We start from the raw sequence: 115,343 nt of genomic DNA on the forward strand, positions 1-115,343 counted from the left end.
TTACAAATATATTTTTATTTCATTAAAATCAAAAGAATTTTCTTAAAAATTTTGAAAAAAATATGATAATTAGCAACAAACCCAGCAAAACCAAGGAATCAGATTCTTCTGATAAATTAAAAAAAATATCGAAGAATATTCGCAACAGAAGAAGTATATACGCCAATGAGTTTGTAAAAAAAGAACTGCCCAAAAACCTTCTCAACGAAATCCTGACGAACGCCACTTGGGCTCCAAATCACAAAATGACAGAGCCCTGGAGATTTATTGTTTTTAAAGGAAAGTACCTGAAAGAATACGGAGAATTTATGGCGCATTATTACAAGGATTTTTATAGTGATTTATCGCCTGAAGCCCAAAAAGAGAAATTAAATTATCTTAGAGATTACCCCTTAAACGCTGCTTGCCTTATTGGGATTGTGATGGTACGAAACACTAAAATCGATCTTCCGGAATGGGAAGAAATTGCTGCTGTATCATCGGCAGTTCAAAACATTGCACTAACCTGCACGGCACATAAAGTGGGCAGTTACTGGAGTACCAAAGGCGTTGCAATAGATTATGTTGCTGAATTTGGTCTGGCAGAAAACGAAAAATCATTGGGTCTCCTCTACCTCGGTTATTATCCTGAGAGTTTAAAATCATCTAAAAAGAAAAGGACGCCTTTGTCTAAAAAAGTCATTTACCTCGAGTAAATAAAACTAAAACCCCTAAATGAATACCACTATGAATACCACACTAATCAATGAAAAAGTAGCAGAAAAAGCGCTTTTGCCAGAACAGGATTTGTATAAAGACATTTTCCACCAGAATTCAGGTACCGAATATGCTCAGGCCGTAAAACTTGCACAGGAACGTGTTTCGAATTTTCTTGAAAACAACAAAAAACCTTTTAGCGGCATTAGACCTGACGAAATTAAGTCAAAAGTCGAAGCGGTAGACTTTGCCAAACCTCTGCCCGATTATGAAAGTCTGCTTGATGAAGTCGACGAACTTTATGTAAAACATGCCACGGCGTATCACCTTCCGGAATATATTGCACACTTAAATTGCCCTGTTGTAATCCCTGCTTTGGCAGCCGAAGTTTTGATAAGTGCCATAAATTCTTCTCAGGATACATATGATCAAAGTGCCGGCGGAACTTTTATGGAACGCAAACTTATAGACTGGACAAGTGAGCAAATTGGCTATACAAAAGGCGACGGAATTTTTACTGCCGGAGGTTCTCAAAGTAATTTAATGGGATTGCTTTTAGCAAGGGATTATTATTCTCTTGAATATCAAAAATGGAATATTAAACTGGACGGTCTTCCTCCGGATGCTTCAAAATTCAGAGTTTTCGTTTCAGACAAAGCCCATTTTAGCAATCATAAAAATGCCTGGATTTTAGGACTTGGCGAACAAGCAATTGTGCATGTTGGCGTGGATCAAAGATACCGCATGGATCCTGAAAAACTCGAAAAAGCAATTGCGCAGGAAATAGAAAAAGGCAATATCCCGATTGCGATTACAGCAACTGCCGGAACTACAGATTTTGGAAACGTAGATCCGCTAAAAGCAATTGCAGATGTTGCAAACCGCAATAATTTATGGCTTCACGTTGATGCGGCTTACGGCTGCGGATTATTACTGACCGAGAAACACAGACATCTTTTAAACGGAATCGAACTCGCAGATTCTGTAACAATCGATTATCATAAATCATTTTTTCAGCCCATAAGCAGCAGCGCTTTTATTGTAAAAGACAAACTGCATCTTAATATTATCAAGCATCACGCTGATTATCTCAATCCGAAAGAGCAAAATTACGATGCACTTCCGGCGCAAATCAACAAATCTATTATACAAAGTACACGTCGTTTTGATGCGTTGAAACTTTGGTTTACGCTCCGTTATTTGGGCAAAGAAAAACTAGGGCAATTTACGGACACAATAATCGAAACAACCCAAAAAACTGCCGAAATCATAGAATCTGATGAAAACTTCGAGCTTTTGTGCCATTCAGATTTAGGCGTTTTAGTATTCAGATATCTGGATGGTCCGGCAGAATCTACTTCTTGCGAAGTCAACCAATACATAAAAGAAAAACTCTTTTTTAGCGGAGAAGTTTTAGTTGCCAGTACAAAAGTAAACGGAGAATTCTATCTCAAGTTCACCATTTTTAATCCGCTTACAACCCTAAATGACATCAAAAAAATACTTAACCTCATTAAACAAAACGGAAATGAATACCACAGACTTAACTAATTTTCGCCAACTGGCAGAACAGGTAAATTTTAAATCCCTGATTAATTGTTACTGCAGGGAATTTAGTAATTGGAGCCGCTACGAAGGTATTCCCAAATACGACCAAACGCTGGCAGATTTTATGCAAACCATCGATCACAGCTTATTTCTGAGATTTGATTTTACCACGATTGGTCAGGAAGTTTTTGCTCCGCTTACTTATTTTTCTGAAAGTGGCGTTCATTCGTTTGGTTTTCCAATTGTATCGCGCACTATTGCATCTGATGATTTCAGGGAAATAAACCCAATGGAATTTCTTGAAATTATCAGCGAATATGCTAAAACAGATTATCCTGATATCGATGCGCTTCCTACTCAAAAACGTATGGAAAACAGTATCGATAATCTCGCACTTTATCTGGAACATTATAAAAACAGCGATCATTCTGCCAACAATGCCGAACAATCTTTTATAGAATCTGAGCAATCTTTGATTTTAGGACACACGGTACATCCTTTGCCTAAAAGCAGAGAAGGTTTTACCAAAGATGAATTACTAAAATATTCTCCTGAAACCGGAGGGAAATTTGGTTTACATTTCTTCCTGATTCATCCTGAAAATGTAATCGAAAAAAGTGCTGCAGACTATTTGATTACAGATCACTTGAGAGAAGAAATCGTAAAATACGCAGATGAACATTCTAAGGAATTACTTGTTTTTTATTCTAATTATAAAGTAGTTCCCGTTCATCCTTGGGAAGCCAATTATTTATTGGATCAAAAAGAAGTAAAAGAAATGCAATCGAAGCAACTTCTTTTCAGTCTTGGCGAATTTGGACCTTCTTATACAGCAACTTCATCTGTTCGAACCGTTTATAATGAAGAAAGCGAATGGATGTACAAATTCTCTTTGCATGTAAAAATTACCAACTCTTTCCGTGTTAATTATCTCCATGAATTAAATCGTGGTTATGATGCAGCGCAACTTATGAAAACCAGTTGGGGAAAAGACATCCAAAAAGAATATCCTCAAATACAACTTATAACTGATCCCACGTTTATTGCCGTTACTTATAACGATAATATTATTGATGGTTTTAGTACAAGCGTTCGTCAAAACCCTTTTCACGGTTCCAATGCTAAAAAAAATGTAACAATGGTCGCTTCTCTTTGTCAGGACGGCGTTCTGGGCGAATCACCAAGAATACTAAATCTTATCAATGAAGCTGCCAAAAGACAAGATGCATTTGCAACAGATACTGCGCTTGCATGGTTTAAGCAATATCTAAATATTACTATAACGCCGCTTATTGGTATTTTTAATAAATACGGATTTGGATCTGAGTTTCATCAACAAAACATGCTGATTGAATTTGACGAAGATCTTTTTCCGGCAAAACTTTATTTTAGGGACAATCAGGGCTATTTTTTCCGTCAGGGAAAAGTGGAAGAACTCGAAAGCCTGATTCCTGATTTTGGTAAAGAAAGCAGATCATTTATTGCCGAAAGCAGAATCATTGATTTCTGGGGATATTATCTTCTTGTAAACCACTTGTTTGGCGTAGTGAATATTCTGGGCAAAAATAAACTGGCAGACGAAACTATACTTCTTAACCTGATCTATGAAGCTTTAAAAAACGAAGAAGAATCAGATACTACAGGTCTTGTAAATCATTTTACCAATAGTGTAAAACTGGTTGTAAAAGGAAATCTCCTAACCAGTTTAAACAATATGGATGAAGCCAGCGCGCCAAGAACAAATCCTGCGGTTTACAAAAAATATCCTAACCCGTTAAACAAGCATTTTTTCTCTAAAAAATTAATTAATCCAAAAGAGAATACGACCGTTTTCAGCCGCTTTTTCGAGAAAGAAAATGTAACTATAACCTTGCGTCCGGTAGATATTGACAAAGATATTGAGATGCTTCACGAATGGTTTCACCGTGAACACGCCCTGAAAATTTGGCAAATGAACTGGCCAATTCGCGAAATCGAAGCCTTTTACAGAATGTTGCTTCCCGGAGATCACGGTCACAGTTTTATTGGTGAAGCAAATGGCGTTCCTACTTTTAATATCGAAGTATATTGGGCAAGCCGTGATATTGTGGGAGATTATTATGATGTTCTGCCATCTGATTATGGAACACATCAATTTATCGCGCCAACAGATCCTAAACTAAAATACGGATCGCCGGCAACACAAACGATGATGGATTTTGTCTTTGGAGAACCAAAAGTAGGTAAAATGGTTGGTGAAGGATCTGTAGATTCCATTGCATCGATGATGAATAAAGCCCACGTAGGTTTTAAAATCGAAAAAGTGATCGAAATGCCTCATAAAAAAGCCAATCTTAACTTTTGCTACAGAGAATGGTATTGGGCAAAATTTCCTGCAGCCAAAGATTTTCAGAATAATACCGTTTCAGCACCCCAAGTTTAATTCATAAAAATACCACAATGAGTACAGAAAAAATATACTCCGTAATCGGGATCGGGATTGGTCCTTTCAATCTTGGACTTGCCGCACTTATAGAACCTGTTGAAGAACTATCGGCATTGTTTTTTGATCAGTCAGAAAGCTTCGACTGGCATCCGGGACTTATGTTGAATAACGCCACACTTCAGGTTCCGTTTTTAGGCGATTTGGTCACAATGGCAGATCCTACAAATAAGTACAGCTTTCTTAATTATATCAAGCAAAGCAATCGTTTGTACAAATTTTATATTCGTGAAAACTTCTTTATTTACAGACGAGAATATAACGAATATTGCAAATGGGTTGCGGCGCAATTGCAAAATTGCAAGTTCTCACACAAAGTAGTTTCGATCGATCATATTGATGGAGTTTACAAAATCATGGTCATTAATACCCAGACCTGTATTACGACAACTTATCATGCAAACAAAATCGTTTTGGGTACCGGAACTTCTCCGCATATTCCGGAGTTTATCGATCCTGAATTTCCAAATGTGATTCACGCTTCAAAATACCTGAATTTTAAATCCCGTATTCATAAAAATGCATCTGTAACTATAATTGGTTCCGGACAAAGTGCTGCCGAAGTTTTCCGCGATCTTTTACCAGAAACCGAAAATGGTTTGCAATTAAAATGGTTTACGCGTTCGTCTCACTTTTTTCCTTTGGATAATAAATCAAAACTAACGCTGGAACTAACTTCTCCGGAATATGTAGATCATTTTCATAGTTTGTCTCCTGAAAAAAGACAACAGCTTTTAGCCCGTCAACACGGTCTTTATAAAGGAATTGATCAGGAATTAATCAACGAAATCTTTGATAGTCTGTACGAAATGAGTTTAGAAGACAAACCGTTAAATGTCGAATTACGTTCGAATTTGCGCTTGACTTCAGTAAACGAAACCTCAGATGGTTCTTATTCTATGGATTTTGTTCACACAGAATTAGACCAGCCTTTTGAAGATCAAAGCGATTATCTTATTCTGGCAACAGGTTATAAATACAAAGAACCCGCTATTTTATCCGGAATCGAAAACAAGATAAACCGTTTAGAAAATGGATTATTTAATGTACATCGAAATTATACTATCGATAAAAATGGTACGGATATTTTTGTCCAAAACGCCGAATTACACACGCATGGTCTTTCTACTCCTGATCTGGGAATGGGCGCTTACAGAAACTCGATCATCATTAATCAACTTGCAAATCGTGAAGTTTATAAGGTCGAAAAACGAATTGCTTTTCAACAATTTGGTGTACAAAAAGCAACACAGGAATTGTCTGAAGCTAATATTTTGGAATTAATAAACGAGTAAGCTGTGTATAATTTAACACATAGAAACATAGGTTTTTAATGCAAAAAAGAATGCTAAAAAACAAACACATTTAGCAGCTTCTTTGCATGTCACCCTGAGCGAAGTCGAAGGGCGTTCCAATTGGCACGTGGGCTTCGACTCCGCTCAGCCTGACAATTGGTTATTAAAAATTAAGAAATCAAAATCCTACTTATCTATGTGTTAAAAGTTAATTACACACAACAATTAAATAATTAGACCCTAATAAAATACCACTAGAATGATAACCCCGGAAAACACATTCAAAGACGCACAGCATCTTAACGCAGTGATTTGGGATCAGGTAAATCGAAACCTGCTCGCCAAAAGTATTGCCGAATTAATGCGTGAAGATGTTGCAAAGCCACAAATAATTGGCACCGAAGATAATGGTCTTACCCATTTTATATTAGAAACCGATAAAGAGACTATTTATTACCGTTTTTCTGCCTATCCAAGATTCCTGAATTATTGGCATATTGTCAAAGAAAGCATTCATAAAATTGAAGATGAAGTGAAACTGGATCGCATCGACGTACCCAATTTCTTTATCGAACTTCAGGAAACTTTTGGAATCAACTCTTTTACATTGGCACATTATATCGAGGAATTGCTGCATACTTTATATGCTGATGCTTTTATTCATTCAAAACGTCGTTTGTCGGCTTCAAAATTAGCAAATGCCGATTTTCAAACCATAGAACACAGTCTTGACGGACATCCTTGGGTAATTGTAAACAAAGGCCGAATTGGTTTTGACTCTGAAGATTATGAGAATTACACCCCGGAATCCGGTCAAAAAACACAATTAGTCTGGGTTGCTGCTCATAAAAACAGAGCAACTTTACGCTTACAAACTAATATGAGTGAGCAGACTTTCTATGAAGATGAAATAGGAACCGAAAAAATAGAAGCTTTTAAAAATAAGCTGATTCAGTCAAAAGTAAATCCGGATGATTATATTTTTATTCCTGTGCATTTATGGCAATGGCAGAATAAACTGGTTATGCAGTTTTCTCATGAGATTGCGTCTAAAAATCTTATTCCGTTAGAATTAACAGAAGATATTTATAGTCCGCAACAAAGTATTCGTACGTTTTTTAATCAGAGCAAACCCAATAAACATTACGTAAAAACGTCGATGTCTATCCTGAATACAAGTCATATTAGAGGATTGTGTCCCAGACAATTATCTATTGCACCACGACTTACAGAATATCTTAAAGACATTCTTAAAAAAGACGAACATTTGCAAAAGATGGAAGTTGTGCTTTTAGGCGAAATGGTTTCTGTTACCTATACACATCCCAGTTATAGTAAAATTGTAAATCCTCCGTACCAATACAATGAATATTTAGGTGCGATGTGGCGCGAGAGTCCGGTAAATTCCCTCAAACACGGAGAGAATCTAATGACAATGGCAGCACTATTATATGTAGACGATCATGGCAAAAGCCTTGTAGAAGAACTGATTATAAAATCAGGACTTTCTACAGAGCAATGGTTAAAAGCCTATATGAGAGCCTATCTTAAACCTGTGCTTCAAATTTATTACCAGCATTCGTTATGTATCGATCCACATGGGCAAAATGTGATTCTTATTCTAAAGGATTATGTACCAACCCGAATCGCTTTGCAGGATTTTGTGGGAGATATTTTGATTAATGAAGAAGGAAAGAAAAAGCTTCCGCAGGAATTTATCGATAATATGTTTGTCGCTTCTCCAAATCCTGAAAATGCGCCGTTAACGATTCTTATTGCCGTTTTTGATGCATTTTTCAGATATCTGAGTGATGTATTAATAACAACAGTAAACTATTCTGAAGTTTCTTTCTGGACTTGCGTTCACGATATTATTTTAGAATATCAGGACGAACATCCGGAACTGCAGGATATGTTTGACAAATACAATTTATTCATTCCGGAGTTCAAACGCCTTATTTTCAATAGCCGCCGTTTGTATAATGGTTACGAAGAAACAGTTGGTTTTCCGCATATGAAAAAAAGTGGTTTTATTCCGAATCCGCTGCATCAACTAATCCATGAAGAAGCGTTAACAGAAAAAGAAAACTCATGAAAGAAGCCATTTTAAAAACACGCTCTTTCTTTGGTCTTTTAAGGCGTTCTCTTGCCGGAACCGAAAGTAATTTTACCTCCGGCAGTATCAATAAAACCATCATTTTGTTATCTGTACCAATGGTTGCAGAACTTTTAATGGAATCCTTATTTGTGTGTTCAAACCTTTTCTTTGTGAGTAGATTAGGTACAAACGCCATTTCGATTGCAGGAGCAACGACAACTTTTATCACCTTTTGTTATTCGGTTTCAATAGGTTTGGGGATTGCGGCATCGGCAATGATTTCCAGACGAATTGGCGAGAAAAAGTTCAAAGCGGCAGGACAAACAGCAATGCAGGTAATTTATGCAACAACCCCAATTGCGATACTTATAAGTGTAGTTTGTGCGATATGGACAACAGATATTATGAGTGCCATGGGACTTTCTGACGCTATGGTTCAGGAAGGAACCACATACGGAATTGTCATGTTTGCGTCAAGCGGATTTCTGATCCTGCGCATTGTCATAAACGGAATATTCCGCGGTGCCGGAGATGCTTCAACCGCAATGAGAATCCTTTGGCTTTCGAACGCGCTAAACATCGTATTGTGCCCGATCTTTATTTTTGGCTGGGGACCAATTCCCGCTTACGGATTACTGGGTGTGGGATTAGCTACTTTAATTGCCAGGGTTATTGGTGTACTTTATCAGGCATGGTTTCTTTTAAGACGCAAAACCGTCTTGAAAATAGGATTGGCACAATTGGTCTTTAATCTGGCAATTTTCAAAAGAGTCCTAAAACTCGCTTTTGGCGGAACAGTTCAGTTTATTATTCCGGCTTCGAGTTGGGTTTTTATGATTAAGATTATGTCTCATTTTGGTCCCAACGCGTTGGCAGGATATATTTTAGCGCAACGAGTAACATCTATTGCGACAATGCCTGCTTGGGGATTAGGAAATGCAGCGGGAATATTAACCGGACAAAACCTTGGTGCAAAACAACCGGAAAGAGCCGAAAAATCAGTTTGGAGAGCAGGAATGCTAAACATGGGATTCTTGGTTTTAATTGGTATTTGCTGGATTTTCCTTGCCGTTCCAGTTGTAAAAATCTTTACAGATATTCCGGAAGTAATCTCATTTAGTACCAGATACATTCATTTTATTTCGATGGCCTATATTCTTTTAGGATATACAATGGTAATTTCAAGAGCGCTCAATGCCGCGGGAGAAGTAAAAGTCGTTACCTGGCTTTATATATTAATGTTTTATATCGTGCAGATTCCGCTCGCCTACGCCTTGGGAATATCGCTTGAACTGGGATCAAATGGTGTTTTTACAGCCATCCTTGTATCTGAAATTGTATTGGCAGTCGCCTGTATAATTGTTTTTAGGAAAGGAAAATGGAAACATACCAAAGTTTAAAAAAATGTTTCACGCGGATTTTAAAAAGATTTAAGCGGATGTGTGCAGATTATTATTTAAAATTAAACCTGCTACAATCTTAATCTGCGCGAATATATATGTCACCCCGCTGGGGTTCATTAAATACGAATTCTGAATTTCTATAGATATTACGTCCCTCTGGGACTAGTATTGGTCAAATAGCATGCTCCAGAGGAGCGATATATCGATAGAAAATCCAGAACAAGTTTTTGCAAGAGCTCCAGAGGAGCGAAATATTTATAGCCTCCAGCGGAGCAAAATATTTATAGAAAAATCAGTTTTTGCAAGAGCTCCAGAGGAGCGACATATTTGTAGCCTCCAGTGGAGCGACATATCTATAGCCTCCAGAGGAGCGAAATATTTATAGCCAGGGGAGCGACATATTTGTAGCCTCCAGCGGAGCGACATTCATAGCTATGTTTCTAACATCATCACATACAAATTTTAACACAATATCAATTTAATTTAAATAATAGAAAAATGAGTACAATAGAACAATTACACGGAGTATTTGCAAGAGCCTTTGAAATTCCTGTTGAAGCAGTAAACGATGATTTAGAATATCAGGCTATTGCCGAATGGGATTCCATGAGTCATTTAGTTTTGGTTGAAGAACTGGAAAGTACCTATAATATCTCGATAGAAATGGAGGATATCCTGGAAATGGGAAGTGTAACAAAAATTAAAAATATCCTTAAAAAGTACGGATTCGAGATTAATTAGAACAAGTCGTAAGACTTTTAACACATAGTTTCGAAGCTTAATGTCAATAAAATTTCTCGCAAAGTCACCACAATATTGTCATTTCGACGGAGGAGACCCGAGCGACAGCGAACAGAAGAAGTAAATCACACGCGCTGATCGACAAAGATTAGCGATTATGGGAACGGAGTTTCTTGTGTGATTTCTCTCTTCGGTCGAAATGACAAAATCTTTGCGGCTTTGCGACTTTGCGAGAGATTTATTAGACTTCTGAACTATGTGTTAAATCATTTTTCAATAATTAAACTTAACCGATTAAAATAGACCTAAACTTATGGAACTATATGATTTAATCCGAAAAAACGAAAAACTGATCTTTACAGATTCCAGTACGGGACTTTCGAAATCTATTGCAGAAATGCACCAATCCTTAGAAATAGAAAACCTGCGTTCTGTAGTCTTTATCTATAATGATAATCAGTTGCCGGCGATAGAAACGTTACTGAACTTTTATCAAAGCAGGTATACAATTGCCTTATTAGGAATGGGTTTACTGGAAGATTTTAAGGAGAATTTAGAACAAAAATATACTCCTTATTATATCTATGATCCAACCAGAACTGCTATAGAAGGTTATAGCGCCGTAAAAGCATCAGATGCGATAATATTATTTAAGCGAAATGTGAATTTAATTTATCCAATACATGCCAAAACCAAACTTTTATTAAGTACATCCGGAACAACCGGTTCACCAAAATTCGTGAGACTTTCTGATGAAAACCTGGTTCAGAATGCGAAGTCTATTATGGAATATATGCCGATACGAACAGATGATGTGGTGCCCTTAAATGTGCCCATTAATTTTGTGTATGGCTTATCTATTTTTACGACCAATTGTATCAAAGCAAATCAGATTGTGTGTACGGATAAAGATGCTTTCCAGAAAGAATTCTGGGCAGATTTTAAAAAATACGGATATTCTACCTTAGGCGGAGTACCTTATTTTTATGAGATGTTGTATAGTATTGGGTTCTTCAGGAAAGATCATCCTTCGCTGCGATATCTTACACATACAGGCGGCATGTTAAACCAAAAACTCATCGAAGCAATTGCAGAATTTAGTGAGAAATTCGACAAACAATTCTTTGCTCAATATGGACAGACTGAAGCTTGCGGAAGAATGGCGTATTTGCCTCCCAAAGATCTTTTAAGAAAAGGAACATCGATTGGTTTACCCGTTAAAAACGGAAGATTTGAGATCGATAACGAAACAGATGAGCTCATTTATATTGGTCCAAATGTATTTGGCGGTTACGCAAATATCCGATTTGATCTTCAGTTTTTCGAACAACAGGAAAAATTAAACACAGGAGACAAAGCCAGAAAAGATGAAGAAGGTTACTATTATATTGTAGGCAGAATAAAACGAATTGTAAAATTATTTGGTGTGAGGCTAAATCTGGATGAAACAGAATTGCTTCTGAAAGATGCTTTGGGCGGTCAAACTTTTATTTGCCTCGGAATTAATGACAAACATTTAGCCGTTATGTACACAGATCAAAATTTAAATAAAGAGTTAATCCTAAAAGTCTTAAAAGCAAAACTGAATCTGCATGCCAATTCTTTAAAAGTTATGTTTATAGAGGATGTGCCACTTACACCAAACGGAAAAGTGAATTATCCATTACTTAAAGAATCGCTGGAATTGAGTTATGCTTAGTTTTTAGTCGCAGTTTTCAGTCTCAGTCTCAGTTTGCAGTCTCAGTCTCAGCTTTCAATTTAAGTATTTTTTTCAATACTGTGACATAAACTGGGATTGAATACTGAGACTGAGTACTGCGACTGAAAACTGAATACCTATATTTTTATCAGAGCACCAAAGGCTAGCGCGAGCGTCCCGCTCGTGTTAGTTCCAAATTAAAAGCTTCAGTTCACGAGCGGGACGCTCGCGCTGGCATGAGGACTGAGACTGCAAACTGCAAACTGAGACTGAGACTGAACACTGCGACTGCAAACAGAGATATTTAAAAAAAAATCACCTCTTAACAGAGGTGATTTTCTAATTTTAACCAAATACGTTTTTTAGAATTTCAAGGTCAGATTTACTAAGAAATTTGCCGGAGCCTGAGGTGCTCCCCATGAACTCCAGTATTTTTTATTGCTAAAATTATTTACCTTAACTCCTACTCTCCAGTTTGATTGCTCATAGAATAAAGTTTGGTTATAAATAGTATACGACGGAATATAGAAAGTATTTGCAGTCGACATATAACTTTTGTCTACATAATTAGCTCCAACACCCATACCCAGACCTTTTAACGTATTTTGAAATTTATACGAAGCCCAAAAGTTTGCCACATCTTCAGGAGCATCTTGTGCTTTGTTTCCTTCGATAGCTTTGTTGGCAGCATTTGTTCTTACAATGCGGTTATCGTTATAAGCATATCCCGCAGTAATATCCAAACCTGGTAACGGATTAGCCAAAAATTCAAATTCAACACCTTTACTTACCTGTTTTCCATCTTGTTGGTAAACTAAATCAGCTTGTCTAATTACAGCATTATCATTCGTAATATTATAATAACTTACTGTAGCGCTTAATTTTTTATTAAACAATTCTGTTTTAATACCCGCCTCATATTGATTTGCATAAAGAGGATCTAATACCAATTGTTCACCATTTGGTTGTGTAACCGGAGCTAAATTTTGGAATCCGTTCATGTAATTACCAAAAATAGAAACCTGATCCTTAACGATCTGGTATACAATTCCTAGTTTTGGCGACAAGGAGTTTTGACTATAACCTGGCACAGTTCCGCTTTCTTTTCTTTCAAAATTATCTAAACGTAAACTCGCCATTGCATATAATCTGTCTGCAACGCCCAATACATAAGAACCATAACCGCTAAAAGTATATTCGTCCCTTCCGGCTCTGATAACCGGCGCTAACAATACTTTATCAATTTCGTTTCTTCTTATCGGATTAAAATTAGTGCTAACATCAATTGTTCTAATTGGAGCTGTAGGAGTTGGTGTCGACGAAAAAGTATCAGTATAATATCTGTAATTAGCGCCAAACAATATTTTATGTTTTAAAATTCCAGTCGTAAATTCAGCATTGATATTCTCCTGAATGTTGGTATAATTACTTGAAATTGGTCCAAAAAGCGTTGCACGAATAGTAGCCGTTGTAGGCGAAGTCCATGTTGGTAAAACCTGATAACTATAATCTAAATCTTCGTTTACATAAGAAAATAAAGTAGTCGATTTCCAGTGATCCGCTATTTGGTATTCAGCCTGAACAAATGCTTTTGATGAAGAAGATTTTGCATCGGCATCATCATAAACCAACGACTTTTTATAACCTAATTTTATGTCTCTGGGATTTGTAATTCCTGATGCAGCCGTAACCGTTGGGAATAAAGGTCTTGTACTATTTACCGTAAACAACTCAGCATCGATATTAAAAGTAAGTTTTTCATTCGCTTTAAAAGTAATACTTGGTGTAAAAGAAATTGTCTTATTAAACCCGTAATCTAAAAAGCTTTTTTCATTATTAACAGCTGCGTTAACCCTGAAAAGTACTTTTTTATCCTTAGTCAAAGGTGTATTTATATCAACTGTAAGCCTGTTTAAACCAAAACTTCCTGCCGTGTATGAAATTTCAGTTGCTGATGTTTCAAAAGGTTTTTTAGTCACCAGATTCACAACACCTCCAAAAGAGGAAGCAGACGATCCGAACAAAGTTCCTGAAGGTCCTTTTAATATTTCTATTCTTTCGACATTTGCAATACCAACACTTGATCTGCCAGACAGCGTTTCCATTCCGTTTCTGGAATTAATCCCTACCGTAAAACCTCTAAAAATAACGGCAAATCCGCCTGAAGGGTAATTAAGAGGTACAACTCCGGGTGCATTTTTTACTGCACCTGCAATATCAATTGCAATTTGTTCCTGAATAAGTTCTTTGTGTATAACATTATAAACTTGTGGGTTTTCTATGTTTTTAAGAGGCATTCTTGCAACATATTGAGTTTTTTTAGAAAGAAGACTTTTTCTGTTATTAATTACAACTTCCTGTAATTCCTTATTAGAAACCTTAAGCTGTACATTTATTATCGAAGTTTTATTATCTTCAACCGTAACCTCTTTTTCTGAAGTTTCGTAACCCGCCAGAGAAATTTGTAAGATGTAAATATTCTCTCTGATTCTGTTAATTTCAAAATTCCCGTCTTCATTGGTAGTAGTACCATACTTTGAATTTTTAAGTACAATGTTCACATCTGATGCAGGCTGCCCGTCAGAAGTTGTAATTTGACCTTTTATTTTTCCATGATTTTGTTGTGCAAAAGAAAACACCGAAAATAAAAAGACTATAATAAATAAAAAATGTGATGTTCTTAAACTAAGATATTTCATTGATTTTTAAATTTGGTTAGTATTTTGTTTTTATTTAGAATCAATAAAAACAGCGCAAAAATAAAAATTAATAATCGTTTAACAAGTAATATTTCTATTTATTGTGCAGAAATACGAACAACTTCAAATATTACAGCCGTTTTATCAGCCTATTTTAAATGATAGCGTTGGATTTTATGTAATCCTAAAAATAATTCTTACATACTATATATCGTACAACATCAAAAATTAATCAGAAATATAATATATTAACATCTGCCCGATTTTCGATTAAAAACAATTTTCAATTATTCTAAAGTTTTAAAAAGATATTTTATTAAACACATTGTATACTTAGTCTAAATAAGCATAAATTTGCTGCAGAATTTTAGTAACTCTATTATAAGATTGACAAAATCTTTGCTGAATCTATATATTAGCTGTAATAATCGACATTTTACAACTTATAAAAGATTTAAAAAATGGCACATTTATGAAGAAAGGATTTAAAAAAAATATTGGATTTTTACACTTATGGCTTGGTCTGGGCTCAGGTTTAATCGTTTTTATAGCGGCATTAACCGGAAGTATATTAGTATTCGAAAAAGAAATCGATAAAGCCATAAATCCTGAATATTATAATGTAACCACGATTGGCACGACAAAAAAAACAATCGACTATTGCACAGATATACTTCAAAAACAATACTCGATAAAAAAGATTACCAGAATCTATACTTATAATGATCCTGCACGAACTATGCAGATTCTGGGAAAAGATGCTGATAAAAAAGCACAATTTTTTTCTATCGACCCCTACACAGGAAAAGTTCTGGCAACAACGCCTCAGGAAAGCAGATTTTTTGTGGTAGTATTATCCATACACAGACAATTGTTAATGGGCGATTTTGGTGAAATTATCACAGGAAGTTCTTGTCTCATCTTTGCCTTTATGCTCATTTCCGGTATTGTTTTGTGGTGGCCAAAAAAGATGAAAAACCTAAAACAAAGATTAACCGTTAAATGGAGTGCATCTTTTAAAAGAGTTAACTGGGATTTCCATTCCACTTTTGGTTTTTACAGCTTCTTTATTTTGTTGCTCATTTCCCTAACCGGATTATCATTTGCCTTTAGCTGGTTTCAGGATGGTGTTTACTTTCTTGCTGACGGAACCACTAAAAAACCATCTGCAAAAGTAGAAAACCCAACCAAAACAGATCCTAAATTAAATCATACTGCGTTTTATCAAAGCATTTATAATACAGCAGACAGCATTTTTCCGTACAAAGGAAATATCCAGATCAGAATGCCGATTGATACCATCAATAGTATTTTAGTATTAAAGGAATACTCTGAAAAAACAATTCCAAATCAATCCAGCGCAGCTTATTTTGATAAATATACAGCTAAGGAAATTGAGGCAAGACCTTATGAATCTTTTTCTAACGGAGACAAAATAAGACGTCTGAATTATCCGGTTCATACCGGAAGTATTTACGGTTTACCAACCAAGATTATCGCGTTTTTAGTCTCTCTTTTTGCCCTAACCTTACCTATTACAGGTTTGTTAATCTGGTTAGGAAAAAAGAAAAAGCAAAAAAGCAAGAGCTGATTTTTCTCTTTCAATTATTGAATAGCAAATAAAAAAGGATTTAAAATATGTTGATATTTTAAATCCTTTTTTATTATTTTATTCGTGTCTTTAAATTTAAACCGGCATTAAGTTCGTAGAAATACCAATTCTGTTCCAGGCATTAATCGTAATAATGGCTAAAATTACCTGTGCCAGATATTTTTCATCCAGAACCTTTGCAGCTGCTTCATAAGTTTCATCTTTTACATGATTGCTAATCAAAGTAACTTCTTCCGTCAAAGCCAGTATTGCTCTTTCTTCTTCAGTAAAAAACGGAGTATCACGCCATGCACTCAAAGCATAAATACGTTGTTCTGTTTCTCCGGCATTACGCGCTTCTTTGGTATGCATATCAATACAAAAAGCACAGCCGTTTATTTGCGAAGCTCTAATTTTTATTAACTCTTTATGTGTTCTCGTAAGCGATGAGTTTTCAATAAATTTCTCCAGTCCAAGAATAGCATTATATCCTTCCGGCTCTGTTTTATTAATATGAATCCTTGTTTTCATGTTTGTAAAGTTTATGTAATTATTATTTCATTTTTCTTTACAACAAAATTAGAACAACAAACTGGATGCAAAATATACCAATTTTAAAATAAAGACCAGCCCAGATTCTACATTCTAAATTGCTTGCTGATTTAATTTTAAAATCTATTTTAACCTTTTAGTAAATCGTTATTATTTAAAAATTACAAACTCTTTTTTAGAATCTCGAAAGCCTTCATTATTTCTTTTTCATCAATGGATGCAAAACCCAGTCTCATGCCATTTTTATCAAAAGATTCATTTTTATAAAAAAGTCCGTTATCGATAAAAAGTCCGTTTTTCAGTGCCTTTTCAGACATTTTTACTAAATCGATACTTTTATCAAAAGCAGCCCAAACTGCCAGTCCGCCTTCGGGTATTTCAAACTCGATTTTATCATTAAAGTCAGATTGAAGAATATCGCAAAAAAGATTTCTTCTGTGTTTGTAGATTTTTAATGATTTCCGAAAATGCCTTTCCATCTCGCCATTATTAAACAATATAGAAAAAGCATCTTCAAGAAGCGTATCGCCCTGTTTGTCGATTAATTCTCTTAAAGAAGCCGCCGCAGTAATAAATGCAGGCGGTCCGGACATAAACCCAATCCGTAAAGCCGGCGCAAAAGTCTTGGAAATTGAACCAATATAAATCACATTGTGATTGTGATCAATACTCGCCAAAGGCAAATATGGTTTGTTTTCATAATGAAAATCAAAATCATAATCGTCTTCAATAATAGCAAAACGATGTTTTTTTGCCAGACCAAACAACTTTAGCCTGCGGTCCATACTAAGTGTTACGGTTGTGGGGAAATGATGATGCGGAATTATATACAATGCTTTAATGACTTGCTTTTGCAGGATATTTTCCAGATGATCGATATCCATTCCGTTTTCATCAACCGGAATACGAACCAGTTTTGCACCACAATGTTTGAAAGTATCATCGGCATAACCATAATTTGAAACTCCCACAGCAACAACGTCTCCCCTGTTAAGAAGCAATTGAGCAGCAAGATAAATCCCCATTTGGCTGCCTTTAGAAATCAGGATATTTTCAGAAGAAGCGATCAGTCCTCTTGTATTTGCCAGATAGTTTGATATAGAAATCCGAAGATGCTCTGATCCTTTTGAATTGCCATATTTCAGGAAGTTTTTCCCGTAGAATTTTCTCGATAAACTTCTGTATTCTCTCATTAACTGATCTACAGGCGCCAGACGAACATCCGGAAAACCATCATCTATCCTGAGACCTGTTTTTTGTAAGTTTGTGCTTAAGGTTTTATCCTTAAAATTATTAGTCCAAATAAAAGATTCCTGCCCATTTACCACTTTTTGGGTTTCTGGAATTATGGTTTTAGAAATAACAGGTAATCTTGAAAGTACAAAAACACTTTTGCGTTCTACAGACTCAGCCCAACCCTGACTAATCAATTCTTCATAAGCCAGTTTTACAGTATTTCTGTTTATACCAATAAGTTCTGCCAGAATCCGGGAACTTGGCAACACGTCCGAAGGCTGAAGCATACCACTGGTAATCAGGGTAACAAAATTATTACAAACCTGAATATAAATATTCACGGACGAACTTCGATCAATCTGAATTAAGGATTTATATGGCAACATCTGGGCTGTAGTTTTTATAAAAATTGACAAACAAAGATAACCCAAAAAACAAAGGTGCTTTTGAAAAAAAAGTAGTAATTCAAAAAGTTTTTTCGAAACAAACTGGTATTGTTTTTATTTGAATCGTAATGAAAATTCAGAATTTAAACTTTAAGATTTAATTGTATTTACAGCAAGATTTTGTGTTCTGTATCTGTTAAAAATCATGAAAACTACAACTACAATTAAGATTAGTGAAATGTTTGCAAATCCTAATAACAACTGGCTTTTTACGGCATATAAATTTACAAAACCGTAGCTAAATAATGAACTCAGCATGTAAGTTCCTCCGCCTGTAAGTCCGCTTGCTACACCGGCATTTTTAGAAAAACGACTTAGACAATAACCATAAATATTATTGAAGATAAAACCACCACAAAGATTGATTCCCATAGTAAAACCTATTAAAGTATAAATATTACTGGTTATCGAAGCCGTAGAAATCATGAATAATACCAAGATAACTTGTACCGTAACAGCAATTGTAACTTTGTTTGCAAGTGGCTTGTGAATAAGTGACTTGGCAATAATTCCACCCATCATAACCGCTAAACCGGACAATAAAGAACTGTAACCTGTTGTAATTGCTGAATATCCCAATACGCGTTCTACAATAAACGGACTCGATAAACTATAAACGACAACAAGGCCAAAACAAATTGCAAGAATCAAAACTCCCAAAGTAAAATCACCAGATCGTAACATTCCGGAATACGTTTGTGCAATGGCTTTTAATTTAAAAGGATGAAAATATTTTAACGATTCTCCGCTATATAAAAGTTCCAAAACCAGAAAAAGCAATGATAATCCGCCAAGGAAATAAAAGTTGGATCTCCACCCAAAACTATGTTCTAAATATCCGCCAAGAAATGGCGCCATAATAGGCGCGCAAGCCCAAATAATCGAAAATAAACTGATATAACTTTTCAGTTTTTCGCCAGAATAAAGGTCGACAAAATAAGCTCGTTTGGCAATGACAATAAAGGCAATGGCGATTCCCTGAATGATTCGCATGGTATAAATAACATAAAGATCAGGCACTAAAGCAATCACAAAACTGGTTGCAGAAAACACGGCAAGCGAAGCAATACTGATTTTAAAACGTCCGAAACTGTCTAATATACTGCCAATAAAAATCTGGCTTACACCCAGACTAAACATAAAAAAGACAAGCGAAAGCTGAATTGCTCCGGCTGAAACATGCAGATCTTTTGCCATGGCAGGAAGCGAAGGCAAATAAATATCTGTCGCAAATCCGGATAACGGAATAAGGGAAAAGGCTAATAAGGTGCTGAAGCCCTTATGATTTTCTTGTAAATTTCTCATTTTTTTAAATTAATTAATATTAAATTAGACCGATCGGTCTAAAAAAGTTCAAAAAAAAACTATTGCAAATAGCTTTCGAATTCATTCCTGATACTGTCCAGAATAATTTTCATCTGGTCGTCATTGCCTAAAATTTTTCTGCATAAAATAGCGCCTTCAATCATAGCAAATACTTTAATGCTAAAATGTTCCGGATTGATTTCTGACGATAATTCTTTACTTTCTATTCCTTCCTGAACAATAGTAAAAAATCTATTTTGGGCAGAGCGAATGGCTTTTTTTACCTGCTCTTTCATAACCGGATTTGTATCGTCAGCTTCGGCTCCAAAATTCAAGATAGGACAACCATCTTCTGTATTGATATGGTTGGCATAAACATTCAATAAATTAGAAAGTTTTTCTTTGGCTGATTTTCCTTCTGCCACAGCTGTATTTAATTTTGCCGATAATTGAGATCTTAAATAAAGAAATGATTCTTTGCAAATCTCTTCCTTGTTTTCAAAGTTCCCATAAATACCGCCTTTTGCCAGTTTTGTAGCTTCCATAATATCGCTCAATGAAGTTCCCGCCATTCCCTTTTTGTTGATTATAGGAGCAGATGCTTCAATAATAAATTGTCTGGTTCTTTCTGCTTTACTCATCGCTTTTTATTTGAGGGAACAAATTTAGACCGTTCGGTCTTTATTTGCAAATATTTTAACTTTTATTTTAATTATAAGGGAGTTATGCGTTTTTTGTTTTGAAGAAAATTGCCCGCGGATTGTACGGATTAAGTGGGTTGACGCGGGTTTATTTTTTTTGTTAGTTTTTGAAATTATTCTCTTTTGATTCTCATTTACGACAAACCTGCCAGGTTTTTAAAACCTGTCAGGTTTAGTACGTGAAATTAGAAATCCTTTTACTTCGGGAAATAATTCCCTTTCCATAACAATTTTACAGATCCTATTGCAACTCCTAAAACAACAATATTCATGATACAGAATATAATTATTGCTACTATTGAAACGGTAAAATTTGGAGTTTTTAAAGCAAAAATAGAAAGTCCCTGAGATAATGTAGCGATCCCAAACGTATATGCCCAATATCCCGGTGCAAAAGCTTGTTCTTTAAGCCATTTTAAGGCAAAAGTTATCGCCACAAAAACAAATAATGCATATCCCATTAAACCGTAAACAATTGGAATACTTATATTATTACCACACAAAACCTGATACGCAACAAATAAAATAACTGCCGGCGCCATATAAATCCCCATGAAGTTTCTGGTTTTTGCGCCAAGTCCGCCAACCGTTAATTGTTGGGTAATTACGGAATCCATAATGAGCCAGGAAATTGTTCCAATACCAAGAAGTACATATCCGTAATTGGTATATCCCAATAATCCTGCTGCAAGGGCATTTACTAAAATACTCGCCGTAAAAGTCAAAAATAATGATGGTGTAGTTTGTTCTGCCTGACGTTCCTGTGTCCATAAACCGGAAAGTTTATAAGCGCCATAAACAAGATTTAAAACAGAACCTATCCAAAACAAAGAAATAGCAATTGACTCACTGTAAACATGAATTGCAAGTGCCATTAATATTACAGATTCAGGAAGTAAAGCCAGAAACGACGATTGTACTGGATCTTTGAACTCGGCTATAGCTAAATTTCTATGCTGAATCCATTTGTTGCAATACAGCAATAACCACCAGAAAAAAGATAGTACTGCCAATCCTTCAAGAACTTCGCCAACATAAGATGGTAAATTCCATAAAGAAGTGGCGTTTCTCCAGGCGTTTCCAGTTTCGGCTAATCCCAATGTCATTGCAAAAAATGATGCCGGAGCAATTGGCAATGTAATCTTTTTTTTTTGAATCTCTTGCTGTACGATTTTGTGTTCTATTTTGTCCATTATTAAAATATTTGATTTAACTTTGAGCAAAATTATACTGATTTATCCAAAATTAAATTGTAATATCATTCGTTAATTTAGTAATATCATGTTATGACAAAAAACAATATATACCTGCCTTACGAAGTTGTTTTTAAGGAAATAAACGAATCTCTTCATACCGAAGTGGGCAATAATTTCTTCGAATTGCTTTATATTGTTTCGGGAACTGGAGTTCAGACGATCAATGAAAACCGATTGTCATATCAACCGGGACATCTTTTTTTGATTACGCCTCAGGATTCGCATTCCTTAGAAATCAAGAGTCCAACTATTATTTTTCAGTTGCGATTTACAGACATTTATATTAAAAATGGTCCTTTTACTTCTAACAATCTTTATAAACTAGAATATATACTACAACATGCTCATCATCAGCCTGGTTGTATCTTAAAAAGAATTACGGACAAAAATCTGGTGCATCCGGTTATAGAAGCGATCAGGCATGAATATTATAATCCTACTTTATACAATACAGAACTTATTCAGCTATTAATCAACACCTTGATTGTGATTATTGCACGAAATATTTCTGAATATCTTCCGGAAAACATCAACAAACAATCTGATGCAAAAGCAAATACGCTTCTTGAGTATATTCAGACTCATATTTATGAACCCGAAAAATTGAGCGTTACGGTTATGAGCGAGAAATTTGGAATTTCTGAAACATATCTGGGAAGGTATTTTAAAAAACAAGCGAACGAAACTTTACAGGATTATATTTCGAAATACCGAATAAAGCTGGCAGAAAACCGACTTCTTTATAGTGATTTGCGCGTAGGCGAAATTGCAAATGAATTGGGTTTTAATGATGAAAGTCACCTCAATAAAATATTCAAAAAACACAGAGGCACAACTCCATCTGCTTTTAGAAAAAATAAGGTCAATTAATATACTTTAAATCGCACATCTTAATCTGATTAAGAATCCCTATTTCTAAATTACCTTTAATACAAACCTTCAAAATTAAATCAACTTACAGATTGTCTGTTTCAACTTTTAAATCGTCCGTTTCAGCATAATTTCAATTTTAAATTGAGGACTTATGGCGCAAATTTGCCTTATAAATCAACTTAAAAAATAGAAATCATGAGTACAAAAACGACAAAAATTATTTACTGGACAGGAATCGTATTAACTTCTTTATGGTTTGGTGCCAGCGGCTTTTTTGAGCTAACCACAAACCCAATTGTTTGGGGAATTACACAACAATTAGGTTATCCGGAACATTTTATTTATTTGCTTGGCATAATGAAAGTTGCGGGAGTAATCACTTTATTAATTCCGAACAAATTGCTACGATTGAAAGAATGGGTATTTGCAGGAGTATTTTTTGATATCATTTTCGCTTTCTTTTCGAAACTTGCTGTTCTGGGTTTTCCAGCAACTATAGATGCCATTATTGCTTTTATAATGGTAAGTGTAACTTATATCATGTTTAGAAAATTATATACCGCGACTTACAGCACAATAGATTACAATACGTTACTCTAAAACAAACAATTATTGAACAAAAAAAATGCTTAAGGTTTTTTCTTAGGCATTTTTTCTACTGCAATAATCAATACAATTTAAAATATAACACAATGAAAAATACACTTTTAATAGCCGCAATACTATCTCTTTCCGGACTATTTTCTCTTAACTGTTTCATGTTTCCGGACAGTTACGAAGAACTAACCGGAAAATTAAAATCAGAAAAAATTAAAGTCGAAACTACTAATACTAACGGATTTGCAGTTGTAGAACTTTTTACGTCTGAAGGATGTTCGAGCTGTCCTCCTGCCGATGAAATAATGGCGAAAATACAGCGCGAAACCAAAGATCAAAACATTTATTTCCTGGCATATCACGTAGATTATTGGGATCGTTTGGGCTGGAAAGATCAATTTAGTTCAAACCAGTTTACGGTTCGCCAGCAACAATATCAAAACTGGCTGAATCTTTATGTAATTTATACACCGCAATTTATCATAAACGGAACTACCGAATTTGCAGGTTATAATGAAACAGGTCTTTCTAAAAAAATTGCTGATGCCCTGACCATAAAACCAAATTCGAATCTGGAACTTACAGCAAAAACTGATGATACAGATTCCATAAACATTCATTTTAAAGCAAATGAGATTCAGAAAAACACGAATTTGTTTATTGCGGCGGTTCAAAAAGAAGCGACTTCGAAAGTTGTACGTGGCGAAAATAAAGGAAATACTTTGCATCACGTTCAGATTGTGAGACAGCTTAAAAGTTTTGCTTTAAATGAAAAGGAGGGAAATATTGCAATTAAAAAACCTGCAGATTTCAATACAAAAGACTGGGAATTAATTGGTTTTCTACAAAATACTTCGACTGGAAAAATTTCTGCTACAGCAAAAGTTCCTTTGATATAAAATTACCCACAGATTATACTGATTTAAACCCATATTCACTGGTTATTGTTTGTAATAATCAGTGTTTTTTTATGCCACAGATTTCACAGATTAAACGGATTCTTTTTTTGAATTATTTTGATTTTAAATTTAAAAAAATCTTTTTAATCTGTAAAATCTGTGGCATTATAAATTTTAATTTATCTATTCTCTAACCAACTCAAGAACGCAGTAGCTTTATCTTTACCAACCAATAATTTCTCTTCGGTTGGAATGGTTAATTTGATGATTAGTTTTCGGGAGAAATAATGTTCAGCTTCCCTGATTGCTGAAAAGTTAACCAGATATTGTCGGTTCATTCTAAAGAATTGAGTTGGCGATAAAAGCTTATGTACTTCATCAAGGGATTGCGTGATTTGATATTCGACCTTATCGAAAGTCATAATCGTTGGCGTTTCATTTTTGATGTAAAAAAAGGCAATATTCTCTGTTAGAATTGTTTGGTATTTGTTATTCTTAAAAACAAGAAAGCTGCTTTTCCCTTTATTTTCACCAGTTCTGGTTAACAAATACTCGAAATCTGGCATTGCTTTTTTATTCCTTTGAAAGAAATTCTTTAATTCACCTGCTTTTTTAATGGCCTGCGCGATACTTTCTCTCGAAAATGGTTTTAGTACATAATCGATTCCGTTAGATTTAAATGCTTCAATTGCATAATCATCAAAAGCGGTACAGAAAATTACTGGCGATAAAACTTCAACATTTTTAAAAATCTCAAAGCACAAACCATCAGCAAGTTGAATGTCCATAAAAATAAGATCAGGCTGATCATTCTCTGACAAATAACTCACAGCGCCGTCTATACTCTGGATATACGACAAAATTTGAGCATCTGGTCTGATACTCAAAATAAGCTGACCAAGTGCTTTGGCGGTTTTTACTTCATCTTCAATTATTACGATAGTCATAAATCATGGGTATTTTTACTTTAAAAATAGTTTCGTTTTTCTCGATTTCAATTTCTTTGTGAATCAAATGCGAAAAGCGCTGATTGATATTATCCAGTCCAGCTCCGGTAGACAATACACCTCTTTTTAGTTGGATTTGATTTTCGATTACTAAAAAATCTCCTTCGGTATATAATTTAATGTGCAAAGGTTTATCAAGCGAAACTACATTGTGTTTGATGCAGTTTTCGATTAGTAATTGCAATGTAAATGGCGGAACAGCAGAATCATACTGTCTTTGATCGACTTGATTTTCTAAAACAAATCCGTCTTCAAAACGGGCTTTTAAGAGATAAACATAAGAATTCAGGATTTGAAGTTCTTCTCGAAGCTGAATCAAATCCATTTTTCTGCTTTCGAGCGTAAAACGATAAAAATCAGATAATTTCAAAATAAAATCAGAACTCTGAGGATCCTGAATATCAACCATCGATTTTAAGGTATTCAAACTATTAAACAAAAAATGCGGATTAACCTGCTGTTTTAAAAGTTCATATTGTGCACCCAGATTTACGGCTTTTGTACGTTCAAGTTCTACGCCCATTTGTTGGGTTTGGTAGTTTTGAAAAAGCAAATGTAGGAACATATACACAATCAGATTGATTAAAACTCCGCGTAATTCGAACATTATTGGAGCATCCATTTTTGATATTTGAAAAAGTTCCTGATGTCCAATTACCAAAATTACCATAACCAAAATCCCCATTATTACACTCAGTAAAAGTTTCCAGTTGAATAAACTTGTATTGGTGCGCTGTGAAGAGAATTTAGGCAAACTGTACATATTGTAATACCATATAAAAATGGAAAACAACAAAGTGATCGAAGCGTTTATTATAATGTCTCCAAAAGTAGAATCGCCATCAAATAATTTGGGTATCGAAGCAAGAATTGCCAGTGCTATAGAACTTCCCCATATTACTTTTGAGGAAACCTGAAAGCGTTTTACTTTATCCATATTGTATGTTTTTTTTAATCTTGCTTTGGTAAAGATAGAATATTTTAGAAGTATTTTATATCGAAAAAAATAAAGTCTACTTTAAAAAAAAGCAATTATTTCTGTCTTATTTTTATTAATTAATCACTTTATATAAGACATTCAAAATCATTGATTTTATGATATTAATGTTATATTTTTCTATATCATGTCAGTTTTTAATAATACCTTAATTTTTAAATTTGATTTGGGCATTTTTCTGGTTGCAAATAGCGCAACAATGTCAAATAATTCAGAATGAACATTTTTTGAAGGATTATTTAGAACTAAATAAGCATTTTATTCATTATAAATTTATAAAATATAAAGCATTTAAAATTTTGATTATTTTAATATTATATATACTTATCTAAATAATTACTAGAACAGTATAAAATATTTAATTTTGAAGAAAAAATACTTTTGAATGGTAATTATACTGTGAAAAGCATTAACATAAAAAAACCTCTTCGACTGAAGAGGCTTTCTGTTTTTTGTGTTTACGCGATGTTTATAATCACATTAATATTTCCTCTTGTAGCTTTAGAATAAGGACAAGTTTGATGTGCTATATCTGTAATTTGTTTTGCAACTTCAGGGTCGATTCCTGGTAAACTAACGTTAAGGCGCGCTTGTAGTGAATACTCTCCATCGGTTGCACATAAATCTACTTCGGCATCTACAGCGGTTTCTGCGGGAAGTTTAATTGCTAATTTAGAAGCTGCGATTCCCATTGCGCCAATAAAACAAGCTGACCATCCGGCTGCAAAAAGTTGTTCCGGATTTGTTCCCGGACGTGATGTTCCCGGCGAACTTAGTTTAATATTTAATTGATCGTCTGAACTTTGAGATGCTCCTTCTCTACCACCTGTTGTGTGTGTTTTTCCTGTGTATAATACTTTTGTTTCCATGATTTTTAATTTTAGATTTTAGACTTAAGATTTTAGATTATTTGAAAATTTGAATGATTTTATGATTTAACCGCAAAACTTTGTGTCGCTTTGTGTATCCCGATAGCTATCGGGATTGTGTTCTCTGTGGTAAATTTTACCGCAAAGCGCGCAAAGGTTTTTTAATTTTAAGGGGTTTATAAAAACGCTAAGAGCGCAAAGCTTTGTGCGACTTTGTGTAATCTTTGTGTTCTCTGTGGTGAATTTTACCGCAAAGCGCGCAAAGGTTTTTTAATTTTAAGGGTTTTATAAAAACGCTAAGAGCGCAAAGCTTTGTGCGACTTTGTGTGCTTTAAAAATAAACCTTAGCGAACTTTGCGTAAATCCTTGCGTTCTTTGCGGTTAAACTTTTTTTTTACTTAAATTTTAGTAACATCAATTATCGCCTGAGCAAATGCTTTTGGATCTTCTTGCGGAACGTTGTGTCCAATTCCTTTTAAGATTCTGTGTTCGTATTTGCCGGTAAATTTATTGGCGTATGCTTTTCCGTCTATGTTGGCGCCATCAAAATCGCTTCCTATTGTGATTGTTGGAACTTTGATTGCTGGACGTTCTGCTAGTTTCTTTTCTAAATTATCGTATTTAGATTCTCCCGGTTCCAGAGATTGACGCCATCTGTAATTGTGAATTACGATTGCTACGTGATCCGGATTATTAAATGATTGTGCCGTTTGATCGTAGGTTGCTTTATCGAAATTCCATAGCGGAGAAGCTATTTTCCAGATCAGTTTATTAAACTCATAGGTATTTTGGCTGTAGCCTAATTTTCCTCTTTCGGTAGCAAAATAATACTGATACCACCATCCTAATTCGGCTTGAGGAGGCAACGGTTTTAAATTCGCTTCAAGATTTACTACCAGATAACCACTTACAGAAACCAATCCGTTTAGGCGTTCTGGCCAAAGTGCCGCCATAACAACCGCTGTTCTTGCTCCCCAATCGAATCCGCCAATAGTGGCTTTATCGATTTTAAGTGCATCCATAAAAGCAATAATATCACTTGCCAAAGCTGCTTGTTGTCCGTTTCTAAAAGTCTCTTTAGAAAGAAAAGTCGTAGTTCCTGATCCTCTTAAATAAGGCGTAAGAACTCTGTATCCTTTTGCCACTAAAATAGGCACTACTTCATTATATGCGTGAATGTCGTAAGGCCATCCGTGAAGCAAAATTACCGGAGTTCCTGTTGAAGATCCTGCTTCTGTGTAACCCACATTCAATAATCCGGCGTTTATTTGTTTTAATGTTCCCAGCGAACTTGCCGTTGTAAGTTGTTTTTCTGATTGCGCATTTACCAATGTCATCGCAAAAAACAAAGCAGCTATTAAAACCTTTTTAGAAGTAATTCTATTTACAAAACTACTTTTATCTTTTTGTATTGTTTTCATAATTATATTTTTAATATTTGATTATTAGTTAATTTCTTCGTCAAAAATATCCTGATAACAATCCTTATACAATCAGAAAATAGTTGAAACGGACGAAGTAAAACCTGAAACGGACAAACCTAAACCTGAGATTTTTTATTTTTTCATTACTAAAATTGGTTTTCCTTTTTCGACGATATAAGTTGCCAATTCAGAAGCTTTTGCATTTGTATGATTATTTGCCGAATGAAATTTTCCTGCCGGAATAAACAGTACTTCTCCCGCTTTTAACGTCACAGGAGTTTCGTTTTCAATTTGATATTCCAGTGAACCTTCTATTACATAAATAATTTCTTCTCCCGGATGTGCGTGTTTGCCAAATGAAGTATGAGCATCAAAATCAATTCGGGCCTGAACCATTTCTTTTCCCGGAATACTTAAATCATGTTTTTGTAAATCGGTACGTTTTACTCCGCTTTTTTGCGCCTGAGCATTCGATGGCGCGAATAATGCAATAAGTCCTAAGATCATCATTGCGTATATTTTATTTGTTTTCATTTTGTTTGTTTTTTAGATTGTGTGTTCTCGCAGATTGAGCAGATTTTATTTTTAAATCTTTATAATTCTTTGCTTTGATTTAAACACATAGAAACATAGTTTTACTGAATCAAAAAAGGGACTTTCACTTTAAATAGTATCGCATAGTTGGACTATGTTTAAAAATCTTGATTTTTTTAGAAAGAACTTTATGTAAATTATAAAGTCTTTGTTTCTATGTGTTTAAATAAATCTACACACCGATTTATAGTTATTTTCTCAAAGACTTAAACGCTGCGCGAAGTTCTTCTGTAAAAAGTTGTGGTTCCTCCCAAGAAGCAAAATGTCCACCTTTTGAAACTTCATTAAAATAGATCAGGTTTTTATAACTTTTCTCTGTCCAGCTTTTTGGTGCCTGATAAATTTCTCCAGGGAAAACAGTTACTGCCACCGGAATTTTTATATCGTTTGTTTTTTGTTCCACCACATTAAAGTTGTTCGTATTATTCTCCCAATACAATTGTGCCGATGAGTTGGCAGTATTTGTTAACCAATACAAAGTGATATCGTCTAACATTTCGTCTTTTGTAAGTGATTTTTCTGCATTTCCGCCGCTATACGTCCACTCGTTGAATTTATCTAAGAAAAAAGAAGCCAATCCCACCGGAGAATCTGTAAGTCCGTATCCTAAAGTCTGAGGGCGCGTTACCATCATTCCCGCATAACCACCACCTCTGGTATATAATTTATTAAGAGATACAAAAGCCGCTTTTTCTTTAACCGACAATCCTGCAGGAGCCGGATCTCCATCTTTTAAAGCTTTGGCAATATCAGCAGGAACTGTTGCAGGCATGTTTACGTGAATTCCCAATAATCCTTGCGGAGCCTGACGCGCCATCGCATCTGCAATTACAGAACCCCAATCGCCTCCTTGAGATACATAATTTTTATATCCTAAACGTTTCATTAAAACATCCCACGCATTTCCAATTTTTTCTGGTCCCCAACCTGTTCCTGTTGGCTTTTCCGAAAAACCATAACCTGGCATCGACGGAATTACAAGATCAAAAGCGTCTTCGGCTTTTCCGCCATAAGCTGTAGGATCTGTTAACGGACCAATTACTTTTATAAGTTCAAAGAATGATCCCGGCCAACCATGCGTAATTATTAATGGTAGTGCGTTTTTATGTTTTGATTTAATTTGAATAAACTGAATGTCTAATCCGTCGATATTGGTTACAAATTGAGGTAACGCATTTAGTTTTGCCTCGGTTTTACGCCAGTCATAAATAGTTCCCCAATATTGTACAAGGTTTTGAATTTGCTGTAATTTAACTCCTTGCGACTGATCTGTAACGGTTTCTTTATCCGGCCATCTTGTAGCGTTTACACGAGTTCGAAGATCCGTTAACGCTTCTTGCGAAATGCTAATATGATACGGACGAATTGCTTCGGCTTCATTAGTTGCTTTTGCCTGATTTTTTTGTGCGAATCCTGTTGCTGCGATCAGCATAAATATTCCTGTTGCAATGGCAGTCAGAAAGCTGTTTTTGTTTTTTAGAATTGTTTCCATTTTGATTATAAATTTTGTTATTGTGATTAATTTCTTTGTCAAAAGTATCTCGATAACAAGCGATTTAAAATCAGTAAATAGTCTAAACGGACGAAGTTGAACCCGAAACGGACATTGTGAAAGTTGAAAGTTTTAAAAACGATTTTAAAGTACTATTGTCATTTCGACGAAGGAGAAATCACACGAGAAGCTCTTGTTGCTACATCGCTAATCTTTGTCGAATTGCTTGTGTGATCTCTCCTTCGTCGAGATAACAAACTGTGACTAGATCACGTTTCTCAAAGTTTTATACCAAATAACCACAATCATTGTCATTTCGACGGAGGAGAAATCTTCATTAGAAGCTCGACAAAGATCGAATCATCGTTACGGAGTTACTTGCGAAGATTTCTCCTCCGTCGAAATGACAAACTTTGAGTTAAACTTTGGAAAAACTATGCGGTAATATTTCAAAGTGAAACGCCTTTTCAACGTTTCAAAATTCTATGTTTCTATGTGTTTAAAAAACTAACGCATAAAAAAAGCCCAATCTATAAAAATCAGGCTTTCGTCAATATTTATTAAATTAGATTATCCCTTCAAATCATCAAAATAAGCATTCGTTTCTTCTATAAGAGAATGCATCAATTCTTTGGCTTTGGTATGTTTTAAGATGGGAGCAATTTGTCCGCTCCAAAATAAAATCATGTCCCATTTTTGCTGGTCAAGAGCAGCTTTTCGCAACGGTGAAATAAGAGTAGTCTGTAACGGAAACGGAAGAACATTTTCTTCTTTCCCTGCAATTTCTTTGGCTACCCGGCTTGTTAAACCACGACCTAAACGTCCTGTATAAGCACGCGATAAAGTCGTGTATTTTGCTGCATCTGAGAATAACATTTCTCTATGAATGGGTAATGCATTCGATTCGTCGCAGGCTAAAAATGCTGTTCCTATTTGAGCGGCACTTGCTCCTAGAGCCAATGCTGCTGCAACGCCTTTTCCGTTGGCAATTCCACCCGCAGCGATAATTGGCGTTTTTACTTTTTCGCGAATGAGTTGTAGTAATACAAAAGTTCCGGTTAGCGATGATTCGGCGGAAGCCAAAAACGAAGGTCGATGTCCGCCTGCTTCAAAACCTGAGGCAATAATCATATCTACTCCCGCTGCTTCCAGAAAAAGAGCTTCGTCTAAAGTTGTGGCAGCACCAACGGTTGCGATTCCGGATCTTCGGCATTGCTCTAAAACATCGGCCGAAGGAACGCCAAACATAAAGCTGAATACTTTTGGTTTTACATCTAAAATTACCTCCAATTGATTTTCAAATCTGGATTGAAATGACGCTGCTTTTTCCGGTAACGGAATCCCCACTTCATCAAAATAAGGTTTAAATATTGCTGTTGTTTTGTGATACTCTTCATCTGATAAACCAGATGGCGAAATATCATGATCTGAAACCCAAAGATTGATGTTATACGGTTTATTGGTTGCCGCTTTTAATTGTTTGTCTGCCTCAAAAATTTCTTGGGGAGACATGGTATATGCGCCGTATCCGCCAAGTCCGCCAGCGTTTGATACCGCAGCAGTTAATTCTACCGTTGATAAATTACCGCCAAATGGTCCTTGCATAATCGGATACTCAATCCCTAATAATGCTGTAGCTTTTGTATTGTACCACATCTTTTTTTCAATTTAAAGTTTATTGGCTTACATCCGTCAACATTTTATTGACGATAAACCATTTTCCGTTAATCTTATGGAAAGATAAAAAATCCCGATAATTAAAGTCGTACATTTTAACATTAATTTCGGCTGTAGCTATTGAATTTACTACATTAATCTTCAGAATTTCTCCTTTAAAGGGTTTTCCTGAATCTTTAGGACTCTGTCTGTTTTTTACGCCATCAAGATAAAGATCTACGGTTTTAAAATATGGCTGTCCTTTTATATCTCCAAAAAGTAAAGCGCTTTCATGAAAAATACTTCCCAATAGTATTTCGTCTCCTTCGTAAATTCCTTTAAAATAATAATTTTCTAATGCATCAGTAATTGCTGATACGTCGGCCTGATTTTCCATTTTAGTATTATTTTGAGCTTTTATGCCCTGAAAAGTACAGAGCATAAAAGCAATTAATAAAATAGTTTTCATTTAATTATAAGTTGTGTCCTGCACCTTTACCGCCATCAACATTAATGATTGCACCGGTAATAAAACTGCTTCTTGCAACGGTATACACCATTTCGGCAACATCATCGACTTCTCCTACTCTGTTTACCAAATGCAATCCCGCACTTTGATCTGATTTGTCTCCATGCATTGGCGTACGAATAACACCCGGCGCAACGGTATTGATACGAATATTTTGTTTACCAAATTCGGCTGCTAACTGAATTGTTAAGGCATGAATAGCACCTTTGCTTGACACAGGAGCCGAAGCCGGCCAACCGCCTAAACCGTGATTTACCAAAGGTGTTCCGATATTAATCACCACTCCGTCTTGCTGTTTCAACATTTGCGGAATAACCGATTGTGTTGTAAAATAAGTTCCTTTTAAGTTTGTGGTCAGGAATTTATCCAAATATGCTTCATCTACTTCCAAAAATGGTTTACTGTCGAAGATTCCCGCATTATTGACCAATACATCTACCGAACCAAATTTTTCTAAAGCAATTTTTACCAATTCTTCTCCCGTTTGTTTCTTGCTCACATCTCCGGCAAACATTGCCAGATTATCACCTGCCCCAAACTCGTTATAAGCACTTTCTAATGCTGATGGTGTTAATGAATTAATCACCACATTATCGCCTCTGTCTAAGAAGTATTTGGCGATTCCTTTTCCGATTCCGGAAGCTGCTCCGGTAACGATTATTGTTTGTTTTTTCATGATATTTATTTTTTATCGGCTGTGATGCCTTTTTCTCTTAATACAGATACTTGTTCTCCTGCGTAACCCCAATCGTCTAATTCGATTTCCTGAATGACAACGTGGGTCAAATGCGGATCTTTGTTTAATACATCGGTAATTAAATTGGTGATTCCGCTTATTAATTCTTGTTTTTGCTCGCGGGTAACGCCTTCGCGAGTCAATTCGATTTTTACGTAAGGCATGGCTTAGTTTTTAGATTGTGCTGTAAATGCTGCTTCGGCTGTGATAGTAAAATCTAAGTCGAAGTCGTTGTAGATTAAGGTATCACCCAAATCTTTGAAGAAGTTTCCTGAACGAAATCTGATATCGTATTTGGTACGATCTATAACCAATTTACCTGAAAGCGAAAGTGTGTTTCTAGTACTTTCTACCTCTGTTTCAAAACCTGTAACGTGTGTGATATCTTTTATAGTAAGATTTCCTTCAAGATAATATCTTCCGTTCGAAATTTCTTTTACAGAAAGAATCTCAAAGTTTGCCGTTGGAAATTTCTCGATAGAGAAAAAATCATCCGAAGCCAAATGTCCTGCAAATTGTGCATTTGTATCCGAATCTGTAACGTCCAGGATTTTTATCGAGGCTGTATTGATCACAATATTACCGCCATTTATTATTCCGTCATTCAAAATAAAATGACCTTCTTTGATACCAATTGTACCATTATGTGCTCCGGTAACTTTTCTACCAGTCCAATCGATGTTGCTGTTTGCGCTTACGATATTAAAATTTGTTGTTTCCATTTTTATTGTATTTAAAAGTACAGTACAAAGGAACGGCGAGTATGAAAATTGGTTACGTGATGTAGATCACAATCTTTTTTTGAGGTGCAAAGGTTATGAGGTTCAGAGGTGCAAAGGTTTTTTCTCATTTTTGTCATCTCGACGAAGGAGAGATCACACAAGTGATTCTACAAAGATTGGCGATTATAGATTGCGGAGTTTCTGGTGTGATCTCTCCTTCGTCGAGATGACAAGATTGTGGGAAACTAAAAAAAATAAAATTCATATAACTCGACAAAGATTGGACTTTTTCTCATTTTTGTCATCCTGAGCGAAGTCGAAGGACACGTAAGTAGCTCGACAAAGATTGGCAATTATAGATTGCGGAGTTTCTGGTGTGATCTCTCCTTCGTCGAGATGACAAACTACTTGGTAAACTTGAAGTAAAATAAAAATACCTCGACAGAGATTAGCGATTATAGATTGCGGAGTTACTTGCGCGTCCTTCGACTTCGCTCAGGATGACAAACTACGTGGGAAATCACAAATTAAAAAATCATTTTAATCCTTGTAATCTGTGGCAAAAAAAACTTTTATGAGTTAAGACGACTCAGAGTTTCTCTTGAAACTCCCAGATATGCGGCGATTAAATGTTTGGGAACTAAATTATAAAGCTGTGGATATAATGCCAATAATTCTTCGTACCGAATTTTGACATTGTTATTCATAAACGATAAAAGGCGCTTTTGAGAAGCAATATATCCTTTATTGGTTCTCCAACGGAAGAAATGTTCTACCTGATGAAACTCGTTGCACAATTTTTCGCGATCGCTGCTAGAAAGGCAAAGTAATTCGACATCTGTAATGCAATCAATGTTTATTGTTGCCTTGGTTTGGTTGTATAATGCATCGTAATCTGATGTCCACCAGGTTGGCATTGCAAACTGAAGGATGTACATTTTGATCTCGTCATTGATAAAAAAAGCCTTTAAACAGCCTGAAATTACAAAATACTCACAATCGACTTTGTCTCCTGAACTAATAATCGTTTGTCCTTTCTTGAAAGTCAGAGGTTTGAAATGCGAAAAGAAATAATCGAATTGCTCGTCTGTTAACGAAGCAGTTTTGGCGATGTGCTGTTGCAGGATTTCTTTTGAGGACATTTTTTTCTTTTGAGGTTCAAAGGTTCAGAGTGACAAAGGTACAAAGGATTTTCTTTTTTAAGGTTTAAAGGTGCAGAGGTTCAAAGGATTTCTTTAAAGCTACTAAGGTTCTGAAGTCTTCCCTTTTTAATTTCAACAGGAATCGTAGAGACGCACAGCAGTGCGTCTTCTGGTAAGGTCTAAATAATCTCGAAAAACTTCTAAGGCGTCTGCCATTTCTTATGAAAGCGGGTTTCTAGCCCTGATTGCAGTGGAAATCCTTTTTATTTTTTTCTTTAAAAAATAAAAAGATTGAAGCGGAAAGCAGGAAATAGCTCCTAAAAATTTAAATTCTTGTTTTTATACTGATAGTTCTGGACTAAGTTTCTTTTATAAAACTGTTGCATTTTATATATAAAAAAGACGCACTGTTTGTGCGTCTTTAGGATAGAATCTTCAACTTTAAAAGCGTTTTTTTATGCCAGAACCATTCCGCCATCCATAATAAAATCAGCTCCGGTAATGAATTTTGAGTTGTCACTACTTAGGTAAGCGACCATTTTAGCGACATCTTCTGAAGTTCCCATTTGTTTTAACGGAATTTTATCGACCACAACATCCATAATGGTTTTAATGGTGTCTTTATCTAATCCAACTTTGTTCATAACCTCCGTTTCTGTTGGACCAGGACTAACGGAATTTACTCTGATTTTTCTTGGTGCCAATTCCAGAGCCGCCGATTTCATAACTGAATTAAGGGCTGTTTTGCTGGAAGAATAAATGGATGATCCCGGACCTGGCATACTGGCGGTGTTAGAGGAAAGAAATACGACAGATGCGTTATCTTTTAGAATTGGAATGAATCGGCTTAAAGTGAAATAAGCGCCTTTGAAGTTTACATTTATAATACTGTCGAATAATGTTTCTGTGGCTTGTTCGATGTTCCCTAATCCGGCAATTCCGGCGTTGATAAAAAGGATATCGACTGAACCAAAATCTTGTTTTACTTTTGATGCCAGATTTTCGATAGCCGTAATACTCGACTGATCGGCAACAATTGCATGAACGCCCAATTCTACAGCCGCTTTATCGATTGCTTCTTTACGTCTTCCGGTGATAATAACTGTTGCGCCTTGTGCTTTTAATTGTTTGGCTGTTGCGTATCCTATACCGCTATTTCCGCCTGTGATAACCGCAACTTTATTTTTTAAATTGTCCATTTTTTATATTTTAAAATTAATGGGACAAAGTTAAATGCGAAAATATATTGCTTTTTTAATGGTATCACGGAGTATACCTAAATGATTTTTTCACCATATAAGTTATATAAGTTCATTTAAACAGGAACGCTTTTAAAGCAACTTCTTATAATAATTATATGGTTTAAAAAACAGTCAAATTCATGCTATCTTATACTATCTTATATCATTTATATGGTGAAAAAATTTTATCTTGGTCTAAATTTTTTGTTATGGAAAGAAATCAAAAAGAAGAAGTTCAGGCGCTTCAGGACACTTTATATGTTTTGGGAGGAAAATGGAAGTTGCCTATTATAAATTCTATCTGTAACGGAAATCATCGCTTTAAGGAAATTCAGCAAAGTATTCCAGGAATTACTTCAAGAATGCTTTCGAAGGAATTGAAAGATATGGAACTTAATAATTTGGTAAAAAGAACGGAAGATCGCGATGCAGAAATACCTATACTTTATGAATCTACTCCTTATTGTCAATCCTTTGGACCAATTATTTCTGAAATGATCAATTGGGGAATCGCACACAGAAAACATATTAAAAACAGGATTGAGAAATAAAATTCTAATTTTTTATCCCGAAGTTTCAGGACCAAATTCCAATCGAGAAGCCCTTCGACTTCGCTCAGGGTGACAAAAGTAAAAAATCAGAAGTTACTCGTTTTGCTCCTCACTTTTCAACTGTAAAGCTCTTTGTAAAAAGCTTTGATGTATTAATTTGTTTTCGGCTTCGTTAATGGCTTGAAGCAGATTGTTTTGATTGTCGGCTATATCTTTAAGAACGCTGGACATTACATCCCAAACGGGTTTCATTTTCAGGATTAATTCCTGACCTTTTGGTGTAAGCGAAATCAATCTTTTGCGTTCGTCTACTTTGTCTTTTTTAGAACGAATTAATTTTTGTTTTTCGAGTTCTTTGAGTAAACTAATAGTTGACGGATGGGTATAACCTATTTCGTTTGCAATTTCTACAACACTCAAAACCTCTTTATGATGCAGGGTATAAACTACAGGAAACCATTTGGGCTCAAAGTCGATTCCGTATGATTTATAAAATAATGCGCCATCTTTTCGCAATTGTTCGCTAAGGCGCTGCAATCGTGTTGAAATGGCTAAAATCCCTGATTCATCAATTATATTCATCGTTACTTTTTTAGTTTTAAATGACAAAAAACATTGTCGGCACTCATAATGGGAAATGTATTTGGAAGCGATTCTTTCTCGATTCTGATGAAATGATTTCTTTCATAAAAACGCAAAGCAGCTTCTAATACTGTTATGGTTCCCAAATATAAATCATCGATTTGATTTTCGTTGCAATATTCCAGTAAAGTGTCTAATAATTTCTGTGCAATCGAAAATTCTTTTCCGCGAAATTCTTTCTTTACGAACATTTTTCTGATGGCTGCTTCAGTATCGCTAAATTTTATCAAAGCAATTGTGCCAACTAATTCATCATTTATAAATGCGCCCCAAAAGTGACCTCCTCCAGTATAATAGAAGTTTTTTATATCTAATAAATCCGGTTGGTCTTCGATCGTGATCGCAACATTAAACTCATTTTGCTGGATGTTTAAAATAAGATCTACGATTTCGTTAGAGTATTTATTTTCGATTGGAATAATTTGTGGTTTCATGTTTTTATAGTTTTACATACAAAACTACGTAGTTAAATACATAAATAAAAATATTTCATTAAAAAATGTTTATTTTTTTAAGGAGGTAATCCCGCTCTCGAAGCCCCGATAGAAGTGGAAGTCATTTTTATAATAATATTTTTCATCCAATTTGTCATCCTGAGCGAAGTCGAAGGACATATAAGTACCTCGACAGAGATTATAACTACGTTGCAGAGTTACTTGTGAAGATTTCACCTTCGTCTTGACAGAAAGAACGGTGTAACTTTCAGTGAATTTACATTTTCTAAAGCATTTTAAATAAAAAAATTATGTCTCAGGACTTGTAACTCCCAACAAACGAAGTCAAATGTGAAAATTATCATAAAAAAAATCAATTTATTTTGTTTTTATGACCAATCGGTCATATATTTGTACTCGTTAAATGAAACTATCATGACAAAGGGAGAAGAAACCAGACAATTCATTATAGAAAAAGCAGCACCAATTTTTAATACAAAAGGGATTGCCGCAACTGCTATGAGTGATATTATGGAGGCTACAAAATTGTCTAAAGGAAGTATGTATGTTCACTTTGAAAACAAAGATGTTCTTGCCTGCGCCGCGGTAGATCATAATATGAAAATATTGGGCGATAAACTTTTGTTTGCAATCAGTAAAAGCAAAACAGCAAAAGAAGAGCTTTTTACTTATATAGATTTCTTTAGTAATGCTGTAAATCCGCCACTTATCGGAGGATGTCCTTTATTAAATTTTGGTACAGAGGCTGATGATACCAATCCTGTCGTAAAAGAGAAAATAAATAAAGGCTGTAATGCCAATCAGCAATTACTGGCTAATAGTGTGAATAAAGGAATTGCCAACGGAGAATTTAATCCGGAATGGAATGCCGAAGAATTTGCCATCGTTATGTTTGCCATGATGGAAGGCGGTCATCTAATTTCCAGAATGTCAGGTAATAATGATAAGATGAAAGTGATAACAAAAACATTAAAAAAAATTATAGAGGAAAACACACTCTAATTTTTTTTATCATAAAAATGACCGATCAGTCATATTTAAAAATAAATAATCAACAATTTATAATCAACATTTAAAAATTAAAACACCATGTCAAAAACAATTTTAATTTCAGGAGCATCAAAAGGATTTGGAAAAGCCTGGACAGAAGCATTTTTAGCAAAAGGATACAAGGTAGCTGCAACAGCCAGAAATATCGATACGCTAGCCGACTTAAAAACACAATACGGAGACGCTATTTTGCCTTTAACTTTAGATGTAAACAAGCGTGAAGATTCGTTTGCACTTGTAGAAAAAGTAAAACAACATTTTGGTACAATTGATATCCTGATAAATAATGCAGGTTATGCATTAAATGGAGCTGTTGAAGAAGCCAGCGAAACAGAAGCAAGAGCACAATTTGAAACGAATTTTTTTGGTACTCTTTGGTTAACTCAAGCGGTTTTACCAATTATGAGAAATCAAAAAAGTGGTCATATTATTCAGGTTTCTTCTATTTTAGGAATCACAACTTTGCCAAATTTGGGTCTTTATAATGCTTCTAAATTTGCTGTGGAAGGTTTGACTGAAACACTTGCTCAGGAAGTAAAACAATTTGGAATCAATGTTACCTTGGTTGAACCAAACGGTTATGTTACTGATATTTGGGGTAACGGATTTAATAGTGAAAGTATTGACGCTTATAACGGACTTAGAAAAGCAATTGAAGAAGGACATGATCCTGACACCTTTGGAAAAACAAGCGCAACTGTACCTGCGATTGTTAAACTGGTTGAAGCAGAAAATCCTCCTTTACGCCTGTTTTTAGGTAAAGTAGCATTGCCATTTGCAAAACAAGTATATGAGCAAAAACTGGCAACCTGGGAAGAATGGGCAGATGTTTCTGTAGCGGCTCACGGTTAATTATTTTAGATTTAAATAAAAAAGAGGGTAAAAGTTTAAAGTCTTTTATCCTCTTTTTTTTTTGTTTTCCCAACTCTTAAAATATTAAAATTTAAAAATTATATGAAAGTGAAATTATATAAATCCTGAACAAAATTATATAACTTCATGTGCGGATTTTAAAATAATTTCATGGAATGAAAAATACTGTAATTTTACTAGTAGATGATGACGAAGATGACTGCGAACTTTTTATCGCAGCAATAGCTTCTTTGAATAAAAATATCCTAACTACTATTTCCAATAATTCATTAGAAGCATTAAATAATTTAAAAGCAGCAACTGTATTGCCTGACTTTATATTTCTGGATATGCAAATGCCTTATCTAAGCGGAGCAGAATTCATCCAGCAATTGAGACAGATTCCTGAACTTAATAAAATTCAGGTGGTTGTTTATTCATCGCATTCACAGGATACACTAAAAAAACTGACCAACGAATTTGACTCTGTACAGATATTTACCAAGCCCAATAACTTTCAGGAGCTTGTAAGAACATTGGATAATATACTTGCTTGATTAGAAATCATGTAACATTTAAGGAAAAAAGTATAAATTCTAAACTTGTCATAGCCAGTAACTTTGTGTAACGTTTATGTAACTAACACCTTAATTGCTATGCTGCTACAATTTATCTCCAACTTATTTGAAAGCAACGAATCTGATCAAAATCAATATGATATTGTTGTTCAGATTAATGATAAAGTTTCACCTGCAGATAAACGAAACCTTTATCTGTTACCACTAAATGATTTTTTAACTACTAAAAATTATGGTGAGATTTCTGGTGGCGGAATTCTTAAGGAAGAGCCCGGAGAAATTATTTTTTGTGATATTCACATCAAATTTTATCAGGAAAAAATAGCAGAAAATATCCTTAAAGAGATCATGACTTATCTTGAAGATTGTGGTGCTCCAAAAGGATCAAAAATAATTATTAAAAAAACACATCAGGAAATTCCGTTTGGTAAAAACGAAGGAATTGCCATTTATCTGGATGAAGCTATTCCCGAAGAAAAAAATCAGGAATTGTATAATTTAGATTTTATTCAGTCTGAAATTTCAAAACGCACCAATACCACACAAACTGCCGAAAGATTCTGGAAAGGAAATTCGACTACCGGATTGTACTTTTACGGGCAATCATACGAAAAAATGAAAGACGAAGTTTCTCATTTTATCAGTTCATATCCTTTGTATAAAAGTGCGAGAATTGCTCAAATAGCTTAAGTAAAGTTATGAAAGTCCCATTATTAGCATTCAACGACAAAGGCATATATTGTCAGCAGGCAGATGTATATCTTGATCCGTGGCGTCCGGTTACGAACGCAATTATTACACATGGCCATGCAGATCACTCTCGCTGGGGACATCAAAATTATATTACTCATCATACCAATGTACCTATTATAAGACACCGTCTTGGCGATATTAATGTTACGGGGAAAGACTGGAACGAAACTTTTACTGTAAACGGAGTAAAATTTTCGCTTCATCCTGCGGGACACATTATAGGTTCAGCCCAAATACGGGTAGAATACAAAGGCGAAGTCTGGGTTTTTACCGGAGATTATAAAACCGAAGATGACGGAATTTCTACACCCTACGAAGTTGTAAAATGTAACTCTTTTATAACAGAATGTACTTTTGGATTACCCGCTTTTAAGTGGACGCCACAAGCCGAAGTCATGACCGATATTAATAATTGGTGGGCAGAAAATCGTGCCGAAGGAAAAACGTCTGTTTTGTTTGGATATTCTCTTGGAAAAGCACAACGTTTATTAAAATATCTCGATACCAGTATTGGTCAAATATACACGCATGGAGCAATCGAAAATATGACGGAAGTCTTACGGCCAATGGTCGATTTTCCGCCTACAACCAGAGTAACTGCTGCTACCAAAAAAGAAGATTTACTGGGCAGTATAGTTCTCGCTCCGCCAAGTGCACACGGAAGTACGTGGATTAGAAAAATGACTCCTTTTGTTACAGGTTCTGCCAGTGGATGGATGACGTTTAGAGGAGCCAGACGCCGTAGAGCCGTAGATCGTGGTTTTGTATTAAGCGATCACTGCGACTGGACAGGTTTACTTGAAAGCATTAAAGCAACCGGAGCCGAAAAAATAATCTGTACACACGGATATTCAGATATATTCTCGAAATACCTTCAGGAACTGGGTTATGATGCACGAACCGCTCACACACAATATGAAGGAGAATTAGGTGAAATGGATAGTAAGAAAGATGTTGAGGAAGATGTTGAGAAAATAGAAGATGTGGAATAGAATAAAGAGTATAGAATAAAGATGAAAGAAGCAAGAGACAAGATTTAAGCAATAAGAGAAAATATCTTAATACGTTTAATCTTTTTTCAGCATTCTTTTTAATCTTTTCATCTTGTCTCTTGTCTCTTGTCTCTTTAATCTTGCTTCTTGTCTCTTGCTTCTTCTACTCACCTTCTCCACTCTCTTAAAAAAATAAAAAAACATGAAAAACTTTGCCGAACTTATAAAAGCGCTTGACAGTTCTAATAAAACGTCGGTAAAAGTAGATGCTTTGACCAATTATTTTATCAATGCCAGTAATGAAGATAAAGTCTGGACAATTGCAATTCTTTCGCATCGTCGTCCGCCAAGACCTGTCAATACTACTTTATTGCGTTTGTGGGCAAATGAACTGGCCAATATTCCGCTATGGTTGTTTGAAGAAAGTTATCATATTGTTGGAGATTTGGCAGAAACAATAGCATTGGTAATTCCAACCACACATGAACATTCTGATAAAAGTTTAACAGAATATCTACAGGAAATTATTGCACTGAAAAAGAAAACAGATATCGAGAAAAAAGAATATCTGCAGGAAAACTGGCTGGCTCTTAATTATTATGAACGTTTTGTTTTTACCAAATTAATTACCGGAAGTTTTAGAATCGGCGTAAGCCAAAAGTTAATGACGCGCGCACTTTCTAAAGCCGAAAATATTGATGAAGATTCTCTTGCACACAAATTAATGGGCGATTGGAATCCAAATACAATCTCGTTTCAGGAATTAATTTTAGACGAAAAAAATAGCGATTATTTATCGAAACCATTTCCGTTTTATCTGGCTTATCCTATTGAAGGCGAACCATCAAATCTGGGAAATGCCGAAGATTGGAGCGCGGAGCACAAATGGGACGGAATTCGATCGCAAACCATAATTCGTGATAATGAAATTTTTATCTGGAGTCGTGGCGAAGAATTAGTAACGGATAAATATCCTGAGTTTGCTGCTTTCATTGGAATTATTCCTGATGGAACTGTAATCGACGGAGAAATTCTTCCGTTTATCGAAAATGAAATTGGAACTTTTAATGATCTCCAAACCAGAATTGGACGTAAAACAGTTTCGGCAGCAGTCCTGAAAAAATCTCCTGTAATTATAAAAGCATACGATTTACTGGAATGGAAAGGTCAGGATATTCGAAATCTTCCTTTTGAAGAAAGACGTATATTATTAGAGCAATTGTTTGAAGATATTAAACACAATGATATTCCGCTGCAACTTTCTGAAAGGGTAAAATTTTCAACCTGGGAAGAATTAACGGAGGAAAGATTGCGATCCCGCGAAATGAGAAGTGAAGGTTTGATGATAAAAAGAAAAGATTCGCCTTATCTCGTAGGAAGAAAAAAGGGCGATTGGTGGAAATGGAAAATTGAACCTCTGGTGATCGATGCCGTTCTCACTTACGCGATGCGCGGACACGGAAGACGCTCGAATTTATTTACCGATTATACTTTTGCCTTATGGCATAATAATGAAAATAACGAACGTGAATTGGTCACTTTTGCAAAAGCTTATTCCGGTTTAACCGATGCCGAATTTAGAATGGTCGATGACTGGATTAAGAAGAATACTTTAGAACGATTTGGCCCGGTTCGAAGCGTAACGCCTCAATTGGTTTTTGAAATTGGTTTTGAAGGTATTGCACTTTCGAAAAGACATAAAAGCGGAATTGCAACACGATTTCCAAGGATTTTAAGATGGCGACATGATAAAAAAATAAAGGAAGCAAATTCTATTGAGGATTTGAAAAGTATGATTTTATAGATGGTATTGCGGGTAAAATGGCACACGGATGACACGGATTCGCAAGCGAAAACACGGATGGGCACGGATTTTTTTTCGCATTTTTTGTCATTGCGAGGAACGAAGCAATCGCATTAAGAATGTCGCTAATCTTTGTCGAATTACTTGTGTGATTTCTCCTCCGTCGAAATGACAAGATTGTGGTAAAAATGCATTTTTTAATTTTCTTAAACAAAGCATACCTTAATGCATCTTAATATCTTAATGGTAAAAAAATCTTAACAGTGAAAAAACAATAAAATGAACAGAGAGCAACTTTTTGCGGTAGCAAATGACTGGTTTGAAAATCAGGGATGGAAACCGTTTCCGTTTCAGACCCAGACCTGGACTGCTTTTTTGCAGGGTAAAAATGGTTTACTGAACGCTCCAACCGGAAGCGGAAAAACCTATGCGCTCTGGTTGCCTATTGTTTTAAACTACATTAAAAATAATCCCAATTATAAAACGAAACATACGCCCGGACTTAAAGCTATTTGGATTACACCCTTGCGTTCGCTTTCGGTTGAAATAAAACAAGCTGCAGAAAGAGTCGTTAATGATCTTGGAACTAAAATGACTGTCGGAATTCGTTCCGGAGATACATCGGCAAGTGAAAGAGCCAAGCAAAAAGGAAAAATGCCAGATTTGTTAGTGACAACTCCGGAGAGTTTACAATTGCTTTTGGCTACAAAAGGATATGATAAAATTTTTGGTAATTGTACGGCAATTGTTATCGATGAATGGCATGAGCTATTAGGTACAAAACGTGGTGTGCAAACTGAACTGGCTTTATCCCGACTTAAAACGATTGCTCCCAATATGCGAATTTGGGGAATCTCAGCAACAATTGGAAACTTACAGCAAGCTCAGGAAGTTTTATTGGGCGTTGATTCAGAAGCCTATCATAATTCGGTTTTGATAAAGGCTCAGATTCATAAAAAAATAAAAGTTATATCGATTATTCCGGATAAAATGGAAACGTATCCGTGGCGCGGACATATGGGTTTGCATCTTATTGACGAAGTGGCAAAAATTGTAAAAGCGAGTAAAACGACTTTGATTTTTACCAATGTGCGATCTGCGTGTGAAATCTGGTTTCAGCGATTACTGGAAAAATATCCTGAGTTTGCCGGAGAAATGGCCATGCATCACGGCAGTATAAATCGTGAAACGAGACTTTGGGTAGAACAAGCAATTAGAGACGAAGAATTAAAAGTTGTGGTTTGTACCTCAAGTCTGGATTTGGGAGTCGATTTTGCTCCCGTAGAAACTATTATTCAGGTTGGTGGTCCTAAAGGCGTTGCGCGTTTTTTGCAAAGAGCCGGAAGAAGCGGGCATCAACCGGGAAAGGAAAGTGTGATTTATTTTTTGGCAACGCATGCAATCGAATTAATCGAAGCTTCGGCATTGAAAAAAGCGGTTGAAAATAATGTTATCGAAGATCGTGTTCCGTACTTGAACAGTTGGGACGTTTTAGTTCAATATCTTAATACGCTGGCTGTTTCTGATGGTTTTTTTCCTGATGAAATTTTTAAAGAAGTAAAAGCAACGTTTTGTTATCAGGCAATGACGGAGGAAAACTGGAATTGGATTTTGAATTTTATTTCTAACGGAAGTCAAAGTTTACAGGCGTATGATGAATATAAAAAGGTAGAAGTTGAAGAAGACGGACGTTTTAAAATAAACAGCAGATTAATTGCCATGCATCATCGAATGCAAATAGGAACTATTGTGGGCGATGCAGTTGTAAATGTAAAATTTATGAGCGGCGGTTATATTGGTACTATCGAAGAATGGTTTGTTTCGAAATTAAAACCGGGAGATACTTTTATCTTTGCCGGAAAACAACTGGAACTATTCAAAGTCAGGAATATGCAGGTTTTGGTTCGAAAGGCTGACCCTAAAAAGAAATCGAAAGTGGTAAGCTGGATGGGCGGACGAATGGCACTTTCGGCACAAATGAGCGAATTGCTGCGTCAGGAATTATATCGCGCCAATACAGATAATTTATCACCGGAATTAAAAGCGTTAAAACCTTTGTTTATTAGACAAAGAAAGGAATCTATCGTTCCGGGCGATCACGAATTTTTGATCGAAACCTTTAAAACAAGAGAAGGATATCACGCTATTTTTTATCCTTTTGAAGGGCGTTTTGTTCATGAAGCCCTTGCCAGTTTATTGGCTTACAGAATTAGTTTACTTTTGCCCATAAGTTTTTCGCTTGCTTATAACGATTACGGATTCGAACTACTTTCTGATCAGGAAATTGATATGCAGAATGTTTTAGATAATAATTTATTTTCGACGGAATATGTGCATCATGATCTGCAAAAAAGTCTGAATGCTACTGAAATGGCAAGACGAAAATTCAGGGATATTGCCGTAATTGCAGGTTTGGTTTTTACAGGTTTTCCGGGTAAAATGGTCAAAACAAAACATTTGCAAAGTGGTTCTCAGTTGTTATTTGAAGTTTTTAGGGATTATGAACCTGATAATTTATTATTTCAGCAGGCGTATCGCGAAACCTTTGAACATCAGCTTGAGGAAGGTCGTTTGATTATGGCATTAGAACGCATAAACAATCAGGAAATTATTTGGAAAAAATGTTTAAAACCTACGCCTTTTAGTTTCCCTTTAATTACGGATCGATTAAGAGAAAAATTATCAAGCGAAACTTTAGCAGAACGAATTAAAAAAATGACAGCTTCGTATATGAAGTAATATTTATGACTATTAGCATACAAAACCAAACATTTATTTTACATCCAAGCGGCGCATTATTTTGGGAAACCAGAAATTTGCTTCTCATTTCTGATGTGCATTTAGGAAAAGTTTCCCATTTTAGAAAACACGGCGTGGCGATTCCGAATAATGTGGTTTCGGAAAATTTTAAACGTTTGACTGAAGTTGTGGAAAATTTTAAACCTGAAAAAATTATTTTCCTGGGAGATTTATTTCATAGTTCTAAAAACACCGAATGGGATTTATTCGAAAAATGGGTCGACTGCTGTACCAATAAAATTATTCTTATTGCAGGAAATCATGATATTATCGACAAGAAACATTATATAAATCTTGACATTGATGTAATTGAATCTCTGGAAATAGATGATTTTTTATTAACGCATCATCCCACAATAAAAGATGGTTTTTTCAATTTTTCCGGACATATTCATCCGGGAATCATCCTTCGTGGTTTTGGTGCTCAATCTTTAAAATTACCTTGTTTTTTTCAGAAAGAAAACCAAATGATTTTAGCTGCTTTTGGCGAATTTACCGGAAAACATGTTTTAAAGCCTCAACAGAATGATATTGTTTACGCAATTGCTAATGATGAGGTTATCAAGATTCGATTAGATTGATTTTTTAAAATAAAGCTGTTTTTGATGTGTGTCGCGTGTACTGTCATTTTCATATTCAAATTCTTCGTAACCCAAAGATTTCAAAGTTTCTATTAAAACAGTATCAATTTCAAAAGCTTTTGCCCAGATCAAATCGTGTTTTCTTTGCAATGCGACTTCTTCGGCACGTTTAAAAAGTGCTGATAAATCATCTGGATTAAAGTATACAATATGATCTACGCCAATGGGTTTATTAGCTCCAAGATTTTGATTTGAAAGTCGGGACGAATTGAGTTTCATAAAAGACAACGGATTTTCGCCTTCATAAGCCATTAACATTTCAACCGAAAAATCGTTCTGAATCTTGAATAATTTCTGACTGGAAAGATTTTCCTGAGCGTACTTCTCTCCTATTTCTTTCGCATCACCAAACAAATCAGAATAGAATTTCAAGGCTTTTTCTTCCATCCAAACTACATTATCATTTATGATTACTACGAATTTTGCAACTTTAGACATATCTTTTATTATTTTATTAAATGCAAAGTTGAGAGGATTTGATGGATCAGGAAAGAGCTAAATGTCTTGTAGTTTGTTCGAAAAGTCGGAAACTTCATGTGTGTTTTTAAACACATAGAAACATAGTTTTTTTTACTGCTTAAAAAAGGCGTTTTACTTTGAATAAAACGGACGCATTAGCTTTGTCAAGTTTAAAACTTTGACAAAGCTTTTTATAAATACAACGTCTTTTTGTCATTTCGAGGAACGAGAAATCTTCGTTAGAAACTCTACAAAGATTGGTAATTTTTGGAACGGAGTCACTTGCGAAGATTTCTCGTTCCTCGAAATGACAAACTTTATGAAAAAATACCTTTATCTAAATGCATCTCAAAAGCTGAAACCTTGAATTTTATTTAAAATACAAAATTATATTTCAGATATTCTTTCTCCGATATTCCAAAGGCGAAATCTCTTCACATTTTTTAAAGAATCTTCCAAATGCGGATTGATTGGGGAAGTTTAAAATATCGCTGATTTGGTTGATTGTTAGCTCTTTATTCTGGAGTAAAACTTTGGCTTCGAGAGCAACAATATCTTCAATCCAGTTGCTGGCTGTCTTGCCGCTATTATTCTTTATTACTTCTGATAAATATTTACGGGTTACATTCAAAGCATCGGCATAATATTGAACGGATCTATGTTTTATAAAATCTTTAAAAAGAATTTCTCTAAATTTTTCGAACAACGGATTTTGTATGGATTCGTTAGGCGAAATTTGTTTAAAAGAATCCAGTTCATATATCAAAATATAAAGATAACTTCTTAGAATAGAAGGCTGATGATGTGAATTACTCTCAAGCGACTGGCGTAATAAAGAAAAGATTTGCTCAAACTTAAGTTTGTTTTTCTTCTCAAGATTAAAAACATGCATGTCACTATTTTCGAAAAATTCATATTGTGCCAAAAAGAAAACATTAGCCTGATTGTGCAGAAAAAATTGGGGCTTAAAAAAAATAATGTCAATTAAAATTTCGTCACTGTCTTTTGTAAAACTTCTAATTACAGATGGTCCCAAAGTAATTATTGCCGGAGCATGAATTATAATTTTCTTTAGTTTGGTTTGCATTACAATACTGCCTTTTCGAAGAAATTCTATCGCATAACTTTCTGCTCTGTAAGGCTCGCTGATATAAGGATGATCTTGCGCCTGAATATAAAAGTAGTCTTTATTAGTATCAGCATTCGCAAACAAACTTTTATGATGCGCGAGCGAATAGGTTGTAATTTTATTCTTCAATGGTATTTATTTTAATCCTTACCAAATATAGTCAACCCAATATCCAAAACAAAAAAATGGCGCCATACAGCGCCATTATATTATCAAGAGTCAAGTTCTATTTCTCTTTCTTCTATTCTCTTTCTTCTATTCTCTTTATTTCTTGTCAATTTTATAAAGTCTTCCATTATCAGTAACAGCGTATAAAGCTCCGTCGTTTCCTTGTGTAATATCTCTAAAACGTTGACCTTCTGAAGCAAGAAGTCTTTCTTCACCAATTACTTTATTATCTTTTATGGCAAGACGCACAATATGCATTCCGCTTAAAGCACCAATGAAAAGGTTATTTTGCCATTCCGGAACACGATTTCCTGTATAAAAAGTCATTCCGCTTGGCGAAACTACAGGATCCCAGTAGTAAACAGGCTGTTCTAAACCATCTTGTTGCTGAATTCCCGCACCAATTTTTTCACCACTATATTCGATTCCGTAAGTAATTGTAGGCCATCCGTAATTTGCACCAGGTTTTATGCGGTTGATTTCGTCACCACCTCTTGGTCCATGTTCAGAAAGCCAGATTTCGTTAGTAACAGGATTAAGCGCCAGACCTTGCGGATTTCTATGTCCTATAGAATATAATTCAGGTAAAGCTCCGGTTTGCGTAAAAGTTGGATTTCCAGATGCAGGCTGTCCGTCTTTTGTTATTCTGATTACTTTTCCAAGTCCGGCAGTAACTGATTGCGCTAATGGTCTTGTTTCCAGCACAGATCTTTCTCCTGTGCTTATGATAAGTGAACCTGTTTTATCAAAAAGAATACGTCCGCCATAATGAAGCGTACTTGCATTGGCAGGTTTCGCTCTGTATATTATGGTTGCACCTTCGATTGTTTTTTCATCAGCAGACAATTTTCCTTTGGCTACAGCCGTATTATTTCCACCTGTAGTTGCTTCTGCAAAAACCCAATATATCATACGGTTTGCAGTAAAATCAGGATCAATCGCTAAACCTAGTAAACCTCCCTGATTAGCAGCATTAACAGCAGGAATACCAGTAATAGGTGCACTTAAAACTCCGGCAGTTGTGGCGATACGCATTGTACCTGTTTTTTCTGTAATTAATAATCTTCCATCAGGAAGAGTTTTAATTCCCCAAGGGCTTGTTAAGGTTGTAGCAATAGCAACTCCTTCATAAGGTGTATTGGTTTGAATACCGCTAATACGAGTTTGTCCCTCGAAAGCGGGTTTATAAGTTGTGTTGGCAGCATTACCTTCTACTGGATTGGTAGTTGTGCCCGGATTTGCATCGACATCTTTATCATTAGAGCAGCTAAATAAAGTAATTAACACGCTCGAAACAATAGCAATCTGGCTAATATTTTTCATAGTTTTGGGGTTTAAATATTAAAAATAGTTATCAATTGTAGTGGTTCTGATTTAGAACAAAACAAAAATCTTAATTTTAATTTAAAAAACAGTTACATAATTTATAGGAAAATTTACATAATTAATTGGAAGCTTGTAATAAGTACAGGTTATTTAAAAACAGAATGCAAAAAGATTCTCAGCTATCAAAAAAAAAGGATAAACTACAAATTCACAAAGCTTTACACGAAAGTTGTACCAAATCAATAATCTTTGATTTGAGCAATAGCGAACAAACCATGCAAAATTTTGACCGAAAATCTTTAATGCATTATTAATTCATTACTATATTTTTTTTATATTTACAATCATCAGATGATATGATAACTTAATATGGCACTAATCAATAAAAAATCTCTTGCAGAAGAAGTTGCTTCAAAATTACAGGAGCAGATTTCTTTGGGACATTATAAAATCAATGAGAAATTACCTATTGAGGCTGAGCTTATGAAAAGTTTTGGTGTTGGGAGATCATCTATTAGAGAAGCGATGAAATTGCTGTCCAATTTAGGATTGCTCCGCATTCAACAAGGAGTTGGTACATTTGTTCAGGAAGTAAGAACTACCCGTGAACCTATGGATCAGCGTTTAATGCGTGCCAGTGTTCAGGATCTGGATGAAGTTCGACAATTATTAGAATTAAAAATTGCCGAAAAAGCAGCTACAAACAGAACCGAAGATGATATTGTTGCAATGAAAAAACATTTGCAAAACAGAATGGTCGCTGCAGAAAGGGGTTTACTCGAAGAATGTGTCGAAGCTGATATACAATTTCATATCGCGATTGCAGAAGCTTCAAAAAATGAAATTCTTGCTGATTTATATAAATCTGCTTCGATACATCTTAAAAAAGGATTTCTGCATCTTTATCCTGATACTAAAATATTTCAGGATACATATGCGATACATGAACAACTTTTAAAAAGTATTATTGCACAGGATTCTAAAAAGGCCTGGAATACTGTTGCAAAAATTATAGGACATATTAATTACTAATTTTTATCTAAATTCATCAGATGATCTGATATTTAAATCATGAAAACAAGCACAATTACCCCTTCTAAGCAGTTAGCCCAACAAACTATTTTTTCTATTTTATTTACGATTAGCTTTACGCATTTCCTGAACGATATGTTGCAGGCAGTTGTTCCTGCGGTTTATCCTATTATTAAGGAGAAATTTCATTTAACGTTTACTGATATCGGATTAATTACTTTGACGTATCAGCTTACAGCATCAATTTTACAGCCTTTTGTTGGTTTTTATACAGATCGAAAACCGCGTCCGTATTCGTTGGCAATCGCAATGGTTTTTACATTGGTTGGTTTGGCTGCCGTTGCTGTGGCTTCCAGTTTCGTTAATATTTTACTAGCCGTAAGTTTAATAGGTATCGGGTCTTCTATATTTCATCCTGAATCTTCAAGGGTTGCGCATTTGGCTTCGGGAGGAAAAAAGGGTTTGGCACAATCTATTTTTCAATTGGGCGGAAATGCAGGAAGCGCAATCGGACCTTTGCTTGCCGCGATAATTGTTGTTCCTTATGGACAGTTTAATATTATCTGGTTTTGTCTTGCTGCAGTTTTAGGAATTGTGATTCTTTCCGGAATTGCAAAATGGTATCAGGAACATTTAAATCTTAAAGCATTAAATAAAAACGCAGTTGCAGAAGAGGTTCATCATTCGCTTTCTAAACAAAAAGTAATCTTTTCATTGGGTATTTTATTGGTTTTGATATTTTCTAAATACTTTTATATGGCGAGTATGACAAGTTATTATACGTTTTATCTTATCGATAAATTTCATTTGTCTGTACAGGAATCTCAAATCTATCTTTTTGCTTTTCTTGGTGCTGTGGCTGCCGGAACTTTATTTGGCGGACCATTAGGAGACCGTTTTGGACGAAAGTATATTATCTGGATTTCTATATTAGGTGTTGCTCCTTTTACGTTATTATTGCCTTATGCTTCTCTTTTCTGGACAGGAATTTTATCTGTAATTATTGGATTAATTATCTCATCTGCTTTTTCTGCAATTTTAGTTTATGCAACTGAACTTGTTCCCGGAAAAGTGGGTTTAATTGCGGGGCTTTTCTTTGGTCTTGCCTTTGGAATGGGCGGATTAGGATCTGCTATTTTAGGAAAATTAGCTGATACAACAAGTATAGAATATGTTTTTAAAGTATGCGCATTCCTGCCTTTGATAGGTATTTTGACAAGTTTGCTTCCTAATATTGAGGGAAAGAAAAAAATGCAAAATTAATTTATCTAACAAAATTAAATTATTTCTTACTAATTCATTATTTATAAAAAAAGCGCTAAATCTATTGACTTAGCGCTTTTTTGTTTGCATTACAATGCGGGATATTTTATTACCAGCCTTTTACAGCTCCGCCTTTAAATTCGCGAACTGCTGCTTGTTCAACTTCTGCAGATTGAAAAGCTTGTAAAAACTGTTTTACTTTTTCTTCGTTTTTATTGTCTTCACGACTTACTACTAAGTTTACATAAGGAGAATCTTTATCCTCTACAAACAAAGCATCGCGAGAAGGAACTAATCCTGCCTGAGAAGCAAAAGTATTATTGATGATTGCAATTGTTACGTTATCATCATCAAGCGCTCTTGGCAATTGAGGTGCTTCTAATTCTAATATTTTTAAGTTTTTAGGATTGCTTACAATATCAGTTACTTTAGGCAATAAACCAATTCCAGGCTTAAGTTTCAATAAACCGTTTTTTTCCAGAAGTAATAAAGAACGTCCTCCGTTTGTTGGATCATTTGGGATAATAATCGTGCTTTCATTTTTTAAATCAGCAAGGTTTTTTATTTTTTTAGAATAGGCAGCGATTGGGTAAATAAACGTTTTTCCAATGATTGCCAATTTATATCCGCGTTGTTTTGATTGTTCGTCAAGATATGGTTTGTGCTGAAAAGCATTTGCATCAATATCTCCCTGACTCAAAGCTTCGTTAGGAATCACGTAATCATTAAAAGAAATCAACTCTACTTCAAGTCCGTATTTTTCTTTTGCTACTTTTTTAGCTGCTTCTGCTACTTTATATTCCGGTCCGGTTGCAACTCCAACTTTTATGTGATGCGGATCATTATTTTTGGCTTTGCCACAATTAACCAACGAAAGTGTCAAGGTTAAAATTCCGACTGCTTTTAAAAAATTATTTTTAGTAATCATATTTTAGTTTTTAATTATTATTTAATTCGTTGTGTGTGTTTTTTACCGCAAAGGTCGCGAAGGTTTTTCGCAAAGTTCACTAAGATTTAATGTGTAAACACATTTTTTAAGTTCGCAAAGCTATTTCAACACAAAGCTTTGCGAACTTTGTGTTTTTAACAAACTTAGCAGAGTAAAAAAACTTTGCGCACTTTGCGGTAAAATCTCAAAACATTAACAAAGCTTAAAAAAAACTTTGCGCACTTTGCGGTAAAATGCCAAAGTATTTCAAAGCATTATCTATGATCAAATCGTTTTGATAAAAAATCCCCTGCAAACTGAATAATGAATACCAAAATCACCAATAATGCTAATACTGAATTCATGATTACGGCATCGTACCCAATATAACCGTATTGATACCCAACTTGTCCTAAACCACCGGCTCCAACTGCTCCACCCATTGCAGAATATCCTACAAGCGTAATTAATGTGATCGATGCGGCATTTATTAACGATGGCAAAGCTTCCGGAAGTAATACTTTATATACGATTTGAAACGGTGTTGCACCCAAAGCCCTTGCAGCTTCGATTAATCCTGAAGGCAAACCTAAAAGACTATTCTCTACCAATCTGGCAATAAATGGCGCTGCGCCAATACTTAACGGAACCAAAGCTGCACTTACACCAATAGAAGTTCCGACTAATGCACGTGTAAACGGAATCATCCAGACGATTAATATAATGAACGGAATTGAACGAAAAACATTCACCAAAACCGATAAAGTTCTATTTAAAACGGGTTGATCCAGGATTTGATTTTTACGGGTAAGGAAAAGTAAAATACCGGTTGGAAGTCCCAATGCAAAACCAAAAAATCCCGACACGAATGTCATCACGATGGTTTCCCAGGTACCGTTTAATAATAAGGTAATAGTAGAATCAGACATAACCTATGATTTCTGTTTTAATATGTTTAGAAATAAAATATTGAATTGCTGCTTCGTAATTCTCGCGTTTACCTGATAATTCGATCAGCATAACACCAAAATTGACATCACCAGCCTGATCCATTTGTGCACTAACAATTTTAAAATTAGTATCAAACAATCGCGAAACTTCAGATATAACAGGTTCATTTACAGATTTTCCGGTCATTTCTAACCTCAACAACGGACTCAAACCTTCGCCATCTTCTTTTTGTAAACGTTCCTGATATACTCTCGGGATATCAAGGTGCAATGACGATGCAATAAATTCTTTTGTTAATTCATGTTTTGGGTCGGCAAAAATTTCTCCTACACTTCCCTGCTCGATCAATTTTCCGTGACTGATTACGGCAACCTCATCACAAATCGATTTCACGACTTCCATTTGGTGCGTAATCAAAAGAACTGTAATGTTTAAACGGCGATTAATATCTTTCAATAAATTCAAAATCGATCTTGTAGTCGCAGGATCAAGCGCGCTTGTGGCTTCATCGCATAAAAGCACTTTTGGATTATTAGCCAAAGTTCTTGCAATTGCAACTCTCTGTTTTTGACCTCCGGAAAGGCTTGCAGGATAATCATTTGCTTTTTCTGCCAAACCTACCAATTGCAGTAATTCTAAAACACGAGTCTGAATATCCGTTTTTGAAGCGCCAGCCAATTTAAGCGGGAAAGCCACATTTTCGAAAACAGTTCTGGAAGAAAGCAAATTGAAATGCTGAAAAATCATTCCTATTTGTCTTCTCTCGATCGCCAATTGTGCATTTGATAGTTGCATTAACGATTTTCCGTCTACGATAATTTCTCCCGAAGTTGGTCTTTCCAGTAAGTTCACACAACGAATCAAAGTACTTTTTCCGGCTCCCGAAGTTCCAATTACACCAAAGATTTTCCCTGGAGGAACTTTAAGCGAAACATCTGATAAAGCCGAAACGATTCGGTTTTTCTGATGAAAATTCTTGGTGACATTTTTTAATTCAATCATTTTATTTATTCAAATTAAATCTGCTATATCCACAGACATACATACTTAACGCATCTGAAATTCTTAAATTTAAAAATCAAAAAGCCTTTCAATAAATTATGAAAGGCTTCAGAAATAAATTATTTTATTTTTATATATAAGCCAGTTCATACCATCGCATAGTCGCACAACATATGTTGCAGCTATAATAATTGGTATTCTGGTTATCGTTTTTCATTGCTGCGGCAAATTTAAAGAGATATTTTGAATTTCAACACAAAATCCTAAACTTTTTTTATCCTATCGATCTAATAGACTTTTTTAAGGATTTGGAGCTATTTCCTGCTGTACGCTATATCTTTTTATTTTTAAAGAAAAAACAAAAAGGATATCGCTTCCATCAGGGCTAGGGCAATTGGTTTTATAAGAAATATTGGTTTTTATGGCACACGGATGATACGGATTCGCTATCGCGAAAACGCGGATTTTTTATTTTTATGAAACGGATCGTACAGTATGTCATTTCGACCAAAGGGAGAAATCACACTCGAAACTCCGCAAAAAATGTCGCCAATCTTTGTCGAATCCCGAGTGTGATCCTTCGTTCCTCAGGATGACAAGATTGAGGGTAGCTATGATGAGTAAAATAAAAAAATCCGTTTTTATCCGCGTTTTCGCGAAGCGAATCCGTGTCATCCGTGTGCCATAATATCAGCATCTAATAATATCGCCAATTGAATACAAGGCAAATCAGATCGATTGCTCCAAGCGTGATTGGTTCCTCTTTGAACTACGATATCTCCGGCTTGCAAAAGCGTTTCGTCTTCATCGACAATAAGCCAAATTTCTCCGGAAAGAATTACGATATAATCCAAAGTATCGGTTTGATGCATTAACGGATGCGGCTGACCTTCTTCTGCAATGATTCCTAAGTCTTTGTCTGGCGGAATCTGAACGTATCGAAAATAACTTCCGTTTTTGGGTGTATTGGGGAAAGCGGTATTTTCGATTACTTTTTCTTCTTCTAATTTTACGGGCATACTATCTGTTGACCAAATATCTGATATAATTAACCCGGGGAAATGTTCTGATACATTCGATACAATTGCATCTGTTTCGATTATTGATTTTCCGTTTTTTAAGCCTGTAACGATCCTTCTCGGAATTGTTTTCATAGTTGTTTCATTTGCATTATTAATTTCTTTCCGTTGGTTTTATTATCACGAAGTATTTGGTGAGCTTTGAGGATTGTATCAACTTCTAAAGCTCCTATTATTTCAATATTTGGCGGCGTAATGGTCTTTTTTTCGAGTAAAATCTTTAATTCTTCAAGTCCGTTTTTATAATAATCATATCTCTTTTCCAGTCCATAAGCATAATTAGAAATGTTTAAAATCGTTGCACCTTTACTAAAAAGAACTTCGCGCGAATCCGGAGTAGAAAAATTGGTTACATCAACATAAGTTCCGTTGGTTTTTAAAAGTTTTGCTGCTGTAACGGCAATTTCATTTCCAACCAAATCAACTACAAAATCAAAGCTTTCATTCTTATTTAACGCTAAAGCAGTTTCATAGACATCTTCTTTTCTATAATTAATAATCTGATTTGATTTTATGCCAAGATCCAGCAATGCAGTAATACTACTTTCGTTTCCTGCTGTGACAATTAAGTTGCGATTTCCTCTTTCGATTAATAATTTAAGGAGCATATTCCCTACTCCGCCAGCAGCTCCGGTTATAAAAATAGAATCCGTAAGATTGGCTTTCATCCTTGTAATAGATTGCAAAGCAGTTAATCCTACCGAAGGAATTGCTGCACCTTCTTCAATAGAAATAGTGTTGGGTAAATGCATTACGATTTCGGCGGGAACGCAAATATACTCGGCATACGTACCATTTGATCCCATACTTCCGGAACCACAAAAAACCCGATCGCCAATTTTAAAACCGGTTACTTTTTCTCCAATAGCTGAGACTATTCCGGAGAATTCCCTACCCAAAATAGGTGAATGCAATAACTTGCGTTCCGTGCCATTTTCGGTCATTTGATAATCGATTGGGTTAAAACCAGCAGCTATAATTTTTACCTGAATCTGATTGTCTTTTGGTAATGGAGTTGCTACTTCTTCCAGATAAAATTGTCCATTTTGATGTAAAACGATTGCTTTCATTTTTCTTCTTTTATCCTACGAAATTAAAGTACAAATACTTTATTTTTGCTATGGGTTAACTCAAGGTTACCGGTTACCGAATAGAAACTACTATGGCAAAAATTAACGATAACGGAACGCTTCGCGAAGCCAATTGTTCAGAAGAACTTATGGCAATGCGCGATAGTCTGGATGTTTTGGGAGGAAAATGGAAATTAATGATTTTGCGTTTTCTGACTAACAGAACACATCAGGTTATTAATTTCAAGAAAATGCAACGAGAGATCGAAGGCATTTCGGCAAAGATGCTGAGTAAAGAATTAAAAGAATTAGAAACTAATCTTCTGGTTTCAAGAACGGCACAGCAAACAAAACCTGTAACGGTTATTTATGCCATTACCGAATACGGAAAATCTGTTCTTCCGGTAACGGAAACTTTGGTCAACTGGGGTTTAAGCCATCGAGAAAAAATAATTGAAAAGATTAATAAATAACCAACATTTATTATTCTAAAAACTTATAACGTAATCCCAGTTCGAATCCATCATTTGCGTAAGCTCCTGTATTGCCAATAAAACTGGAATAAGATAAAAAGATTCCGAGTTTGTCTAATGTAATCCCAAAAGAGCCCGAGATAACCTCGTTTGTATGATACATAGCTGATATATTTGTATGATATTCCGGCATAGTAAAATTAGCCCCAACATCCATAATGTCTTTATATCCTCTAATTGTTCGATATGCTACGAGAGGTTCGATGTTAAAATCATTTATTCTGCTCGACACAAATATTTTATAACTTATAGCAGAGTAAAAAATCTGACTATCTACATATCGTCTTTCTCCGTTATCATTTTCGAAAAAAGTATTATTCAGATTTGGTACTGCCGCCTGAACGGTTAACAATTTTGAAGTATAGGAAATACCAAAATCACCATCTAAAGCTCCTCCTTCATTAAAATTCTGAAGCGAAGGATCTTCTATATCTCCACTAATTTTACTCTTATCAAGTGACAGAAACCTGGCGCCTAATGAAAGTCCAAAATTCAACTTTTGATCTTCGTCATTAAGAGGCAAATGGTAAGCAAATGTTCCTAAAATTCTGGAATTGGTAATTAAACCTGCTCTGTCGCTGCTAAAATTAAGTCCATATGCTGCTCTGCTATCGGGGTTGTATTCACCTGTTGCATACAACATAACGGGATTTCCGGGAACATCATCCCATTGTCTCTGAAATCCAAGATTTACATTTAGACCTTTATTTAATCCTGCCATTGCCGGATTACCCAAATATTGGTTTTGGTAATACATGGCTTCGAATTTGTTTAATTGGGCATTTGCTGTATTAGCTATTAATAATGCTATACTCAAAAACAGGATTGGCTTGATGATGAATAATCTCATAATTATTTTTTTACTTGTACTCATATCGATAGGGTTATGATAAGACAATTATTTATTTAATTTTTTTGAACTACAGTTTTTAATCTCTAATCATGGTAATAAAACCCTTGACTCTGGGGATGCCATCGCCCAGATCAATTAAATAATAATAGGTGTCATTATTTAATGGAGATCCACTATATGTTCCGTCCCATTCATTACTATAGCTGTTTTTAGTATACACTATTCTGCCTGCTCTGTCGTATACGGTAACTTTATTATTTGGGAACTGGTCAATATCCTTAATTACCCAGAAATCATTTTTACCGTCTCCATTTGGTGATAATATATTGTTGATTACTAATGCATCCGGAGAAAGTCCTTTATATACAATAATTGTATAGGTTTCTTTTGTGACGCCATCTTCTGCTGTAACAACTGTTTCAATTGTATTATCTCCAAAATTTAAAATTATTGGAGTACTGGCAGTATTGCTTGTCACAGGCAATCCGTTTACTGTTATTTTCGCTCCCGGATCTGTTACTGTAGGAGTTACCGTAATCGAAGCTACATCATATTTTACTACTGTATTATAGTTAGTTATATCAGTATTAAATTTAGGATCCAGTATGCCGTTACTAATTTTTAGATTAGATAAGGATGCATTATCATCGCCTTCTTTTGTAATATTCAGAATGTAGCTTTTTGTAGTTAAACCGTCTTCGGATGTTACTTTTATAACAAATGCATTTACACCAGGTTGTAGTGAATTTATAGTATAAGACCCGCCACTTACAATTGCTACTCCGTTGATTGTTATTTTAGCCAAAGGATCATCAGCAGCTATAGTTATAATTTCTGAATTGACATTACTACTAACATTCGTGTTATACAAAAGCACATTTGGTGAAAAGGCAGGAGTTAGAACTCCGTTGCTAATTGTTAAGCTTGCTAAATTTACATCCGTTGGTGACAGCACCGTTAACGTTCCTGTAATATAGGTTATACTATAATTAGGATCTACCGCACCATTTACGGTAATGGCATAAACCCCAACCGGACTTGTTGCATTTGCAATGGTTGCAAGGACTGGTGGCGTAGTTAAACTGGCAGAAGTATCACCGTTTACAAATCCAGAATAACTTGCTGTTAGTGTTGGATTCGCTGCTCCATAAACTCTGCTTTTATCATCGGCAGTTATAGTTAGAGGAGCTGTAGTCACTGCTAAGTTTCCATTTACATAAGTAATTGCATAGTTTGAAGATGCTGCTCCATTAGCTGTTATCGGATATGTTCCAACTGCACTTGCTAATACTGCGGTTGTCGAAATAGTTGGCGCAGTAGTTAAACTTGCTACTGTATCGCCATTTACAAATCCGGTATAACTTGCTGTTAAGGCTGGATTTGCAGAACCATATGTTTTGGTTTGATTATTTGCTGTTATTGTTAAAGTTGCAGCGTTTATCGCCAAGTTACCGCTGACATACGTAATGATATAATTAGAAGAAGTTAATACTGCCCCACTTGGTATAAGTTCATAATTACCTATAGCGCTTACAATTGTTGCTGTACTGGTAATTGTCGACGGAGTAACAATAATAGCATTGGTATCTCCATTTACAAATCCTGTAGCGCTGCTACTAAAGACAGGATCTGCTGCTCCATAAAGACGAGTTGCATCATTAGCTGTGATTGTTAAAGCTGCCGGATTTACGGTGCTGTTTGCAATTGGTAAAGTCACAGTTGTTGCACTTGTACTGGTTAACAAAACATCTCCTGAATAATTTCCTGCTGCGATTGTTCCGTTTAATCTAATATAAACTGGTGTAGAAACAATTGTTCCGGTTCCTCCTACGGTCAATGAATTAGAGAATATGATGCCATCGCTACTTACTTCAAATCCGGAAGGCGCTGTTACTAAAATTCCTGCAAGCATATCGGTTCCTGATACATTAAATATATCTGATGTTGATACGGTGCCATAAGTTGTAGTTAATGCAGCTAAAGTTCCTGTGACTACAATAGTTGGCGGAGCTGTTCTATTAACTACAATAGTATAAGTTTCTGTCGTTATCCCATCCTGAGCTGTTACAACTGTAGTAATAACATTTGAACCAACTGCTAAGGCAATAACTCCTGAAGCATTTCCGCTAATAACTGTAATTCCATTTATTGTCACGGCAGCATCAGCATCATTAGTAAATGGAGTTACGGTTATACTTGTAATATCATTTGCGACATTGGCAGTATAATTGGTTGTTCCTGTTGCAAAAGCCGGAGTCAAAGTTCCTTCACTTATCGTAAGATCAGATAAAGTGGCATCTGTTAATGGTGTCACCGTTAAAATTCCATCAACATAATTAAAAGTATAATTTAATGCTAGTGCTCCGCTTGCTGTAATAGGATATGTTCCTACCAAACTCGCAGCATTAGCTGTTGTTGTAACTGTTGCCAAAGTGGTTAAATTGGCTACTGTATCGCCATTTACAAATCCGGTATAACTTGCCGTTAAAGTTGGAATTGCTTCACCAAAATCTTTAGACTGATCGTCTGCGGTAACAGTTAATATTGCAGCGGTCACCGTTAAAATTCCATCAACATAAGCAATTGTATAATTTGTATTTACTGCTCCGCTGGCTGTTATTGTATATGTTCCAACTGGACTTGTCGCATCAGCAATTGTTGTGATTGTTGGCGGAGTCGTTAAACTAGTTGCAGTATCTCCGTTTACAAACCCGGAATAACTTGCCGTTAAAGTTGGATTTGCCGATCCGTACGTTTTGGTTTGTGAATCTGCAGTAATTGTTAATGTCGCAGCAGTTACAGTCAAAATTCCATCAACATAAGCAATTGTATAATTTGGATTTACTGCTCCGCTTGCCGTTATTGTATATGTTCCAACTGGACTTGTCGCATCAGCAATTGTTGCAATTGTTGGCGGAGTCGTTAAACTCGTTGCAGTGTCGCCATTTACAAATCCGCTATAACTTGCTGTTAAAGTTGGATTTGAATCTCCATATATTTTGCTTTGCGCATCCGCTGTAATGGTTAAAGTCGCGGCGGTAACGGTTAAAGTTCCATCAACATAAGCAATTGTATAATTTGGATTTAGTGCTCCGCTTGCCGTAATTGGATATGTACCGACTGGACTTGTCGCATCGGCTGTTGTTGTAATTGTTGCAGCCGTAGTTAAAGTTGCTGCAGTATCTCCGTTTACAAATCCGGTGTAACTTGCTGTTAAAGTTGGGTTTACTGAACCGTATGCTTTAGTTTGAGCATCTGCTGTAATCGTTAATGTTGCAACTGTTACGGTCAAAGTTCCATCAACATAAGCAATTGTATAATTAGCATTTACTGCTCCACTTGCCGTGATTGGATATGTACCGACTGGGCTTGTCGCATCGGCAATTGTTGTAATTGTTGCCGGTGTGGTTAAACTTGCAACGGTATCTCCATTTACAAATCCGCTATAACTTGCTGTTAAAGTTGGATTTGAATCTCCATATATTTTGGTTTGTGCATCTGCCGTTACTGTTAGAGTTGCAGGATTAACCGTAAGAATACCATCTGTATAAGCGATTGTATAATTTGCACTAACTGCACCACTTGCCCTTATTGGATATGTTCCAACTGGACTTGTGGCATCGGCAATAGTTGAAATGGTTGCGGGCGTGGTTAAACTTGCTACCGTATCTCCGTTTACAAATCCGGTATAAGTTGCTGTTAAAGTTGGGTTTGCTGAACCGTATGTTTTGGTTTGTGCATCTGCTGATACTGTTAGAGTTGCCGGATTAACAGTAAGAGTTCCATCTGTATAAGCGATTGTATAATTTGCACTAACTGCACCACTTGCCGTTATTGGATATGTTCCTACGGGACTGCTCTGAATTGCTGTTGTGCTAATAGTTGGCAAAGTAGTTAAACTTGCTTCGGTATCTCCATTAACAAAACCTATATAACTAATTGTCAATGTAGGATTTGCTTCGCCATAAATTTTACTTTGATTATTGGCTACAATTGTTAATAATGTTGTAGCAGATATCGTTAGTGTTCCATCAATATAATTAATCGTATAATTTGGGTCCGATGCTCCACTCGCTACAATTGGATATGTTCCAACCGAACTTACTGTTGTGGCAGTAGTATTAATCGTTGGTGGAGTTAGCAAACTTGCCTCTGTATCACCATTGGCAAAACCAGTATAACTAACTGTTAAAGTTGGATTTGGATCTCCATAAACTTTATTTTTATCGTCTGCGGTAATCGTTAAACTTGCAGCGGTCACCGTTAAAGTTCCGTCAACATAAGCAATTGTATAATTTGGATTTACTGCTCCGCTTGCCTTAATTGGATATGTACCTACTGGACTTCCTAAAACAGCGGTTGTTGCAATTGTTGCAGGCGTAGTTAAACTTGCTGCAGTATCTCCGTTTACAAATCCAGTATAAGTTGCTGTTAAGGTTGGATTTGCATCTCCGTAAGTTTTTGTTTGTGCATCTGCGGTAATGGTTAAGATTGCGGAAGTAACGGTCAAAGTTCCATCAACATAAGCAATTGTATAATTTGAATTTACTGCTCCGCTTGCCGTAATTGGATATGTTCCGACTGGGCTTGTCGCATCGGCAATAGTAGCAATTGTTGGCGGGGTCGTTAAACTCGTTGCCGTATCTCCGTTTACGAATCCTGTGTAACTTGCTGTTAAAGTTGGGTTTGCTGAACCATAGGTTTTGGTTTGCGCATCTGCGGTAATTGTTAAAGTTGCAGCGGTCACCGTTAAAGTTCCGTCAACATAAGCAATAGTATAATTTGGATTCACTGCTCCTAAAGTTGCAGCGGTCACCGTTAAAGTTCCGTCAACATAAGCAATAGTATAATTTGGATTCACTGCTCCGCTTGCAGTTATTGGATATGTTCCAACTGGACTTGTCGCATCGGCAATAGTAATAATAGTTGGCGGAGTCGTTAAACTCGCTACCGTATCTCCGTTTACAAATCCGGTATAACTTGCCGTTAAAGTTGGGTTTGCTGAACCATAGGTTTTGGTTTGTGCGTCTGCGGTAATCGTTAAGGTTGCGGCAGTAACCGTTAAAGTTCCATCAACATAAGCAATTGTATAATTTGAATTTACTGCTCCGCTTGCCGTAATTGGATATGTTCCGACTGGGCTTGTCGCATCGGCAATWGTTAAAGTTGCAGCGGTCACCGTTAAAGTTCCGTCAACATAAGCAATAGTATAATTTGGATTCACTGCTCCGCTTGCAGTTATTGGATATGTTCCAACTGGGCTTGTCGCATCGGCAATAGTAATAATAGTTGGCGGGGTCGTTAAACTCGCTACCGTATCTCCGTTTACGAATCCTGTGTAACTTGCTGTTAAAGTCGGATTTGCCGATCCGTATGTTTTGGTTTGCGCATCTGCGGTAATTGTTAAAGTTGCCGTATCTCCGTTTACGAATCCTGTGTAACTTGCTGTTAAAGTCGGATTTGCCGATCCGTATGTTTTGGTTTGCGCATCTGCGGTAATTGTTAAAGTTGCAGCGGTCACCGTTAAAGTTCCATCAACATAAGCAATAGTATAATTTGGATTCACTGCTCCGCTTGCTGTTATTGGATATGTGCCAACTGGACTTGTCGCATCGGCAATAGTAACAATAGTTGGTGGAGTAGTTAAACTCGCTGCCGTATCTCCGTTTACAAATCCGGTATAACTTGCCGTTAAAATCGGATTTGCGGAGCCGTATGTTTTGGTTTGTGCGTCTGCGGTAATCGTTAAGGTTGCGGCAGTAACCGTTAAAGTTCCATCAACATAAGCAATAGTATAATTTGGATTCACTGCTCCCCTTGCTGTTATTGGATATGTGCCAACTGGACTTGTCGCATCGGCAATAGTAACAATAGTTGGTGGAGTAGTTAAAGTTGCTGCCGTATCTCCGTTTACAAATCCGGTATAACTTGCTGTTAAAGTTGGGTTTGCGGAGCCGTATGTTTTGGTTTGTGCGTCTGCGGTAATCGTTAAGGTTGCAGTGGTCACCGTTAAAATTCCATCAACATAACTGATTGTATAATTTGTATTTACTGCTCCGCTTGCCGTTATTGGATATGTGCCAACTGGACTTGTCGCATCGGCAATTGTTATAATTGTTGGCGGAGTCATTAAACTCGCTACCGTATCTCCGTTTACAAATCCGGTATAACTTGCTGTTAAAGTTGGGTTTGCGGAGCCGTATGTTTTGGTTTGTGCGTCTGCGGTAATCGTTAAGGTTGCAGTGGTCACCGTTAAAATTCCATCAACATAACTGATTGTATAATTTGTATTTACTGCTCCGCTTGCCGTTATTGGATATGTTCCAACTGGACTTGTCACATCGGCAATAGTCGCAATTGTTGGCAGCGTAGTTAAACTCGCTGCAGTATCTCCGTTTACAAATCCGGTGTAACTTGCTGTTAAAGTTGGATTTGCGGAGCCGTATGTTTTTGTTTGTGCATCTGCGGTAATGGTTAAGGTTGCGGCAGTAACGGTCAAAATTCCGTCAACATAAGCAATTGTATAATTTGAATTTACTGCTCCGCTTGCCGTTATTGGATATGTTCCAACTGGACTTCCTAAAACTGCAGTTGTAGCAATTGTTGGCGGCGTAGTTAAACTCGCTGCCGTATCTCCGTTTACAAATCCGCTATAACTTGCTGTTAAAGTTGGATTTGTAGAACCGTATGTTTTGCTTTGTGCGTCTAATGGTATAATTTGAATTTACCGCTCCGCTTGCCGTAATTGGATAAGTACCGACTGGACTTCCTAAAACTGCAGTTGTAGCAATTGTTGGCGGAGTCGTTAAAGTTGCTACAGTATCTCCGTTTACAAATCCGGTATAACTTGCTGTTAAAGTTGGATTTGTAGAACCGTATGTTTTGCTTTGCGCATCCGCTGTGATCGTTAAGGTTGCAGCGGTAACGGTTAAAGTTCCGTCAACATAAGAAATGGTATAATTTGAAGATGTTGCTCCGCTTGCCGTTATTGGATATGTGCCAACTGGACTTGTCACATCGGCAATTGTCGCAATTGTTGGCAGCGTAGTTAAACTCGCTGCCGTATCTCCGTTTACAAATCCGCTATAACTTGCTGTTAAAGTTGGATTTGTAGAACCGTATGTTTTGCTTTGTGCGTCTGTTAAACTCGCTGCCGTATCTCCGTTTACAAATCCGCTATAACTTGCTGTTAAAGTTGGATTTGTAGAACCGTATGTTTTGCTTTGTGCGTCTGCGGTAATCGTTAAGGTTGCAGCGGTCACGGTTAAAGTTCCATCAACATAAGCGATTGTATAATTTGGATTTACCGCTCCGCTTGCCGTTATTGGATATGTTCCAACTGGACTTGTCGCATCGGCAATAGTAGCAATTGTTGGCGGAGTCGTTAAACTTGCAGCGGTGTCACCATTTACAAATCCGGTATAAGTTGCTGTTAAGGTTGGATTTGCCGATCCGTACGTTTTGCTTTGTGCATCTGCCGTTACTGTTAGAGTTGCAGGATTAACCGTAAGAATACCATCTGTGTAAGCAATTGTATAATTTGTATTTACTGCTCCGCTTGCCGTAATTGGATATGTTCCAACTGGACTTGTCGCATCGGCAATAGTAGCAATTGTTGGCGGAGTCGTTAAACTCGCTACCGTATCTCCGTTTACAAATCCGGTATAACTTGCCGTTAAAGTTGGGTTTGCTGAACCATAGGTTTTGCTTTGCACATCCGCGGTAATGGTTAAAGTTGCAGCGGTAACGGTTAAAGTTCCGTCAACATAAGCGATTGTATAATTTGGATTTATTGCTCCGCTTGTCGTTATTGGATATGTTCCTACTGGACTTGTGGCATCGGCAATAGTTGAAATAGTTGCGGGCGTAGTTAAACTTGCTTCGTTATCACCGTTTACAAATCCGGTATAACTTGCTGTTAAAGTTGGATTTGTAGAACCGTATGTTTTGGTTTGTGCATCTACCGTTAATGTTAAATTCGCCGGAATAATTGTTAATGTTGCTCCTGTTGTATAACCAATTGAATAATTTGTAGCTGTCGCACCACTTACAGTTAATGGATAAACACCAACTGGACTTGAAGCATCTGCTGTCGTAGTAACTATTGCCGGAGTTAATAAAACTGCTGCAGTTTCGCCATTTACAAAACCTACATAATTAAACGTAAAAGTTGGATTTGCTGAGCCGTATGTTTTAGTTTGATTAGTTGCCGTGATAGCAAGGTTAGCCGGAGTTATAGTAAGATTAGCATCGACATAATTAAAAGTATAATTATCTGATGTGGCACCACTCGCTGTTATTGCATAAAGTCCAACAGAACTTGTTGTGTCTGCAATTGTAGAAATAGTGGCTGGCGTAGTTAAATTTGCTACGGTATCGCCGTTTACAAATCCTGTATAACTTGCTGTTAAAGTTGGGTTTACTGAGCCGTAAATTTTAGTTTTTACATCTGTGGCTACTGTTAAAATAGCTTTGTTAACCGTACTCGAAACGGTAGCAAAATTAACCGTTGCAGCAGCTGCACTGCTTAGCACTATATCACCTAAATAGCTTCCTGCCGGAATTGTCGCTTTTAACCTAATATACACAGGTGTAGAAACAATAATCCCTACTGCTCCTACAGTAATAGTAGCATCAGTAAATGTTATATTGTCACTACTAACTTCAAATCCTGAAGGTGCAGTAACTAAAATTCCTTCAAGCATATCAGTTCCTGATACATTAAATGTGCCTGAAGCAGATGGTGTGCCATAAATAGTCGTTAATGCAGACAAAGTTCCTGTTGTTACAATTACAGGTTCTGTACGCGTTATTGTTATTGTATATGTTTCTAATGTTGTACCATCCTGAGCTGTAACTATTGTAGTAATAACATTTAGTCCAACTGCTAAAGCAATCGCTCCCGAAGGACTTCCGCTAAGAACTGCTGTTCCATTTACTGTAACTGTGGCATTAGCATCTGTTGTAGTTGGTGTTACCGTTAAACTTGTGATAGTGTTATTTACTGTTGCGGTATAATTTGTTGTTCCAGATGCAAAAACAGGAATTAAACTACCTTCATTAATCGTTAAATTACTTAAAGTTGCTACATTATTAAGAGTAGTTACTCCAGCTGGATTAGCTGTACTTACAGCAGTTTGATATAGTTCTTTAACTGCAGAACCATTATATTCAACTACCATTATCTGATAAGTTGTTGCAGGAAGTAATCCCGTTACATTTACAGTTGTACCTGTACCGTTATAAACACAATACCAACCGGTAGAACCAATTTGGGTGCCTGTACCAAAAACAGTATTTGGAGTATAACTTGTATCATCCAGCGGAACTGGGTTACCACTAGCTCCGGCATACATAAATACAGCTCTTGATGCTCCGTTTCCATTTGTCCAGCTCACTGTAGTAGTTGTCCCCGTTGTTGCAGCATAAACAACATTAGTAGCCTGAACAGTAGGATTTGCCAATGTTTGAAAAGTAAATACTGATCCTGTTGGCAATAGCACAGTATTAAAAGTAAGTTTATTACCAGTAAGAGATACAGCAGGATATTTCACTACAGATCCTCCGTCAAAATTTCCTGTTCCCGTTGGATCAACTAGCAAAATATAATCACTAAAACTTTGTCCCGAATAATCCAGTCCGGTTATATCATAACTTAATGTTACACTTCCTGGTGTACCTGTAGCCTGAACTTTCCAATTTCTTTGTATTCTCTTTACTGTTAAAGTACTTGAGACTGTTACAATTGTCTCGGTAAGTGCACTTGTATTATGTCCAATAATTAAAAAATCATTGTTTACTAAAGAAGATGGTGTACTAATTACAATATTTCCTTTTCCGGTTTGACCTGTTCCATCACCACCTCCGGTATTCATACTATTGGATATAACCTGATTTAAACCTGATACATCATCAATCCCAATTCCAAACACATCATTATGGAAAGCTGCATTAGCGGTCGCATCCCACACCATAGTATTTGCACCATCCACATAATTATCGATTTTATGAATCCCATATTTTAAGGCTAAATAAGATTCTATATTTATTCGCTGCGCAGCCGTAGATTGATTGTACATGATCAACTCTGCTATTTGACCGTTTAAATGTCGCCAACCATTGCTTGCACCATTATTATTGGTAGTTCCAATGGCAGGTATCATACTAATTGAAGAAAAACCTCCTGATTGATTTGTTATTGCCTGATTAGTAGCATCTAATCTTGCCGTAGTAGTTGTACTAGTATTTCTATCCATTTGAAAAACATGAAAATTGGTATAATCAGTATACCCAAAGGATGAAAAGTAACTTTGAGTTCCATTCCCAATATACATTCTTGAACCACTTTCCGTAAAAACTGCTTTTCCATAATAAGCCCCATTTACAGTACCACCAATTACAGTACCACCGTTTCCACCACTTACTTTAAAAACCCCATAGGCATCTACATAAGTAACAGAAGTAGTACCAATCAAATTTTGTGTTGCCGGGTATGTTGTTACAGCATTTGTATTATTAAACGCGACAGTAGGATGAAAATTAAGAGCATTGTCATTTACCGTTGGTGGTGTGGCACTAACTGTAAAATTATTTATGCCAGCCTGATCTGTCCACGCTGTTAAATTTCCTCCCGAGGCTGTCATACCGTTAGTGGCATCCAGCCACAGTTGAAGTCCCGCAATTGCACCTCCTGGCCCTACTGTACTGCCACTTGTAGTATTTGTAGCAATTTGTGAAGGATTACCCGTACTGACTGAAAAATGATATATTTCGTCTCCCGGTGCGGCACCATTATATTCCAGAGTCATGACCTGATAAGTAGTTGCCTCAGTCAATCCTGTTAAGTCTACAGATGTACCTGTGCCATTATAAATACAATACCAACCAGTAGAACCAATTTCAGTTCCCAGACCAAAGACAGCATTTGCACCATAAGTGGTATTGTTTACCGGAACCGGAATACCACTTAATCCTGATCGTATAAACACAACCCTTGATGCCCCGTCTCCATTTGTCCAGCTTACTGTGGTTGAGGTTGTCGTTGTATTGTTAAAATCAATTTCACTAGCCTGAACTGTTGGAGCTTGTGCAGCACTATATTGAATGGATAAAAATGCAATCCAAAAAAACAATAAAGACATTCTGGTAAAACGTAGAGTAGAAGTATAAATCATACCTGATATTTTTTAATTTTTAATATAAAAATTCGGAAACCTATATTACGGTTAGCACAAAGTGCATATAGTCAATAATTAAGTAATCTTGTAATCGAAACTTAATTTGCATTAGGGTAATAGGAATAAATAAAAGGCAGTTAAAAAAAGATAGAAATAATGAAATACAAAAATTACAGAAAAGTAAATGTGAACTTGATTTCTTTAAAAGCAAATCAATATTGATATGTCATAATTTCTAATAGTGTTATGCAGAAAATTGCAATTAAAATAGTTAAATTGTTTAGAGCAACTTCTCTCAAACAAAATGTTGATCCGTATTTTTCTCTTAATCAAGAGTTAAACTTTAGGAAGAACCAAATTACAAAAGCTATTTAAAGATTTAATTTTCAAATGGTTGCAATTTATAAAATGAAACCATTTGACCACAAATGAACAATTAGTCAAAACCAGACAGGATAAGGTTTTGAGCTTAAAAAACGAACCTTTTTTAGTTATGCAAAATTGAGATAATTCCCTAAAAAAGGATTTAATTCTTTACTGATATTTTAGAATATGCTACACCACAAAAAATAATAGTAACGGAGAAAACACAAAAATCAGAAAACTTAAGATTAAATTAAAATTGGAGTTTATTCTCTAAATAAATTGGTTTACTAATATTAATTTTTACATTTGCGTTATTTTTAATTATTCTAAATAGATCGTCGATTGCAACTGAATTTTTAGAAAATAAAAAAATCACAAACAATATTTAAAACGATAAATACCTTAATATGAAAAAGAATATTTTTATCTCTTTTGCATTAATCGCTACCCTATTTGCTAGTGCTCAACAAAAAAACATATTATTAGAACAGTCATTTTGGAAAAATGCACCAGATGTCAATGCTGTTAAATCAGAAATTGCCAAAGGAAATAATCCTGCAGAAGCCAACATAAATGCTTTTGACGTTACTGTTATAGCCATCAACAACGATGCTCCGTTAGAAAGCATCAAATTTTTATTAGACCAACCCGGAAATCCCTTAAATAAACCTACTCACGATAACCGTATTTATTTGCATTGGGCAGCCTACAGAGGAAATACAGCATTAGTTGAATATCTTATTGCCAAAGGTTCAGATGTTAATTTTGAAGACAGCCACGGTACTACTCCACTTGCTTTTTCAGCCGGAAACGGACAATTAAATCCCGCTGTAGCAGAAGCTTTTTTTAAAGCAGGAATTGATCCAAAGAAAAAATACTCAGATGGCGCAAACCTGTTGCTTTTGGCAATTCCGTTTGATAAAGACCTAACACTTACTGATTATCTTATTACGAAAGGTTTATCATTAAAAGATACAGATACAAAAGGAAGCACCGCATTTGACTATGCTGCAAGAACAGGAAACGTAACACTTTTAAAGAAGATAGCAGCAAAAGGAATCAAACCTACAGACAACGCACTTTTTACAGCAACACAAGGAAGCCGCAGAGAAACTACTCCGCTCGAAACCTATAAATATTTAGTAGAAGAAGTAAAACTAAAAGCAACGGCTACCAATAAATCCGGAGAAAACGTATTGCACCTTTTGGCAGGTAAACAAAATCAGGCTGAAATAATTACCTATTTCTTATCAAAAGGAGTTGATGCAAACAAAATCAATAATGAAGGAAATACACCTTTAATGATTGCAGCAGGAAGAGAAATTACGACTTTAGAAAAATTAATCCCTGTAACCAAAAATATAAATTTACAGAATACAAAAGGAGAATCGGCTTTGACATTTGCTGTTAGATCCGGAAGTCCCGAAGCAGTTTCAGCACTTTTAAATAAAAATGCAGATATAAATGTAAAAGATAAAGACGGAAATAATCTAGGCGTTTATTTAGTACAATCCTATCGTCCCGCAGGACGCGAAGTAACTGCAACAGATCCTTTTGAAGCTAAAATAAAATTACTTCAGGACAAAGGATTAAACCTTGCTGCTGCCCAAAAAGACGGAAGTACCTTATATCATTTTGCTATTCCAAAAAATGATTTGGCTTTGCTAAAAAAACTAACTCCTTTAAATATCGATGTTAATGCCAAAAATAAAGATGGAATGACAGCTTTGCATAAAGCAGCAATGATTGCCAAAGACGATTCTATTTTAAAATACCTAATTTCTATTGGCGCTAAAAAAGACATCAATACAGAGTTTGACGAAAGTGCGTATGCTTTGGCAAAAGAAAACGAATCATTAACCAAAAAGAACGTTTCAATCGAATTTTTGAAATAAAACTTCTTGAAATTCCACCCGATAATTATCCGGAAATCAATCTGAAATTTAAAATATAACATCTAAAATCCTCATGAAATCAATATTCAAAATAGCCCTTACAGTTGCATTAATTTCTTTAATTTCCTTTCAGGCATCGGCGCAAAGCAAATACAAATGCATGCTGCAAATGGCAAACTATATGGGAGAAGGCGCATATATCGTCGTTTCGCTAATTAATCAACATGGAGAATACGAAAAAACACTTTATGTAATGGGCGACGATAAAAAATGGTACAAATCATTGAAAGAATGGAATAAATTTCAAACTTCAAAACCGGCAGATATCAGTGCAAAAACAGGAGCCTCAGTAACTGGCGGAGATCGCAGCATTACAACCATAGAAATCGAAGATTCTAAAATTAATAAAGGATACAAACTTAGATTTGAATCAGCTGTCGAAGATCAAAAATATTATGTAAGCGATCTTGAAATTCCATTAACAACCGAAGGTTTAGCAGATAAAACAGAAGGAAAAGGATATATCAGATACGTAAGATTAAACAAGATTTAATACTTTCTATCTAAGCAATTTTTTAAAATTTGCCACAGATTAAAAGATTAAAAAGATTTTCTTGCACTACGAAATAAAATCTATAAAAATCCTTTTAATCTGTGGAAAAAAAATAGCAATTACATTTCAATAGATTACTCAATGACTCTTTCTTTTTGGCGTTACACACACTTGGCTTTGGCCTTGTTCTCTTCTTTGTTTTTAATTTTAGCTTCAACAACAGGTATTATTCTGGCAGTTGATGCCATGCAGGAAAAAACACTTCCGTACAAAGTAGAAAATTTCGATAAAATAACGCTCGGAGAAACTTTATCCCAATTAAAAAAAGAATATTCAGAGATCACAGAGTTAACAATCGATCACAATCAATTTGTAACACTTCAGGCAATTGATGAGAACGGCAATGATATCAATGCGTATATAAATCCTAAAACAGGTAAACAATTAGGGATTCCCGTAAAAAAAAGTGAATTTATTCAATGGGTAACCGGCTTTCACCGTTCGTTGTTTCTACATGAAACCGGACGTTTTTTTGTAGGTGTTATTTCGTTTTTGTTACTATTAATTGCTATTTCAGGTTTTGCTCTCGTTTTAAACAGACAAAGAGGAATCCGTAATTTTTTCTCGAAAGTAATCAAAGAATATTTTGCACAATATTATCATGTTGTATTAGGAAGATTAGCCCTGATTCCTATTTTGATTATTGCCCTAACCGGAACCTATTTATCCCTGGAAAGATTTAATTTTTTCATGGCAAAAGAAAAGAACCAAAAAGAAAAAACAGAGATTATAAAACCTTCAAAAGGCAAAACTACTTCTATATTCGCAACCACATTTTTATCTGACGTAAAAAAAATTGAGTTCCCCTTTACAGATGATCCTGAAGAATATTATATCATTCAGTTAAACGATCGCGAAATCGAAGTCAATCAGGTTACAGGAGCCGTTGTCACAGAAAAACGTTCTGCAATAACTGCTCAATTATCAGATTTGAGCCTGAATCTTCATACCGGAAAAACCAACATGTTTTGGGCTTTTATTCTCGCACTTGCCAGTATTAATATCCTCTTTTTTATCTATTCAGGTTTTGCAATTACCTTAAAACGAAGGTCAAGTCGAATAAAAAATAAATTTAAAGCCAGCGAGAGCAAATTCATTTTATTAACAGGTTCTGAAAACGGAAGTACTTTAAGATTTGCCAATGCGATACTGAAACAATTAATTGCGCACGGCGAAAAAGCTTTTATTGCTGAATTGAATAGTTATACCGTTTTCCCTAAAGCCCAACATATTATTGTTTTCTCCTCTACTCACGGATTAGGAGACGCACCTTCTAACGGAAATAAATTTTTATCGCTCTTAAAAAAATATCCGCAACAGCAAAAAATCAATTATTCAGTAGTTGGTTTTGGCTCGAAAGCCTATCCGGATTTTTGCGAATTTGCTTTTGAAATAGATAAACAATTAGCAAACCAAAACTGGGCAGAACGCACATTAGACATACAAACGGTAAACGATAAATCAGCCATTGAATTTGTGGAATGGATAAAATTATGGAGTACCAAAACCGGAATTCCGTTATCCACAACTCCGTCCTTATACAATCATGTTCCAAAAGGTTTGCAAAAACTAATGGTTTTAGATAAAACGCTGATTTCTGAGAACGAACAAACTTTTATTCTGACATTAAGAGCCAATGCAAGGGCAAAATTTAGTTCAGGAGATTTACTGGCCATTTATCCCGCAAATGACACCAGAGAACGCTTATATTCTATTGGAAAACATACGGGAAATATAAAACTCGTTATAAAATTACATCCTCACGGATTGGGTTCTGAATTTCTAAACAACCTCATTCCCGGAAATACGATTAAAGCCAGAATCATTAATAATAAAGCTTTTCATTTTCCTGAAAAAGCACGAAAAGTAGCCCTAATCTCAAACGGAACCGGTATTGCGCCTTTCCTTGGAATGATTGAACAGAATAAAACGAAAACCGAAACGCATTTATATGCCGGTTTTAGAATGGAAACCGAAACAGTTACAGGCTATAAAAAGTTTACATCAGAAATGATCGAAAAGCAAAAACTCCAAACTTTTCATTTAGCTTTATCACGCGAAGCAGAACATTTTTATGTAATGGATTTAATCAAACGTGACACTGATTTCTTCATTGATTTATTGCAACATGGCGGTGTAATCATGATTTGTGGTTCCCTTGCCATGCAAAAAGATGTGGAAACAATTCTCGATAAATTATGTGCCGAAAGAAAAATAAAAAGCATTGCCGATTATAAAGATAACGGTCAGTTATTGACAGATTGTTATTAGAATATAGATTGTAGATTTTAGATTGTAGATTGTAGATTGTAGATTTTGCAAGTCCCATCGGGACGACATATTTATAGAAAAAACATATCGAAACAACAAAGTGCCATCGGGACGACATATTTATAGAAAAAACAGATATAGAAGCAGCAAAGTCCCAGCGGGACGACATATTTATAGAAAAACACATATCGAAACAACAAAGTCCCATCGGGACGGCATATTTATAGAAAAAAAATATCGAAGCATCAAAGTCCCAGCGGGACGACATATTTATAGAAAAACACATCGAAACAACAAAGTCCCATCGGGACGACATATTTATAGAAAAAAATATATGTGCAAACGACAAAGCCCCAGCGGGACGACATATTTATAGAAAAACACATATCGAAGCATCAAAGTCCCATCGGGACGACATATTTATAGAAAAACAGATATAGAAGCAACAAAGTCCCATCGGGACGACATATTTATAGAAAAAACATATCGAAGCATCAAATCCCAGCGGGATGACATATTAATAGAAAAAACAGATATAGAAGCAGCAAAGTCCCAGCGGGACGATATATTTATAGAAAAAAACATATCTAAGCAACAAAGTCCCAGCGGGACGACATATCTATAGAAAAAAACATATCAAAGCAACAAAGTCCCAGCGGGACGACATATTAATAGAAAAAACAGATATAGAAGCAGCAAAGTCCCAGCGGGACGACATATTTATAGAAAAACACATATCGAAGCATCAAAGTCCCAGCGGGACGACATATTTATAGAAAAAACATATATAGAAGAAGCAAAGTCCCAGCGGGACGACATATTTATAGAAAAACACATATCGCAGCAGCAAAGTCCCAGCGGGACGACATATTTATAGAAAAAAACATATCGAAGCAACAAAGTCCCAGCGGGACGACATATTTATAGAAAAAATATCAAACAAGGCATGTCATTTCGAGAAACGAGAAATCACACACGGGATTCCTTAAAAGAGGATCGCCAATCTTTGTCGAGTTTCGAGTGTGATTTCTCGTTCCTCGAAATGACAAAATAAACGCAAATATTATTACGAAAATAAATGTTTTTAAAAATATAATGAATAAATCAATCCTATATAAAATTCTATTTTTCTCTGTAATAATTTCGAGCTTATCTGTTAACGCACAAATTTTACGCAAAAGAACAACCTTACTAATGGGAGGACGTTTTGACATTACAATCGTTGCAAAAGATTCCCTTACCGCAGAACAAAACATCGACGAAGTAATCGCAGAAATTACCCGAATTGAAAATTTAATCTCCGACTGGAAACCGGATTCTCAAGTATCTCAGGTCAATCAAAATGCCGGAATAAAACCCATAAAAGTAGATCGTGAAGTCTTTGAATTAACAAAAAGAGCCATTCAGTTTTCTGAAGCTACAAAAGGCGGTTTCGATGTAAGTTTTGCCGCAATGGACAGAATCTGGAAATTTGACGGATCAATGACTGAAATGCCATCGGCGGAAGCCATAAAAAAGTCAGTAGAAAAAGTAGGCTACAAAAACATCATTTTAGATTCGGTTCAATCAACGATTTTCCTAAAACTAAAAGGAATGAAAATCGGTTTTGGCGCTCTGGGCGAAGGATATGCAACAGATAAATGCCGAAACATGATGCTCGCCAAAGGAATAAAAGCCGGAATTGTAAACGGTTCCGGAGATATGACCGCGTGGGGAAAACAACCCAACGGTAAAGATTGGAATATTGGTATGACAAATCCGTTTCATCCCGATACATTATTTGCAGTAATTCCTTTAAATAATGGCGCCGTAACGACATCCGGAAGTTATGAAAAGTTTGTTGTTTTCAACGGAAAGCGATATTCACATATCATAAATCCCGCAACAGGTTACCCCGCAACAGGATTATGCAGTGTGTCGGTTTTTGGTCCAAACGCAGAAACGGCAAACGGATTAAGCACTTCGTTAATGGTTTTAGGACAAAAAGAAGGTCTTATACTCTTAAAAAAATATCCGGAATACAGTTGCCTTATAATTACAGATAACGGTAAAATCGTGAAATCAAAAAACTTTAAAATCAGGAAATTTAAGGCAAACCTCTAGAGCATTCATATCCTAGGTATCACAAGTAATATAATCCCAATCCTGCTCCATATAATTTATTAGCCAGTTTAAGGCATATTGTCTTTCGTAAACAATTCCGGGATTAATCCCTTCAATTTCTCTTCCGTTAATTCGTTCATCAACACAAGCCCAATTAAATCTGTAATACAAATCATTAACATCTAAAATTTCACTTTTAGAGCGTATTGAAACTATCGAATCAATAAAAACATTAGGGTCTTTATCCTGTCCAACCGGATAATCATCAGGATCTATATTTTCAAGATCACAAAATTCATCAGGAAAACCAAGCGTTTCAATTTTCTTTAAAGCCCAAATTAAAACCCATATTCCTTCGCATTTCCAGCTTTCATTTGCCTTTTTATCATCAGTAGGATTTGCCAGAAATTCTTTTTCCTTTTCAGTCGTAAAATCCCAAAGCTTATAATTTTGCAAATATTCTGTAGCTTCCTCCGGCGAAATACTATTAAAAGCAACCAGATTTACAACAGCCAAAGCACAAACCCTTTGCGCAATTTCTTTTGGAGTTCTTAAAGTCGTTTCCTCTTCAGATTCTATACAAGGTAAGTTTCTGTTGATTTTGATATTATTTTCTTCCAGAATTCTTTCACTTTTCTCTTTTCTAAGCTCTTGATCTTCTGTTAATTCATTTTGATCAGCATCATAATAAACAGAGTCAATTTTCACATCTAAAGTATCGATTTCACAATTTCCTTCAGTGTCAATAATCAAATCTAAATTTTTATCCAGAAAATGTTGTCTGTCAGATTTACTGATAACACTATCAGGCTGAACGAACAATACAGCATCAAGTTCTTTTGCTATATTTTTTATGATAGTTTGCACCTCTTTTAATTCTCCTTTTTCCTGAATAATCGTAAACTCAGAATTTAAAGTCAGTATTTTATGAAGAAATAAATCTTTAACTTTTTCATTTACAGTTGGCAGCGAATCTACAAAACCATAAAGTCCTTTTAAATTGGCTGTCAAATCAGAATCGTCAATTTCAGGAATCTGGTAAGAAGGCACCGCTCTTTCACGATACGAAATCACCAATTTTTGCGAAGAACTTAAGATTCCTCCTTTAATTTCTAATTCAAGAATATCAGATCCATCATCGTCTTTACTACCTGAAAATTTTACATTGGGAATATTAGACTGAATTATTTCTTTTATTCTTTCAAGACCCAATTGGTGTGAATAAATAGTACAAATCATTTTACGGCTTTTAAATATTATCTATGCTAATATAAGTTTAATTCTATAAAAGCAGCAAACATAATAGTTACATTCTACAATGTATTTGTACCTTTTTAAATTAATTCTCTACTTTTACTTTAGTCCAAAAAAAACAGTGCTTAACAGATTACAAGTTATAATTCTTGCTTTTTGCAATTGTAAAAATGGGAAATCTTGATGATTTAAAACAATAAACAAATTCTAAAAAAACTTAAATCAACTTATATAACTTATATGGTAAAAAAACTTTTACTGCACTTTTACTTCAATTACAGAAGCCTGTAAGACTCCCGTCTTTGCCTTTAGTTGAATATTCTCTTTCCTCCCATTCGACTGAATAATCACAATACATTTACCATTAAATAATTTACAGGAATTTGCTTTAAAAGAGTCCAGATTTGCCTGATAGCCATTATCAACGCCAACTAATTTTCCGCCGCCGGTAACTTCAAAATTGATTAAATCATTTGCGTTTGGCAATAAATTTCCATCTTTGTCAACGATCGAAACCGTGACGTAAACCAAATCATACGTATCATTTTTTATCGTCGTTTTATCAGCTTTCAAATCTATTTTAGAAGCTTCTCCAGCCGTATGAATTTCTTTTTCCAAAACCACTTTTCCTTCTTTTCTGGAAATTGCTTTAAGCGTTCCCGGTTCAAATTTTACACGCCATGAAATGTGCAAATCATCATTTTGTTTGGCTTTTTTACCAAGAGATTTTCCGTTTAAGAATAATTCAACTTCATCGGCATTATTATAATACGCCCAAACATCAACTTCTTGACCTGATTTCCAGTTCCAATGCGGAAAAATATGCAAGACCGGATTTGTCGTCCATTCACTTTGGTACATATAATACACATCTTTTGGCAAACCCGCTAAATCGATAATTCCAAAATAAGAACTCCTCGCCGGATACGGATACGGATCCGGTTCTCCGATATAATCGAATCCCGTCCAGATAAAAGTTCCCGCCATGAAATCCAGTTTTTTAATCGTTTTCCAATTCTCCTCGTGCGTTGCGCCCCAATATGATTTTACCTGATCGTAAGCCGAAACCGTCCAATCTGCATTTCCGTCAAACGGAGCACCGTCTTTTGAAGGCCACGCTTTGATTCCATCCGGAGAATCATAATGTCCGCGTGTTTCTAAAGCCGAAACACTTTCTGAAGCCAATATTTTTTGTCCCTTAAAACGTTCTGGAAAATCTTTGTAATCTTCATGTTTATAATTAAAACCCAAAAGATCCAAAGCACCGGATTGATAAATAAAATTTTTCGCAATAACATTCTCCGTCAAAGCCGAAGTTACCGGACGCGTTGTATCTAATGATTTTACAATTTGAGCTAATTCCCTTGTAATTGCAATTCCGGTAGAATCAAATTGTTCCCTGATTTCGTTACCAATACTCCACATCATTACAGAAGGATGATTGCGGTCTCTTCGTATAAAATCTTCCAGGTCCTGTTTGTGCCACGCATCCCAGTCTTTATGGTAATCATTCGTTACTTTTTTCTTTTTCCACACATCAAAAGCCTCATCCTGAACGATAAATCCCATTTCGTCGCACAATTGCATCATTTCTAACGAATGCGGATTATGTGACATTCTAATGGCGTTGGCACCCATTTCTTTTAGTAAAACTAGTTTTCTTTTTACAGCATGAATATTTTCTACAGCACCCAAAGCACCATTATCATGATGGAGACAAACACCTAATATTTTGGTGGATTTTCCGTTTAATGAAAAGCCTTTTTCAGCATCAAAACTAAAAAAACGGAAACCAAGCGGAGTCTCATAATTGTCTAATAATTTAGATTTTTCATAAATTTTCGTCACAACTTTATACAAATACGGATCATCTGTACTCCATAATTTCGGCTGATTTAAAGTTAAATTATGAATCTTTTTTTCAGAAGTTTTTGCTGCTATTTTTTCTGTCGAAGTAAAACTCGCAACCTCAATATTATCTGCATTTAAAACTGAAGTAACCAACTTAAACTCTTTTGCAGTATCGTTGTCATTATCAACCGTAACTTCTAAATGTATTTTTGATTTTTCTGCAGAAACTTCAGGAGTAGTGACATAAGTTCCCCATTTTGCCACGTGCAATTTATTGGTGGCAACTAAACGTACATTTCTATAAATTCCTGAACCTGTGTACCATCTTGAATTAGGCTGTGCATCATTATCAACTTTTACTGCAATCGTGTTTTCTTTGCCAAAATTTATATGTTTTGATACCTCATAACCAAACGAAATATATCCATTTGGACGCATTCCTAGTGAATGACCGTTTATAAAAACCTCGCTATTCTTAAAAACACCATCAAACTCAATAGAAACACTTTTGTTTTTCCAACCTGCAGGAACAGTAAAAACCTTGCGATACCAGCCTTTTCCTGCCGGTAAAAATCCCTGCGCCTGTTTTGTTTTACTGTCTTTATCAAAACTTCCTTCAATGCTCCAATCATGAGGCAATTGAACCGTCCTCCAGTCAGATGTATTGAAACTGGTATTAATTGCTTCAGGATAATCACCCAATTTGAAGTCCCAGTTTTTGTTGAAATCTTCGATGATTCTGGCTTGTTTTTGTGCAAAAATTGATATCGAAAACAATATTGTTAAAGCAATTATTATCTTTTTTAAAATCATAATATGTAAATAATCATTTTTTAAAATTCCAAATTTCTCCAATCTTGTCATGTCTGACAAACGCAACGTTTTTCCGTAGAGACGCACAGCAGTGCGTCTAACACACGTTATAGACAATTGGCACGTATACGCACTGCTGTGCGTCTCTACAATCACCTTTGTCCCTTTGAACCTCTGTTTCTTTGAACCTCAAAAAAACCTATTGAAACTCGAAATTATCCAATAACAATCCTTTCAAATCTTCCCCTTCCAAAGTTATTTTATACGTTCCTGCATTGATATATCCGCCCGAAGTAGTGTTCAAAACCTTCCATTTTTCTGCCGAAGGAAAAAACTCAATCGCATCATTTCGCATTAAAATTCCGTATGCATCTTCCATCTTAAATTTTACTTTCAATGGCGTTTCATTTCGATTCATAAAGCGGAAACGCATTAGATAGATTCCGGCAACTCCGGGTTTTACTTCAAATTCAATGCTATTATTGGTCTTTTTTGTAAACTCGATATAATCTGCTTTTTTAAAATTTCCTTTTTCGATTCCGCTTCCCGTTGTTTTCGCATTTTCTGCTTCGATAATAACTATTGGTCTAGAATCGTCTTTTTCGCCCATATCATAAGTTGGAACAACAGCAATTGTACTTAATGTTTCCGAATTATCAAAAAGAACCTTTTCTCCTTTTTTTACTTTTTTAGAAAAAATACTAAACTCAGTAGAATCACTGTTTTTAGCTTTTTCGTCTATTTTTTTATAATCCGAAAGCCAGATCAATGACTTGATTTTACTATCAGTTAAAATATAAATATCTGAATCTTCTTTTGCAGTAAAAGAACCTTTAATTTTTAAATGAGTAGAAAATTGCAAATAATCTGCCCCAAACAGTTCAGAAGGTAGTTGTATGAAAAAAACATCAGAATCTGAATATTGCTTTGAATTAATATCAAGCCAAGACCCTATTTTATTCAAACTTTTTTCACCCGAGCTTAAAACCAGATTCTGAATATTTTTAGGAGATTCGTTTGCCGGTTTTGTGTTTTTATTTTTAGTCGCAATTGCAATCGCAGCTATTATCGCCTGCGAAGCTTTTACATTTGGAAACGAAATAACAATCTTTCCGTTTTTGCTTTTTACTGCAAAAGTTTTTTTAAAGGCTTTATCATGTCCAACTTCTGACCAAATATCCAAATCTTTTAGAACTACAGTATTGTTGATTGCAACATCAAACAAACGCCAGCCTTTGCAATCTAAACCGCCACCGATTCCGTACCACGGTTCTGTAAAATATAATTCGATCAGATATTCGCCATCAGGAGCAGGAAATTCATAACTCAATTTATCAACTCCGTATCTAAAATTTTGAAATAATTCAGGATCTTTTGTACCACTTATTGGGTCAAAAGTGCTTCTTTGACTCGCGTAGAAATCCGGAAGTTTTTCAAATTTATCCGTCCATGATAAGGAACCCCAAGTATTCTGACCACTTTTATGCGTGTCTGAAAGCCATATATTACCTGATGAATCTGTCAATTCTGAACCTCCGCAATTAACTCTGTACAAATAATTATATCCTTTTTTTGGATCTAAAATATTGGCTTGATCTGTATAAAGTTCTTTAAAATTTGGTGCTTTTGCAAGTGTATTCAACATGATATAATCTTTGGCTACAGCCACACCATTTACATAACCAACAGCATATAAAACATTATACTGGATCTTAACATTGTTCCATTGAAAATGATTTCCGATTCCTGGATTTTTCAATTTTCCCAAAGAGATTTTATTGACATCGTTGAATAATTCGACTTCATCGCAATTCGAATAAACATCAATTCCGCTTTTAATTCCTGCCGAATCCCAACGACTTGGCCACGTATGTGAAACGATATAAACCATAGGATTTGTTTTGTTCGACACATAATTCGCGCGGTACATATAATACGCATCCAGAGGTTCACCCCAAATCGTAAAAAGACCTTTATAATTTACCGGACCCACTTTGTCGATATCCCTAAAACCTTCACCATTTTGAACACGTCCGGGATTTTCGTGCGAAGCAAAAAGCCAGTTGAATTGTCCTGCAATTTTATCTTTTACAGACTCAGCTTCGCGGACTTTAATTTCCATTAATTGCGAAAATCTGTTTTCGCTCAGAATTCCTTTTTGGTCAAACTCACCCTCAGTGTGTAAATCTGCTGTTCGCCATGCGCCATATTCACCGTTTAAGAGTTGTGTACTCATTTCGAGATGATATTTTAAAGGATCCCCGCCATACGTTCCGGACCAGTTTTGTACCACATTCCAATCTGTTCCTTCTCCTCCGTTGCAAGTTGTTACAATGCGTTGCGAAGCAGAAACAGGATCCATTTCGCGAATGATTTTAGTGCATTCTTCGGCAAATTCTTTCGGAATTGTACTTTCGTTTTGCAATCCCCACATTACAACCGACGGACTGTTTCTGCGTTCTTTGATCCATTCCCGTAATAAGGTTTTAAAATTCTCTTTAAATTCCGGTGTATCGTACCAAATATGAGCTGAAAACTGACTCCAAAACAAAATTCCGTTTTCGTCCAGTTCTTTTTGATACAATAAATTATGTGGCTGATGCGCTTCTCTAAAAGCATTAAATCCAGCCGCTTTTATTTGTTCGATTCTCGAATGAATCTGCTCGTTTGAGAACGAATGACTATTACCAATTAAATGTTCATATTCGCAGGTTCCGTTTATAAATAAAGGCTCATCGTTAATAAAAAATCGATTGTCTTTTCCGTCCCTGCTAACTGGCCAACTAACCCAACGAATTCCGTATGGTGTTTTTAATTCGTCTATTTTTTTTCCATTTTCATAAACAGAAGTTACCAATTGATACAAATAAGGATTCGATGGTGACCACAATTTTGGCTGAGGAATTTCAGGAAGTGTTTGTGCGATTTCTTTCGTCTCGCCTGAATTATTTTTGATTTCGCTTTTTATCGAAACTACTTTCTTTCCTAAAGCATCAAATAAGATATTTTCTATGGTTAAATTTCGGATTGCGTTTCCGTAATTTTTGATTTCGGTTGTCGTATGAAGAATTGCTTTTTGCTTAGAAGTTGAAGCATCATTCCAGATATGAACGCCAAAAGGTTCAATTCTGACTTCGTTTGTAATGACCAAAGAAACCGGTCTAAAAATCCCCATTGGCTGAGAACCTTCAGAAAATCCCCATTCGCCCGAACAGCCGCCGCAAACCCACGGCAAATCTGCAATAAATGATGGATGCGCCGCTTTGACGACGATATTATTCTCTTTATCTAAAGTAACAAACGCGGTAATATCGAGTGTAAATGTTGTTCTTCCGCCTTTGTGTTCGCCTGCTTTTTTGCCGTTTATCCAAACAGTTGCGTATGAACTGACACCTTCAAAGTATAAAAAAAGTCTTTTTCCTTTAGCCGATTTATCTAGTTTCAATGTTTTTTGATACCATGCAGTTCCGTGCAAATTGCCGTGTTTTGTTCTCCTGAAACCATAATACTGATCCCAGTTATGCGGTACATTTACTTGTTGCCATTGTGCACCTATTTTAGGATTGTTTACAAAATCATCTTCTTTTACCGGAAGCTGATCCAGAACAGTAGTATTCCAAGATGAATTCAGCGAAACTTCTTGACGAAATTCCGCTGAACTTTTATTGCTTTGACTCCAAACAAAGCAATTGTTTAAACAAAAAATTAAAAAAACTATTTTCTTCATATCCTTTTTACTTACACCATATAAGTGATATAAGATAATTTAAGCTTATTAAAACCTAATTGCTTCGGTTTTGTCATTTCGACAAAGGAGAAATCTTCGCAAGTAACTCCGCACAGAATTGTGGTCAATCTTTGTCGAGTTCCTTGTGTGATCCTTCGTTCCTCAGTATGAAAAGATTCTGTTTCTATTCTCTGAGCAGACCTGACAGTCCCGAAGCCTCGGGATTAAAAACGGGTCAGTCTAAAATTACCAACGAGTTTGCGTGAGGGATGACAGTGGAGCTCTTTTTTAAGGTGATTTTTCTTCACCTTTAAAAAAAGCGGGAACGTACAGCCCGACCCGTAGGGACACGCCCAAAAAATTATTAATAAAACAACCAGTCGATTGCGCCTTTTTCTCCTGCATCGATATACCCAACATCGCGTGGCGTAATGGTTTGATTGGCGTCTATAAAACCTAAAATCAACACTCTGCCTTTGCCTAAATCCAGTTTATTCTCGCCTGGCTCAAACGTATATGTATGAATGTTTACACGTGGCAATTCTTTTAAATTCATGGCACTTGCCAAAATAACTTCGGCCTGACCGTGGGCATTTCCTGCGGCATCAGTTTCTAAACTTGGCGGAAATAAAAATCGCTTTTGGTCTGAATTAAAATAGCCTACAACCAATTTTACAGCTTTTGTATTTTTGAATTTTAAAAGTGTTCCGTTCTCATTTTGTGCCGTTTCATCGAACGTAATTCCTTTTAGGTTTTGCAATTCAGGAGCTATTTTTATAAACTCAGAAATTGGTGTTCCGTATACTTTTGTTCCGTTTTTTACGCCATAAGTTCCTTTGCTTTCGCTCAGTAAAGTTACATCTGCGGTTTGCCACGGTTTGCTTTCTTTGGTTTCTATTTTACCATCTTTGGATGATTTTAGCAATTCTAAATTTCGTTTAAAATTAACCAATTCACGCTCGTAATGCGGTAATAATTCCTTCCAGGTTTTGTTATTTCCGTCGTCTCCACCAATCGGAATTCGGCGTTGAGCGGTCTGCATACTGTTGGCATAGAAGTAAGTATCTTTTGTAAGGTTGACTAAAAGCTCGTAATATTCGATACTTTTTTCTAAATGCGGCATCGCTTTATCCAGATCCGAAATATCATTAGAATAACTGTATCGTAAAACCAATAACGCTGCTTTTACTTTCTCTGAAAAGAAATCAGCGAAAGCTTTATAAGCATGAATATCGTTTTTAAGACGCAAAAATTCTTCTTTATCTTTGGTTACTTTCGACTCTGCTTTGTCAATTGCCTCAACGGCTAATCGGCCATGTTCAGTAATTTCTGCAATAATCTGGGTTGGAAGTTCACCGGAATGCGGTTCCTTATTCCACTCTTTTTTGGCATATTCCAGAAGCAATTCACCGGCTGGTCCGCAAGATTCATGAAACCCCGGATAAACACGCCATTTTGATGGATTTACCAACTGGCTTTCGAACATTCCTAACAATAAAGTTTGACGATTTCCTTCGGTAATTCCGAAACGTCTTAGCGTTTTTGGAGCAATTTCTCCTGTTTCTTCGTAGGCTTTTAAAATGTTATTTGCCGCTTCTGAATCCGTTCCGTATTTAGCTGCTAAATCCTTATCCCAAAACTTAACTTCTTCATTTCTATCTCTTTTACTGTCCCACGCATATCTTGCCCAGGCTTTGTACCAGATCCAGTCGCGATCCATTTCAAGAATTCGATCGCCGGTTTTGGTTTTATCTGCAGAATATGGCCAGTCCCAATACGATGCCTGCGGATATAAATGTAACGCATTGGCTCCGTGCACACTATGCATTGCTTTTACCGTTTTCTGGATAAAATCAGGCGATCCGTATCTAAAAGGTTCCAGATTTGCCAGAATATGAACATTTTCTATATGAATTGATTTTAAAGCACTTAACTGTTTGTGAGTTTCTCCCCAAGGTCCGCCTGGTGTATAAGTCGTCAAAGATTCTCCGGTATATTTGCTTTCTGTGTACAGGTTTTTATATAACGGAAGCGATTTTTCCATCACCAAAGGCCCATCTGTATCATGAGAACGCAAAATAATTGGCGGTTCATCCGTTCTTCCCAACGCTTTTAAACCGTCCTGAACTCCCGGAATAATGGTTTTGGTAAACCATTCGACATCATCATCAATTGTATTTATGGCTTCTCCAAGGCAAACTAATAGCCCAACATTTGGATATTTTTCGATAAAAGCAGCAATAGATTTTCTCGTATAATCTGAAAGTAAAGGCGTAATTGGGCGCGAACGATCTTGTGTTTTAATGTTATAATGTTCTGCAAAAGGCTTGGAAACAATGATATTATAAAACATCTGAATCACCCAGATTCCTCTCTTGTTGGCTTCTTCAGTCAGGAATTTATAGATTTCCTCGTTCTTTTTAAAATCTGCTTCGCTTACTTCTAAGGCAAATGGATAATCTTTTAGTTTAACCAAAGATGCAAACGGATGTCCGTTCCATAAATACAAAGAATTCATTCTGTTTTCTACCAACATATCCAAGTACTTCGTCCATAGTTTTTTATCATAAAACCAAGGAAAAGTTTCCGGCGTATACGGATATTCGTAAACATCTCTTCCCGAAAGATAAGTCGTTTTTTGCATTCCGATACACGCGCCTCTTAAAACCATTTCAGGACTGTCTTCTATATTTATTTCTGCCGGAATTTGTCCTGAACTTTTAATGCGATCTGCCAATTCCATTGCGCCATATAAAGCTCCGGAAGCATCAGTTCCTTCGATATAAATAATGTTTTTTTGAGTACGAATTTGAAAACCTTCTTTTTTAGTCAGTTTACTATCGTCTATTTTAGCCGATTTTGAATTCTGTTTCCAGAAATCAGTTCTTTTTTCACCAATAACAATTACTTTGTCTTTTGAGTTTGACTTTACTATTTTATTTGAAGAAGTTACTTTAAAACCTTTTTCTGATAACGTTTCCGATAATTTTTCGGCTCCAAATGTTGCTCTCGGCGATTTTATATCACTAACAATTGTGATATTTTGCGCTGTAGCGAAAGTGGTGTAGAAACCTAAAAAAAGTAAAGTAAAATATTTCATTGTATTGTTATTTTATTCTTGAAACCTATCCTGCTTAGTTTGTCATTTCGACGAAGGAGAAATCCTCGCAAGTAACTCCGTAATCAAATAACTAATCTTTGTCGATCTGGCAACGAAGATTTCTCCTTCGTCGAAATGACAAAAATGAGAGTCATTAGATTAGTATTAATTCTGAAAAATCTTTTTTAAATAAGCCACATTTGCGCCATAATTAGCCTTTACATTATGAACCTGAGTCACATCTCTGGAACGTTCTACAATTAGCCAACCGCTCCATTTCATTTCGTCCAGCGTTTGTTTAATTTTTGGCATATCGATCGCAGTATCGTTTTCTAACCAAACTTTATCAGTGTTCGAAGCGTGAATTTGACCTAAATGTTTTTTGCCTAATATTTTTAATTCTGATACAATATCTCTTCCGTTATCAACCGCGTTTGCAAAATTGAAGGAACTTTTAATGTATTTTGAATCAATTTCTTCCAGTAATTTTTTCTCTTCGGTAGCATTTAATGAAGTTTCAATTGCAATAACGCCACCAATTTTACCTACTTGTTTTCCCGCCCATTTTAATCTTTCGATAACTACCGGACGTAATTCAGGATTTTTAACCAAATCACTTTCTGTACCTAACGGAAGATAAGCGACTTTTACCTTCATTTCTTTCATTGCTTTCACACAATCTTCAATCATTGGCGCAATAGTTTCTCGTTTGGCAAAAGACTGCGCATAAAATCCGGACATCGCAATCGAACTTATTCCCACATTCAACTCTTTCGATTTATCAAGGAATTTTTGTCTTTCTACTGGATCGCCTAATTTACTATCAAAAGTTGGTCTGTTTCCTAAACCTCCCATATCAAGTTCGATTCCGTCAGCTTTAATTTCAGCGGCTAAACCAAAAGCACCTAATTTTTGTCTTTTTAAAATCATCCAGTCGCAAACCGCAACTTTGTATTGTTGTTTTTTATTAGAAGATTGAGCTGTTACACAACTATTAAATGCTCCTGCAAAAACAACCATAAAAAGTATAGCTGCTAATTTTATAAAACTCTTTTTGATCATTGTTATATTTTTTTAACCACGAATTACTCGAATTGCACTAATTTTTTTTCTAAATTTTATTTCAATTTCTCTAATTATTTTGCCACAGATTAAACGATTAGCAGAGATTAATTTTTATACTGGCAAAATCCTTTTAATCTGTAGCAAAAAAATAAATTCTCGCAAGTACATTAGTGTAAATTCGTGAAATTCGTGGCAAACTTTTTCTTTACTCTTCCTCAGCTTTTACAGCCGTTACAACTTTATTTTCATCGCCCGGCCAGATTCCGTTTTTAATTGGAAGTGCTTTTAATTTACTTGGATCGATTTTTACATATTTCAGTTTTTCCCTTCTCCATGTATAAACGATATGAACCATTCCGTCAGAACTCTGAATCATCGACGGATAAGAATATTGGCTTATTTTTGAATCTTCTAAAACCAAAGCTGCATTCCAATTGATTCCGTCTTTAGAAACCGAAACATTCAGTGGTGTTCTTGGTCCTTTTGCCTCTGTTCCCGGAGGAAGAACATGATTATAAACCAATAAATGTCTTCCGTCTTTTAGAGTTACGGCATCAGTTCCTGAATTATTATTGGGTAAACCAATTAATGACAAATCCGACCATGTTTTTCCGTTGTCTTTAGAAAATGTGCTAAAAATGGCTCTGTTTCTGGTTCTTCCAATCGCCTGAATACTGCCATCTTTATGGAATAAAATACTGGGCTGAATGGCATTTATTTTTTGTTTGCCTCTTGGCAGCGTATCGCCCATAACCCAGGTTTTTCCAAAATCAGGCGTACTTTCCATGCGAAGTCTCCAGCCGTCGCCTTCAATACTTGACGGACATAATAAAGTTCCGTTGCTTAATAAAACAGGTTTATTTTTGATTGGTCCTAAGAAACCATCAGGCATTTTTTTTGCCTCAGACCACGTTTTTCCGTTATCAGATGAAGTTCTGATTACGCCCCACCATTCAGATGGTTTGGGTCCTATTTTGTAGAAAAGCATTAAATCTCCACCCGGAATTTGATATAAAACCGGATTCCATGTTGGTAATCTTGGTCCTTCTTTCATCACACCATCAGCTACTTTAATCCCTTCAGTCCATTTATCACTTCCTTTTGGTTTAATGCTAACATAAATACAAACATCAGGATGTCTTTCGTGTGTTCCTCCAAACCAAGACGAAACTAAATCTCCATTTGTTGCCTCGACAATTGTAACAGCGTGGCAAGACGGATATGGTGCTTTATCATAAATAAACTCATCGACCAAAATCCCTTCTTTCCAGGTTTTATTTTGTAAAGTAGGTTTACAACTTCCTAAAAATAAAAGACCAAGCAAAACAAATGTTAACTTTATTACCTTCATTCTAAATTTTATTTTGAATTAAAATTTTTGATTTTAAATGCATTCCTAATAATTTTTAACGCAAAATTATTTATTAAGTGTAAAAATAACACTAAAAAATTAAAGATGTATCCTGTACTGTCCCGAATTTTTTAAAATTAACGTTTAACGCTTACTGCATAAGAACCTGACGATAAAGTCAAAACAATTTTGTTGTTTTCAATTTTAAAAGCTGAATCTGTTTTATCCAATTTTTTATCATTCAAAACAATATTTGAAGCATTTATAGTTGGTAAATAAACGATTGCCGAAGAATTTGGCGGAATAGTAATATTCCACTGCAAATTGCTTTTAGTTTTTTTCCAGTTGCTTATTATGGTTCCGTAATTTGATTCATATGAAGCATTTACAAAAGACAATCCTGTTTCAAAATCTGGTTTCATGATAATTTGTTTGAAACCCGGAGCTTCAGGATTACTCTTGATTCCGGCAATATTTTCATAATACCAAATCAATAAATCGCCTAATAACATGACATGATTTTGCGAATTCATTTTAGGATCAGCCGTGTTTCCGTTCCATAATTCCCAAATGGTTGTGGCTCCATTTTTTGCCATATAACCCCAACTTGGATACGTGTCGTTTGATGCCAGTTTGTAACTCAAATCCGGTCTTCCGTATTCAGATAACGTTCGCATTAAAAACTGAGTTCCAATAACGCCCGTGCTAATATGCCCTTTATACGTTACTTCGACTTCGTGCACAATATTATCAAATACTTTCGATTGAAGATTTTCAGGAACCATTCCCAATGCCAACGGAAGCAGATTTGCCGTTACAGTATTATTAGCATAATTATTTTTATCCGAATTAAAAAACTTCGCATTAAAAGCCGTTTTTATCCTTTCAGAAAGTGAATCGTAATATTTAATATCATCAGAATTGGTTCCGTTAATCGTAGCAAACTTTTTCATCTTTTGCAATAAATGATAGTAAAAAGCGCTCGCAATTAATTCTCCATTGGTTGTTCTCGCCGAGTCTTTTGAGTGAATTAATTCTAAAGATTCGGGCGGAACGCACCAATCTCCGTATTTATCTTTGGTCATTAAATCCTTAATCAAATAATTCTGTTCCATATAAACCACCCATTTTTTCATGGACGGATAATGTTTTTCAATTACTTTTTTATCGCCAAATTGCTGATATAACATATCTGCCACCGTAATATATGTTCCCGGCCAAGTTACATTATCACCATAATAACGCCAAAATGCAGGCGCAACATCAGGAATTCCGCCATCTGCCGTTTGTGCATTTTTAATATCATCCAGCCATTTTGCATATAAAGTTTGATTGTCGAATAAAAAACTTTCGCCATAAGCTCCGGTTGTTCTGTCTCCCATCCAGGGCTGACGCTCATTTCGCTGTGGACAATCAATTGGCATTCCTTTATAATTTCCTCGAATTCCCCAATAAGCATTTTTAAAAATCTGGTTCATTGTTACATCCGAAGATTCAAAAGTTCCCGTTGTTTTGATATTATCGTAAACCACTTTTCCAACAAAATCATCCAAAGTTGGTTTTGCCGGAAATCCTGAAACTTCTACAAAACGAAATCCGTGAAATATAAATCTGGGCTCCCAAATTTCTTCGCCTTCGCCTTTTAAAGTATAAACATCTGTTGTTCTGGCGTCACGTAAATTTTCGATATATAAAGAACCATCTGATTGCAAAGATTCAGCAAATTTCAACGTGATTTTGTCGCCGCTTTTACCTTTTGTTTTTAATTGTAACCAACCCACCATATTTTGACCCATATCAAGAATATAAGTTCCTTTGGGAGTTTGTTTGATCAAAATGGGTTTTACCTCGCCCATTATTTTCATGTTTGGCGTCATTTGAGCTTCATAAAAACCGCCTGGTTCCTGAACATATTCTGCCGCAAACCATTTTTTATCATCAAAATTGGTCGTGTTCCAGTTTTTTATTTCCTTGCGCGCATCGTATTCTTCTCCGTCGTATTCATTGTTGGATAAAATGGGTCCGTTTGTGGTAACTTTCCAGCTATCATCGGTTCTGATAATTTCTTTACTTCCGTCTGTATATTCTACAAACAGTTGCAAAGCCATTTTCGGGTAACCAAAAGTTTTGATTTTATATGGTTTATAATCCTGACGCATCGTAAAAAAACGTCCGTTTCCTAAAATAGTTCCCAACGCGTTTTTGCCTTCTTTTAATTGAGAAGTCACATCAAAAACATTGTATTTTACATTCTTGGTATAATCCGTAGGAACAGGCGCCAAAACCTGATCGCCAATTTTATTTCCGTTAATATATAATTCATAAAGTCCTAATCCCATGATATAAACTTTGGCATTTTTGACTTGCTTTTTCAGGTTGATTTCTTTGCGAAAATATCGTGCCGACAATTTAGAATATTGCGAAATACTATCCCCAATAGAAGCTTTTTCATAACCAATCCATCGTGTTGATTTCCAATCAGCATAATTCATAATTCCCATACTAAAATGAGCTGAATTTGTCGATTGAATTTCGCCTTTATTCGTCCAAATAATTACTTTCCAAAACGCATTTTGACGGTTTTCTAATCTTTTTCCTTTATAAATAATATTTACAGATGCGTCACTTTCAGTTTTTCCACTATCCCATAAATCCGTTTTCTTTGAGTTTAAATTCTCTAAAGTCGAAGCCACAATAATTTGATATGCCGTTTGTTTTACATCATTCATATCTGCTTTTATTTGCCAGCTTAATCTTGGTTGACCTACATCAATTCCTTCCGGATTGTTCAGCATTTCGCATTGCAAATTTGTAACACTGATTTTATTTTGGCTTTTCGCCGAAATTGAAATCAATGTTATAATAATGAAGGTAAGATGTAAAAAAAACTTTTTCATAATTTTATTTTAAGCGTATTATATGATATGCTGATGAATTAATTGCCCACGGATTGTACAGATTGAACTGGTTTACACAGATTTTTTTTTTTTTTTTTTGTCATCCTGAGCGAAGTCGAAGGACACACAAGAAACTCTATAATCAAAATCGCCAATCTTTGTCTATCTGCATGTTGTCCTTCGACTTCGCTCAGGATGACAAACCAAACAATAAAGTTAAAAATATACCCGCGTTAATCAGCTAAATCCGTAAGATCCGTGGGCTTAATATCTCTACTCAGAAACTAACTTCTCCAACTTCTCAGAAACCGCAATTTCCTTTCCGTTTTTAAAGATCCTGAAACCTTTTCCTTTATGATATTTTTCTCCGGTTTTATCCCAGACAATCGTAATAATATTGCCGTGATACAAAACATTATCCAGACAAAACCAATCCCATTTGTCTTGCGGAATCAACGGATTTACTTCTATTTTTTCGTCAGCTCTTGGGCGTAAACCTACTAAACCTGTAATCATTAAATCATTAAAAGTCGAGTGATTATAATATCGGCTGCGTTCTTTGTCGCCCATTAACCAATATCCCGTAGTTTCGTCCAGATATTCTCCCACATACGGTTTTCCTCTGTAATATTGCGATTGCACGTACAAATCCATTTGTTTGAAATAATCTGTTTTTCCAACAAAATTCTGATTGTAATTATTCAATACATTCGCCAAAGCCGTTAAAGTCTGCGAACTTGCAAAAGGCCAAATCGCGCCGTCCCATTCACAAGTTCCCGTTCCGTGAGTTCTAAAACGCGGACTTCTGCGTTCTGCGGTTGTTAATCCAAACGGCGCCGAAAACCCTTTTTCATCCTTAATTTGTTCCCAGGCTTTTTCAAAACCTTTGTCTTTTTGCGGTAAATTAAAATACCACGGAATAAATCCAATCGCTTCCCGAACTTGCGCCAAAGTATCTTTTTCTGTAAACGTTTCAAAAAATTCACTTTTAGAATTCCACAGCTTTGTTTCTACTAATTTTTGCAAAGTATTTGCTTTTGCTTCAAAATAATTTTCCTGATTTGCATCGCCTTTTAGTTTCGAAATTTTTGCCAAAGCTGTCGCATTTCCAAACATATAACTATTAATTGTTGGTCGCGCATTTCTAAATTTTCTGGCACCGCTCAACGATTCTTCCATTCCATCCTTTACATCTAACTGCCAGAACAAGCCATCTTTACGTTTTCTGTCGCCTTCCCAAGCTGCATATTCCGCGACCAAATCCGGATACATATCCAGCAAAAATTTATCGTCTTTATTGACCAAATAGCGATTGTACAAAGCGTCAGCCGTCCAACTGCTAAAAGTTCTCAGCTTTTTCATTGGCTTGCCGTCATTTCCTCTAAACCATAAATGAACGTCCTGCTCAATATATTGCGGATCATGAACCCATCTAAATTCATTGATATGATGCCCCAAAGCACAACTAATCATATTGTATTTATCTGCATATGAACGATCTACCAAAAACTCTGTAATCGCAAATCCCTGAGGTGTTTTTTTAATATGTTTTCTGGCGCTCCACCATCTAAAATAATAAATCTCCTCAAAATTCTGCTGCGGACATTCAAACAACGGAATATTTTTTTCCATCCAACTCCACGCAGAATCATTCGGAATAGCAAATTTTAAATTCTCATCTTCCATCGTATTGAAATAATCAACATAATGTTTGAAGTTTTTTTCTTTTAAAATAACCGATTTTCCCTGATTTGAAATATTTGCACCTGATTTGCAACCGCTGTTTATGCAAGCGATTATTATCGAAAGTGTTATTATTCTATGTTTGAAATGTTGTAACATCTTTAATTTATTTATTATTTTTCGAACAGTTTTGTCATCCTGAGGAATGAAGGATTACAAATAATATGCACCTGTTTTTCAACGGATTAAAATCCGTTGCTACAATATAAATCATTCCTCCGGAATTTTATCAAGAGTTCCGGAGAAACGGCTCGTATTGTAGGGATGGATTTCAATCCATCTTTCGCGATCAGCGTCGTTTTAATTTCCATAAAAATTATACGTTTGCCCAGCTTTCATTTCAATGTCATATTCATTATACTTTGGCAATACCATTTTCTTTAGATTTGCTTTATTTGATATAATTGGTTTTTTCACTTCAACATCATAAAACAAAGGATTTATATTTTTTGCTTTTGCCTTTTTCATTGAAATTCCTTTATCTGCTTTTAAGATATTTTCTACTTTCAATCTGCAGTTTCCTCCTAGTTTTGAGTAAATTTTCAAAGTCGAAATTTTATTATTTTTCCAACTCATATCAATTATAAAACCACCTCTTGCAACCAAACCTTTTATACTTCCGTCTTTCCAAACACTTGGTAAAGCGGGTAATAAATGAATCGCGTCTTCCTGACTTTGCATCAGCATTTCGGCAATTCCGGCTGTACAACCAAAGTTTCCATCAATTTGAAATGGTTGATGTGCATCGAGCATATTCGGATATGTTCCGCCACCTTTTCTTTGTTCTGCCGTAACCAAATGCAATTGGTCCTGCAATAATTTATAAGCATGATCTCCGTCCAGTAATCTTGCCCATAAATTGACTTTCCAACCCATCGACCAGCCTGTAGATTCATCGCCTCTGTAAGTTAAAGAGTTTTTGGCTGCTTCAAACAATTCAGGAGTTTTTATTGGTGAAATCTGATTACTGGGAAACAAGCCATACAAATGCGAAACGTGTCTGTGTTTGTCTTCCGGATTATCCCAATCGTCTTGCCATTCCTGCAACTGACTGTGTTTTCCTACTTTCATTGGAGGCATTTTTGCCAAAGCTTCACTTATTTTTTTGATGTAAATTTCATCTGGTGAAACAATTTTTGAAGCTTTAATTACATTCGTAAAAAGATCAAAAACCAGTTGATTGTCCATCGTAGTTCCTGATGCAATTGTCGCTTTTCCGGTTCCTCCTGCATGTGTGTTTTCAGGAGAACTTGAAGGAACTATAACCAAATAACCCGTATTTGGATCGATAACCATAAAATCCAAAAAGAAATCAGCAGCGCCTCTCATCACCGGATAAATCTCTTTCAAGTAATTTTTATCACCCGTATATAAATATCTTTCCCATAAATCCTGACTTACCCAGGCTCCTCCCGTAGGCCACATTCCCGATGCTGCATAATCTACCGGAGCTGTTACGCGCCAGATATCTGTGTTATGATGTAAAACCCAGCCGTTTGCATTGTACATCATTTTGGCTGTTTCTGCTCCTGTAACACTTAATTCTTTTGCCATTTGAATAAAAGGCTCGTGCATTTCTGAAAGATTGGTTACTTCTGCCGGCCAATAATTCATCTCGGCATTTATGTTTGTGGTGTATTTACTGTCCCAAGGCGGTAAAACCATATCATTCCAGATTCCTTGTAAATTAGCCGGTTGTCCGCCAGGTTGCGAACTCGAAATTAGAAGATATCTGCCAAATTGAAAATACAAACTCGCCAATTGCGGATCAAACTGTTTAGAGAAATCCCTGATTCTTTCGTTTGTTGGTTTCTTTGTTAATTCATTTGTTCCTAAATCAAATGAAACTCTGTTGAAAAACTTCTGGTAATATTCTACATGAGCTTTTTTGATCGTTGCAAAATCTTTTGTTTCGGCTTTAGCCAAATATCCTTTGCTTTTTGCAATTTCATCATCGCTAACATCCTGATAATTCTTAAAATTCGTAGCGATAGAAATATAAAGTGTTACTTCATCAGCTTTATTAATGCTTATGATTCCGTTGCTTGCAGAAACTTCTCCGCCATTATTTTTAGCCGTTAATCTTCCCTGGAATTTGATTTTCCCTTTCTGATTTTCAAAATTGCTTCCAATTCCAGAAAGTAGAATTTGATTTCCTTCCGTTCCTGAAACGGTTTTATCAAGCGGACTATTCATAAAAACATTACACGTTATTTGTCCCGGTTTGTTTGCCGAAAGTTTTACCACAATAACCTGATCTGAAAATGAGGTCAAAATTTCTCTTGTAAATTCGACTCCGTTTACCGTGTATTTTACTTTTGCCGTGGCATTTGCAATATCTAAATCTCTGTAATAATTGGTATATTTTTGATGTCCCGGAAACGAAATATAAACGCTTCCAAAAGTTTGGTACGGCATTCCGTCATTCGTTTGCGACATAATATCCTGCGTTGCCAATTCCTGCGCTTCATCAAATTTGCCATCAAAAATTAATTGCCGAACAATTGGTAAAGCTTTCAATGACTTTGTATGTGCATTGCTGTTTGGAGAACCTGCCCAAATTGTTTCTTCGTTCAATTGCAAACGTTCCACCGCCGGATCACCAAAAACCATCGCACCCAAACGTCCGTTACCCAAAGGCAAAGCTTCGTTCCAGATTGCGGCTGGTTTATCGTACCAAAGTTTTAGGTCATTGTTTTGTGCAGTTGCTGTAAATGAAAAAAGTCCAATACAAATCGTCGTAATTTTAATTTTTAATCTCATGCTTATATTTTTTTTTCGTCACGAATTCACGAATTAACTCTAATTTATCTTTGTGTTTAATTTCTCGAATTTATTTTATCAATCATTCTAATCTGTGGCAAAAGTTAATTCGTGAATTCGTGGCTATCTTTTACATCTTATTTCTTAACCTCGTAAATCTTATTATTCTTCTCCCCAAACATTTCATATAATTTGTTGATGTCTTTCAATGCATTTTTAGGCAAATTTTCAGCTTTATTCCCAAACACATATAATTTATCATAAGGCTCAATTACACAAGTCGATTCGTCGATTTCACCTTTATCATTTTTTACTTTATTCAAATCCAAGCCTAAATATTTGGCCATAAAAGGATATAAAGCCATACGTTTCGAGATTCCGAAATCATGTCCTTCTTTTGCAAAATGAGCATTTTCGACTAAATCTTTTTTTCCGTACAATTCATAAGTTCTCTGGATAAAAGGAAACTCCAATTCCGGAACTGCAAGCGTCCAGTCTTTTCCGTCAGAAACTATTAATTGTGGTTTTGGCGCCATCATCGCTGAGATTTCTGCATTGTTTGTTCCGTTTCCGCAAAGGTGAATTCCGCGTCCGCTTTCGCAAGGACAACCACCGGAGAAATGCGAAGAAACCATTACAACCGGAGCCGAAACTGTGATTCGGTCGTCTAAAGCTGCCAAAAACATCGTATGCGATCCGCCGCCGGAACCTCCTGTTACGCCAACTCTCGAAACATCAGCATTTTTGGTTGTTGCCAAATAATCTAATAATCGAATTCCGCTTAAAACCTGAACCGTTGACGCAATACTGTTTCTGTGCGTTTCTTCCGGAAACTGAAGCAATGATTCTCCCCACGCAAACAAATCGTAACTGACTACAATTGCGCCCATTTTTGCCATCATTGCGCAACGATATTGCTCGTCTTTTCTATATCTTCCGTCACCAAAATGTCCGTCGGGCGTTAAGATTATCGATGCTTTTTTGTTTAAAGGATATGGTTTATAAATCGATCCTGTAACATAAACTCCAGGCAGAATTTCTAAGCCAATATTTTCAATACTGTAATCTTTATAAATTCTTTTTGGCGTTAAAATAGGTTTTGATTTTGGCATTGGCGGTGCTTTGTCCAAACCAAAAGAAGTTATCATACAGGCTTTAATCTCTTTTTTTCGCGTTTCCCATTCTGCTACATTTGAATATAAAGTCACCAAATAATCCAAACGCTCTTTTCCTTTATCAACTGAAACTTTATGATTTTCATATTTTCTAATGATATAAGTTCCGTCTGGTTGTTTGAAATACATTAATTCAAACGGAGCCAAAATATTAGTCAAAGAAATTGCGAGATTTCCGGGTTCAATTCTCCAATCCGCGTAATCTAATTCTTTTCCTTTTAATAAACCTCTGTCGTCGTTAATTGTAACATGAAAAGCGGTTTCGATTTTTTTTAAGGTTTCCGAAACTGGTTTTCTGAAATTTTCATCAGAAGTTATTTGTGCATTTGAAACAGTCAATGCAAAAAATGAAATTGCTATATATATGTGTTTTATTTTCATCATTTTATTTTTATTAAACTAAGCTAAAATTGAACGCGGATGACACAGATTCGCTAAAGCGAAAACGCGGATAAAAACGGATTTTTTTATTTTTACTTTTGATAAAAACTAATTTTAAAAATCCGTTTTTATCCGCGTTTTTACGAAGTAAATCCGTGTCATCTGCGTACTATATCTCGCATTCAATTGTATATTTCCCTGATCCTAAATTTAAATTTTTAGTTATTTTTCCATTCACTTTTATCTCTGAATTCTTTGCAACTGGCAATTTTATTGTTGCTGATGTATTCACGGGAATCTCTACTTTCAGAATCAATTTTCCGTCTTTTTTCTCCCAAGCCGAAGCGATATTTCCATAAATAGATTGGTAAGTTGCTTTTACAAAAGTCATATCTCCCACAATTTCCGGCTGAATAAAGAAATGTTTGAAACCCGGATTTTTATCATCCGGAACAATTCCGGCAAGACTTTGGTAAAACCATTCTTCGATTTGTCCCATCATAAAATGATTCCATGAGTTTCCTTTTGTTGGATCCCATTGTTCCGTTAAAGTGGTCAAGCCAAATTTGATCTGAAAACCATAACCCGGCGCATCATAATGATTGTTCATTTTGTACATCATTTCGTTTTCGCCATTTCTTGCCAAAGCCTGAAACAAATAGCGGTTTCCAACATCACCTGTTGTTAATCGGTCACCTTTTGCTTTTATATCTGCCAATAAATTATCCATTACAGCCGCTTTATATTGCGGTTCTACAATGTCCATAAAAATGGGAACAGCATTACTAAACTGACTTTTGGTTCCGTATTGTTTGGTTTCCGGATTAAAAAATTCTTTGTTAAAAGCTGTTTTTATATCAGCAGTTAACGTTTCATATTTCGAAATATCTTCTGTTTTGTTGAGTAATTTCGCTGCTTTTGATACTAAATTTGCTGCATAAAAATAATGAGAAGTTGCTGAAAGTGCAATCGGACTATTTTTCGAATATCCAGCTGCGTGTGTTCCATAATCATACCAATCGCCTAAACCGTGAGACACAATATTATTGGTTGCTTTTGTGCCTAAATAATCGACATATTTTTTCATTACAGGATAATATTTTTCGATTAATGAAGCATCGCCGTAATATTGATAATACATCCAGGGTAAAATAACTCCGGTTACGCCCCATTCTGGAGAATCTGTAAAATCTCCTCCAAAAACCACATATTCAGGAACTATGGTCGGGATTAATCCGTTTTCTCTTTGTGAATCTGAGATGTTTTGCATCGTTGCCGGAATAAAACTTTCCAGATTATAATTAAACATTAATCCGGGTCCGTTTAGGTGTATTTCTTCGAGCCAGCCTAATTTTTCGCGTTGCGGACAATCTGTAAAAACACTTTGGAAATTACTTTTTATCGAGTTGTTAATCAATTCGTGTGTTTTATTGAAAATTACATTCGAAGATTCAAAAGTTCCTGCTTCTCCAGCCGAATTATAAATAAAATTTGATTTTAAATCTATCAATGTTGGCAGATTTTTATCTTTGGTTTCTTTATAATTTATATTCTCAATCTGCACATATTGAAATCCGTAGTAACTAAATTTTGGCTGCCATTCTTCTACGCCTTCGCCTTTTAAAGTATAGTCGTAATAATACGGTTTTCCGGATCTTCCCTGTCCAATGGTACCGTCATCATTTAAACCTTCGCCAACCCAAACGCGAATTGTCTGGCCTTTTTTTCCTTTTACTTTTATGGTGGTAAATCCCGAAAGATTTTGTCCCATATTAAAAACAAAAAAATTAGGTTTCAGTTCTTTTACTGCTGCAACATTATAGTGTTTCTGAATGGTAATTGGTGGCGCAGTTTGGGCTCTTAAAATTCCTTTTGGTGCTTCCTGAACTACGACTTTTTTCCAATTCGAATCATTAAATCCTTTCGAATCCCAGCCTTTTTGTTCCAGATTAGCATTGTAATCTTCTCCTCCAAAAATGCTGTTGTACGTAATTGGACTTTTGCTGTATTTCCAGCTCTCATCAGATTTTATAATTTCTTCTGAACCATCTTTATAAATTACTTTCATTTTAAAAAATAAAGTTGGCGGACCAAAACTCACAAAAAACTTAGTATATCTTTCGGCAAGTGTATTGTACATTCCGTTTCCTAAAAGAACGCCAATAACATTTTCGCCGTTTTTTAGTTGCTTTCCAGATAATTCATAAGTATTATAATTAACCGTTTTATCGTAATCTGTCCATAAAGGGGCAAACTCGCTGTTGCCTATTTTCTTTCCATTAATCGTTAATTCATAATGTCCTAAACCCGAAATATAAACAACCGCTTCTTTGATTTCTTTTTTAAGCGAAAATGGTTTACGAAGCATAATACTTCTGCGCGACAACGAATCTGAAGCATTTATTATGGCATCTTTTTTCTCTCTTTTATAAGTCGCCGAATGATAATTTCTACCTTCCGGCAAATGACTATCTGCTTTTGTAATGGCTCCAATCCAAATTGGATTTAACGCTGATTCTAAAGGTGTAATTATAAAAGAAGCTATTTTGCTCCATTTCGAAATTTTATAATTCTGATCCCAAACTTTTACTTTCCAGAAATATTTGGTTTCACTTTTTAATGGGCTTCCGCCGAAATTTATTTGAAGATTTTTATCTGAGTTTACTCTTCTGCTATCCCAAACATCTGCTTCGTCTTTTTTTAATTTTTCTTCAGAAGAAGCAACTAAAACCTGATATGCTGTTTGATAGATATTTGATTCATTTGAAACCAATTGCCAACTTAGTCTTGGCTGATTTTGAATTACAGCCAGTGGATTTTCTGTCATTTCGCAGGTTAGATGCACGACAGAAATTTGTCCATTAGAAACTAATGTTATTAAAAAGAGGAACAATATATATTTTAATTTCTTCATTTCTTTGTGTTGAGATTTGAACGCGGATGAAACAGATTTACTTCGTAAAGACGCTGATAAAAACGGATTTTTTTTCTTTATCCTTTTTTATAATTTGCCTCCTGCTTTAGCTGGAGGAACAAAAATCTATTAACTATATTGGCTTTAGCCAAACTTATTAATTTGGCTAAAACCATACAATATTTCTATTTTTACAACATCCAGCTAAAGCTGGACGCTATTCAAAAAAGGAAAATCCGTTTTTATCCGCGTCTTCGCTTTAGCGAATCCGTATCATCCGCGTTCTATTTTTATAACTTTTTCGTAATCAACGATTGAATATTAAATACGGCTTCGGGAATTAATTTTCCTGTTTGAGGCAAATCATCATAATCCTCTGTATCTGGTTCCGTATCCGGGTTTGGTGAATATCTTTGTTCGCCTGTACGGAACATAATTCGCTCAAAACCATCTACCGGAGCATAAAATATTCTGGTTGATTCTTTTTCGTCGTTTACTTTTATCGTGTACGAACGAGTTTTAACGTTTAGTTTTATTGTCACTTTATATTCTTTTCCTGCTTCGTATTTTGCGATTGTATTAAAACGAGCTCCGGTTTTTGTTTTTAGTTGTCCGTCAGCATCAAAAGTCAATCTTACGGCAGGTAATCCTTGCTTATTTTGAAATTCTACTTGCAATAAACCATGATTATTTTGTTCTGGTTTAACGGTAAAAGTTACTTCCATTTTTTCGGCAAACGGAATAACACGTTCGGCACGAGAATAATCAAAAAAGTCCTGATCTCTTAAAGTCAGCCATTTTTTACCATCAGTTTTCTTTTCTATTTTGGTAGATGCCCAAGACAAATTATAGGTATTCCATAATTTTAATTCTTGTCCGTCAGGAAGTTCGTTAAAAATATCATTTGCATCATCTGTAACTTTAGAAACCACCGGAACAGGAATCGACGCTACCCAAATATCTTCTTTGTTTACACTGTAACTTACCCAAAGTTTTCCGTCAGGCGGAATTCCGTCACCTTCTGAGATTCCGCGAACATATTGCGGACCGGCAGATTTATAGTTTCCACCATAACGCATTGGACTTATTTCGCCATGAACCAATAATAAATCTTTGTAATTTAATCCATCATCACTTGTTGAAATTGCCAGTGGCCAGCGATATTCTGACGGATTATAAACGGTTGCATAACGATTATCGGATGTTTTTTGTCCCCAGATTTTAGCGTTGCTGTTTACAAAACCGGGAGCACGAACGGGCATATATTCCCATGATTTTCCGCCGTCTTTACTGATTGAAGTTAAGGCGTGTTTCCATAAACCTACTACATTTCCGTTTGGTAAATGATAGGAACTTAGTGCTTTGTACGGCTTTTTGAGAGGAATTAATTCGTCATCGCGATCTGCTTCTTCAACCCATTGCTGTAAAATCAAAGGATCTGAAAGGATTTCTTCGCAGGCTTTTTTAAAACCTTTGTCTTTTGCCTGTGTATAAAATGGAAAAGATGACTTTGATTTATCCCACGATTTATTATATCTGATGAAATAGATTTCACCAAAACTTCCGTCTTTTTTGATTTCCCGAATTACGCGTCCAATTCCTTTTCCGTCGTTTGGATCGTCTTTTTCATCCATTGCAATTCCGTAATACGCTAAAGCAAAAAGTCGTTTGTCTTTTGAAGTATAAAAGCCCATTCTTTGGTGCATAATCGCATCCAGATTTTTAGCAATTCCTTCTACGCCTTCTTTTTTCCATCCGTCAGGAATGTGATAAATAGGGAAAATTACTTTTGGCATTTTCCAGGTTTCACCATCTTTTGAAGTCATAATCAAGGTCTGACTCGGCGGAATATGTTCTCCTGCGGGATCACTTAAATACTGCAAATAAAAAGTATCATTCCAATAAGCCATTGTAGGCTGATGATTGTAAGTCCAGCCAAAACCATCTGCTTTTTCAGGATGTTCACGGCTTGCACGCATGATTTGAGTAGCATGAACGCCAATTGCCGGACTTAATTGCCCGTGGTGATAATCGACATTAGAAAGTGTTTTACCAACATAACGCACGGTATCATTCTGTGCATTTACAGCGCTACAAACCAATAGAATTGTTGCTGTAATTAATAGGTTGGTTTTTATGTTTTGGAAAGCAATCATTATTTTATTTTTTGATGTTTTTTAGTTAAACCCGACAGGTTTTAAAAACCTGTCGGGTTTGCGTTGAAAACAAATTCAATATTTATTTATTTTTTCACAGATTTAAATGATTTTTTTAATTTTTAATCTGTGTGAATCTGTGGCTATATTTATTTCTTTTCTATTAATCCTTTTAGAACTTCTTTAGAGATTGTAGTAATTGTTCCGTGTTTGTGTCCTTCGGGAAGGCTTATTTTTGAGGAAACATCTTCAAAATTCACAAAATCTGATGTGCTTAAGGCTTTATAATTTTTTGAGCCGTAATTGTCATAATACAACAGCCATTTTTTACCCACTTTTACTACTGTTGGTCCTTCTGATAAATATTCTGTCAATGGTTCTGAACTTTTAGTAAATGGTCCTAAAGGCGATTTCCCAAAAGCTACTTTTATATTACGCATTGGTCTTGTATTATCTTTTAAAACCAAAACATAGTCTTTTTTTCCTTTTTTTACAATCACACAATCAATGACGCTGAAACCTGGTTCATAATATAACTTTGTGTCTGAGAAGGTTTTGAAATCTTTTGTGATTACATAATACATTCTGTGATTGTTTTTCTCTTCTTCTGCTCCTTTTTCAAATCGAAACGGAATTGTAGATGCCCAAATAATAATGTATTCTTTTTTGACATCATCATAAAAAATTTCCGGTGCCCAAACGTTTACGACTTCGGGTTCGTTTTTCATTACGGGAATATATTCTTGTTTCGACCAATGCAATAAATCTTTAGAACTGGCATATCCAAAACCGTTTCCACCTTTCCAATCTGTTGTCCAAACCATGTGATACGTTCCGTCTGCACCTTTTGTAATAGAGGGATCGCGCATGATTTTGCTTGCGCCAATTTCCGGTTTCAAAAATGATCCTTCAAGACCTTTCCAGTTGTAGCCGTCTTCGCTATAAGCCAGATACAAACCTTCTGTCGCAGGTTCTCTAAACGACGTAAAAAGATATATGTCTTTCTTTTTCTGCGAATAAGAAATCGCAAAAACAAAAAGGATTATGATGATGAATGTTTTTTTCATGTTGTATTCTCTTTAATCTTTCAAAGTTTAAAACGTACAGATGTCTCACCAATTTTTATTCTGAAATTGCTTTTTTATCCAGGTCTTTTCCTTTTTTTACGATTGTATTTACGTTATTGAATACATTGTTTTTTAAGAAAATATTTTTCGTTTCTTTTCCGTCTGCTTCAATAAAAATATCTGTTGCATTAAACGGAAAATTATTGTTGATCATCATATTCGAAACATTATCTAACTTGATAACGGGAATTCCTTTTACTGGCGTTGACGAACCAACGTTGTCTAAAATGATATTTTTTGAATCTGATATTTTGAAAGAAGAACCAATCGTTGCATTTACTTTTACATCATGAAATTCAACGTCTGTTACCGTGTTTACTGTAAAGCCTTCTTTTCCGTCCATATTGATATTCGAGAAAGAAATGTTTTGAATCGGCATTTCTGTAATACCCAGAATTTGTCCTGCTTTGTTTACATTCGAACCCGTAATATTACTCATATGAATATTTCTGAAAATAGGGGTTTTCTCCGTTACGGGTTCTACTTTTGTATCTTTATCATAAAAAAGGCTCAATACAATTGCTTCTTCTTTTATGTTTTTCATTACAATATTATCGACGCGAATATCTTCTACAACTCCGCCACGACCACGAGCTGCTTTTATACGGATTCCGCGATCTGTTCCGTCAAAAACACAATTTGAAATCGTTACTTTTTTGATTCCGCCAGACATTTCACTTCCAATAACAACACCGCCGTGACCGCTTAGCATCGTGCAGTTTGTAATCGTAACATTTTCTGTTGGTCTTGCATATTTACGACCATCTTCGTCTCTACCGGATTTTATGGTAATACAATCATCGCCAACGCTAATATGGCAATCTGAAATATGAACATTTTTACAAGATGAAGGGTTAATTCCGTCTGTATTTGGCGAATGCGGATTAAAAATCGTGATTCCGGTAACGGTTACATTATCGCAGAATTCAGGATTTATGGTCCAAAAAGGAGAATTTTGAAACGTTACGCCTTCAATCAAAATATTTTTACAGCCATAAGCCTGAAAGAAAGAAGGTCTGAAAAACTTTTTATCGATTGTTCTTTTGTAATAATCAGAATATACGATTCCCTGATTTTGTTCGTCCCACATTTTTTGATATTTCGTTAACGGAATTGGTCCTTTTGCAGTTTCGATTCGGTACACTTCATTCCACCATGCTTTTCCTTGTCCGTCGATTACACCTCTGCCTTTTATGGTAATATTCTCAGCATCTTTTGCATAAAATAACGGCGAAAAAGATTTCATTACTAATCCTTCATAACGCATTTCTACATATGGCAGATAATCATCAAAATTGTCTGAAAATTTTAAAAGCGCTCCCGAATCCAAATGAATCGTAATGTTACTTTTTAGTTTTAAAGCTCCGGTTAGATATTCACCGGCAGGGAAAAAAATTGTTCCTCCGCCGTTTTTAGATGCTTTTTCAATGGCATTCTGAATGGCTTCGGTACATTTTATGCCTTTGTTGTTTCCGCCTTCGTTTAGGATATTTAGCCAGCCATCGTTTGCGAAAGCAGTGTTGAGTCCGGTTATGAAGAAGAGTATGATTAGTATGTTTTTCATAGTTGTGTTGTTTTATTTCTCGCAGATTGTGCGGTTTTTTTTATCGTCATTTTTTGTCATTGCGAGGAACGAAGCAACCTCACTAAACATAAGACCCAAAGTTTTATTTTGTAAATGCGGTTGCTTCGTTCCTCGCAATGACATACTTTGTGGTTACTTCGATCTTAAAATCAGTACCCAGTCATTACCATCTTTTTTATCTCCTGACGGCTGAAATTCCTGAACTCCTTTATTAGGTACAATTCCAATCTTTGTTTCTTTTCCATTTCTTGGATTATACCAACTTGCGTTTACTTCATTACCTGAGATTTTTGCCATATTTACGGTTATTTTTCTACCGTTGTAAGTATAAATTAAAGCGTAATTTGTTCCTCGTGTTGCAATTTGATAATCGTATTTTTCTCCTTGATTAGCGATTAAAGATTGATCCGGAACTCTGTCTAAATAAGGAAAAGTCAACATCAATTTCTTAATATAAACCATTTGTTTTGCTCCTGGTGCATTAATGGCATTTGTCCACAATTCTTTGTTTCCGTAAGCTGGTTTATCGCCTTTTCTAAACATTTGCATTACGGCGCTATGTCCGTAAGTATATCCGGCTGCTCCTGCAAAAACCGACCAATATCCGTAGCGTCTTACGTCATTATCTGTCCATTTTGGTTGTAATGTGTCGTGTAAACCATGCGGAATCCCTTCGTATGAAGGTTCGCCGTCAAGTGTTGGTTTTGTTGGTTTTAAAGTTAAATCTCTTTGAACAAATTTGTAATTGTCTTCTTTGAAAGAATTTTTTAATGTATCCTGATCGTATCTTCTGTGACCGGATTGAAACATATTAAAATCTAACCAGGCTGCATTGTGATAATTCTCTGAAGAATCTGTTCTCCCAAAAGGATGAAATGTCACTAACTGATCTGGATTGTTTGTTTTTAAAGTGTTTCCAATCGCGTTCCAGATATCTGTAAACTCGTTTCCGTGCGTATCTCCTCCGTTTAACCAGATAATATTGGTTTTGTTTTTATAGCGATTTGCTAAAAACTTAGCATATTCTGTAGCTTGTTCTTTGTTTACTTTATTTCCTTTTGAAACATTTGTTCCCCAAACCGGAACCATCGCAACGTAAATTCCGTTTTTCTGAGCCACATCTAAAGTATAATCTACGTGATCCCAATAATCATATTCGGTTGGATTTTTGAAATTATTTCCGGCTGTTATTAATGGTTTAGAAACATCTTCGTTAATCAAAGCCATATCTCCGTAAACATTTGTAACATTCAAAGTATGCAAAACCATAACCTGAACAACGTTGAATCCCTTTTCTTTTCTGTCTTTAAAATATTTATCAACGCCTGCTCTGTCTAATTTCCCGAAGGTTAACCAACCTGTATCGCCCAACCAAAAGAATGGTTTTTCATCTCCGGTTACGAAATAATGTTGGTTTTTTGAAACTTTAAGCTGAGGCAAATTTGTTTTGGCAGATTGCGAAAATCCATTTTGCGCTGTAAACAAGAAGCTTATTAAAATGGCGTATAAATATTTAATTTTCAGATTCATTTTGGGTTGTCTTTGAATTTATGTTTTTGTTTTTTTGCTACGAATTACACTAATTTTTACTAATTTTCTTTCTCTGCTTTATCTAAATTGTTTCACACATATTAAAAAGATTTTGCAGATTATTTTAAAAATTAAAATTCATGCTAATTTGTGAAATTCGTGGCAAACCTTTTTCTTACTTCTTCACTACAAAAAGTGCTTTTTCTTTTATTTCAGTTTGCGGAATTATGACCTGTTTTCCTCCGCTAATATTTGCTTTTTTTGTCAAAGTTCCTGTTGTTGTATTAATTTCATATACTTCGAAAATTCCTTTGTAATCTGATAAATCGATCGATATTTCCTGAGACTTTTTAGCATAAAAAAGATAGCTTTTTCCTTTATTTTCCAGTTTCCAAAGATTATCTGAAAACGTATTTCCGTCAACCAGTTTCATTTCGCTTAAAGCGGAATAAAATACGGGAAGTTCAATTTTAGGAATATTAGGCAAAGAAGCTCCCGCCATTAATACCGGCCATCCAAATCTTGAAGATCCGTCTGTTGAATATAAAATCACTTTTTCCGGATATTTTTCTTTGTATTCACGAACAGCGCGATATACCTGATCGTCAGTTTCTTTTCCGGTTTTTAGTTTTCTGGCGTGTTGCCTTGGCGCTAAATTAACTCCGCCTTGTGGTGCATAAGCGGTTCCGTCTTCTTTATAATACCAATATCTGATGTCGATTAAATCAACTGTTTTTATTCTTTTTGCATCTTTTAAAATCGCATCCTGAACATCTTTTGTAGCGCTTAAACCAATGATTCCGTTTTTATGGGTTTCATCTTTCCATTTTTGGGCTTCATCGAGCCAAAATTCCATAAAGTGAAGCGGACCGGTATATTCGGCACTTGTTAACTGAATTACGTTGCTGTTTTCCTGAAAATTTTCTAACGACTTTCTGATAAAACCCTGATGTAATTTTCTTCTTTCGGCATTTGTAATATCATAAAATTGTTCTGCCATAAAAATACGTTTATCGCCTGCATAAGGCGGTGGCTCCGGAAAACCTGTATTGTTTATATTGTTTGCTGAACGCCAGGGAGAACTCGCCCAATGCGCTCCGGCTTCTAGAATATTATGCTGAAAATATTGCTGATTGATTAACAATTGTCCGTTTGGTTCTGCCAGTTCTGCAAAACGAGCCAGACGATTCCAATACCAATCGTTGTATTTTGTTAAATCGTATTTGCTCAAATGATCCCATGCAAAATCTTGTCCGCTTCTGGCGAAAGGCTGTTCGTAAAACGGAGGCCAGACATCGTCATCAATGCGGCGAACGCGTTCGTGATCGTCCATTCTGCGGTCGTACCAAAGTCCGTAATTATGTTCAAGGGCAACTATATTGTTGGTTGTTAGATAATCTACGGTTTCTTCGACTTTATCTGTAAGTCCGTTTCCGCTTCTTCCCGGAACAAATCTGGTAATATGTGGTGAAGATTTTTTTACATCATTGTCTAAAAGACTTCCGCGCCACCACGCTACATTGGTTTTTTTTCCGGCAATTAGTTTTCCTTCAAAAGTTAATAATCCGTTTTCGATTTTTACTTTCGAATTGTTTTTTGATGTTTTATTTTGATCGTTATTCTTTAAATCATTGGCGTTTTTTAAGCCTGAATTATTGCTGTTAATTGAATTTGATTTTGAAACTTCTGCAATCCATTCCGGTAAACTTTTTGCAGTTGTCGCTGAATTTTTAGTCAATTCTGCTGCAACTTCAACACTCGGACTCGAAGAGGGTTCTGAACCTAAATCATAAATAAAAGACTGAAAAGGAAGTTTGCCTAATCTGGTTTCTAATTGTGCATAAAACAAACTTCTTGGACTAATATGACCGTTTACGTCTTTCCAATGTCCGTTTCCTGCAAATTGTCCCCAAACTCCAAACGCCCAGTTTTGCGCTGTTGGCGGACTGTAACATTCTATTTTTGAAGCTGATGATTCCCAGATTACAGAGTTTGCCGCTGTCCAGCCTGCTCCTCTTCCGTTTTGTTCTCTATTATTGTAGCTTAAAGCTTTTCCGTCGATATTGACAATGTCGAATAAAACTCCGGTTGTCCAACTTCCTATAGCTCCACTATTTTCAAAAGGCAAATGTGATTCGCATTGTAAAAATACATTTGGTCCGGTTGCTCCAAATCCTCCAACAGCGAAATCATGATATCCAAATTCTGAATAACAACGCTGAAATAAGGTTTGCTGTCCTTCGGTATAAAAAGTATGTCTTCTAAAGGATGCTATTTCAGAAATTGGTTCTGTTGCGATACAATCTTCAACTGTAATTTGTTGTGATGTTTTTAAAACGGAAACTGCTCCACCTGCAAAATGTTTAAAGTTGACTTGTTTTACCCACGCATTTCTGGCATTTTCAATACTTATGGCTTGCCAGCGATGTTCTTCATCTTTTAAATTTGAAGGATTATAAGTCGATTTTATCAAAATATTTTCGATTCCGATATGTTCGATTCTTCCCAACCAGGAATAAACAGTTACTTTTGAAGTTCCAAAAATATCATCAAGAGACATTGTTAATGGAGCATTTAAGGTAACTTCATTTCCGTCGATTTTGGTTACAACTCTGTTCCAGGTCATATCCCAATCGCCTTTTTTCCAGCCAATCCAGGATGTTTCTCCTCCAAAATCCTGCATGTTTAATGCTTTGATAAAATTATCCGTTAAAGGTTTACTGATTTCGATTTCATCAGAAACTTTTAATTTTGACGCATTTTTCAATTGAATTTTCTGCGTTCCAAGTGGTGTATATGCTGAATTAAATTCGAAAGAATCTTTATATACTTTATCAGCAACACCCAAAACACGAATTAGGGCTTCTCTTTCTAATCCGGTTCCTAAAAGTATAGTTCCGTTTTCTGAATTTCCGCTTCCTCTTAAAACAACGCCTGATTTTTTGATGTATAAAGTTCCGCTGATTTTAAAAGTCCCTTTGTCTAAAAGCACGGCTCCGCGAAAACCTGATTTGTCCGGTTTTAAATTACTCACATAATCAATTGCGTTTTGTATTTTTTGAGTGGCATCTTCTTCTTGTTTGGAAACAAAAATTTTATTATCAATATTCGGAATTGCTACTTCTGAGTTTCTATATCCGGCAAAAGAAAAATCAGGGATTTGATTTCCTGCATTATCGGTTGTAAAAGAAAGTTTTCCTTCTTTTGTTTTTATAATATCAGGGGAATTATTTTGCGCTGTGATGTTAATACTTAAAAGCATTACAAAACCAGACAAAATAATTTTATCTTTTTTAAGGGAGATTATATTTTTTAGTTGGGACAAATTCACCTTATTATTTTTTAAACTTTAAAATTAAACTTAATCAGTTATTTACTTTTCTAGCTTATAATTTACATTCCTAATTTCTACAATCTTGTCATTTCGACGAAGGAGAAATCTTCGTTAGTAGCTCCGCATGCTTGATAATCTTTGTAGAGTTTCTTGCGAAGATTTCTCCTTCGTCGAAATGACAGACTTTGAGCTTATTTTAATTTTAGAATTTAGATTTTTCTATTCTCTTTATTCTGTCTTCTAAATTTACTGTAATAATTCTTTAACTAATGTATCCGTATTATTTTCTTGTTTCGTCCAGTCTGTTTTAGATTTTGGATCAATTCCGTTAAAATACTTTTCGATATTGGTATATCCGTCTCCATTTGAATCTTTATTGGCATCTGAAGCGTCGTTTGGATTTAGTCCGTTTTTCTTTTCCCAAGCATCCGGAATTCCGTCATTATCTGAGTCTTTATAGGCTTTTCCTTTGTATTGAGGATAACCGCCCACCTGATCCGGATGTGTAATGATTCCTTTTTTATAAGAATCTGCGGGTAATCTTCTTTTTATATATGCTGCGCCTATGGCATTTTCTAATCCGTCTTTAGATTCAATTTTTCCGGTGCGGACTTGTTTGATAATTCTTTCGTCTACAATATCTCTTTTTGGCAAAGTGGCACCAACATTATTCAGTACAAATTCATAGGCTTCTTCTGCTGACATGATGGTGATCTTTGGCATAGAAAAAGGCTTTGACTGTTTGATTAATTCCAGATACGATTTGGTTTCTGCTTCCGGAAGATCTTCTAATTGTACACCGCCGTTCCAGTTATCTGCTGTAACTTCCGGAGATCCCTGAATATAATTTCCTGCAACATAAGCTCTTCCATATGTTTTGGGTGTCATATATCATGATTCCGGTTTTAGGATTCTGTATCTAATTGGCTGATCTGTTGGTGTAATTGGTCCGGGTTTAAAATAATTATTGATGATGTTAAACATCGAACGATAATCTCCTCCGTCAAGTGAACGATTCCACCAATTGAAGATGACGTTATTTACAAAATTAAAATCGCCATACATGCCTATAGAAGCGTTTCTGGAGATATTATCTGCCCATAGATTACGCATGAAAGTGCTGTTTAATCCGCCAATTGTACTTCCAAAAGCATGATTGTAGGTATCTAAACCTTCAGATGAAATAGTATTTTGAATCGTAATATTACAAGCTGGTAATTTCTCCAATTTTGATTTGTCATTGGCTTGAAACTGGTGTCTGTATAAGGATATATTTTCGTCTAATCCCCAACTTACAGAACAGTGGTCCACGATAATATTCCCAATTGGGTTTCCGCCCAATGCATCGTCTCTTCTAGTTACTTCTGTTGCACCTCTGCGAAAACGCATATGTCTGATGATTACATCGTGTGTATCGATTTCAAGGGTTTCGCCTGCAATACAAATTCCGTCACCCGGAGCCGTTTGTCCGGCAATGGTAACGTAAGGTGCACGCATGCTGATTCTCTTTTTTAACTGAATAATTCCGGAAACGTTAAACACAATTGTTCTTGCTCCAACGGCTTCACAAGCTTCGCGAAAAGTTCCTTTTCCGCTGTCTTCTAAACTGGTTACTACAAATATTTTTCCACCTCTTCCTCCTTGTGTAAAAGCTCCGCCTCCTTCAGCACCAGGGAAAGCAGGAATATCTGCCCAGACAAAATCCTTAGGATAAGATGCCCAGGGTAAATAAGGTTTTCCTTGTTTTGCTTCGGCCTGAATAATACTATAATTGGCTGTCCAAATTTCGTTTAAACGCTTTTCTTCATCTGCCAAAAGTGTATCGGCTTTTTCCTGAAGCGGTTTCGGAATCTGTGGATATTGTGCATATGCTGATGAAAAAACAGAGCACAACGAAAAGATCATTATGGTTCTTTTTAGAAGTGTATTGGAGGAACTATTTTGCATGGGAATTATGAATTTTCGATTGAAAAATAATAGGATTTTAACTTTTTGTCATTTCGACGAAGGAGAAATCACACACGGAGCTCAACAAAGATTCGCAAATTTCTATACGGAATCTCTTGTGTGATTTCTCCTTCGTCGAAATGACAATATTGTATTTATTTATTACCTTTTTCCTTTTCTCGTTCTTCAAGGCGTTTATGCCAGTCGGCGCTTTCTTTGTTTAGATCGTAACCTTCTTTAGATAAATAGTTATTGATTCTTCCTTTGTATTTTCCAAACCAACCGTGTTTTTCTTTAGAAGATCCGCCGTCCATTGCATGTTCTCTGGCTTCGACTAAAGCTTTATAAATATATTCTTTTTGTGCAGCGGTCAAATTAGGCAGCATGTCGTTGTAACCTGCAACCGTAATTGGCAAAACACCATAAGTCATTCCGTCTTTTACTTCTGTAATTTTATCTTCGGTGAGTTGTTTTCCTAATTTTTTAAGATAGGTTTTGTGCAGTTTATCAATAGATTGATCTGCCTTTGATTTTAGCCTATCAATGCTTTCGTTTTGCTTTTCTTTAGCTAAACTGGTGTCTTCTTTAATTTTTTTGATTTCGGCATCTCTTCCATCCTGAATTTCGCTTAAATCTCTAAATTGTTGTGCAACGATATCAATAACTGCTTTTTCTTTCTCGGGATTTTTCAATCCTAATTTTTCAACAATTTTGGTGGCTCTTTCGTTGGTTACTTTTATATATTCCGGATCTAAATGCTGTTGTGCGA

79 protein-coding genes and 1 pseudogene (1 of these 80 running past the window's edge) are annotated in these 115,343 nt (G+C 35.7%); 28 read left to right on the top strand and 52 right to left on the bottom strand.

All coding sequences use genetic code 11. From position 1 onward, the window contains the following. Positions 1-62 precede the first annotated feature (62 nt). The 8 genes from ASF10_RS22065 to ASF10_RS22100 all read left to right on the top strand — a co-directional run bounded on the left by ASF10_RS22065 (position 63) and on the right by ASF10_RS22100 (position 11,962). Positions 63-695: a nitroreductase gene (locus ASF10_RS22065; protein ID WP_056254346.1), complete on the top strand. Its 633-nt coding sequence runs from the start codon at positions 63-65 to the stop codon at positions 693-695. 31 nt (positions 696-726) lie between these two features. Beyond that, positions 727-2,247 (top strand): pyridoxal phosphate-dependent decarboxylase family protein, encoded by a 1,521-nt coding sequence (locus ASF10_RS22070; RefSeq protein WP_056254855.1) that lies wholly within the window; start codon positions 727-729, stop codon positions 2,245-2,247. Beyond that, positions 2,225-4,666 (top strand): GNAT family N-acetyltransferase, encoded by a 2,442-nt coding sequence (locus ASF10_RS22075; RefSeq protein ID WP_056254857.1) that lies wholly within the window; start codon positions 2,225-2,227, stop codon positions 4,664-4,666. The genes ASF10_RS22070 and ASF10_RS22075 overlap by 23 nt, the downstream gene beginning before the upstream one ends. Positions 4,667-4,683: 17 nt before the next feature. After that, on the top strand, positions 4,684-6,021 hold the full coding sequence (locus ASF10_RS22080) for a lysine N(6)-hydroxylase/L-ornithine N(5)-oxygenase family protein (protein ID WP_056254349.1): 1,338 nt from the start codon (positions 4,684-4,686) through the stop codon (positions 6,019-6,021). Positions 6,022-6,280: 259 nt separating this feature from the next. Further along, complete coding sequence (locus tag ASF10_RS22085; RefSeq protein ID WP_056254352.1) at positions 6,281-8,116, top strand: IucA/IucC family protein; 1,836 nt, start codon at positions 6,281-6,283, stop codon at positions 8,114-8,116. Next, positions 8,113-9,519: an MATE family efflux transporter gene (locus ASF10_RS22090; protein ID WP_056254354.1), complete on the top strand. Its 1,407-nt coding sequence runs from the start codon at positions 8,113-8,115 to the stop codon at positions 9,517-9,519. The genes ASF10_RS22085 and ASF10_RS22090 overlap by 4 nt, the downstream gene beginning before the upstream one ends. 501 nt (positions 9,520-10,020) lie before the next feature. Further along, positions 10,021-10,263: an acyl carrier protein gene (locus tag ASF10_RS22095; RefSeq protein WP_056254356.1), complete on the top strand. Its 243-nt coding sequence runs from the start codon at positions 10,021-10,023 to the stop codon at positions 10,261-10,263. Between the two features lie 313 nt (positions 10,264-10,576). After that, complete coding sequence (locus tag ASF10_RS22100; RefSeq protein ID WP_056254359.1) at positions 10,577-11,962, top strand: AMP-binding protein; 1,386 nt, start codon at positions 10,577-10,579, stop codon at positions 11,960-11,962. Positions 11,963-12,324: 362 nt separating this feature from the next. Here the strand turns inward: ASF10_RS22100 and ASF10_RS22105 are convergent, their stop codons facing one another. Next, on the bottom strand, positions 12,325-14,661 hold the full coding sequence (locus ASF10_RS22105; RefSeq protein ID WP_056254362.1) for a TonB-dependent receptor: 2,337 nt from the start codon (positions 14,659-14,661) through the stop codon (positions 12,325-12,327). A gap of 472 nt (positions 14,662-15,133) precedes the next feature. Between ASF10_RS22105 and ASF10_RS22110 the strand changes: the two genes are divergently transcribed. Further along, the gene (locus ASF10_RS22110; protein ID WP_056254363.1) at positions 15,134-16,252 is read left to right on the top strand and encodes a PepSY-associated TM helix domain-containing protein; all 1,119 of its coding nucleotides are present in this window, start codon (positions 15,134-15,136) and stop codon (positions 16,250-16,252) included. A 96-nt stretch (positions 16,253-16,348) separates the two neighbouring features. On the opposite strand, the gene ASF10_RS22115 is transcribed toward ASF10_RS22110, so the two are convergent. The 5 genes from ASF10_RS22115 to ASF10_RS22135 form a co-directional block, all read right to left on the bottom strand. Next, the gene (locus ASF10_RS22115) at positions 16,349-16,783 is read right to left on the bottom strand and encodes a carboxymuconolactone decarboxylase family protein (protein ID WP_056254366.1); all 435 of its coding nucleotides are present in this window, start codon (positions 16,781-16,783) and stop codon (positions 16,349-16,351) included. Positions 16,784-16,965: 182 nt separating this feature from the next. Continuing rightward, on the bottom strand, positions 16,966-18,426 hold the full coding sequence (locus ASF10_RS22120) for a PLP-dependent aminotransferase family protein (RefSeq protein WP_056254369.1): 1,461 nt from the start codon (positions 18,424-18,426) through the stop codon (positions 16,966-16,968). 150 nt (positions 18,427-18,576) lie between these two features. Then, entirely contained in the window at positions 18,577-19,791 is a 1,215-nt protein-coding gene (locus tag ASF10_RS22125; RefSeq protein ID WP_056254370.1) for an MFS transporter, read from the bottom strand. Positions 19,792-19,850: 59 nt separating this feature from the next. Beyond that, positions 19,851-20,432: a TetR/AcrR family transcriptional regulator gene (locus ASF10_RS22130; protein ID WP_056254373.1), complete on the bottom strand. Its 582-nt coding sequence runs from the start codon at positions 20,430-20,432 to the stop codon at positions 19,851-19,853. A 257-nt stretch (positions 20,433-20,689) separates the two neighbouring features. Beyond that, complete coding sequence (locus ASF10_RS22135; RefSeq protein ID WP_056254377.1) at positions 20,690-21,685, bottom strand: hypothetical protein; 996 nt, start codon at positions 21,683-21,685, stop codon at positions 20,690-20,692. Between the two features lie 93 nt (positions 21,686-21,778). On the opposite strand from ASF10_RS22135, the gene ASF10_RS22140 reads away from it, so the two are divergent. The 3 genes from ASF10_RS22140 (at position 21,779) to ASF10_RS22150 (ending at position 24,117) form a co-directional block, all read left to right on the top strand. Beyond that, positions 21,779-22,618: an AraC family transcriptional regulator gene (locus ASF10_RS22140; RefSeq protein ID WP_056254380.1), complete on the top strand. Its 840-nt coding sequence runs from the start codon at positions 21,779-21,781 to the stop codon at positions 22,616-22,618. Between the two features lie 198 nt (positions 22,619-22,816). Beyond that, the gene (locus ASF10_RS22145; RefSeq protein ID WP_056254382.1) at positions 22,817-23,221 is read left to right on the top strand and encodes a DoxX family protein; all 405 of its coding nucleotides are present in this window, start codon (positions 22,817-22,819) and stop codon (positions 23,219-23,221) included. A 92-nt stretch (positions 23,222-23,313) separates the two neighbouring features. Continuing rightward, entirely contained in the window at positions 23,314-24,117 is an 804-nt protein-coding gene (locus ASF10_RS22150) for a DUF1223 domain-containing protein (RefSeq protein ID WP_082472491.1), read from the top strand. A gap of 179 nt (positions 24,118-24,296) precedes the next feature. On the opposite strand, the gene ASF10_RS22155 is transcribed toward ASF10_RS22150, so the two are convergent. The 13 genes from ASF10_RS22155 to ASF10_RS22215 all read right to left on the bottom strand — a co-directional run bounded on the left by ASF10_RS22155 (position 24,297) and on the right by ASF10_RS22215 (position 36,484). Continuing rightward, entirely contained in the window at positions 24,297-25,064 is a 768-nt protein-coding gene (locus ASF10_RS22155) for a LytR/AlgR family response regulator transcription factor (RefSeq protein ID WP_056254387.1), read from the bottom strand. After that, on the bottom strand, positions 25,045-26,061 hold the full coding sequence (locus ASF10_RS22160) for a sensor histidine kinase (RefSeq protein ID WP_056254390.1): 1,017 nt from the start codon (positions 26,059-26,061) through the stop codon (positions 25,045-25,047). Before ASF10_RS22160 ends, ASF10_RS22155 begins: the two co-directional genes overlap by 20 nt. 518 nt (positions 26,062-26,579) lie before the next feature. After that, positions 26,580-26,990, bottom strand: a complete 411-nt coding sequence (locus ASF10_RS22165) for an organic hydroperoxide resistance protein (protein WP_056254393.1) — start codon at positions 26,988-26,990, stop codon at positions 26,580-26,582. 398 nt (positions 26,991-27,388) lie between these two features. Further along, positions 27,389-28,411, bottom strand: coding sequence for an alpha/beta fold hydrolase (locus tag ASF10_RS22170; RefSeq protein ID WP_056254395.1), 1,023 nt, complete (start codon positions 28,409-28,411; stop codon positions 27,389-27,391). Positions 28,412-28,546: 135 nt separating this feature from the next. Next, a complete protein-coding gene (locus ASF10_RS22175; protein ID WP_056254399.1) occupies positions 28,547-28,948 on the bottom strand; it encodes a cupin domain-containing protein in 402 nt (133 codons plus the stop codon). 250 nt (positions 28,949-29,198) lie between these two features. Next, positions 29,199-30,500: an epoxide hydrolase family protein gene (locus tag ASF10_RS22180; RefSeq protein ID WP_056254401.1), complete on the bottom strand. Its 1,302-nt coding sequence runs from the start codon at positions 30,498-30,500 to the stop codon at positions 29,199-29,201. Positions 30,501-31,070: 570 nt separating this feature from the next. Next, positions 31,071-32,156, bottom strand: coding sequence for an NAD(P)H-dependent flavin oxidoreductase (locus ASF10_RS22185; RefSeq protein ID WP_056254403.1), 1,086 nt, complete (start codon positions 32,154-32,156; stop codon positions 31,071-31,073). Positions 32,157-32,175: 19 nt separating this feature from the next. Further along, the gene (locus tag ASF10_RS22190; RefSeq protein ID WP_056254405.1) at positions 32,176-32,625 is read right to left on the bottom strand and encodes a nuclear transport factor 2 family protein; all 450 of its coding nucleotides are present in this window, start codon (positions 32,623-32,625) and stop codon (positions 32,176-32,178) included. A gap of 4 nt (positions 32,626-32,629) precedes the next feature. Continuing rightward, positions 32,630-33,361: an SDR family NAD(P)-dependent oxidoreductase gene (locus ASF10_RS22195; protein ID WP_056254408.1), complete on the bottom strand. Its 732-nt coding sequence runs from the start codon at positions 33,359-33,361 to the stop codon at positions 32,630-32,632. 5 nt (positions 33,362-33,366) lie between these two features. Further along, positions 33,367-33,585: a tautomerase family protein gene (locus ASF10_RS22200; protein WP_042564553.1), complete on the bottom strand. Its 219-nt coding sequence runs from the start codon at positions 33,583-33,585 to the stop codon at positions 33,367-33,369. A 3-nt stretch (positions 33,586-33,588) separates the two neighbouring features. Next, on the bottom strand, positions 33,589-34,143 hold the full coding sequence (locus tag ASF10_RS22205; RefSeq protein ID WP_056254409.1) for a YceI family protein: 555 nt from the start codon (positions 34,141-34,143) through the stop codon (positions 33,589-33,591). 572 nt (positions 34,144-34,715) lie between these two features. Beyond that, entirely contained in the window at positions 34,716-35,285 is a 570-nt protein-coding gene (locus ASF10_RS22210) for a Crp/Fnr family transcriptional regulator (protein ID WP_056254412.1), read from the bottom strand. Between the two features lie 455 nt (positions 35,286-35,740). After that, positions 35,741-36,484, bottom strand: a complete 744-nt coding sequence (locus ASF10_RS22215; protein WP_056254415.1) for an SDR family oxidoreductase — start codon at positions 36,482-36,484, stop codon at positions 35,741-35,743. Between the two features lie 251 nt (positions 36,485-36,735). Here ASF10_RS22215 and ASF10_RS22220 point away from each other — a divergent pair, with 251 nt between their 5' ends. Next, complete coding sequence (locus tag ASF10_RS22220; RefSeq protein WP_056254860.1) at positions 36,736-37,077, top strand: winged helix-turn-helix transcriptional regulator; 342 nt, start codon at positions 36,736-36,738, stop codon at positions 37,075-37,077. A gap of 93 nt (positions 37,078-37,170) precedes the next feature. Here the strand turns inward: ASF10_RS22220 and ASF10_RS22225 are convergent, their stop codons facing one another. Both ASF10_RS22225 and ASF10_RS22230 read right to left on the bottom strand, forming a co-directional pair. Further along, positions 37,171-37,659 (bottom strand): MarR family winged helix-turn-helix transcriptional regulator, encoded by a 489-nt coding sequence (locus ASF10_RS22225; protein ID WP_056254419.1) that lies wholly within the window; start codon positions 37,657-37,659, stop codon positions 37,171-37,173. Between the two features lie 2 nt (positions 37,660-37,661). After that, entirely contained in the window at positions 37,662-38,153 is a 492-nt protein-coding gene (locus ASF10_RS22230) for a GNAT family N-acetyltransferase (RefSeq protein WP_056254422.1), read from the bottom strand. A 435-nt stretch (positions 38,154-38,588) separates the two neighbouring features. Between ASF10_RS22230 and ASF10_RS22235 the strand changes: the two genes are divergently transcribed. The 8 genes from ASF10_RS22235 to pdeM all read left to right on the top strand — a co-directional run bounded on the left by ASF10_RS22235 (position 38,589) and on the right by pdeM (position 47,583). Continuing rightward, on the top strand, positions 38,589-39,176 hold the full coding sequence (locus ASF10_RS22235) for a TetR/AcrR family transcriptional regulator (protein WP_056254424.1): 588 nt from the start codon (positions 38,589-38,591) through the stop codon (positions 39,174-39,176). Between the two features lie 87 nt (positions 39,177-39,263). Beyond that, positions 39,264-40,076: an SDR family NAD(P)-dependent oxidoreductase gene (locus tag ASF10_RS22240; RefSeq protein ID WP_056254427.1), complete on the top strand. Its 813-nt coding sequence runs from the start codon at positions 39,264-39,266 to the stop codon at positions 40,074-40,076. 176 nt (positions 40,077-40,252) lie between these two features. After that, positions 40,253-40,633 (top strand): response regulator, encoded by a 381-nt coding sequence (locus ASF10_RS22245; protein WP_056254430.1) that lies wholly within the window; start codon positions 40,253-40,255, stop codon positions 40,631-40,633. Between the two features lie 99 nt (positions 40,634-40,732). Then, positions 40,733-41,344, top strand: a complete 612-nt coding sequence (locus ASF10_RS22250; RefSeq protein WP_056254433.1) for a hypothetical protein — start codon at positions 40,733-40,735, stop codon at positions 41,342-41,344. Positions 41,345-41,352: 8 nt separating this feature from the next. Next, positions 41,353-42,399: a ligase-associated DNA damage response exonuclease gene (locus tag ASF10_RS22255; RefSeq protein ID WP_056254435.1), complete on the top strand. Its 1,047-nt coding sequence runs from the start codon at positions 41,353-41,355 to the stop codon at positions 42,397-42,399. 202 nt (positions 42,400-42,601) lie between these two features. Next, positions 42,602-44,203, top strand: a complete 1,602-nt coding sequence (locus ASF10_RS22260; protein WP_056254439.1) for an ATP-dependent DNA ligase — start codon at positions 42,602-42,604, stop codon at positions 44,201-44,203. A 279-nt stretch (positions 44,204-44,482) separates the two neighbouring features. Next, positions 44,483-46,942: a ligase-associated DNA damage response DEXH box helicase gene (locus ASF10_RS22265; RefSeq protein ID WP_056254443.1), complete on the top strand. Its 2,460-nt coding sequence runs from the start codon at positions 44,483-44,485 to the stop codon at positions 46,940-46,942. A 5-nt stretch (positions 46,943-46,947) separates the two neighbouring features. Next, the gene (pdeM, locus tag ASF10_RS22270) at positions 46,948-47,583 is read left to right on the top strand and encodes a ligase-associated DNA damage response endonuclease PdeM (RefSeq protein ID WP_056254446.1); all 636 of its coding nucleotides are present in this window, start codon (positions 46,948-46,950) and stop codon (positions 47,581-47,583) included. Here the strand turns inward: pdeM and ASF10_RS22275 are convergent. The 3 genes from ASF10_RS22275 to ASF10_RS22285 form a co-directional block, all read right to left on the bottom strand. Then, positions 47,575-48,081, bottom strand: coding sequence for a hypothetical protein (locus ASF10_RS22275; RefSeq protein WP_056254449.1), 507 nt, complete (start codon positions 48,079-48,081; stop codon positions 47,575-47,577). The two genes, pdeM and ASF10_RS22275, sit on opposite strands and share 9 nt — an antisense overlap. Positions 48,082-48,496: 415 nt before the next feature. Further along, a complete protein-coding gene (locus tag ASF10_RS22280) occupies positions 48,497-49,360 on the bottom strand; it encodes a helix-turn-helix domain-containing protein (protein ID WP_056254452.1) in 864 nt (287 codons plus the stop codon). Positions 49,361-49,495: 135 nt separating this feature from the next. Beyond that, positions 49,496-50,722 carry a PQQ-dependent sugar dehydrogenase gene (locus ASF10_RS22285; RefSeq protein ID WP_056254455.1) on the bottom strand — a complete coding sequence of 409 codons (1,227 nt, stop codon included), beginning with the start codon at positions 50,720-50,722 and terminating at the stop codon, positions 49,496-49,498. 372 nt (positions 50,723-51,094) lie between these two features. Between ASF10_RS22285 and ASF10_RS22290 the strand changes: the two genes are divergently transcribed. Beyond that, positions 51,095-51,757, top strand: a complete 663-nt coding sequence (locus tag ASF10_RS22290) for a FadR/GntR family transcriptional regulator (protein WP_056254459.1) — start codon at positions 51,095-51,097, stop codon at positions 51,755-51,757. 39 nt (positions 51,758-51,796) lie between these two features. Then, positions 51,797-53,020, top strand: coding sequence for an MFS transporter (locus tag ASF10_RS22295; protein WP_056254461.1), 1,224 nt, complete (start codon positions 51,797-51,799; stop codon positions 53,018-53,020). A 109-nt stretch (positions 53,021-53,129) separates the two neighbouring features. Here the strand turns inward: ASF10_RS22295 and metQ are convergent, their stop codons facing one another. The 5 genes from metQ to ASF10_RS22320 form a co-directional block, all read right to left on the bottom strand. Beyond that, positions 53,130-53,948: a methionine ABC transporter substrate-binding lipoprotein MetQ gene (gene metQ / locus ASF10_RS22300; protein WP_056254464.1), complete on the bottom strand. Its 819-nt coding sequence runs from the start codon at positions 53,946-53,948 to the stop codon at positions 53,130-53,132. A 275-nt stretch (positions 53,949-54,223) separates the two neighbouring features. Continuing rightward, on the bottom strand, positions 54,224-54,877 hold the full coding sequence (locus tag ASF10_RS22305; protein ID WP_056254465.1) for a methionine ABC transporter permease MetI: 654 nt from the start codon (positions 54,875-54,877) through the stop codon (positions 54,224-54,226). Beyond that, entirely contained in the window at positions 54,870-55,901 is a 1,032-nt protein-coding gene (metN, locus tag ASF10_RS22310; protein WP_056254468.1) for a methionine ABC transporter ATP-binding protein MetN, read from the bottom strand. Before metN ends, ASF10_RS22305 begins: the two co-directional genes overlap by 8 nt. 671 nt (positions 55,902-56,572) lie before the next feature. Then, entirely contained in the window at positions 56,573-57,055 is a 483-nt protein-coding gene (locus tag ASF10_RS22315; RefSeq protein ID WP_056254470.1) for a cupin domain-containing protein, read from the bottom strand. Beyond that, on the bottom strand, positions 57,052-58,050 hold the full coding sequence (locus ASF10_RS22320; protein WP_056254473.1) for an NADP-dependent oxidoreductase: 999 nt from the start codon (positions 58,048-58,050) through the stop codon (positions 57,052-57,054). The genes ASF10_RS22315 and ASF10_RS22320 overlap by 4 nt, the downstream gene beginning before the upstream one ends. A gap of 92 nt (positions 58,051-58,142) precedes the next feature. Here ASF10_RS22320 and ASF10_RS22325 point away from each other — a divergent pair, with 92 nt between their 5' ends. Then, complete coding sequence (locus ASF10_RS22325) at positions 58,143-58,523, top strand: winged helix-turn-helix transcriptional regulator (RefSeq protein WP_056254476.1); 381 nt, start codon at positions 58,143-58,145, stop codon at positions 58,521-58,523. Positions 58,524-58,533: 10 nt separating this feature from the next. Here ASF10_RS22325 and ASF10_RS22330 read toward each other — a convergent pair whose 3' ends face one another. From ASF10_RS22330 to ASF10_RS22340, 4 genes and pseudogenes are all read right to left on the bottom strand, one after another. Beyond that, positions 58,534-59,457: a PorP/SprF family type IX secretion system membrane protein gene (locus ASF10_RS22330; protein ID WP_056254479.1), complete on the bottom strand. Its 924-nt coding sequence runs from the start codon at positions 59,455-59,457 to the stop codon at positions 58,534-58,536. Between the two features lie 55 nt (positions 59,458-59,512). Next, positions 59,513-65,935 (bottom strand): MBG domain-containing protein, encoded by a 6,423-nt coding sequence (locus ASF10_RS22335; RefSeq protein ID WP_056254484.1) that lies wholly within the window; start codon positions 65,933-65,935, stop codon positions 59,513-59,515. 54 nt (positions 65,936-65,989) lie between these two features. Further along, a pseudogene (locus tag ASF10_RS24740) lies at positions 65,990-66,160 on the bottom strand (MBG domain-containing protein); the annotation flags it as partial. Continuing rightward, positions 66,087-70,610 carry an MBG domain-containing protein gene (locus ASF10_RS22340; protein ID WP_082472492.1) on the bottom strand — a complete coding sequence of 1,508 codons (4,524 nt, stop codon included), beginning with the start codon at positions 70,608-70,610 and terminating at the stop codon, positions 66,087-66,089. The gene ASF10_RS22340 and the pseudogene ASF10_RS24740, both read right to left, overlap by 74 nt. A gap of 776 nt (positions 70,611-71,386) precedes the next feature. On the opposite strand from ASF10_RS22340, the gene ASF10_RS22345 reads away from it, so the two are divergent. The 4 genes from ASF10_RS22345 (at position 71,387) to ASF10_RS22360 (ending at position 77,861) form a co-directional block, all read left to right on the top strand. After that, on the top strand, positions 71,387-72,874 hold the full coding sequence (locus tag ASF10_RS22345; protein WP_056254489.1) for an ankyrin repeat domain-containing protein: 1,488 nt from the start codon (positions 71,387-71,389) through the stop codon (positions 72,872-72,874). A gap of 73 nt (positions 72,875-72,947) precedes the next feature. Next, positions 72,948-73,427, top strand: coding sequence for a DUF2271 domain-containing protein (locus tag ASF10_RS22350; RefSeq protein ID WP_056254493.1), 480 nt, complete (start codon positions 72,948-72,950; stop codon positions 73,425-73,427). A gap of 141 nt (positions 73,428-73,568) precedes the next feature. Further along, the gene (locus ASF10_RS22355; RefSeq protein ID WP_056254497.1) at positions 73,569-75,758 is read left to right on the top strand and encodes a PepSY domain-containing protein; all 2,190 of its coding nucleotides are present in this window, start codon (positions 73,569-73,571) and stop codon (positions 75,756-75,758) included. A gap of 1,095 nt (positions 75,759-76,853) precedes the next feature. After that, a complete protein-coding gene (locus tag ASF10_RS22360; RefSeq protein ID WP_056254500.1) occupies positions 76,854-77,861 on the top strand; it encodes an FAD:protein FMN transferase in 1,008 nt (335 codons plus the stop codon). 12 nt (positions 77,862-77,873) lie between these two features. Here the strand turns inward: ASF10_RS22360 and ASF10_RS22365 are convergent, their stop codons facing one another. The 19 genes from ASF10_RS22365 to ASF10_RS22450 all read right to left on the bottom strand — a co-directional run. After that, on the bottom strand, positions 77,874-79,100 hold the full coding sequence (locus ASF10_RS22365; RefSeq protein ID WP_056254503.1) for a DUF4272 domain-containing protein: 1,227 nt from the start codon (positions 79,098-79,100) through the stop codon (positions 77,874-77,876). 270 nt (positions 79,101-79,370) lie between these two features. Then, positions 79,371-81,779, bottom strand: a complete 2,409-nt coding sequence (locus ASF10_RS22370) for a sugar-binding domain-containing protein (protein WP_056254861.1) — start codon at positions 81,777-81,779, stop codon at positions 79,371-79,373. A 199-nt stretch (positions 81,780-81,978) separates the two neighbouring features. Then, complete coding sequence (locus tag ASF10_RS22375) at positions 81,979-85,506, bottom strand: malectin domain-containing carbohydrate-binding protein (RefSeq protein WP_056254506.1); 3,528 nt, start codon at positions 85,504-85,506, stop codon at positions 81,979-81,981. A gap of 364 nt (positions 85,507-85,870) precedes the next feature. Continuing rightward, positions 85,871-88,606, bottom strand: a complete 2,736-nt coding sequence (locus ASF10_RS22380) for a glycoside hydrolase family 20 zincin-like fold domain-containing protein (protein ID WP_056254509.1) — start codon at positions 88,604-88,606, stop codon at positions 85,871-85,873. A 165-nt stretch (positions 88,607-88,771) separates the two neighbouring features. Then, entirely contained in the window at positions 88,772-89,668 is an 897-nt protein-coding gene (locus ASF10_RS22385; protein ID WP_056254512.1) for a sugar phosphate isomerase/epimerase family protein, read from the bottom strand. A gap of 208 nt (positions 89,669-89,876) precedes the next feature. After that, positions 89,877-91,022 carry a sialidase family protein gene (locus ASF10_RS22390; protein WP_056254515.1) on the bottom strand — a complete coding sequence of 382 codons (1,146 nt, stop codon included), beginning with the start codon at positions 91,020-91,022 and terminating at the stop codon, positions 89,877-89,879. Between the two features lie 137 nt (positions 91,023-91,159). Next, positions 91,160-93,919 carry a glycoside hydrolase family 78 protein gene (locus tag ASF10_RS22395; protein ID WP_056254518.1) on the bottom strand — a complete coding sequence of 920 codons (2,760 nt, stop codon included), beginning with the start codon at positions 93,917-93,919 and terminating at the stop codon, positions 91,160-91,162. Between the two features lie 273 nt (positions 93,920-94,192). Next, a complete protein-coding gene (locus tag ASF10_RS22400) occupies positions 94,193-95,761 on the bottom strand; it encodes an MGH1-like glycoside hydrolase domain-containing protein (protein ID WP_056254522.1) in 1,569 nt (522 codons plus the stop codon). Between the two features lie 201 nt (positions 95,762-95,962). Then, on the bottom strand, positions 95,963-98,425 hold the full coding sequence (locus tag ASF10_RS22405; protein WP_056254525.1) for a glycosyl hydrolase family 95 catalytic domain-containing protein: 2,463 nt from the start codon (positions 98,423-98,425) through the stop codon (positions 95,963-95,965). Positions 98,426-98,562: 137 nt separating this feature from the next. Beyond that, positions 98,563-99,984, bottom strand: coding sequence for a hypothetical protein (locus ASF10_RS22410; RefSeq protein WP_056254528.1), 1,422 nt, complete (start codon positions 99,982-99,984; stop codon positions 98,563-98,565). Between the two features lie 166 nt (positions 99,985-100,150). Further along, positions 100,151-102,895, bottom strand: a complete 2,745-nt coding sequence (locus tag ASF10_RS22415; protein WP_056254531.1) for a glycoside hydrolase family 78 protein — start codon at positions 102,893-102,895, stop codon at positions 100,151-100,153. A 290-nt stretch (positions 102,896-103,185) separates the two neighbouring features. After that, a complete protein-coding gene (locus ASF10_RS22420) occupies positions 103,186-105,051 on the bottom strand; it encodes a six-hairpin glycosidase (RefSeq protein WP_056254534.1) in 1,866 nt (621 codons plus the stop codon). A gap of 149 nt (positions 105,052-105,200) precedes the next feature. Continuing rightward, complete coding sequence (locus ASF10_RS22425; protein ID WP_056254537.1) at positions 105,201-106,118, bottom strand: glycoside hydrolase family 43 protein; 918 nt, start codon at positions 106,116-106,118, stop codon at positions 105,201-105,203. 55 nt (positions 106,119-106,173) lie between these two features. Further along, positions 106,174-107,742: a glycoside hydrolase family 28 protein gene (locus ASF10_RS22430; protein WP_056254540.1), complete on the bottom strand. Its 1,569-nt coding sequence runs from the start codon at positions 107,740-107,742 to the stop codon at positions 106,174-106,176. A gap of 153 nt (positions 107,743-107,895) precedes the next feature. Next, complete coding sequence (locus tag ASF10_RS22435; protein WP_056254543.1) at positions 107,896-109,293, bottom strand: glycoside hydrolase family 140 protein; 1,398 nt, start codon at positions 109,291-109,293, stop codon at positions 107,896-107,898. Positions 109,294-109,468: 175 nt separating this feature from the next. Continuing rightward, on the bottom strand, positions 109,469-112,624 hold the full coding sequence (locus ASF10_RS22440; protein ID WP_056254545.1) for a DUF6298 domain-containing protein: 3,156 nt from the start codon (positions 112,622-112,624) through the stop codon (positions 109,469-109,471). Positions 112,625-112,873: 249 nt separating this feature from the next. Further along, positions 112,874-113,515: a thrombospondin type 3 repeat-containing protein gene (locus tag ASF10_RS24600; protein ID WP_241775002.1), complete on the bottom strand. Its 642-nt coding sequence runs from the start codon at positions 113,513-113,515 to the stop codon at positions 112,874-112,876. Positions 113,516-113,518: 3 nt separating this feature from the next. Then, positions 113,519-114,532: a polysaccharide lyase family 1 protein gene (locus ASF10_RS24605; RefSeq protein WP_241775003.1), complete on the bottom strand. Its 1,014-nt coding sequence runs from the start codon at positions 114,530-114,532 to the stop codon at positions 113,519-113,521. 197 nt (positions 114,533-114,729) lie between these two features. After that, positions 114,730-115,343 carry the 3' portion of a DUF3826 domain-containing protein gene (locus tag ASF10_RS22450; RefSeq protein WP_056254548.1) on the bottom strand. It continues 58 nt past the right edge of the window, so only the last 614 of its 672 coding nucleotides appear in the window; its start codon lies beyond the right edge, outside the window — the gene reads right to left on this strand; its stop codon occupies positions 114,730-114,732.

The sequence above is a fragment of the Flavobacterium sp. Leaf82 genome (assembly GCF_001422725.1).
Lineage (GTDB): Bacteria > Bacteroidota > Bacteroidia > Flavobacteriales > Flavobacteriaceae > Flavobacterium.

Coding starts and splice junctions, on each gene's coding strand:
- ASF10_RS22065 (WP_056254346.1), top strand. CDS start 63: ATGATAATTAGCAACAAACCCAGCAAAACCAAGGAATCAGATTCTTCT.
- ASF10_RS22070 (WP_056254855.1), top strand. CDS start 727: ATGAATACCACACTAATCAATGAAAAAGTAGCAGAAAAAGCGCTTTTG.
- ASF10_RS22075 (WP_056254857.1), top strand. CDS start 2,225: ATGAATACCACAGACTTAACTAATTTTCGCCAACTGGCAGAACAGGTA.
- ASF10_RS22080 (WP_056254349.1), top strand. CDS start 4,684: ATGAGTACAGAAAAAATATACTCCGTAATCGGGATCGGGATTGGTCCT.
- ASF10_RS22085 (WP_056254352.1), top strand. CDS start 6,281: ATGATAACCCCGGAAAACACATTCAAAGACGCACAGCATCTTAACGCA.
- ASF10_RS22090 (WP_056254354.1), top strand. CDS start 8,113: ATGAAAGAAGCCATTTTAAAAACACGCTCTTTCTTTGGTCTTTTAAGG.
- ASF10_RS22095 (WP_056254356.1), top strand. CDS start 10,021: ATGAGTACAATAGAACAATTACACGGAGTATTTGCAAGAGCCTTTGAA.
- ASF10_RS22100 (WP_056254359.1), top strand. CDS start 10,577: ATGGAACTATATGATTTAATCCGAAAAAACGAAAAACTGATCTTTACA.
- ASF10_RS22105 (WP_056254362.1), bottom strand. CDS start 14,661: ATGAAATATCTTAGTTTAAGAACATCACATTTTTTATTTATTATAGTC.
- ASF10_RS22110 (WP_056254363.1), top strand. CDS start 15,134: ATGAAGAAAGGATTTAAAAAAAATATTGGATTTTTACACTTATGGCTT.
- ASF10_RS22115 (WP_056254366.1), bottom strand. CDS start 16,783: ATGAAAACAAGGATTCATATTAATAAAACAGAGCCGGAAGGATATAAT.
- ASF10_RS22120 (WP_056254369.1), bottom strand. CDS start 18,426: ATGTTGCCATATAAATCCTTAATTCAGATTGATCGAAGTTCGTCCGTG.
- ASF10_RS22125 (WP_056254370.1), bottom strand. CDS start 19,791: ATGAGAAATTTACAAGAAAATCATAAGGGCTTCAGCACCTTATTAGCC.
- ASF10_RS22130 (WP_056254373.1), bottom strand. CDS start 20,432: ATGAGTAAAGCAGAAAGAACCAGACAATTTATTATTGAAGCATCTGCT.
- ASF10_RS22135 (WP_056254377.1), bottom strand. CDS start 21,685: ATGGACAAAATAGAACACAAAATCGTACAGCAAGAGATTCAAAAAAAA.
- ASF10_RS22140 (WP_056254380.1), top strand. CDS start 21,779: ATGACAAAAAACAATATATACCTGCCTTACGAAGTTGTTTTTAAGGAA.
- ASF10_RS22145 (WP_056254382.1), top strand. CDS start 22,817: ATGAGTACAAAAACGACAAAAATTATTTACTGGACAGGAATCGTATTA.
- ASF10_RS22150 (WP_082472491.1), top strand. CDS start 23,314: ATGAAAAATACACTTTTAATAGCCGCAATACTATCTCTTTCCGGACTA.
- ASF10_RS22155 (WP_056254387.1), bottom strand. CDS start 25,064: ATGACTATCGTAATAATTGAAGATGAAGTAAAAACCGCCAAAGCACTT.
- ASF10_RS22160 (WP_056254390.1), bottom strand. CDS start 26,061: ATGGATAAAGTAAAACGCTTTCAGGTTTCCTCAAAAGTAATATGGGGA.
- ASF10_RS22165 (WP_056254393.1), bottom strand. CDS start 26,990: ATGGAAACAAAAGTATTATACACAGGAAAAACACACACAACAGGTGGT.
- ASF10_RS22170 (WP_056254395.1), bottom strand. CDS start 28,411: ATGAAAACAATACAAAAAGATAAAAGTAGTTTTGTAAATAGAATTACT.
- ASF10_RS22175 (WP_056254399.1), bottom strand. CDS start 28,948: ATGAAAACAAATAAAATATACGCAATGATGATCTTAGGACTTATTGCA.
- ASF10_RS22180 (WP_056254401.1), bottom strand. CDS start 30,500: ATGGAAACAATTCTAAAAAACAAAAACAGCTTTCTGACTGCCATTGCA.
- ASF10_RS22185 (WP_056254403.1), bottom strand. CDS start 32,156: ATGTGGTACAATACAAAAGCTACAGCATTATTAGGGATTGAGTATCCG.
- ASF10_RS22190 (WP_056254405.1), bottom strand. CDS start 32,625: ATGAAAACTATTTTATTAATTGCTTTTATGCTCTGTACTTTTCAGGGC.
- ASF10_RS22195 (WP_056254408.1), bottom strand. CDS start 33,361: ATGAAAAAACAAACAATAATCGTTACCGGAGCAGCTTCCGGAATCGGA.
- ASF10_RS22200 (WP_042564553.1), bottom strand. CDS start 33,585: ATGCCTTACGTAAAAATCGAATTGACTCGCGAAGGCGTTACCCGCGAG.
- ASF10_RS22205 (WP_056254409.1), bottom strand. CDS start 34,143: ATGGAAACAACAAATTTTAATATCGTAAGCGCAAACAGCAACATCGAT.
- ASF10_RS22210 (WP_056254412.1), bottom strand. CDS start 35,285: ATGTCCTCAAAAGAAATCCTGCAACAGCACATCGCCAAAACTGCTTCG.
- ASF10_RS22215 (WP_056254415.1), bottom strand. CDS start 36,484: ATGGACAATTTAAAAAATAAAGTTGCGGTTATCACAGGCGGAAATAGC.
- ASF10_RS22220 (WP_056254860.1), top strand. CDS start 36,736: ATGGAAAGAAATCAAAAAGAAGAAGTTCAGGCGCTTCAGGACACTTTA.
- ASF10_RS22225 (WP_056254419.1), bottom strand. CDS start 37,659: ATGAATATAATTGATGAATCAGGGATTTTAGCCATTTCAACACGATTG.
- ASF10_RS22230 (WP_056254422.1), bottom strand. CDS start 38,153: ATGAAACCACAAATTATTCCAATCGAAAATAAATACTCTAACGAAATC.
- ASF10_RS22235 (WP_056254424.1), top strand. CDS start 38,589: ATGACAAAGGGAGAAGAAACCAGACAATTCATTATAGAAAAAGCAGCA.
- ASF10_RS22240 (WP_056254427.1), top strand. CDS start 39,264: ATGTCAAAAACAATTTTAATTTCAGGAGCATCAAAAGGATTTGGAAAA.
- ASF10_RS22245 (WP_056254430.1), top strand. CDS start 40,253: ATGAAAAATACTGTAATTTTACTAGTAGATGATGACGAAGATGACTGC.
- ASF10_RS22250 (WP_056254433.1), top strand. CDS start 40,733: ATGCTGCTACAATTTATCTCCAACTTATTTGAAAGCAACGAATCTGAT.
- ASF10_RS22255 (WP_056254435.1), top strand. CDS start 41,353: ATGAAAGTCCCATTATTAGCATTCAACGACAAAGGCATATATTGTCAG.
- ASF10_RS22260 (WP_056254439.1), top strand. CDS start 42,602: ATGAAAAACTTTGCCGAACTTATAAAAGCGCTTGACAGTTCTAATAAA.
- ASF10_RS22265 (WP_056254443.1), top strand. CDS start 44,483: ATGAACAGAGAGCAACTTTTTGCGGTAGCAAATGACTGGTTTGAAAAT.
- pdeM (WP_056254446.1), top strand. CDS start 46,948: ATGACTATTAGCATACAAAACCAAACATTTATTTTACATCCAAGCGGC.
- ASF10_RS22275 (WP_056254449.1), bottom strand. CDS start 48,081: ATGTCTAAAGTTGCAAAATTCGTAGTAATCATAAATGATAATGTAGTT.
- ASF10_RS22285 (WP_056254455.1), bottom strand. CDS start 50,722: ATGAAAAATATTAGCCAGATTGCTATTGTTTCGAGCGTGTTAATTACT.
- ASF10_RS22290 (WP_056254459.1), top strand. CDS start 51,095: ATGGCACTAATCAATAAAAAATCTCTTGCAGAAGAAGTTGCTTCAAAA.
- ASF10_RS22295 (WP_056254461.1), top strand. CDS start 51,797: ATGAAAACAAGCACAATTACCCCTTCTAAGCAGTTAGCCCAACAAACT.
- metQ (WP_056254464.1), bottom strand. CDS start 53,948: ATGATTACTAAAAATAATTTTTTAAAAGCAGTCGGAATTTTAACCTTG.
- ASF10_RS22305 (WP_056254465.1), bottom strand. CDS start 54,877: ATGTCTGATTCTACTATTACCTTATTATTAAACGGTACCTGGGAAACC.
- metN (WP_056254468.1), bottom strand. CDS start 55,901: ATGATTGAATTAAAAAATGTCACCAAGAATTTTCATCAGAAAAACCGA.
- ASF10_RS22315 (WP_056254470.1), bottom strand. CDS start 57,055: ATGAAAACAATTCCGAGAAGGATCGTTACAGGCTTAAAAAACGGAAAA.
- ASF10_RS22320 (WP_056254473.1), bottom strand. CDS start 58,050: ATGAAAGCAATCGTTTTACATCAAAATGGACAATTTTATCTGGAAGAA.
- ASF10_RS22325 (WP_056254476.1), top strand. CDS start 58,143: ATGGCAAAAATTAACGATAACGGAACGCTTCGCGAAGCCAATTGTTCA.
- ASF10_RS22330 (WP_056254479.1), bottom strand. CDS start 59,457: ATGAGTACAAGTAAAAAAATAATTATGAGATTATTCATCATCAAGCCA.
- ASF10_RS22340 (WP_082472492.1), bottom strand. CDS start 70,610: ATGATTTATACTTCTACTCTACGTTTTACCAGAATGTCTTTATTGTTT.
- ASF10_RS22345 (WP_056254489.1), top strand. CDS start 71,387: ATGAAAAAGAATATTTTTATCTCTTTTGCATTAATCGCTACCCTATTT.
- ASF10_RS22350 (WP_056254493.1), top strand. CDS start 72,948: ATGAAATCAATATTCAAAATAGCCCTTACAGTTGCATTAATTTCTTTA.
- ASF10_RS22355 (WP_056254497.1), top strand. CDS start 73,569: ATGACTCTTTCTTTTTGGCGTTACACACACTTGGCTTTGGCCTTGTTC.
- ASF10_RS22360 (WP_056254500.1), top strand. CDS start 76,854: ATGAATAAATCAATCCTATATAAAATTCTATTTTTCTCTGTAATAATT.
- ASF10_RS22365 (WP_056254503.1), bottom strand. CDS start 79,100: ATGATTTGTACTATTTATTCACACCAATTGGGTCTTGAAAGAATAAAA.
- ASF10_RS22370 (WP_056254861.1), bottom strand. CDS start 81,779: ATGATTTTAAAAAAGATAATAATTGCTTTAACAATATTGTTTTCGATA.
- ASF10_RS22375 (WP_056254506.1), bottom strand. CDS start 85,506: ATGAAGAAAATAGTTTTTTTAATTTTTTGTTTAAACAATTGCTTTGTT.
- ASF10_RS22380 (WP_056254509.1), bottom strand. CDS start 88,606: ATGAAATATTTTACTTTACTTTTTTTAGGTTTCTACACCACTTTCGCT.
- ASF10_RS22385 (WP_056254512.1), bottom strand. CDS start 89,668: ATGATCAAAAAGAGTTTTATAAAATTAGCAGCTATACTTTTTATGGTT.
- ASF10_RS22390 (WP_056254515.1), bottom strand. CDS start 91,022: ATGAAGGTAATAAAGTTAACATTTGTTTTGCTTGGTCTTTTATTTTTA.
- ASF10_RS22395 (WP_056254518.1), bottom strand. CDS start 93,919: ATGAAAAAGTTTTTTTTACATCTTACCTTCATTATTATAACATTGATT.
- ASF10_RS22400 (WP_056254522.1), bottom strand. CDS start 95,761: ATGTTACAACATTTCAAACATAGAATAATAACACTTTCGATAATAATC.
- ASF10_RS22405 (WP_056254525.1), bottom strand. CDS start 98,425: ATGAGATTAAAAATTAAAATTACGACGATTTGTATTGGACTTTTTTCA.
- ASF10_RS22410 (WP_056254528.1), bottom strand. CDS start 99,984: ATGATGAAAATAAAACACATATATATAGCAATTTCATTTTTTGCATTG.
- ASF10_RS22415 (WP_056254531.1), bottom strand. CDS start 102,895: ATGAAGAAATTAAAATATATATTGTTCCTCTTTTTAATAACATTAGTT.
- ASF10_RS22420 (WP_056254534.1), bottom strand. CDS start 105,051: ATGATTGCTTTCCAAAACATAAAAACCAACCTATTAATTACAGCAACA.
- ASF10_RS22425 (WP_056254537.1), bottom strand. CDS start 106,118: ATGAAAAAAACATTCATCATCATAATCCTTTTTGTTTTTGCGATTTCT.
- ASF10_RS22430 (WP_056254540.1), bottom strand. CDS start 107,742: ATGAAAAACATACTAATCATACTCTTCTTCATAACCGGACTCAACACT.
- ASF10_RS22435 (WP_056254543.1), bottom strand. CDS start 109,293: ATGAATCTGAAAATTAAATATTTATACGCCATTTTAATAAGCTTCTTG.
- ASF10_RS24600 (WP_241775002.1), bottom strand. CDS start 113,515: ATGACACCCAAAACATATGGAAGAGCTTATGTTGCAGGAAATTATATT.
- ASF10_RS24605 (WP_241775003.1), bottom strand. CDS start 114,532: ATGATCTTTTCGTTGTGCTCTGTTTTTTCATCAGCATATGCACAATAT.